Origin of the sequence: Streptomyces sp. NPDC058291, from assembly GCF_042880855.1 — a bacterium.
Classification (GTDB): Bacteria; Actinomycetota; Actinomycetes; order Streptomycetales; family Streptomycetaceae; genus Streptomyces.
Genome location: NZ_JBHVYK010000005.1, coordinates 1 through 113547, shown reverse-complemented (window position 1 = coordinate 113547; position 113547 = coordinate 1). Strand labels below are relative to the sequence as shown.

The following is a 113547-nucleotide window of genomic DNA, read 5'->3' as shown; positions in this document are numbered from 1 at the left end:
CAGGCCCGGCGGACCCCTGTGCGGCGAGTATCGGTGCAGCGGCGCAGACCAGGAGCGCCGGTTCGATCCAGCTGAGAACAGGTTCGGAGAATCTCATGTCCCGACGTATTGCCCTGTCCGTGGCCGCCGGTGTCGTCGTGGTCGGAGGCGCGGGCGCCTTCGCTGTCGCCCACGCCGGCGAGCAGCCGCCGGCGCTGGCGCACAGCACCGCCCGCTACACCGCTCCCGACGCCGGCGACGGCGACCGCGCCGGGGCGTTGACCTTCGTCACCGACGTGACGGCGTCCTCCGGCGTCAACAGCGTGAAGGTGCTGGCCTGGCCGCAGGACTCGCCCTTCGCCAAGAAGGGGCTGACCGCCAAGGACATGGCCGGCGTGGAGGAGGCCGTCTGCAAGCCCGCCGGAGGGCACACCGTGCGGTGCACGTACACCGCCCCGGTCACCCGGGCCGACGCCGAGTCGTCCCCGCGCGGCCTGTGGCACGTGTCCGTCCTGGCCACCGCGAAGGACGGCACCACCACCCTGGACACCGAGGCGGCCGACTTCACCGTCCGGTGACCCCGGGGCGGACGGCGCCCCCGCGGTCAGTGGGGCATCGTCGCCGGGCTGCCGCCGTTCGCCTCGTAGCCGGCGACCGCCATCGCGCGGTAGACCGCGAACTCGCCGGCCGGGTCGGGGGAGAGGGCCCACGGAAGGGCGCCGACGTGCCCGTCCACGTGGACGAGCTGGCTCATCGCCTCCGACCAGCGCTCCGAGCGCACCAGGAAGAACACGAGCAGGTGGCGGACGTGCGCCAGCATCGGGTCGTCGGACCGGGCCGCGTGCACCGCGAACAGCGCGCCGTGCACCGCCCTGGTCACGACCTCGCTCTGGTAGAAGCTGCGGACGAGGTTCACCTCGGGGAGGTGCTCGAAGACCGCGAAGAGGGGCATCGCCGCGAGGAGGGAGCCGCGCGGGGCCCGCGCCGCGGCGGACTCCGCGAAGCTGTACGCCAGCTCGCGCGAGCCGTGCCACTTCTCGCACCAGTAGTGCAGGGCCGCAAGATGGGCCCCCATGTGCGCCGGGTCGCGGTCCAGGATGTTCAGCCAGAGCCGCTCGAACTCCGTCTGCGAGTACCGCAGACCACGGGCCACCGACAGCTCCACGATGTACGGGACCGGGTCGTCGGGGGACAGCAGCGCCGCCTGTCCGCAGGCGTCCCTCGCCTCCTCCATGATGATCCGGAAGTCGTCCGTGCCCGGCGTCGACGTCCGCCAGGCCTGCTGCACCAGGAACTCGGCGTGCACCGCGGCGCCGCCCGCGTCCTTGGGCGCCTCGGTCCGCCACACCCGCAGCCACTGCCCGCCCGGGGCCTCGCTGACGCCGCCCGGTCGCTGCTGCAGCTCCAGCGCCGCCGCGCCGGCGAACGCCTGCACGCGCTGCCAGCGCAGCTCGCCCGCCGTCTCGGTGCCGGCCAGCAGCTGCTGCGCGGCCCGGTAGTCCTGCGTGTGCTGCACCACGTCCAGGACGTCGAGCACATCATGGTCGGGGCCGGGCATGCGGACGTCCAGCTCCTCCGTGCGCACGAAACCGTAGGTCGCCGGGTCCGCGGCGTCCGGATGATCCGCCGGCACCAGCCCGACGGCGCCGCGCCGGCGCCGCGCGAGGGACGTCACCACGTAGCCGATCAAGACCAGCGCCACCAGGCCCCACAGAATCTCCATGCCACAAGCGAACCAGACCGCGCCGACGATTGGCCAACCCGCCCCCGGTCCTGTGGAAAACCTCCGTCCCGGGCCGCGCCCCGCGCCGTCCGCCGGGTGGCCGGCCCGCGCCGGGGCCGCGAGCGGACTACCCTCGGTGCCCATGAGCGACAGGCACATCAGTCAGCACTTCGAGACCCTCGCGATCCACGCGGGCAACACCGCCGATCCCCTCACGGGCGCGGTCGTCCCACCGATCTACCAGGTCTCGACCTACAAGCAGGACGGCGTCGGCGGTCTGCGCGGCGGCTACGAGTACAGCCGCAGCGCCAACCCGACCAGGACCGCCCTGGAGGAGAACCTCGCGGCCCTGGAAGGCGGCCGCCGGGGTCTCGCGTTCGCTTCCGGACTGGCGGCCGAGGACTGCCTGTTGCGTACGCTGCTCAGCCCCGGCGACCACGTGGTCATCCCGAACGACGCCTACGGCGGCACCTTCCGGCTGTTCGCGAAGGTCGTCGCCCGGTGGGGCGTGGAGTGGTCGGTCGCCGACACCAGCGACCCGGCCGCCGTGCGCGCCGCGACGACCCCGAAGACGAAGGCCGTGTGGGTGGAGACCCCCTCCAACCCGCTCCTGGGCATCACCGACATCGCCGCCGTCGCCCAGGTCGCCCGTGACGCGGGCGCGAAGCTCGTCGTCGACAACACCTTCGCCACGCCGTACCTTCAGCAGCCGCTGGCGCTCGGCGCGGACGTCGTCGTGCACTCCCTGACCAAGTACATGGGCGGCCACTCGGACGTCGTCGGCGGCGCGCTGATCACCGGCGACGCTCAGCTGGGCGAGGAGCTGGCGTACCACCAGAACGCGATGGGCGCGGTCGCCGGGCCCTTCGACTCCTGGCTCGTGCTGCGCGGCACGAAGACGCTGTCGGTGCGCATGGACCGCCACAGCGAGAACGCGACCAAGGTCGCCGACATGCTGACCCGGCACGCGCGCGTGACGCACGTGCTGTACCCGGGCCTTCCGGAGCACCCCGGACACGAGGTCGCGGCCAAGCAGATGAGGGCGTTCGGCGGCATGATCTCCTTCCGGGTCGCCGGCGGCGAGGAAGCGGCCGTCGAGGTCTGCAACCGGGCCAAGGTGTTCACCCTCGGCGAGTCCCTGGGCGGCGTCGAGTCCCTCATCGAGCACCCGGGGCGCATGACGCACGCGTCCGTCGCCGGTTCCGCCCTGGAGGTGCCCGGCGACCTCGTCCGCCTCTCCGTGGGCATCGAGAACGTCGACGACCTCCTGGAGGACCTGCAGCAGGCCCTCGGCTAGACCGCACGACGGGTGGCTCGTCCGGACGCCCGTCCGGGCGGCCCACCGGCGCAGGCCTGGCCGCCGGGCTTCTGGCCGGGCGTCCGGACGGCACCCCGCTGGGCCGGCACCGGAGCGGGCGCCGGGGCTCACCAGTTCGTGAGCGGCGGGGTCGTCTGCGACGGCGGCTCCACCCAGGGCTGGACCAGCACCGCCCAGACCACGAACGCCACGGTCGCCGCGCACAGCAGCAGCCACGCCAGCCGCCGGGCGGTCCTGTGGCGGCGCACCATGCGGCTGCCCCGGCGCACCGCCTCCCGATGGAGCTCCGCCGGCACGTGTGGCGGCGTCCGCTCCATGATGCGGCGGACGGCGGCCTCCCGCTCGGCCCGGTTCACGAGGCGGCCGCCTTCGCCCGGCGCACCGCGGGCGCCTGCGCGCGGGGCGGTTGCAGCAGGGTCGTCGTGGCCCGGTCGCAGAGCGTGCGCACCCGGTCCGCCGGCAGGCCGAGCAGGGCCGCCGCCTGCTCCTCGGCGACGCCCTCGTACAGCCTGAGGACCAGGACGAGACGTTCCTGCGGATTCAGGTGCGCCAACGCGCCGGCGGCGGCCGCCGGACGCCGCCGGAGACGGCCCGGCGCGGCCGGGACACGGCCGGCGGGCAGGACACGGCCGGCGGGCAGGACGCGGCGGAGAAGCAGGGCACGGCGCAGGGCCAGGGCGCCGTACAGGCGCCGCACGTACTCGTGCCAGGCGCCGTGGGCGAAGCGGGTGGCCAGCTCCTCGCGGGCCCGGTTGTAGGGGTCCTCGCCGCGCAGCCGGTCCCAGCACGCGTACGTGCGCGCGAGGGCGAGCGCCAGCAGATGACGCGCGCGCGGGTTGTCCGCCGGGGACTCGGCCGTCAGCAGGGTGGCGGCGTGCAGCAGCCGTCCGCCCGCGCCGGCGACGAACGCCTCGAACTCCCTGGCCCGGCGGGTCTCCTGGGCCGCACGACTGTCTCGCACACCGAGCCTCCCGCCTGACGGCGTCCCCCTGGGCGGCCATACGCCCCGGTCTCATATGAGGCCCGGGGCGGGCTTTCGGTCAAGGGGCGCGCACCCCCGGCGGAAAGTCGCCCCCGCGCGCGTGCCCCGCGCGTGCCCCCGTTCAGGAGGCGGTCGGCGAGCCCTCCGCGCCGGGCAGGCCCTGAGCCGACATCCGGGAGGACAGGGCGGTGTTGAAGCGGGTGAGGAGCGCGCAGAACGTCTCGCGCTCCTCCGGCGCCCAGTCGTCCGTCAGTTCGGCCATCAACTGCCGTCGTGAGGACCGCACTTCCTCCAGGCGCGCCTGCCCGCGCGGGGACAGCTGGAGCACCACGGCCCGGCCGTCCTCGGGGTGCGAGGTCCGCTTGACCAGGCCGGTGTCGACGAGTGGAGCCACCTGCCGGGTGACCGTGGACGAGTCGATGCCCATGCTCGCCGCGAGCGCCTTGACGCCCATGGGGCCCTCGTTGTCGAGGCGGTTGAGCAGCAGGTACGCGGCGCGGTCCATGGAGTTGCGCACCTGCCCGACGCCGCCGAGCCGGGTCTGCTCGGCTCGGCGGGCGAACACCGCGACCTCGTGCTGCAGCGTGTCGAGAAGACCGGTGTCACCGACTGTCGTCATGTCCATCGACATTTCAGGTGTTGCGGGCATGGCCGGGGGCTCACTTCATGAAGGGGCTGCTGGAATGGGGGACAGAGTACGCGGCCGGAAGGCGGGTCGTACCGGCGCTGCGCAAACCGATCTCGGAGGTTGGTCACAGCGGCCGTTCCCGCCTGTGAACTGCGATGCTGGAGTCATGAGCTACGGCACCGCTGACTCCTTTCGTCCCGTCACCCTCGACGACGTGCGCGGCGCCCGGAAGATGCTGGCGGGCGTGGCACGGGCGACCGCGATGGAGGGCAGCAGGCATCTGACCCAGCTGGTCGGGGCGCCGGTGCACTTCAAGTGCGAGAACCTCCAGCGGACGGGGTCGTTCAAGCTGCGCGGGGCGTATGTGCGCATCGCCGGGCTGCTGCCGGAGGAGCGGGCGGCCGGGGTGGTCGCGGCGAGCGCGGGCAACCACGCGCAGGGCGTGGCGCTGGCGTCGTCGCTGCTGGGCGTGCGGTCCACGGTGTTCATGCCGAAGGGCGCGCCCCTGCCGAAGATCAGTGCCACCCGCGAGTACGGGGCCGAGGTGCGCCTGCACGGTCAGGTGGTCGACGAGGCGCTGGCCGCCGCACAGGAGTACGCGGACGCGACCGGCGCGGTGTTCATCCACCCCTTCGACCACCCCGACGTCATCGCCGGGCAGGGCACGGTCGGGCTGGAGATCCTGGAGCAGTGCCCCGAGGTGCGCACGATCGTCGTCGGGATCGGCGGCGGCGGTCTCGCGGCGGGCATCGCGGTCGCGGTGAAGGCGCTGCGGCCGGACGTGCGGATCGTCGGCGTGCAGGCGGCGGGGGCCGCGGCGTATCCGCCCTCGCTGGCGGCCGGACGGCCGGTGGCGCTCGGCAACCCGGCGACGATGGCCGACGGCATCAAGGTCGGCCGCCCGGGCGAGGTGCCGTTCGCCATTGTCGGCGAGCTGGTGGACGAGGTCCGCACGGTCACCGAGGACGAACTGGCCGCGGCGCTGCTGTTGTGCCTGGAGCGGGCCAAGCTCGTCGTCGAGCCGGCCGGGGCGAGCCCGGTCGCCGCGCTGCTCAGCGCGCCCGAAGCCTTCGACGGCCCGGTCGTCGCGGTGCTGTCCGGCGGCAACGTCGACCCGGTGCTGATGGAGCGCGTCCTGCGGCACGGCATGGCCGCGCAGGGCCGCTACCTGGCCGTACGCCTGCGGCTGACGGACCGGCCAGGCGCCCTCGCCTCGCTCCTCGGGACGTTGTCCGCGGTCGACGCCAACGTCCTGGACGTGAGCCATCTGCGGACCGACCCCCGGCTCGGGCTGACCGAGGCCGAGGTCGAGCTGCACCTGGAGACGAAGGGGCCGGCGCACTGCGCCGAGGTGGGCCGGGCCCTGCGCGACGCCGGATACACCGTCATCGACTGAGCAGTCGCCCAGGGCCTCGCGGCCCCACCCCGGTCCCGGCCCTCGCCCCGGTCCCGGCCCTCGCCCCGGTCCCTGCCCTCGCCCCGGTCCCGGCCCTCGCCCCGGTCCCTGCCCTCGCCCCGGTCCCTGCCCTCGCCCCGGTCCCGGCCCTCGCCCCGGTCCCGGCCCGCGGCCCGGTCCCGGCCCGCGGCCCGGTCCCGGCCCCACCGCGGCCCGCGGCCCGGTCCTCCCGGCTCTCCTCCAGGTCGGCGCTGACTCCGTCACTCGTTCGGGAAAGTCCGTTGTGAGACGCGATACATCGCGTTACGGTGTGTCGCGCACCGCTCGGTCGAATCGCCTTTGAGGCGGAACGAAAAGTGCAGACCTAGGCTTTCCGAAGATTCCCCGACGACGTGGAGACTGATATGCCAGGCGCCATCTACGCCGAAGGTCTGGTGAAGACCTTCGGCGACGTCAAGGCTCTGGACGGCGTCGACCTGGACGTGCCGCAGGGCACCGTCCTGGGCCTGCTCGGGCCGAACGGCGCGGGCAAGACGACCGCGGTCCGCTGTCTGACCACCTTGCTGCGCCCCGACCGGGGCCGGGCCGTGGTCGCCGGCTTCGACGTGCTCAAGCAGCCCGACCAGGTGCGCCGCTCGATCGGCCTGTCCGGCCAGTTCGCCGCGGTCGACGAGTACCTGACCGGCCGAGAGAACCTCCAGATGGTCGGGCGGCTCTACCAGATGAAGGCCGGCGCGGCGAAGGCGCGGGCGGTCGAGCTGCTCGACGAGTTCGGCCTCGCGGACGCCGCCGACCGCACCGCCAAGACCTACTCGGGAGGCATGCGCCGCCGCCTCGACCTGGCCGCGGCGCTGGTGGTCTCGCCGCCCGTGATGTTCATGGACGAGCCGACGACCGGTCTCGACCCGCGCAACCGCCAGCTGCTGTGGGAGGTGATCAAGCGGCTGGTCTCCGGCGGCACGACGCTGCTGCTGACCACCCAGTACCTCGAAGAGGCCGACCATCTCGCGCACGACATCGCGGTCGTCGACCACGGCCGGGTCATCGCCCGCGGCACCTCGGACGAGCTCAAGGCCCGCACCGGCGGCGAGCGCGTGGAGGTCGTGGTGCACGAGCGGCGCCACATCACCCTGGCCCAGGAGGTGCTGTCCGGCTTCGGGAAGGGCGAGACCACGGTCGAACAGCACACTCGCCGGCTCACCGTGCCGGTGACCGGCGGCGCCAAGCTGCTCGCCGAGGTCATCCGCGAGCTCGACGCCCGCGGCATCGAGATCGACGACATAGGCCTGCGCCGCCCCACCCTCGACGACGTCTTCCTGTCCCTGACGGGACACATGGCCGAGGCGAAGGCGGAGGAGAACGAAGACAAGGGACGCAACGAGAGGGAGACCGTCAGATGAGTGCCGTCACCGACGCCGCACGCGGCGCGGCGCCCAGGCCCGCCAACTCGCTGGGACAGCCGGTCCGCGACTCCCTGGTCGTTGCAAAACGCAACTTGATCCGCATGGTCCGCATTCCGGAAGTGGTCATTTTCGGGCTCATCCAGCCCATCATGTTCGTGGTGCTCTTCACGTACGTGTTCGGTGGTTCCATGCGGATCGGCGGCAGCACCAGCGCCACCGACTACAAGAACTTCCTCATGGCGGGCATCTTCGCGCAGACCGTCACCTTCGCCACCGCGGGCGCCGGCGCCGGCATAGCCGACGACATGCACAAGGGCCTCATCGACCGCTTCCGCTCCCTGCCCATGGCGCGCGGCGCGGTGCTCACCGGCCGCACCCTCGCCGACCTCGTCCAGACGGCGCTCACCCTGCTGGTCCTGGCGATCGTCGCGCTCCTGGTCGGCTGGCGGGTCGGCTCCGACGGCGAGACCGACGCCGTCCGGGTGCTGGGAGCCTTCGGACTGCTGCTCCTGCTCGGCTACGCGTTCACCTGGATCGGCGCCCTGATCGGGCTGACCGTCCGCACCCCCGAGGCGGCCACCTCCGGAGGGCTGATCTGGCTCTTCCCGGTGACCTTCATCTCCAACGCGTTCGTCGACACCACCAACATGACGCCCTGGCTGCGCCACATCGCCGAGTGGAACCCGTTCAGCGCCACCGTCCAGGCCTGCCGGGTGCTGTTCGCCAACCCGGGCCGGTCGCCCTCCGACGCCTGGCCCATGGTGCACCCGGTCTGGGCCTCGCTGATCTACTCCGTGCTGATCATCGTGCTCTTCCGGACGCTGGCGGTCCGCAAGTACCGCTCGGCCACGGCGTGAGAAGGACGTAGCGGGGCGCGCGGCCCGGCACGGCGAAACCCCCGGCGGCACGAGGCGCCGGGGGTTTCGCCGGGAAGGCCCGGTAAGGGCGAGGTGCGGGTGGGGACCCGGCTCAGGCGTTGTAGGGCTCGGCCTTGAGGATGCGCACGGAGGCCTTCTTGCCGTTCGGCAGTTCGTACTCCGCCTCCTCGCCGACCTTGTGACCGATCACGCCGGTGCCCAGCGGGGACTGCGGCGAGTAGGTCTCGATGTCGGAGCTCGCGTACTCGCGCGAGGCGAGCAGGAAGGTCATGGTGTCGTCCTCGTCGCCGTCGAAGGCGATGGTCACGACCATGCCGGGCGCCACCGCGCCGTCCGCGGAGGCCGGAGCCTCGCCGACCTTCGCGTTCTCGAGAAGCTGGGTCAGCTGGCGCACACGGAGCTCCTGCTTGCCCTGCTCCTCCTTGGCCGCGTGGTACCCACCGTTCTCACGCAGGTCCCCCTCCTCGCGCGCGGCGGCGATCTTGGCGGCGATCTCCGTGCGCGCAGGACCAGTAAGGTACTCAAGCTCGACCTTGAGCTTGTTGTACGCCTCCTGGGTCAGCCAGGTGACGGACTCGCTGGTCTGGGTCACAGGTGCTCCTCGTCGGTACTGGATATACAAAGCATCGCCCTGCCCAGAAGCATGTTCCTCAGGTGATGGGCGAAACCACGAGCCTAACAATTCAGCGGCCGAAGGGGGAGGACATAAGCCACCAGAATTACGTCGGCGCAGGTCAGTGCGTACGTATTGCGGAGGAGGCCGGCCGTGTGGGCGGCCCGGAGTCAGTCGGCGTGGCAGCCGAGCAGCTCCGCCGTCGTGCCCCTCGCCGTCGTCCGCAGGGTGACCACCTTGTCGATGCGCGAGTCCGCACCGGAGAAGCGGAAGTCCGCCCGGCCCACCTCGGCGCCCTCGGCGGACTGGGAGCGGACCGTGCAGTAGCCGCTGACGCCGGAGTCCTTGCGGACCTCCAGGTGGACGTCGACGGCGTCGTCCGAGGTCGCCTTGAACGTGATCACCTCGGCGCTGATCTTGTTCTGGCCGACGTAGTGATACGCGAAGTAGCCCATCAGCGCCAGGAGCAGCGCGCCCAGGACGACACCGGCGATCTTGAGCTTGCGGTCGGCGCGGTCGTCCGAGGAACGGCCGTAACGGCCCTCGGGCGGTCGCGTGCTCGCCGTGCTCATGATCGTCCTCTCGGCGCGGAATTTTTCGTCCCCCGATTCGGTCACTATAGAAGCCTGCGATCGCGCCGGGTCACTCCGGGCGCCGACTTACCGAGGATTGAGTCTTGACTGACCAGCTGCGACTGATGGCCGTTCACGCGCACCCCGACGACGAGTCGAGCAAGGGCGCGGCCACCATGGCGAAGTACGTGTCCGAGGGGGTGGACGTGCTGGTCGTGACCTGCACGGGCGGGGAGCGCGGCTCCATCCTCAATCCCAAGCTGCAGGGCGACAAGTACATCGAGGAGCACATCCACGAGGTACGCAAGAAGGAGATGGACGAGGCCAGGGAGATCCTCGGCGTCCAGCAGGAGTGGCTGGGCTTCGTCGACTCCGGGCTTCCCGAGGGCGACCCGCTCCCGCCGCTGCCCGAGGGCTGCTTCGCGCTGGAGGACGTCGACAAGGCGGCCGGCGAACTGGTCAGGCAGATCCGCTCCTTCCGTCCCCAGGTGATCACCACCTACGACGAGAACGGCGGCTACCCGCACCCCGACCACATCATGACCCACAAGATCTCGATGGTGGCCTTCGAGGGCGCGGGCGACACCGAGAAGTACCCCGAGAGCGAGTTCGGGCCCGCCTACGAGCCGCTGAAGCTGTACTACAACCAGGGCTTCAACCGGCCCCGCACCGAGGCGCTGCACCACGCGCTGATCGAGCGCGGCATGGAGTCCCCCTACGGGGAGTGGCTCAAGCGCTGGGAGGAGTTCGGACAGCGGGAGCGCACGCTCACCACGCACGTTCCGTGCGCCGACTTCTTCGAGATCCGCGACAAGGCGTTGATCGCCCACGCCACGCAGATCGACCCGGACGGCGGCTGGTTCCGCGTGCCGATGGACATCCAGCGCGAGGTCTGGCCGACGGAGGAGTACGAGCTCGCGAAGTCCCGCGTCGATACCTCCCTCCCCGAGGACGACCTCTTCGCGGGCATCCGCGACAATGCCTGATATGAGCGCAAGCGTGAGCCTGGCAATGACGCACCTCGTCCCCCTCGCCAAGGAGGTCGACGAGAACAAGGTCACTCCCGGCGTCCTCGGCTTCATCGTCTTCGCGGCGATGGCGCTGGCGGTGTGGGGCCTGATGAGGTCCATGAGCAAGCACATGGGCAAGGTCGACTTCAAGGACCCGGCGGACCCGGCGAAGGCCCCGACCGGCAAGACGACGGGCAAGCCCTCGTCGGCGAGCTGAGGCACGAGGAGCAGGCGAGCGAGGAGCACGTGAGCGGGGGTGGGGCGGGCAGCCCGCCCCACCCCCGCCCTCCCACGCCCGGCTCGGCTCCCGACCCCGGCGCCCGGCTCAGCCGGCTCCGGTCGCGTGCCCGGTCCTGTTCCCGTTCCCGGTGTCCTCGGCGTCCTTCCCGGTCCCGGCCGCCGGGTCCGGGACGATGTTCACCTCCACGCCCATGACCTCGCGGGCGGGCCTGCCGGGGACCAGGCCCAGGCGCCAGGCCTGCCAGCCCGATTCCAGGCGGACGCCTCGCTCCAGGAGCAGGCCGTAGGCCTCCAGGCACTCGGTCAGCCCCGAGTCGCGCAGCGGGTGGTCAGCCCGGACCAGCCGGGCCAGCTCCTCCTGGGCCACCGCCGTGCCGACCTCGACGCCGCCCGGGGCCGCGTACGGCAGCAGGGTGCAGCGCAGGAAGCGCGCCCAGTCCTCGCCGCGCCGGTCGCCATAGGACGCGAACAACGCCGCCGCCTCCTCGCACAGGGCCAGAGCGGCCTGCGCACGCGTGTTGCCCGCGTCGACGATCGCGAGCTCCAGGCAGGTCCAGGCCTCGCCGTGGGCGACGCCGATGCGCTGGAAGTCGGCGCGGGCGTCGACCAGGAGCTGACGGGCGAACCCCGAGTTGAGCAGTGAACCGGTCCGGGCGGCGCGCTGGTCGCGGGTCACCCGGGCCGAGTGATGGCGGGCGCAGGCCAGCCCGTAGACGTCCCGCATCCGGGAGAACAGGGAGCGGGAACGCTCCAGCTCGCGGACGGCGTCGTCCAGGTCGCCCGTCTCCTCCAGCGCCAGGCCCAGGTAGTACACCGTCCACGCCTCGCCGCGCGCGTCCTCGTTGTCCCGGTGCCGGGCCGCCGCCCGGCGCAGGTCCTCCGCCGCCGGACCCGGGTCCCCGGCGATCAGCCGGGCCCGGGCCAGCTGGGTGAGGGCCCAGGCCTCGCCGCGGGCGTCGCGGGTGCGGCCGTACAGGTCGAGGGCCCGCCGCAGGTCGCCCCGCGCCCGCTCGACGTCGCCGCGGCGCAGGTGCAGCTGGCCCAGCTGGAAGTGCGCCCAGGCCTCGCCGTGCACGGAGCCGCCCTCGCGGTGCAGGACCAGAGACCGGGTGAGGAGGTCCAGGGCCTCGGCCAGATGCGCCCTGTCGCGTTCCACCGCCGCCAGCGCGTGCATCGTCCAGGCCCGGTCCGTGGCCAGCTCGGGCGGGGCCTGCAGGTCCATGGCCTCCCGCAGTTTCGCCGCCGCCTGGGTCAGCAGGCCCTGGTGGTGCAGGGTGATGCCCAGCGAGCACAGGGCGCGTGCCGCGCCCGCGTCGTGGTGCGCCTGCAGGTAGAGGTCGACCACCGAGCTGAGCGTCGTGCGGGCCTTGTCCAGTTCGCCCAGCTGACGGGCGGCGATACCGGTACGCCACTGCACGGACCGCACCAGCAGGTCCTGGCCGACCGACTGGGCCAGCTCGCTGATCTCGCCGAGCCGGTAGAGGTCGCCGCGCAGCAGGCAGTAGTCGCACAGCGCGCCCAGCAGGCTCATCACGGCGTTCTGGTCGACGCCCTCGGCGTGCCGCAGCGTCGCCGTGATGAAGCTCGACTCGTCGTCCAGCCAGCGCAGCGCCTCGTCCAGGGAGGTGAACCCGTGCGGGGTGAACCGGTCCGAGCGGGTCGACACGTTCCCGTCGACCAGCCGCAGCACCGAGTCGGCGAGCTCGGCGTAGCTGACGATCAGCCGTTCCTGGGCCGCCGCGCGCTCGCTCGGCGGTTCCTCGTCCTGGAGGCGGGCCTCGGCGAAGGCGCGCACCAGGTCGTGCAGCCGGTAGCGGTCGCCGCGCACGCGGTCGACCAGCCCGGCGTCGGCGAGGGCCGTGAGGTGGCGGGCCGCCTCCGCGCGGTCGGTGGCGAGCAGCGCGGCGGCCGCCGCGGCGCCGAGGGAGGCCCGCCCGGCCAGCGCCAGCCGGCGCAGCAGCCTGCGGGTCGTGTCCGGCTGGTCGGTGTAGCGCAGCCACAGCGCCCGCTCGACGGGCTGTACCGGACCGTAGGCATCGAGGTCGGCCGCCAGCGCGCGCGGCGAACGAGGACCCAGCGAGGAGCCCGCCACGCGCAGCGCCAGCGGCAGCCCGCCGCACAAACGTGTGATCCGGTCGGCGGACTCGGCGTCGTAGGGGCCGCAGGACTCCTGCGCCGCGGCGCCGAGCAGTTCCTCCGCGCCCGCCGCTTCCAGGGGCCGCACCGCGAGCTCGTGCACCCAGGGCGACAGCTCGGCGGGCAGGGCGAGGGGGGAGCGGGCGGTCACCAGCACCAGGCTCTCGGAGCGTTCGGGGACGAGCGCGCGCACCTGCTCGGGGTCCGAGGCGTCGTCGAGGATCACCGTCACCGGCAGCCCGGTCAGATGCTGGTGGTACAGCTCGCCGAGTCGTTTGACCTGCTGTTGCGCCGAGGAGCGCTCGCGGAAGAGGAGCTGCTCGCGGGGTGCGCCGAGACGGTTCAGGAGATGCAGCAGGGCGTCCCGGGTGGGCAGCGGCGTCTCCTGCGCGCTGTCGCCGCGCAGGTCCACCACGCACGCGCCGCGGAACTGGTCGCGCAGATCGTGCGCGGCCCGCACCGCGAGCGTGGTGCGGCCGCTGCCGGGGTCGCCGTGCAGCACCACCACGGTGGGCCGGGTCTCGGTGCCGGCGCGCGAGGCCTGCACCCACTGCCGGATCCGCGCCAGCTCCGTCCGGCGTCCGGCGAACGGACCCACGGGCTCGGGGAGCTGGGCGAACGACTGCTCCAGCACGGTGCGCCCGCGGGCCGCCGCGCTCTTGTCCGTGCCGCGCAGTCGCGGTCCCGGGAGCTTCTTGGGCCCGGTCGTCGCGCTCAGCACCCGCTGCTGGTCCAGGAAGGGGCGGATGCCGCGCACCTCCAGCGCCGTGAGCCACTGCAGCCGCGCCTGTTCGGCGCCGCCGGGCTGTGCCGCCTCGCCGGCCCGGTGGTGCGCGGCCGGCAGATGCGTCCCGGCCACCTTCACGACGGTCGCGGCGGCCCCGACGACCCCCACGGTCACCCCGGCGCCCAGAGCCGTGCCCGTGCCGGTGCCGAGCGCGAGGTCCGCGACGGCGGCCGTGACGGCGGCAACGCCCGCCACCAGCAGCGGAGTGCGGCCGCCCTCGCGCGCGTAGCGCTGCCCGAAGCTGACGCGCCGGGCGTCCGACTCGTCCAGGGCGCGCGCGTACGCCTCGTACTCCCCGGCTGCCGTCTGCGCCATGGCGTCCAGCGCGCCGCGCGCCCGCGTCATCAGCGTCTGCCGGTCGGCGCGCCCGCCGGACCGGCGCACCTCCTCCTCCACGGCCCGCGCCAACAACCGCTCGACGTCGGCCCTATGACCGTCCCGCATGTCCCGTCCCCCTCCGGCGGTCACCGCTTTCCTTGGTCAAGTGTGCTGTGGCCGGCTGCGAGGCGCGAGGGGGCGGAGGCCCCCCGATCGCCGGATCCCGCGCCGGCCGGGGGCGGGCGGTCGCCTCGCGGGGGTGACGTCACCGGCGGGACACGCCTGCCGCCGCTCGGGGTGGGTACTGCGGCAGGATGGACTCCATGCCGAACCGACTGGCCCATGAGACGTCCCCCTACCTGCTCCAGCACGCCGACAACCCGGTCGACTGGTGGCCCTGGTCGGCGGAGGCGTTCGAGGAGGCGCGCCGGCGGGGTGTTCCCGTGCACCTGAGCGTCGGCTATTCCAGCTGTCATTGGTGCCATGTCCTGGCGCGGGAGAGTTTCCAGGACGCGGCGGTCGCGGCCTACATGAACGACCACTTCGTCAACATCAAGGTCGACCGGGAGGAGCGGCCCGACGTCGACGCCGTCTACATGGAAGCCGTGCAGGCGGCCACCGGGCAGGGCGGCTGGCCCATGACCGTGTTCCTGACGCCCGAGGCCGAGCCCTTCTACTTCGGCACGTACTTCCCGCCCGAGCCGCGTCACGGCATGCCCTCCTTCCGGCAGGTGCTGGAAGGGGTCGCGCAGGCCTGGACGGACCGGCGGGACGAGGTCGCCGAGGTCGCCGGGAAGATCGTCCGGGATCTGGCGGGGCGGGAGATCTCGTTCGGCGACAGCCTGGCCCCCGGCGAGCAGGAGCTGTCGCAGGCGCTGCTCGGGCTGACCCGGGAGTACGACCCGCAGCGCGGCGGGTTCGGCGGGGCGCCGAAGTTCCCACCGTCCATGGTGATCGAGTTCCTGTTGCGCCACCACGCGCGGACCGGGGCCGAGGGCGCGCTGCAGATGGCCCGCGACACGTGTGAACAGATGGCCCGCGGCGGGATCTACGACCAGCTCGGCGGCGGGTTCGCCCGGTACTCCGTGGACCGCGACTGGATCGTGCCGCACTTCGAGAAGATGCTCTACGACAACGCGCTGCTGTGCCGTGCCTACGCACACCTGTGGCGCGCCACGGGCTCCGAGCTCGCGCGGCGGGTCGCCCTGGAGACGGCCGACTTCATGGTGCGGGAGCTGCGCACCGAGCAGGGCGGGTTCGCCTCGGCGCTCGACGCCGACAGTGACGACGGCGCCGGCCGGCACGTCGAGGGCGCCTACTACGCCTGGACGCCCGCGCAGTTGACGGACGTGCTGGGCGAGGAGGACGCGGAACTGGCCGCCCGCCACTTCGGCGTGACCGAGGACGGCACCTTCGAGCACGGCTCCTCGGTTCTGCAACTCCCGCGGGAGGACGGTCTGTCCGACGCCGCGAAGATCGAGTCGATCAGGAGCCGGCTGTTCCGGGCCCGGTCCGAGCGCCCCGCTCCCGGCCGGGACGACAAGGTCGTCGCCGCCTGGAACGGGCTGGCGATCGCCGCGCTCGCCGAGACGGGCGCCTATTTCGACCGGCCGGATCTCGTCGACGCCGCCCTCGCCGCCGCCGACCTCCTCGTCCGGCTGCACCTCGACGACCAGGCCCGCATCGCGCGCACCAGCAAGGACGGGCACGTCGGGGCGAACGCGGGCGTCCTGGAGGACTACGCCGACGTCGCCGAGGGGTTCCTCGCCCTCGCCTCCGTCACCGGCGAGGGCGTCTGGCTGGAGTTCGCCGGGTTCCTGCTCGACCACGTCCTGAACCGGTTCGCGGACGCCGAGTCGGGCGCGCTGTACGACACCGCCGCGGACGCCGAGCAGCTCATCCGACGTCCGCAGGATCCGACCGACAACGCCGTGCCCTCCGGCTGGACGGCCGCCGCGGGCGCTCTGCTCGGTTACGCGGCCCAGACCGGCTCGGAGCCCCATCGCACCGCCGCCGAACGGGCGTTGGGCGTGGTGAAGGCGCTCGGGCCGCGCGTTCCCCGGTTCATCGGCTGGGGGCTGGCCGCCGCCGAGGCGCTGCTCGACGGTCCGCGCGAGGTCGCGGTCGTCGGATCCGGGCCCGACGACCAGGCGGCGAAGGACCTGCACCGCACGGCGCTGCTCGGCACCGCCCCGGGAGCCGTCGTCGCGTTCGGCGCCGTCGGCAGCGACGAGTTCCCGCTCCTCGCCGACCGGCCGCTGGTCGGCGGCGCGCCGACCGCCTACGTCTGCCGCGGCTTCACCTGCGACGCCCCCACCACCGACCCCGAGCGACTGCGCGACGCGCTGAGCGGCTGAGGGCCCCCGGCGCCGGCTAGCCCGCGAACTCCGCCAGGGCGCGTTCCACGATGGCGACCAGCTGCTCGTGGTGCGCGCCCTTCCAGTAGGCGCGGCCGCAGGAGCGGCACTGGGCGAAGACGTCGTAGGACTGCTGGGTGCCCTGGCGCAGCTGGTCGGCGACCTCGTCCTTGGTGGCCTGCCGCAGCAGGCCGTTGCAGGCGGTGCATCTGGTCCAGGGGCGCAGTTCGGGCGCGAACCGGTCGAGGACGTCGCGCAGTTGCTCCTCGGGGGCGGTGCTGTAGACGTAACCGCCCGCCCACAGTTCACGGCGGCGCAGCAGGCCCCGGTCCCGGCTGAGCATGATCCGTCGTTCGGCTGCCGAGCGGGCGGCGAGGGCCGGGTCGCCGATGTCCGTCGACTCGTAGGCGGCGTCCACGCCGAGCAGGCGCAGCCGGCGGGCGAGGGTGCCGAGGTGGACGTCGAGGAGGAAGCGCAGCGGGGCTCCCGGGACCCGCTGAGGGCGGGCGACCGGGCGCACGCCGACCGATTCGCCGTCGGCGGGGATGTGCGAGGCGGGCGTCTCCCGGCCGTCGACGAGCAGGGCGCCGACCTCGGTGAGCGGGACTCCGAGCGACTCGACGACGTGGCCGAGGGTCGAGACGCCGTCGACGGCGAGGTCGGTGGGGCCGGCGCGCCGGGCGGGCGGGACGAACAGGGCCAGCTCGGGCGCGACTTCGACGCGGATCCGTTGTGCGTTCACCTGGTCAGGATGGCACGGGGGAGCGGCGCGGGCTCAGCCGTTTTCCTGGTTCAGCCCGTGCTCCACGACGTCCAGAGCGCGGTCGAGGAGGGCGGTGAAGTCGCCCTGGTGGCCGTTCTCCGCCCAGTAGAGGGAGGTCTCCATCAGACAGCCCATGAGTGACATGGCGTGGATGCGGACCTCCAGGCTGTCGGGGTCGCGGCCGGTGCGCCCGGCGATGGCGACGCGGAGCGTCCGGCCGGTGACCGACATGCTCTCCCTCATCCGCGAGCGCACCGCCGGGGCCTCCACGAGCAGGCGGGTGCGCAGCCGCGCCACGTCGACGTCGCCCTCGACGCCGGTGCGGGCGGCGGCCAGCATCACGTGGCGGACGGACTGCTTCCACGGCTCGTCCCGGGGGCGGGAGCGCAGTTCCTCCAGCAGGGCCGGCTCGTACTCGTCCGGGAGGACGATGTCCTCCTTGGTCGGGAAGTAGCGGAGGACGGTCGACGGCGACACCTCGGCGCGCTCGGCGATCTGGTCGGTCGTCGTGGCGTCGTAACCCTGCTCCTCGACCAGCGCGTAGGTCGCGGCGCGGATCGCCTCACGGGTCTTGATCTTCTTGCGCTCACGCAGACCCGGACGCGGGCGGTCGGCGGGAGGGCTGATGCGTGCGGCCGTCATGGAACTCATTGTCGGGCAGTCGGGCGCCGCCCTTCAGGGCCGCCCTCGCGGGACCGGCGAGAGGGAGCAGGGGTGCCGGTGGTCAACCGTGTCCGTGGGCGACCAGGGAGATGCCGACGCAGTGGACGACGAACGCGGCGAGCGTGAGGGAGTGGAACACCTCGTGGAAGCCGAACCAGCGCGGGGAGGGGTTGGGGCGCTTGATGCCGTAGATCACGCCGCCGGCGCTGTGGAGGAGTCCGCCGACGAGCACCAGGACCAGCACCGCGATGCCGCCGGTCGGCGCCCCGGGGGGAGTTGGGTCAACGGGCGACCGCCTGAACGTCAAGTGGACGCAAAGTGGCGTTTCTACACGTGGCCATCCTCACTCCGCTCACCTGTGAGGCCCTCTGGACATATGGGCGGTATCATCGGATGATCAAATGAGTGCGGTCGACACCGGATGAGCGCCCCAGGTCACCACCGAGAAGCATCCGGGTCGCAGCCCCCACGGGGCCTCCAACAAAAAATCCCTCTTTTTAGGAGCAATCGTGGCGCGCGACATCGCGGCTCCCCCCGTCATCCCCACCGACCACCAGGAACTCGTCTCCTGGGTGAACGAGATCGCCGAACTGACGCAGCCGGACAACGTGGTCTGGTGTGACGGATCCGAGGCCGAGTACGAGCGCCTGTGCGGGGAGCTCGTCGAGAAGGGCACCTTCAAGAGGCTCGACCCGATCAAGCGCCCGAACTCCTACTACGCCGCCTCCGATCCCACCGACGTCGCGCGCGTCGAGGACCGCACCTTCATCTGCTCCGAGAAGGAGGAGGACGCGGGCCCGACCAACCACTGGAAGGCCCCCGCCGAGATGCGGGAGATCTTCACCGGCGACAAGGGCCTGTTCCGCGGCTCGATGCGCGGCCGCACGATGTACGTCGTCCCGTTCTGCATGGGACCGCTCGGCTCGGACCTCTCCGCGATCGGCGTCGAGATCACCGACTCCGCCTACGTCGCCGTGTCCATGCGCACCATGACCCGCATGGGACAGCCGGTGCTGGACGAACTCGGCTCCGACGGGTTCTTCGTGCGTGCCGTGCACACGCTCGGAGCGCCGCTGGCCGAGGGCGAGACGGACGTCCCGTGGCCGTGCAACTCCACCAAGTACATCTCGCACTTCCCCGAGAGCCGCGAGATCTGGTCCTACGGCTCCGGCTACGGCGGCAACGCCCTGCTCGGCAAGAAGTGCTACGCCCTGCGCATCGCCTCCGTCATGGCCCGCGACGAGGGCTGGCTCGCCGAGCACATGCTCATCCTCAAGCTCACCCCGCCCTCCGGCGAGTCCAAGTACGTCGCCGCCGCCTTCCCGAGCGCCTGCGGCAAGACCAACCTGGCCATGCTGGAGCCCACGATCTCCGGCTGGACCGTCGAGACCATCGGCGACGACATCGCCTGGATGCGCTTCGGCGAGGACGGCCGTCTGTACGCCATCAACCCCGAGGCCGGCTTCTTCGGCGTCGCGCCCGGCACCGGCGAGCACACCAACGCCAACGCCATGAAGACGCTCTGGGGCAACTCGGTCTTCACCAACGTCGCCCTCACCGACGACAACGACGTCTGGTGGGAGGGCATGACGGAGGAGACTCCCGCCCACCTCACGGACTGGAAGGGCAACGACTGGACGCCCGAGTCCGGCGTCCCGGCCGCGCACCCCAACGCCCGCTTCACCACCCCCGCCGCCCAGTGCCCGATCATCGCGCCCGAGTGGGAGGACCCGCGGGGCGTGCCGATCTCGGCGATCCTCTTCGGCGGCCGGCGCGCGAGCGCGGTCCCGCTGGTGACGGAGTCCTTCGACTGGAACCACGGCGTCTTCCTCGGCGCCAACGTGGCCAGCGAGAAGACCGCCGCCGCCGAGGGCAAGGTCGGCGAGCTGCGCCGCGACCCCTTCGCCATGCTGCCGTTCTGCGGCTACAACATGGGCGACTACATGGGCCACTGGGTCGACGTCGCCAAGGACAAGGACCCGGCGAAGCTGCCGAGGATCTACTACGTCAACTGGTTCCGCAAGAACGACGAAGGCGCGTTCGTCTGGCCCGGCTTCGGCGAGAACTCCCGCGTCCTGAAGTGGATCGTGGAGCGTCTGGACGGCAAGGCCGACGGCGTCGAGACCCCGATCGGCGTCCTGCCGACGAAGGCGGCCCTCGACACCGAGGGCCTGCGACTCGACGACGAGGACCTCGACTTCCTCCTGACCGTCGACAAGGAGATCTGGCGCGAGGAGGCCGCCCTGGTCCCCGAGCACCTCAACACCTTCGGCGACCACACCCCCAAGGAGCTGTGGGACGAGTACCGCGCGCTCGTGGAGCGCCTGGGCTGAGGTGAGCCCCGCACAAGACTCCGCGGCCGGCATGGATGAGCCCTGACCAGTGATCGTCACGGTCGGCCGCGGTGCGAAGCGGCGAGCTGCGTACAACGGCGTACGCGGCCATGGGCCTGTCGTCGTCTCCCCGTCCGCCCCGACGGGAGGACGACGACAGGCCCTCGCCTGTCTCTGCCCGTGTCCCGGGAGCACGTGGCTCCACGCGGTCGCCGGCCTTCCCGTAGCGCCGGAAGTCGGCGGTCTCCACGATCCGGGGGCCGAAGGGGACCTTGTCCCCGTAGATGTACGACTCCAGGTGGGTGCAACGCCCCGCACACGGTTCGGAGTGCGCCTCGACCGGCCCTTGCGCGGAGGAAAATGGCGCCCGGTCCGCGCGTCGCTGCGGGTGCACGCGGACCGGGGCCGTTCGAGGTTCCCCGCAGGGAAGTTCCCGGAAGGGGCCCGGGAGGGGGGTTCAGCCGGCGGCGCTCAGTTCCTTGGCCGTCCCCGGTCCGGCGGCGTCCTCCACCAGGGCGGCGGCGTGCGCGTCCATGCGCTGGGCCGCCAGGATCGCCGCCGCGGTGTCCGCGCGGGAGGCGGCGACCAGAAGGGCGCGGCCCGCCAGGGCGTGCGCCCGCTCGTGCGCGGCCGTGAGACGCGGCTCGGCCGGGTCGGCGGCGAGGGGCGAGCGGACCGGCGTCCGCCCTTCCCGCAGCCGGGTCACCTGCTGGGCGAGCCGTGCGGCGGCGGTGTCCAGGTCGGCGGAGGGGGCCGTCGCGCGCAGCTCGTCGGTGACGGCGAGCAGTGCCGCGAGATGACCGGCGAGCTGGATGTCCAGCTCCTCCTCGCGAGAGCGGTGGGGGAAGTCCGAGGGCGCGCCGGCCATCGTGCTGTGGACCGACTTGGTGCGGATCGGCTCGTACATGAGATGGCCTCCCGTGCTGTCAGGAAACCATCCTAGCTTGGATTCCGTCTAAAGTTGCGTCGCTCATAAAGTCGCTGCCGGAATCGGGTTTAAGGCTGGCTGTAGCCGTCCAGGAAGCGGGCGATCCGGCCGACAGCGTCCCGCAGGTCCGTCGCCGACGGGAGGGTGACGACCCGGAAGTGGTCGGGCTCGGGCCAGTTGAAGCCGGTGCCCTGGACGACCATGATCTTCTCCTGTCGCAGCAGGTCCAGGACCATCCGCCGGTCGTCCTTGATCTTGAAGACGGCCGGGTCCAGGCGCGGGAACAGGTACAGCGCCCCCTTCGGCCGCACGCACGTCACGCCCGGGATCTGCGTCAGCAGGTCGTACGCCGTGTCCAGCTGCTCCTTGAGCCGGCCGCCCGGCAGCACCAGGTCGCCGATCGTCTGACGCCCGCTGAGCGCGGCCACCACCCCGTGCTGGCCCGGCATGTTCGCGCACAGGCGCATGTTCGCCAGGATCGTCAGACCCTCGATGTAGGAGTCGGCGTGCGCGCGCGGTCCGGAGATGGCCATCCAGCCGACCCGGTAGCCGGCCACCCGGTACGCCTTGGACATGCCGTTGAAGGTGAGGGTGAGCAGGTCCGGGGCGACCTTGGCGGTGGGGGTGTGGACGGCGCCGTCGTAGAGGATCTTGTCGTAGATCTCGTCGGAGCAGACCAGCAGGTTGTGGCGGCGGGCGATGTCGGTCAGCCCCCGCACCATCGCCTCGTCGTACACCGCGCCCGTCGGGTTGTTCGGGTTGATGATGACGATGGCCTTGGTGCGGTCGGTGACCTTGCGCTCGACGTCGGCGAGGTCCGGCATCCAGTCCGCCTGCTCGTCGCACCGGTAGTGCACGGCGGTGCCGCCGGAGAGCGAGACGGCCGCGGTCCACAGCGGGTAGTCGGGGGCCGGGACCAGGACCTCGTCGCCGTCGTCCAGCAGGCCCTGCATCGCCATGACGATCAGCTCGGAGACGCCGTTGCCGATGAAGACGTGCTCGACGTCCGTCTCGATGCCGAGGGTCTGGTTGTGCATCACGACGGCCCGGCGCGCGGCCAGCAGGCCCTTCGCGTCGCCGTAGCCGTGCGCCGTGGAGACGTTGCGGAGGATGTCCTCCAAGATCTCCGGCGGGCAGTCGAAGCCGAAGGCGGCCGGGTTGCCGGTGTTCAGCTTGAGGATGCGGTGGCCGGCCGCTTCCAGGCGCATCGCCTCCTCGAGAACCGGGCCCCGGATCTCGTAACAGACGTTGGCGAGCTTGGTCGACTGGATCACCTGCATGTCTGGGAGCTTACGGCCGGGTAACGCCTCCCGGGGGGTGTTTTCCACCACGTGAGACTGGCGCTTTAGGGTGATTCGTTCGTACGGCCGCCGTGGGGCCGCCCGCTCGACGCGAGCTCCGGGCCGTCGGAGGCCGGCCGTCGTGGCCGTCCCGGCGGGCGGGCCGGGCCGTATGCGCTACGGCGGATCGCGCCAACTTCCGGCCGGAAAAGACTCCTTGCCCGCGCCCCCCTCGGTAATCAGAATGCACATGACAATTCAACGGGCGACCGGAAGATCTCCGGTCGTCCTGTCGTGCAGAGGGGACCCCCACATGAGAAAGCCTCTCGTCGCCGCGTTCTTCGCCCTGGCCATCGCCGGAGCGGGCGCGGCGCCCGCGGTCGCCGCGCCCGCCTCGTCCGGTGCGAAGGCGGCCGGGACCGCGACGGCCGGGACCGAGGCGGCCGCCCCCGCGCTGCGGGCCGTCAACCTGGCCGGCACCGTCGCGCTCAGCAACTGCTCCGGATCGGTCATCCGCTTCCCGAGCTCCCTGGACACCGACCCGGCGCTGGTGCTCTCCAACGGCCACTGCCTGTCGACCGGCTTCCCCGAGCCGGGCGAGGTGCTCGTCAACCAGGCCTCCAGCCGCACCTTCGGGCTGCTGAACTCGGCCGGCACCAAGGTCGCCACCCTGCGCGCGAGCAAGCTGGCCTACGGGACGATGACCGACACGGACGTCTCGATCTACCAGCTCACCAGCACCTACGCGTCGATCAAGAACGCCTACGGGATCTCCGCGCTGACCGTGCAGGACACCCACCCGACCGCCGGCACCGCCATCACGGTGGCCTCCGGCTACTGGAAGCGGCTCTACAGCTGCAACATCGACGCGTTCGTCTACCGCCTCAAGGAGGGCGACTGGACCTGGAAGGACTCGGTCCGCTACACCTCCGCCTGCCAGACCATCGGCGGCACCTCCGGGTCGCCGGTGATCGACCAGTCCACCGGCAAGGTCGTCGCCGTCAACAACACCGGCAACGAGGACGGCCAGCGCTGCACGGAGAACAACCCGTGCGAGGTCGACGCGAGCGGCAACGTCACCGTCCGCGAGGGCATCAACTACGCCCAGGAGACCTACCTGATCCCGGCCTGCTTCACGACCGGCAACCAGCTCAGCCTGAACAAGAGCGGGTGCACCCTGCCCAAGCCGTAGGCAAGCGCGGCGGGGCGGTCCGTCACACGGGACTGCGACGGACCGCCCGCCCGGCCAGCACGTCCGTCCGCCGGCCGTCCTCGATCACGAAGCGGCCGTCGATCAGGACGTGCGGGATGCCCGTGGGCAGGGTGCGCGGGGACGCGTAGGTCGAGCCCGCCGCCACCGTCCCCGGGTCGAACAGCACCAGGTCGGCCCGGTAGCCCTCGCGGACCAGGCCCCGGTCCGGAAGCCGGAGACGGGCCGCCGGACGGCCGGTCAGACGGGCCACGCACTCCTCCAGGGTCAGGATCCCCAGCTCCCGTGTGTAGTGGCCGAGATAGCGCGGGAAGGTGCCGTACGCGCGCGGGTGCGGCTTGGCGCCCGTCAGGACGCCGTCCGAGCCGCCCGTGTGGACGCGGTGGCGCATGATCGCGCGCACGTTCTCCTCGTGGCCCACGTGCTGCAGGATCGTCGGGCCGAGTCCGTCCTCGATCAGCAGGCGGCGCGCCGTCGTCCACGGGGCCTCGCCCCGACGGGTGGCCGACGCGCGGACCGTGCGGCCGACGAAGTCGCCCAGCGCCGGGTCGGTCACGCCCGAGATCTCGATCGTCTCCCAGTCCACCGGCACTCCGTGGCAGCCGTCCGCGCCGGTCACCTCCAGGTCGTGGCGGATGCGTTCGGCCGTCACGTCGTCCGCCAGGCGGCGCAGGGTCTGCGCCGGACCGCCCTCGCTCGCCCAGCTGGGCAGCAGGGCCGCCAGCGTGGTGCAGCCGGGGGTGTAGGGGTAGGTGTCCAGGCTGATGTCGGCGCCCGAGTCGAGGGCCTCGTCCAGCAGGGCCAGCAACTGCGGCGCCCGGCCCTCGTTCACGCCGAAGTTCATGGTGGCGTGGGCCAGATGGAGGGCGCAGTCCGCCTTCGCGGTCAGCTCCATCGTCTCCGCGTACGCCTCCAGCGCGCCGGCGCCGTAACTGCGGTGATGGGGACAGTAGTAGCCGCCGTACCGCGCCACCACCCGGCACAGTTCGGTCAGTTCGGCGTTCTCGGCGTACATCCCGGGCGGGTAGGTCAGCCCGGACGACAGGCCGACCGCGCCCTGCTCCAGGCCCTCCGCGACCAGTCGTCGCATCCGGTCGAGCTCCCGCGGCGCGGCCGGCCGGTCCTCCCAGCCGACGACGAGCGCGCGGACCGTGCCCTGCGGGACGAGGTAGGCCGCGTTGACGGCGATGCCGCGGCCCTCGAAGCCGCGGTCCAGGCGGTCCAGGTACTCGCCCACCGAACGCCAGTCGAAGTCGACGTCGCCGCCGGGGCCGTTCCAGCCGGCGACGGCCCGGCGCACTCCGTCGAGGGTGCGGTCGTCGACGGGGGCGTACGACAGGCCGTCCTGGCCGAGGACTTCGAGGGTCACGCCCTGGGCGGCCTTGGCGCTGTGGTCCGGATCGCGCAGCAGGGCGAGGTCGCTGTGGGCGTGCATGTCGATGAAGCCGGGGGAGAGGACCAGCCCCTCCGCGTCCAACTCCCGCACGGCCTTCGGGCGCTGGCAGCCCGCGGCCGCCGCCTCCTTGACGATCGAGACGATCCTGCCGCCGTCGATCACGACGTCCGCGCGGTAGGAGTCCGCGCCGGTGCCGTCGACGACGTCGGCGTCCCGGATGACGAGGTCTTCCATGCCGTGCCTCCTGCCAGATCTGTCGTCGGCGGTGTCTAGAAGAACGTACGGACGTAGTCCACGACCGTGCCGTCCGCCTCGGCGAGCGGGATCAGCTGCCACTTGTCGAAGGACGTGCACGGGTGCGACAGGCCGAGGCCCACCCAGTCGCCGACCTCCAGGTCGGCCTCGGGCAGGGTGCGCAGCCAGGCGTGCTGGTCGGACAGGGCGGTCACCGAGACGCCGGTCGCCGGCCGTTCCCGGCCGTCGCGGCGGATCGCCTGGGCGACGGGCAGGTCGAGGTCGTAGGCCGCGTCGCGCTTGCCCGCGTTGACGAACGCCTGGTCGGGGGCGGGGCGGGAGACGACCTGGGTCCACAGCCTGAACGCGGGCTCCAGCGTGCCTTCCCCGGGCACCCGGTTGAACGGCGTCAGCTTGCGGTAGTGGCCGTCGTCGTGCGAGACGTAGGCGCCCGAGCGCAGCAACTTCAGCACCGGCGCGGAGAGTTCGGGGATCGTGCTGAAGACGTCGGCGACCGCGTCGAACCAGGCGCTGCCGCCCGCGCTGACGACGATCTCCTCGACGCCCGCGAACCGGCCCGCCCGGTCGAAGCCGGCGGCGAGCGCGACCAGCCGGCGCAGCCAGGCCCGCACCCGCTCCGGATCGGCCCGCGGGACCTCGCCCTCGTAGCCCGCGACCCCGACCAGTCGCAGGGCGGGAGCGGCGGCCACCGCGTCGGCGACCGCCGCGCACTCCCGCTCCGTGCGCACGCCGGTGCGGGCGCCGTCGCCGGCGGCCAGTTCGACCACGACGTCGAGGGGGCGGCGCGCGCCGCGCAGGACCGCGTCCATCAGCTCGACCCCGCGGACGGAGTCGACGTAAGCGACGAGGCGGAAGTCGTCGTCGGAGTCGAGCTGGGCGGAGATCCAGCGCAGGGCGGCCGGGTCCACCAGTTCGTTGGCGAGGAAGACTCGCTGGACGCCGTACGCCCGGGCCACCCGCACCTGGTGCGGGACCGCCAGGGTGATGCCCCAGGCGCCGCGGTCGGTCTGGCGCCGGAAGAGCTGCGGGGCCATGGACGTCTTGCCGTGCGGGGCGAAGGCCAGTCCATGGCGGGCGGCGTAGGTCTCCATGAGCGCGAGGTTGTGCTCCAGCCGCTCCGCCGACAGGGCCAGCACGGGGGTGGTGAAGCCGCCGGTGAAGAGGTTGCGGCGCTGGGCGGCCAGTTCGCCGACGGTGAGGCCGTCGGCGTCCGGCGGGAGGCCCTTGAAGCGGTGGTCGACGCGTTCCTCGGCCAGCCCGGCCAGCGCCGCCGGTGCCTCGCTGCTCATGGAACCTCCCTGATCAGGAGCGTTGCATGCTGTGCAACGTCCATTGCGTATGTCGCCTACCGCTGTCTAACATCTCGGCCAACGCGGGGTCAACGGAGCAGCCGACCCGCACTGTCTCGGGAGCCACGACGATCGTGACCGCCATCGGAGCCGGCAACGCCCCCGGCCTCGTGGACGTCGTCGCGCTCGGCGAGTCCATGGTGGCCCTGGTGCCGTCCCGCCCCGGCCGCCTCGCCGACGTGCCCTCCTTCGACCGGGGCATCGGCGGCGCGGAGTCCAACGTGGTCTGCGCCCTGGCGGCGGCCGGACACCCGGCGCGCTGGGTCAGCCGGGTCGGGGCGGACGGCTTCGGCGACCACCTCGTCGAGACCGTCGGCTCCTACGGCGTCGACGTCGGCCAGGTGCGACGCGACCCGGTCCGGCCCACCGGCGTCTACTTCCGCACCGCCGGCGACCGGGCCGGCGACGCCCACGAGGTGGCCTACTACCGCGCCGGGTCCGCGGCCTCCGCGATGTCCGCCGACACCGTCGGGCTCGACGCCGTCCGGGCCGGCCGGGTGCTGCACCTCACCGGGATCACCGCGGCCCTCTCCGCGGACTGCCTCGGCCTGCTGCGCGACCTCACGGCCCGCACACCCGGCCGGCCCCTCGTCTCCTTCGACGTCAACCACCGCCCCCGGCTGTGGACCGACGGCAACAGCCCGCACGTCCTGCTCGACCTGGCCCGCGGCGCCGACCTGGTGTTCGTCGGCGACGACGAGGCGGCCGACGTATGGGGACTGGACGGCCCTGACGCCGTACGGGCCGCGCTGCCCGGCCCCGAGGTGCTCGTCGTCAAACAAGGGGAGCGCGGAGCCACCGTCTTCGACCGGGAACGCGTCCTGCACGTCCCCGCCCCCCGGGTCGACGTCGTCGCCGCCGTCGGAGCCGGGGACGCCTTCGCCGCCGGGTTCCTCTCCGCCACCCTGCGCGGACTGCCCCTGCGCGACCGGCTCCGGCACGGGCACCTCATGGCCGCAGCCGCCCTCACCGTCCCCGGCGACCTCGCCACGCCCCCTTCCCGCGACCACGCCGACCGGCTCGCCGCCCTCGACGACAGCGCGTGGGGGAGACTGCGACTCGGCCCGGGCTGGACGCAAGCCCCGGCCGCACCGGAGGAGGCACCCACCCCATGAGCCAGACCGTCGACCGCGCCCTGAGCATCCTGCCCCTGCTCGCCGAGGGCCCCGCCGACCTCGGACAGGTCGCCGACCGCCTCGGCGTGCACAAGTCCACGGCCCTGCGGCTGCTGCGCACCCTCCATGAACACGGGCTCGTCTACCGCCAGTCCGACCAGCGCTACCGCCTCGGCGCCCGCCTCTTCGCCCTCGCCCAGGAGGCGATGGAGAACCTCGACGTCCGCGAGATCGCCCACCCCCACCTCGTCCGGCTGAACGAGGCCTGCGGCCACACCGTCCATCTCGCCGTCCACGAGGAGGGCGAGGTCCTCTACATCGACAAGGTGGAGAGCCGCTACCCGGTGCGCATGTACTCGCGGATCGGCAGGCCCGTCGCCATCACCGTCGCCGCCGTCGCCAAACTGCTCCTCGCCGATCTGCCCGAGCCCGAGCGGCGGGCCGTCGCCGAGAAGCTCGACTACCCCCTGTACACAGCCCGTTCGACGCCCGACGCGCCCGCGTTCCTGCGGGAGCTGGAGAAGGTGCGCGAACAGGGCTGGGCCACCGACCTCGGCGGCCACGAGGAGTCCATCAACTGCGTCGCCGCGCCGATCAGGGGCGCCGACGGCCGGGTGGTCGCCGCGATGTCGGTGTCCGCGCCGAACGTCGTCGTCACCGCCGACGAACTCCTCACCCTGCTCCCGCTGGTGCGCCGCGCCGCGGACGCCGTCAGCGGCGAGTACTCCGGCCGGAACCCGATCACGCAAGCCGCAAAGGAATGAACGCCGCATGACCGAGAAGACCGCGCTCACCCCCAGCACCCACACCACCCCGCCCGCGAAGTTCTCGCACGGCGTGAGGAAGGGCGACATCCTGCAGGTGGCGGGCCAGGTCGGCTTCCTCCCCGCCGAGCCGGGCAAGCCTCCCACCCCGGCCGGCCCCACCCTGCGCGAGCAGACCCTGCAGACCCTCGCCAACGTCAAGGCGATCCTGCTGGAGGGCGACGCGGGCTGGGACGACGTGATGATGATCCGCGTCTACCTGACGGACACCGGCCACTTCGCCGAGTTCAACGAGCTCTACAACGCCTACTTCGAGGAGCAGGCCCTCACCGCCCCGCCCGCCGCCCGCACCACCGTCTACGTCGGCCTCCCGGCGGGCCTCCTGGTCGAGATCGACGCGCTCGCCGTCCTCGGCTGACGGCTGCTCGACCGACAGCCGCCCGGCCGAAGCCCGTCTCTTCCCGTATTCTCGACGGCCTCGCTGAAGCCGGTCGGCTACATCCTGCTGGTCGTCGGCGCGGCGGGATCTTCGGCGCGGTCCTCAAGGCGAGCGGTGTGGCGCAGGCCCTCTCGGACACCTTCCACGACGTCGGCCTGCCGGTGATCGTGCTCTCCCACCCGATCTCGGTGGTGCTGCGGGTCGCCCAGGGCTCGGCGACGGTGGCGATCGTGACGACGGCGGGCATCGTGGCGCCGCTGCTCGCCGAGGGCGACCACTCGCAGGCCTTCGTGGCCCTCGTCGTCATGGCCGTCCCGGCGGGCTCGATCTTCGCCTCGCACGTCGACGACGGCGGATTCCGGATGGTGGCCGAGTACTTCGGCATCAGCGAGCGCGACACCCCGCGGACGTGGACCGTGCTGGAGACGGTGCTCTCGGTGGCCGGGTTCGCGATGGCGGCCGTATTGAGCCTCTTCGTCTGGGTCTCGCCGGGATCCGGTGCGCGACTCGCGTAACGAAGTAGGGGCTGGCTGTGTCCGGCACAGGATCTTCGACCATACTGCCCGCTGTGGAGCAGCGCATAGGTTCGAGCAGCCAGCCCCTGGAGGGCGCCGGATTCGACCCGGCATTCATCCCCGGGCTCACGTCGCCCGCGACCGCGAAGCCGGCGGACGGGACGTCGGCCGAGGACGAGGTCGTCGAGAGCGGGGAGGTGAAGGCCGAGGACGCGAAGCCCGAGGACGCGAAGGCGAAGGGCGCGAAGGCGAAGGGCGCGAAGGCGAAGGGCGCGGAGCCCGGCGCCGCGGAGTCCGGCGCCGAGCGGTCCGTCGTCGAGGAGAGCGCCGCCGAGGAGGCGGAGTCCCCGGCCGACGGCGAGTCCGGCGACGGCCCCGTCTTCGAGGCCTCCGACCGCCGTGCCCGGTTCACCGCCGACGCCCGGGGCGTCCGCCTGCGGCTCGACGAGGAGGCGTGCGAGTTCCGCTGGGACGAGATCGGCGCGATCGAGACGGAGTCGCCGCGGTTCGGCAAGCGGTTCACCATCACGGTGCACACGCCTGACCGCCGCTGGTACCCGATCGAGATCGAGGCGACGGCCAGGGCGCGTTTCAAGGAGTGGGAGGACCAGTTGGACGCGGTCCTCGACGCCTACTTCGAAGAAGGCGACGCCGACGCCCCTGACGCCGAGTCCGCCGACGCCGAGTCCGCGGGCGCCAAGGACACGGACGCCGAGTCCGCCGGCGTCAAGGACGACGACTAGTCAGGCGCAGTACTGGCTCTGCTTCCCGATGGACCGGTACATGCAGTCCGCGTTCTCGAGAAGCTGCAGCACGGCGTCCCGGTTGCGGGAGGTCTCCCGCTCGATGACCTCGTCGGGCGGGTAGAAACCGCCTCCCGCACCGGACGTCGGATACATCTCGAACGTGTACGAGAAGATCTTCTGCGTGCCCCAGAGGTAGTCGTCGATCGACCCGTCCGTGATGTACAGGTCGCTCGACTGCTCGGCCGTGTACCCGTTGCTCGCGGCCATCTTCCGCCCGACGGCCTGGTACGCGGCGTTGTCGTCCGCGGTCATCCCGGTCGCGGTGTCGGAGTAGGTGTACCCGAACGGCCACAACACCAGCTCGCTGTACGTGTGGAAGTCGATCCCGGCGGTGATCTGCTGCTTGCCGCCCACCACCCGGCTGCGCACGAAGTCGGCGACGACCTTCACCTCGGGCGCGGACTCGGCGGACGCGCCGCGGTAGGTCTCCGAGGACGTGGACCCCGAAGAGCCGCCGCAGCAGCCCCACTTGAAGTTCCAGTTCCGGTTGAGGTCCGTGCCGACGGACGAGGAACCGGAGTTGGGCTGCCGGTTCTTGCGCCAGGAGCGGTAGGCGCCGGTGGCGATGTCGTACTCGCCGCCGTCCGGGTTGAGGTCGGGGACGATCCAGATCTCGCGGCCGTCGACCATGCTCGTCACCCGCGGGTCGGAGCCGTATCCGTCGCCCAGTTCGCGGATCAGGTACAGAGCCATCTCCACGGTGAGGTGCTCGCGGGCGTGCTGGTGGTGGGTGAACAGCACCTCCGGCTCGGCCTCGTCCACGGCCACGTTGTCGCTGATCTTGACGGCCACGATGTCCCGGCCCTGGTAGGACTTGCCGATCACGCGCTTGCTCATGATGCCCGGGTGGGCGGCGATGCGCTGGTCGATCTCGGCGGTCGTCTCGGCGTAGTTGTGGTACTTCGCGTCGGCGGTCGGGAAGTCGAAGAGCCGTGTCCCGCCGTCGGCGGCCCGGTCCGGGGCCGGGGCCGGCGCGGAGATCTCGTACCCCTGCGAGCGCAGCCTGCGGATCTGCTCCGCGCGGCCGGAGACCACCACGGTCTCCTCGTCGGCCTCGTCGACGCTCACGCCGGACGCGGCGATCGCGGTGCGCAGCTGGGGGGTGCTGTGCGGGACGTGGATCTCGTACTGACGGATGTCGTCGGCGGAGGGCGCCGACCTCGCGGCACCGCCCGCCGCCGCGTCGGTGACCGTCGCGGAGAGGGGCGCCGCGAGGGCGAGGGACAGCAGGGCGGCCAGGGCGGCGGTCCGCCGGCCGCTCCGGGCGCCGGGGGCGCCGACGCCTGAGCCGCGAATGCGAAGTCGCATGAACTCTCCTCGTGGGGAGTCGGGTCGTGGGGGGCTGTGCGCTTGCTGTGCGGCGGTGCGGTGCCGCTCATCGTCGACGCATGGCATGGACAGGTCAAGAGACGACAAAGGGCCGATGGCCGGAACCATGCCGAATCGGCGCAGGACGGGCCGCGAAGTGTAATGGGGCCGCACCCGCCCCGAGCGATCACACGCGCGGGCCCCCCGGCTGCGAGGCTGAGGGCCGGTACCCGGAACGCAGTGGGCGGCGGGCACCACGATGTCCGCTGGTGAGCACAACGAGTGGAGATCGCGCACGCCCTCTTGCCGGACCGGCGTCCTTGCGCTTTCTCGACCCTCATGGCGGACACCACGGGCCCCCACGGGAGACTCCACGACCACCGGGACCCGCTCCGGAAGTGACGACGACACCTCTCCCCGCAAGGCACGGCGGACCGGAAGCAGGGCCACAGCCGGCGGCGGGTAGGTTGCGGCTGTGACAGACCAGCCGCCGCCACCGCCTGCCGTGCCCCCGGGCTTCGGCCCGCCCCCACCGCAGTACGCACCCCAGGCCTTCCCTCCGCAGCCCGTCCCGCCCCAGTACGCCCCGCAGCCCGGACCGCCCCAGTACGCCCCGCAGCCCGTCCCGCCCCAGTACGCCCCGCAGCCCGGACCGCCCCAGTACGCCCCGCAGCCCGGACCGCCCGTGCCGGGACCGGAGTTCCTGGCGGTCGACAAGCGCAACTCGGTCGTCGTCGACGCGTCGGGGGTCGCGTTCGAGATGTACGACATCACCGTCGACTTCCCGTGGCCCGAGATCCGCAGCGTGCACCACAAGGCGAGCCCCGACGGGAAGGCGCTGATGGTCGCCGTCGTCCACCTGGACGGCAGGGTCTACGAATGCGTGGTGAGGGCGAAGCCGAGGGAGCGACTGCAGGGCTGGCTCGCCCAACTGACCTGGGTGCTCGGCCACTACCGGCCGACGGGCTGCTAGCCGATGGCGGCCGAGCGGCGGAGCCGTCCGCCCGCTGCCGAGACCGGGCCCGCCCGCCACCACGACCCGGGGCCCCGCTCGCCTGCTTCACCGCCCACGTGCTCGTGGTCTGCCCGCGCTGCGGCGGCCGCGCTTCGGTGACTCCCCGGCCGGCCGTCCCCGCACCCCGCTACTGCACGGATCACGCGTAACCTGCCCCGGTTTGACGCGAGTTGCGCCACAAAGAGTTGACAGGCAGCCAGGGAAAGCTGTTCTCCGGCCACAGGGGGCTGGATACAGTGCTGAGGTAGTCACGCAATGAAGTCACCCCGGTGCACCGGAGTAACGCCGGTGGACCGGACCGCGGGAATCGGGGAGCTGCGCGTGCCAACAGCCATTGCCGTGACCGGAGCCGACCTGGCGCTGCCGCCCCAGGACGAACGCACCCTGCCCGCCACCGTTCTCGCCGACCTCGACCGACAGCCGCTGGAACAGGCCCTCAGCGCCGTGCAGACGCTCGTCGAACAGCACGGCCACCTGATCGTCCTGTACTCGCGGGCCGTGCCGGCCGCCGTGGAGCGACGCCTGCACACCGTCCGCTCCCTCCTGGAGAGCGACCGCATCGCGCTCTTCCGCCCCGACCTCCCGCCGCTCGCGGTGGCCGTGCTGGCCCGCCAGCTGCGCCAGCTGGCCTCCTGCGACCTCGGACCCGGCGTCCTCGCCTGCGCCGGCCGGCTGCTCACCCACTACCTGCACGCGGGCGCGCTCCTCGGCTCGGTCGCCCGCCTCGACCGTGTCCCCGGCGTCGGCCTGACGTCGCACGCCCGCTCCTGGGTCCCCGGCAGCCAGTTCGGCGTGCTCGCGCACCCGCAGCCGCAGTTGCTGCGGGCGACCCCCGAAACCGTGCTTCCCGGACCCGAGTTCGGCACCTGGCTGCTGGTGGCGCGCGGACAGTTGCAGTCCTCCTGGGTCACCGACACCCTCGCCCCCGCCTGGAAGGCGCAGGGGCTGCGGGAGACGACGCTGCCCGCCGAGTCCGCCGACTGGTGGGGCACCGGCAAGGCGATCGAGTTCTGCGCCTATCTGCCCGACCTGTCGGTCCTCTACCAACTGGTCGCCTCGGTCCGGCAGAGCGTCTGCCACTGGTGCGGCATCGACGTCATCGGCGACCGCTGCGTCTTCTGCTCGGCCACCCCGCCGCCCGCCGCCGACCTCACCGCCCGAACCGCCGGCGCCGTCCATGCCGCACGCACCGCCCGCACGGCCCGCTCCGCCCGCGAGCTCACCGCGGGCGGCTGATCCGCGGTGTCCCGCACGCCCGTTCCCGTCCGCTCGACCCGACCCCCGACGAGGTTGTACGGCTCATGAACTCCCGTCAGCGCCGCGGCGTGATTCTCCTGCTCCTGTCGGTGGTGTGCGCCCTGGGCGCGTTCGCCGGCGTGCTGTCCGTCATGGACGACGTCAAGTCCAAGGTCGGCCCCGAGGTCACCGCGTACGAGCTGCGCGCCGACGTGGCGCCGTACACCACGTTGAGCGCGGACCAGTTCAAGAAGATCGAGATGCCCGAGCGCTGGTTGTCCGAGAACGCCGTCACCGACCTGGCGGCCATCCGCGGCAAGATCGCCGTGACGACGCTGCGCAAGGGCTCCCTGCTGCAGAGCGACATGATCGTCGAGCAGCCCGCCCTCCAGCCGGGCCAGCAGGAGGTCGCCATCATGGTCGACGCCGCCACCGGCGTCGCCGGCAAGATCACCCCGGGGTCGTCGGTCAACGTCTATGCCACCTTCGAGGGCGCCAAGGACGGCGACCCGGACCAGTCGAAGATCATCGTCACCGGCGCCCGGGTCCTCGACGTCGGGGAGATCAAGGCTCTCGAGCCGGACGAGAAGGACCGGGACCGGTCGGCCACCCGGGCGGTCCCCATCACGTTCGCGCTGTCCACCCTCGACGCCCAGCGCATCACGTACGCGGAGTCGTTCGCCAAGCGCGTCCGCCTCGCCCTCGTCGCACCCGGCGGCAGCGCCACGGTCCCCGACAAGGACCGTACGTACGAACTCACCACGGACAAGTGAGAGGCCGCCGCCCATGCCCACGAGGATCCTCCCGGCCGTCGGCGACGCGGACGCGGTCCGTTCCCTCACCACCCTGCTCAGCCAGCTCCCGGACGCCGAACCGCTCACCCCGGTGGGCGACTCCACCCAGCTCGTGGACACCCTCGCCCGCCTGGCCGCCGAGTCGGTCGACGAACTGCCCGAGGTCGTCGTCGTCCACGAGCGCATCGGCCCGGTGCCGGCGCTGGAACTGGTCCGCGAGGTCGCGCTGCGCTTCCCGGCGGTCGGCGTCATCCTCGTCACCGGCGACGCCGGTCCGGGCCTGCTCGCCGCCGCCATGGACTCCGGCGCCCGCGGCCTGGTCACCCTGCCGCTGAGCTACGAGGACCTCGCGGGCCGCGTCCAGGCCGTCGCCCAGTGGTCGGTGGGCGTACGACGCCATCTCGGCCACGGCGGCGACGTGTTCACCGGCGTCGGCGGCACCGTCGTCACCGTCAGCGGCGCCAAGGGAGGCGTCGGCGCGACCCTCACGGCCGTCCAGCTGGCCCTCGCCGCACAGGCCTCCGGCCGCCCCACCGCCCTGGTCGACCTCGACCTGCAGGCCGGCGACGTCGCCTCCTACCTGGACGTCCAGTTCCGCCGCTCGGTCGTCGACCTCGCCGCCATCGCCGACATCTCGCCCCGCATCCTCGCCGAGGCCGTCTTCCGCCATGACAGCGGCGTCGCCCTGCTGCTGGCCCCCGGCGAGGGCGAGCGCGGCGAGGAGGTCACCGACCGCGCCGCCCGCCAGATCCTCACCGCGCTGCGCTCGCGCTACGAGGTCGTGATCGTCGACTGCGGCGCCCAGCTCGGCGGCGCCGGTGCGGCCGCCGTCGAACTGGCCGACCGCGCTCTGCTGGTGACCACCCCCGACGTCGTCGCCGTCCGCGGCGCCAAACGCACCGTCCGCATGTGGGACCGGCTGCAGATCCGCAAGGCCGAGGAGACGACCGTGGTCGTCAACCGCAACAGCCGCGCCACCGAGATCCAGCCCTCCCTCATCCAGAAGATCACCGGCACGGCCGTCGCCGCGACCGTTGTCCCCGCCAACTTCAAGGAGCTCCAGGCCGCGGTCGACGCCGGCCGGGTGGACGCCCTCGACGGCAAGGGCGCCGTCCGCCAGGCGCTGTGGGCGCTCGCCGGCGAACTGGGGCTGGTCAAGGCGCCGGAGACCGCCCTCGTGCGCCGCGGCGGCGGCCGGGGACGCGGCCCGGACCGGGGTCCGGCGGGGTTCCGGCGGCGGAGGGAGTGAGATGAGCGCACGGCAGGAGAGGGCGTTCCTCGCGCGCGACCGGGGCCAGGTCACCGTCGAGTTCCTCGGCATGACCCCGCTGATCATCGTGACCTTGGTGGTGGTGTGGCAGTTCGTCCTCCTGGGATACACGTACACGCTCGCGGGGAATGCTGCCGACGAGGCGGTACGGGCGGGGACGGCGGCCGATCCGGGGGAGCGGAACGCGGTGTGTCAGGAGGCGGGGACCGAGAAGCTGTCCGACGCGTGGCAGGCGGACGCCGACGTGGAATGCGGCGGCAGCGGCACCGGCTATGTCACGGCCGACGTCACCCTGCACGTCCCCGTGCTCTTCCCGGGCGCCTTCAACCTGCCGTTCACCGTGCACGGTCACGCCGGCGCGGTCGAGGAAGAGGACGGCGACTGACATGGCCTGCCGACGGCGCGGAAGCGGTCGTGCCCCCGGGCGCGACCGGGGGCAGGCGGCCATCGAGTACCTGGGGTTCCTGCCCGTCCTGCTCGCCGTCGCGCTGGCCGCCGTACAGCTCGGCCTGGTCGCCTACGCGGCGCAGCAGGCCGGGACGGCGGCGCGCACGGGCGCGCGCAGCGCCTCGCTGGACCAGGACTGGGCGGGCGACTGCGAGCGGGCGGTGAGCAGTTGGCTGGACGCCGGCTGCGAGCGCGCGTCCGCCGGCGACGAGGTCCGGGTCACCTCCAGCGTCACCATCCCGTCCGTCATCCCCGGCATAGGGGACTTCGGCCAGGCCCACAAGACGGCCACGATGCCGGTCGACCACTGAGGGAAGGGCAGCCGACATGAGCCTGCGGGCGCGCATCACCTCCCCCGAGGAGAACGGCCGGGCCGAGGACGGCCACCTGGTCTCCTCCTACCGGACCAAGCTGCTGGAGGAGATCGACCTCGCCGAGATGAGTTCGCTGGCGGCGGCCGAGCGCCGGGCGCGCCTGGAACGGGTGCTGGGGCACATCATCAGCCGCGAGGGCCCGGTGCTGTCGACGGCGGAACGGGCCCAGCTGATCCGCCGGGTCGTCGACGAGGCGCTCGGCCTCGGCATCCTGGAGCCGCTGCTGGAGGACGCGTCGATCACCGAGATCATGGTGAACGGACCGGACGCGATCTTCGTCGAGCGCGGCGGCCGGGTGGAACAGCTCCCCCTGCGCTTCGCGTCCAACGACCAGCTGATGCAGACGATCGAGCGCATCGTCTCGACCGTCAACCGCCGGGTGGACGAGACGAACCCGATGGTCGACGCCCGCCTTCCCTCGGGCGAGCGCGTCAACGTGATCATCCCGCCGCTGTCGCTCACCGGACCCGTCCTCACCATCCGCCGCTTCCCCCGCTCCTTCACCCTGCACGAGCTGGTCGGCTTCGGATCACTGGACGAGCCGATGCTGTACCTGCTCGCCGGGCTGGTGCAGGCGAAGTTCAACGTGATCGTCTCGGGCGCGACGGGCACCGGCAAGACGACCCTGCTCAACGCCCTGTCCGGCCTGATCCCGGACGGGGAACGCATCATCACCATCGAGGACTCGGCGGAGCTCCAGCTCCAGCAGTCCCATGTGATCCGCCTGGAGGCCCGCCCCCCGAACGTGGAGGGCAACGGCCGCATCACCATCCGCGACCTGGTCCGCAACTCCCTGCGGATGCGGCCGGACCGGATCGTGGTCGGCGAGGTCCGCGGCGGCGAGTCGCTCGACATGCTCCAGGCGATGTCGACGGGCCACGACGGCTCCCTGGCCACCGTCCACGCCAACAGCGCCGAGGACGCCCTGATGCGCCTGCAGACCCTCGCCTCGATGTCGGAGGTCGAGATCCCCTTCGTCGCCCTCCACGACCAGATCAACAGCGCCGTGGACGTCGTCATCCAGCTCACCCGGTTCGCCGACGGCGCCCGGCGCGTCACCGAGATCGCCCTGCTCGACAGTCACGGCGGGGAACCGTACCGGCTGGCCACGATCGCCCGCTTCGACGCCCGGCCGATGGCCGCCGACGGCCGTGTGCACGGCGCCTTCGCGTACTTCCCGCTCCCGCGCCGCGCCGCGGACCGCCTGTACATGGCGAGCCAGCCCATCCCGCAGGCGTTCGGCGTGGCGCGATCGGCTCACGAACTGACGACCAGGGAAGCCCGGTGACGCCCATGGACCTCGACACCCTGACCGCCCTCACCACCGGCGCGACCCTCGTGGCCTGCGCGCTGGCCGTCGTCGGCCTGCACGTCCACGGGCGTGGCCGGGCGCAGCGGGCGGAACTGGTCGAACGCCTCTCCGCCACCGGCCGGGCGCCGGGCGCCGGCCGGCGGCGCCGGTTCCGCGGCCTGGACCGACGGCTGCGCCGCACGACCGCGGGCCGCAGACTGGAGCTGCGGCTCGCGGCGACCGGCCTCGACGTCACGCCGGGCGAGTTCTTCGCCGGCATGCTGGCGGCGGTGGCCGGTCTGTGGCTGATCGGGCAGGCCACCCTGGCTCCCTTCTTCGGCCCGCTGGCCGGCCTGCTCGGGGTGTGGGCCGCCTGGCAGTTCCTCAACTGGCAGCGCCAGAAACGCATCGAGAAGTTCATCAACCAACTCCCCGAACTCGCCCGCATCCTCGCCAACGCCACCCACGCCGGACTGGCGCTGCGCACCGCGATCGGCATGGCGGCGGAGGAGCTGGAGGCGCCGGCCGGCGAGGAACTGGCCAAGGTGGCGAACCAGTTGGCGGTCGGCCACTCCATGGACGACGCCCTGGGCGAACTCGCCGACCGCCTGCCCTCCCGCGAACTCGTCGTCCTCGTCACCACGCTGGTCCTGTCCAACCGGGCGGGCGGCCAGGTCGTCGGCGCGCTGCGCAACCTGACCGAGACGCTGGAGGAGCGCAAGGAGACCCGGCGCGAGGTCCGCACCCAGCTGTCGCAGGTCAACGCGACCGCCTACGCCGTCCCGGTGCTGGGGGTGGGCTCCCTCTTCCTGATGAACGGGGTCAAGGACGGCGCCCTGGAACGCATGACCGGCTCGCCGGTCGGCCAGGGCGCCGTCATCATCGCCTTCGTGCTGTACGCCGTCGGCTTCGTCCTCATCCGCCGTATGTCCCGGATCGACGTCTGAGTCGAGGGGAAGGGAGCACGACCCGTGGAACTGCTGCTCGCGACCGTCATGGGCCTGAGCGTCTGGGGCGCCTTCGCCGGCGTGCGCATGTACCGGGCGGACGCCAGACTCCCCCCGGACCTCGCCCTCGCCCTGGAGGTCGGCGCCACCCGCACCGGCGCCGTCGACTCGCTCGTCGACCGCACGGGCATGCGGTACGCCCCCGCCGTGCTGCGCCTCATGGGCCCCAAGCGGGTGGCCAGGTACCGCCGCAAGATCGACCTGGCGGGCAACCCGGGCGGTCTGACCATCGACCGGTACGCGGCCCGGCGCGCGGTGTACGGCGCGCTGGGCGGGTTCGGCGGGCTGGTGTTCCTCCTGCAGGGCAGGATCGTCCTGGCGCTCGTGCTCTTCGCGTTCGCCGCGTTCTGGACCGAGGTCGGCATCTGGGCGGCGATCCGCATCCGCAAGGACGTCATCGAGCGGACACTGCCCGACTTCCTCGACGTCCTCGCCGTCGTGGTGAGCGCGGGGCTGGGCTTCCGGCAGGCGCTCGGCCGGGTCGCGTCGAAGTACGAGGGCCCCTGGGCGGACGAGATCCGCATCACCCTGCGGCAGATGGACCTCGGCGTCAGCCGTCGCGAGGCCTTCGCCGAGCTGCGCCGCCGCAACGACTCCGAACAGGTCGCCATGTTCGTCACGGCGCTTCAGCAGGGCGAGGAACTCGGCGCGCCGATCGTGGACACCCTGGTCTCGATCGCCAAGGACATGCGTCGCACGGACGCCCAGAACGCCCGTCGCAAGGCGGCCCGCGCGGTGCCCAGGGCCACCTTGATGATCACCACGTTCATGGTGCCGGCCACCATGCTCCTGCTCGGCGCCGGCCTGCTGCTCGGCTCGGGCACCGACTTCAGCCCCCTCACGGGCGACTAGGCGGGGACGGCGATGGCGGCGACCACACGAGCACACGGCGGCCTCCCGCGACGACGCCCGGCGCCGCCGCCGACCACGGCGCCGGGGACCACGGCATCCCCGGCCACCACGTCGGCGAACGGAGAGGGCCCGGCCGACGGTCGCGGACCCGCGGCGACGGCGGACGTCTCCCTCCAGGTCAACGCGCTGCAGGCGATGTGCCGGCAGGTCTTCGGGTTCCGGCTGGCCATGATCGCCGTCGCCGCGCCCGCGGCGCTCCTCAACGCCGCGCCCGGCACGGGCGTCCGGCTGGTCGGCGCGGCCGTGGTCGTCACCTTCATGGGCTCCTACGTCCTCTTCCGCGACTGGGAGCGCTTCGGACCCCTGCTGCTGCGCCACCCCTCGCTCCTCGCCGTCGACACCCTGTTCGGCGCGCTGCTGCTGATCTCCGCGGGCCCGGACACGACGCTCGCCTACGTCAGCGTGTGCACCCCGCTGCTCGCCGGCATCGTGTACGGCTGGCGGGGCGCCGCCTGCTTCGCCTCCCTGCAGTCGCTGATCCTGCTGCTCGTCCACGCGGCCCTGCGGCAGGGCCCGGACACCGCCGTCGCGGAGCGGCTGCTGCTGCCCGGTCTCTGCGTCATCACCGGCGCGATGGGCTCCACCCTGCGCCAGCTCATGCTCCGCTTCGGGTCGGCCACCCAGGCGCTGACCAGCGTCAGGGCCCGTCTCGCCGTCACCGAGGCGGTCGCCGCCGAGCGCGCCCGGCTGGCCCGGGAGATGCACGACTCGGTGGCCAAGACGCTTCAGGGGGTGGCCCTCGCGGCGGACGCCCTGGCCCGGTCGGCGGGCTCGCCGGACATGGACCCGGACCGGGTGCGCCGGCACGCCGACCTGGTGTCCCGCGCGGCACGCCGCGCCGCCGCCGAGTCCCGCGAACTCCTCACCGAACTGCGCAGGGACCAGCCGAACCCCGCGCAGGACGTCGACGTGCTGCCCGAACTGGCCGCCCGCACCAGGGCGTTCGCCGACCGCACGGGCCTCACGGCGAGCTACCACGCCACGGGCGACCGCGCGACGCTCCCGGTCCCGCCCGCGGTGGCCCGCCAGCTGCTGACCATCGCCTCGGAGGCCATGGACAACGTCCAGCGCCACGCGGATCCCACACGCGTGGACGTCCGGGCGGGCGTCCACGACGATCACCTGTGCATCAGCGTGCACGACGACGGACGCGGTCTGCCCGTCGGCACCACCCTGGAACAACTGCGCCGGGACGGCCACTTCGGCCTGGTCGGCATGGTGGAGCGGGCGGCCGCCATCGGCGCCCGCATCCACATCGGCCGCGGCGCCCACCCCGGGGGCACCGAAGTCCGCCTGGAGCTGCCCCTCACGGAGACCCGCCCGTGAACGACGTCCCCCACCCGAACGGAAGCCACGTCATGCCGGACCGACCGCCGGACCGACCGCCGCAGCCGGGCGCCGTGCACCCCCTGTTCCCGCCGCCGCCCCGGCCCGCCCCCGTGCGGGTGATCGTGGCCGACGACAACCCCGTGGTCCGCGCGGGCCTGACCGCGCTGCTGAGCGACCTGGACGACATCGACGTCGTCGCGGAGGCGGCGGACGGCCGGGAGGCCTACGAGGCCGCCGTCCGCCACCGGCCCGACGTCGTCCTGCTGGACGTCCGCATGCCCGGCGTCGACGGCCTCTCGGCCCTGCCCCATCTGGCGCGGATCGCCCACGTGGTGATGCTGACGTACAGCCACGAGGCCCGGACCGTCCGGGAAGCCCTGAGCGGTGGGGCGGGCAGCTACCTGGTGCACGGGGAGTTCACCGTGGAGGAGCTGGCGGCGGCGGTGCGGGACGTCACGCGGGGCCGGGCCCACTTCACCCCGACGGCGGCGACGGCGGTGCTGGCACACCTGCAAGAAACTGCGACTGCACACGATGAAGCGGATTATGTCTCCTTGTTTTCCCTGAGTTCAGAGGAATCCCTTTCGCAGTTGCAATCATCCGTGAAACCATCGGTGCCGACGGGCGGGGCCAGGTGCGCGCTCAGCGGGAGGGAGGCGGAGATCATGGATCTCATCGCGTCGGGCATGAACAACCGGCAGATCGCCGCCACCTGCTTCATCAGCGAGAAGACGGTCAAGAACCACATCAACCGCATCTTCGCCAAGCTGCACAGCACCAGCCGCTCCGAGGCCGCGGCCAAGTGGCTGGGGACGGCGGCCGGAGCGTCACGCCGAGGGGTGGGATGACGGGGTGAAGGGGTGGCGCACCGGCCGGACGAGCCGGGATTGGGCCCGGGATTGGGCCCTGAGGCCCTCTGGCGCGACGGGCGCCGAGGCATACGCTCAGGATGCCGACAGCGGCACCGGCGCCCAGCGAGCCGGTCACGCGACACCCGGAGGGGAACAGCATGACCAACTGGATCAACACCACCGTCGCGTACTTCCAGGCCCGGGCCGCCCGCGCCGACAAGGGCCAGACGGCGGTGGAGTACCTCGGCATCATCGCGGTGGTCGTGGCGATCGTCCTGGCGATCACGGGCACGGACATCGGGCAGACGATCTACGACGCGATCACGGCGAAGATCGCCGAGGTCACCGGCGGCTGAAACCACCGCGCGGCGACGCAGGGCAGGCTTTCCCCATCTACATCACGGTGGTGGCGGGCCTGCTCTTTCTCGCGTTCGCCTACCTGGCGGTCGGTCAGGCCGCCGCGAACCGGAACGGCGCCCAGACGGCGGCCGACGCGGCGGCGCTGGCGGCGGCCCAGGACACCCGCGACCAACTCGCGGGCAAGTGGGCGGACGTCGTGCGCGACCCGGCCGAATGGCCGGGCATCCTGAACGGAATCGCCGATGGGTTGGCCCCCTCGTGCCCCCGCGCCGACGATCTGGCTGCCCAGAACGACGCGAGTGTCACCGAATGCACCGAGGGCGGTCTCGACTTCAGGGTCGAGGTCCTCACCGACAAGTCCGTCGGGGACTCCGTGATCCCCGGCACGGAGAGTGTCCGATCGCGGGCCGAGGCGTTGGCCGTGATCGACCCGCTCTGCACCTTCGACCCTCCCGGCGAGGAGGCGGCGGACGACGCGCTGCCGGAACTGACGTGCAAGAACAACAGGAACTGGACGCCGGATCCGGACGATCCCGCGAGCCTGCCGGAGCCTCAGGACCTCTTCCGCGTCCATCTGGCCGACTGACCGACGAACCATGAGCGACGAAGGAAGCAGGGACATGGGCATGGCGTTCACGACGAAGGCCCGCAGGGGGTCGATCGCAGTGGTGGTGGCGGCGGGTCTCGCCCTCGGCGCGGCGGGTTGCGGCGGCGGGGGCGACGACAAGAAGCCCGAGACGTCGACCTCGCGGTCCAAGGCGAGCGACTCCAAGCCCAGCGCGCAGGAGGGGCAGTCCGACACGCCGCTGGCCGAACTCAGGGGCTCGGACGGGCTCCTCCTCGACATCACGTCGGCCGAGCGGGACTCCGGCGGCTTCGTCACCGTGAACGGCACGCTGAAGAACGACGGGGACAAAAGCGTCGTCGTCCCCGCCGCGTTGAGCGGGAACGAAACCGAGATCGTCAGGAACGGAAGGTCGTTCGGCGGAGCCACCCTCGTCGACCCCAAGGGCAAGAAGCGGTACTACGTGCTGCGCGACACGGACGGACGGCCACTCACGACCTCGGGGTTCTCAACGGTCAAGTCCGGGGAAAGCCTCTCCGTGTTCATGCAGTTCCCGGCGCCCCCCTCGGGCACCGCCGAGGTCACCTTCCAGTTGCCGACATTCGCCTCGGCCCCGATCACGATCTCCGGGTGAGGTCCGCCATGCGTCCCGCACGTTCCCGCCTCACCCTGGCCCTCCTCACCCTCACCGTCGTGCTGGCGGCGCCCCTTCCCGGTGTGCGGGCCGACACCGCGCCCAGTGTCCCGCCCGGCACCGAGGCCACCGCCGCCGCGCCCGTGCGGGTGGATCCCAACGATCCCGATCTCAAGCTCCCCGAGGGCGGCACCCTCGCCGAGCCCAAGGTGCTCGACATCAAGCAGGTCGTCGAGGACCAGTCGGGGGACGAGCGCCGCGAGGACACCAACGCGGACGTCACGTTCGCCCTGCAGGCCGAGGTCCTCTTCGGCAAGGACAGCGCGAAACTCGGCGCGCAGGCGAAGTCCCGCATCTCGACGATCGCCGAGGAGATCAGGAAGCAGCACACCAAGGTCGTCCGGGTCTTCGGCTTCACCGACGACCTGGGCTCCTCCGCGCACGGCGACGTCCTGTCGAAGCAGCGGGCGGACGCCGTCCAGGCGCAGCTCGCGGGCCTTCTCGGCGACCCGGACATCACCTTCGAAGTGCGCGGCTACGGCGAGCAGTTCCCCATCTCCGACAACGCGACCGAGGCCGGCCGCAAGAAGAACCGCCGGGTGGAGGTCACGTTCCCGCGCACGACGGGCTGAGCCTCACGCGCACACCCGCACCCGCACCCCGGCCGTCAGCCCCCACCCCGCCATCGCGCCGGCCGCCGCCTCCAGGACGTGCCGGGACCGCAGCCGGGGCAGCCCCAGCCGCCCCGGCGCCATCGTGCGCACCGCGATGACGGTGAGCCGGCGGTCGAGGTACGCGACGTCGATCGGCATGCGCATTCCGAAGGTGTGCACCCCGCCGGCGGGCGACAGCAGCAGCGCCCCGTCCACGGCGTCCCGTCCGAGCAGCCCTCTGGTCCGGGCCCGGTACGAGGCGGCGATCTCCAACGGCACCCGGACCCCGTCCACCAGGAGTTCGCCCCGTCCGTCCCGCCAGCGCGCCATGTCCGTCTCCCCTCGGCTCCGTCGCCGTCCTGTGCACGGTAGCGAGCCGGGACGCGGAAAGGGGCCGTCGCCCGCGGAAGGATGTCCACGCCATGCCCATCGGCGGGTCGAGTCCCGCTGGACCACGAGCGCCCCGGAAATCGGCGGCGGCCCTGCGGCCCCTCTGACACGATCGTCGTATGAACGACAGGGACGACAGGGACGACAGGGACGACAGGGACGGCAGGGACGGCGCCACGGGCGGTCACGAGGACGGCGGCGGGAAGGCCGGCTTCGAGGACCTGCTCGCCGAAGGCGCGGCCGTTCCCACCGACGGGTGGGACTTCTCCTGGTTCGAGGGACGGGCCACCGAGGCGCGGCCCTCCTGGGGGTACGCGATGTCGCTGGCCGCGCGGCTGGCGGTCGCGAGCGCCGCGCTCGACGTGCAGACCGGGGGAGGGGAGGTCCTCGACTTCGCCCTCGCCCGGGCCGATCCCAAGGCCCCCGTCCTCACCGTCGCGACCGAGGGCTGGCCGGCGAACGTCGCCAGGGCCACCGCCCTGCTGCGGCCGCGCGGCATCGCGGTCGTCGCCTCCCCGCAGGACGCGCCGCTGCCCTTCGCGGACTCCTCCTTCGACCTGGTGAGCAGCAGACACCCGGTGCGGCCGCTCTGGCACGAGATCGCCCGCGTCCTGCAGCCCGGCGGCACGTACTTCGCCCAACACGTGGGCCCGCGCAGCGTGTTCGAGCTGGTCGAGTTCTTCCTCGGGCCGCAGCCGGAGGGGGTGAGCGGCAGCCGGCACCCGGACCGCGAGCGTGCCGGGGCGGAGGCGGCGGGGCTGGAGATCGTCGACCTGCGGGCGGAACGGCTGCGGGTCGAGTTCCACGACGTCGCGGCCGTCGTGCACTTCCTGCGCAAGGTGGTCTGGATGGTCCCGGGCTTCACGGTGGAGGCCTACCGGCCCCGGTTGCGCGCCCTGCACGAGCGGATCGAGGCCGACGGCCCCTTCGTCGCCCACAGCACCCGCCATCTCGTCGAGGCCCGTCGGCGGTGAACCGGCCGGCGACCGCCGGGCGGGCCCGCCGCGGCAGCGGTCGAGCGGCCCGTGTCTCCACGGAGTTCCACCTCGTCATCGCGAGTGGTTCGCAGCTGCGTGCCGTTCGCGTAAGTCCGGGCCCAGGCAACTCGCGTGAGCAAAGCTGCGTGGACGTCGCCGCGCAGCGGAGGGGGCTGCGCGGTGCCGCCCGCGTCAAGCGGGCGTGCCCGGCCGGGTTAGCCCGTCAGAGGGACGGTGGACCCGCGGCCCGCGAGGCTCAAGCCCCCGCAAAACCTGCACATCCTTCGGTGCAAGGGCCCACTTCCCTGCGAATCGGCTGTTTTCCAGCCATGAATGACCCAGGAACCATGTCCGCGGAGGGCACCGGCGCGTCGCCGAGCGACTCCGGAGAGTAGTTGTGGCGCGCCGATGCGCGCAGCATCACTTACGAAGGGTTATGGTGGAAACCCCCCCTCGGGCCGGTCCGTCTCCCCCCCACGGACCGGCCCGTTTTTTTGCCCAAGTCCGCACAGGGGTAGGCTGCGCCCCGCGGGGACCGCACCGTACGGAGGGGCTGACAATCACGTGAACCTGCGCGACAAGCTGCGCGGCCTTCTGGTCAGGCTGTACGCACGCCGGGTGGAAGGCCACCTGGACCACGCTCAGGTGCCCAAGCACATCGGCGTCATCATGGACGGCAACCGGCGCTGGGCGAAGGCCGCGGGATCCACCACCGAACACGGCCACCGGGCCGGCGCCGACAAGATCGAGGAGTTCCTCGGCTGGTGCACCGAGACGGACGTCGAGGTGGTCACCCTCTGGCTGCTGTCGACGGACAACCTCGACCGCCCCCAGGAAGAGCTCGTCCCCCTCCTCGGCATCATCGAGGACGTCGTGCGCACCCTCGCCGCCGACGGCCGCTGGCGCGTCCACCACGTCGGCACCCCCGACATCCTCCCCTCCCATGTGCAGACCGCGCTCAAGGAGGCCGAGGAGTCCACCGCCCACGTCGACGGAATACTGGTCAACGTCGCCATCGGGTACGGCGGTCGTCAGGAGATCGCCGACGCCGTGCGCTCGATGATCGTGGACGCGGCGGAGAAGGGCACCTCGATGGAGGAGCTCGCCGACTCCGTCAGCGTCGACCTGATCGGCCGCCACCTCTACACCGGCGCCCAGCCCGACCCCGACCTGGTGATCCGCACCAGCGGCGAGCAGCGGCTGTCCGGATTCATGCTGTGGCAGACGGCCCACGCGGAGTACTACTTCTGTGAGGTCTTCTGGCCGGCCTTCCGTAAGGTCGACTTCCTGCGGGCGCTGCGCGACTACGCGGCCCGCCACCGGCGTTACGGCGGCTGAGGCCCACCCCCCGTCCGCATGAGGACGGTCCGTGTACCCCCTTCGGGGCGGAAGTAACGTGGAGTTCACCGGCGCGCCGTCATATGCCGTGGCATGGCGAGGCGTGTGAGAGGGCATAACCCAAGCAGGTCGACGCCCGAACCACGGGTGTCGGATCTCAGCGGACGGCACGGGGCCGTCCGCCCGGGAGGCCCTTTGCACCAGCCCGACCGTGCGGTCACGGCACGGAACAAGCAGCGGGGGGCCGGTTCTCGGCCCGTGCAGGGCGGCCGCGAACCGGTCCAGCTCCACTCCGTCGCTCCCCGACCTCATCCGAGGGGGTACGTCCTTCCGTGGTGACCAGCACAAAGCGCCGTATGCCAGACCGGCGCACCTATGTTCTCGACACCAGCGTCCTGCTGGCCGACCCGAACGCCATGACCCGCTTCGAGGAGCACGAGGTCGTGCTCCCCATCGTCGTGGTCACGGAACTGGAGGCCAAGCGGCACCATCCGGAGCTCGGCTACTTCGCCCGTCAGGCGCTGCGTCTGCTGGACGACTACCGGGTGAAGTTCGGTCGCCTCGACGCTCCCATCCCGATCGGGGAACTCGGCGGGACCGTCCGTGTCGAGCTCAATCACTCGGACCCCAGCGTGCTGCCGACCGGCTACCGCCTGGGGGACAACGACTCCCGCATCCTCGCGGTGGCCCGCAACCTGCAGGCCGAGGGGTTCGACGTCACCGTCGTGTCGAAGGACCTCCCGCTGCGGATCAAGGCGTCCTCGGTCGGTCTCCTCGCCGAGGAGTACCGCGCGGAGCTCGCCATCACGGGATCCTCCGGCTGGACCGGAATGTCCGAACTGACGCTGTCCGGCGAGCAGGTGGACATCCTCTTCGAGGAGGGGCGCCTGCAGGTGGCCGAGGTCGCCGACCTGCCCGTGCACACCGGTCTGACCATCCAGTCCGAGCGCGGCAAGGCCCTGGGCCGGGTCACCGCCGACGGCAGCGTCCGGCTGGTGCGCGGCGACCGGGAGGCCTTCGGCATCAAGGGCCGCAGCGCCGAGCAGCGCATCGCGCTCGATCTGCTGCTCGACCCGGACGTCGGGATCCTGTCCATGGGCGGCCGGGCCGGCACCGGCAAGTCGGCGCTGGCGCTGTGCGCGGGTCTGGAGGCGGTCCTGGAGCGCCGTCAGCACCAGAAGGTGATGGTCTTCCGGCCGCTGTACGCGGTGGGCGGGCAGGAGCTGGGCTATCTGCCCGGTTCCGAGGCCGACAAGATGGGTCCCTGGGCCCAGGCGGTCTTCGACACGCTGTCCGCGGTCACCAGTCGCGAGGTCATCGAGGAGATCACCGCGCGCGGCATGCTGGAGGTCCTGCCGCTGACCCACATCCGCGGCCGCTCCCTCCACGACGCCTTCGTGATCGTCGACGAGGCGCAGTCGCTCGAACGGAATGTGCTGCTCACCGTTCTGTCCCGGATCGGGGCGAACTCCCGGGTGGTGCTGACCCACGACGTGGCGCAAAGGGACAATCTGCGAGTCGGCCGGTACGACGGCGTGGTGGCCGTCGTCGAGAAACTGAAGGGGCATCCGCTCTTCGCGCACGTCACGCTGAACCGGTCCGAGAGGTCCCAGATCGCGGCGCTTGTGACCGAAATGCTGGAGGATGGGCAGATCTGATCCACTCGCCCCAACCCATCGGGGCTCGGCGGTAGTTGGCGCCGTCCGACAAAGGCTGTGAGCCTAGTCGGGCGGCGCCGTCGTGTGCGGGGGTTTCGCGAAATCCCAGGGGTCCCCACAGGTGTGAGCTTTCACACCCAACTCGGAATTGCCTTGCGGTGTCGGGTTACGGCAGAGTCTCGGTTCTGTCAGGCCCCGCATACGGCACACCTGTACCCCCAGGGGTACGGAAACCCACTTGCACCACTGTTCAACTCCATAGCGCCGTCGTATGCCGCCCGAGCACCACGCGGCGCTCCCCTCCGGGAGTTGCCCACCGGGCCCGTGTCTCCTGTGACCCCGCAGTTCGGAGACCAGCGTCAAGGGCACGATCGCGTCCGCCAGGGTCATCGAAGCGGACGATGCTGGAAGGAAAACCGTGTGAGCCGGATCTCGGTCCGGGGATTCGCAGTGGCTTCGGCCACGGCGGTCACCGCTGTCGGAAGCGTCGTCGGCGTTGCCTCGGGCAGTGTCGCGCAGTCCAACGACGCAGAGGCGACGGCGAGCGACGCGACGCTCCTCGCAGACCTGCCGGTGGGCCAGCAGGCCCAGGTGCAGACGGCGTCCCTCACGCAGCAGGCCAGTTACCAGGCCATCGCCGCGGACGAGGGCGCGAAGAAGGACGCCGAGGAAGCGGCCCGCAAGGCCGCGGCCAAGACGGCGGTCGCGAAGAAGGAGGCCGCCGAGAAGGCGGCCAAGGAGCGCGCCGAGGCCAAGACCAAGGCCAGCCGGAGCGCCGGCGACTTCCCGATCCTGGGCTCCTACTCCACCGCGCAGATCCAGGCGATGGCGGCCCAGATGGTGCCGAGCGGCCAGTTCCAGTGCTTCAGCAACATCGTGGACCACGAGTCCAGCTGGAACTACCACGCGGTCAACGCCTCCTCCGGCGCCTACGGCCTGTTCCAGGCGCTGCCGGCCGGCAAGTACGCCTCCGCCGGCGCCGACTGGCAGAGCAACCCGGCCACCCAGATCAAGTGGGGCCTGAACTACATGGACAGCCGGTACGGCAGCCCCTGTGAGGCGTGGTCGTTCTGGCAGGCCAACCACTGGTACTGAGCGCGGGCGGCTTTCGGCCGTCGTTCCCCTCCATCTGATGACCCGGCAGAAGGAATCCGAGTGAGCCCGATATCCGCCAGGGGATTCGCCGTGGCCTCGGCCACCGCGGTCACCACCGTCGGCGCCGTCATGGGGGTCGCCCAGGGCGACGCCCTGCACTCCGTCGACGACGCCCAGGCGACGGGCGGCTCGACGCTGCTCGCCGACTTACCCGTAGGCGAGCAGGTCGAGGTCCAGACCGCCTCCCTGACGCACCAGGCCGACGTCCAGGCCATCGCCGCCGACGCCACCGCCAAGAAGACGGCGGAGGAGACGGCCCGCAAGCAGGCCGCCAAGGACGCGGTGGCCAAGCAGCAGGCCGCCGCGGACAAGGCCAAGGCCGAGAAAGAGGCCAAGGAGGCCAAGGAGGCCAAGGAGCGCGCCGAGACCAAGGCCGGCACCGAGACGCAGTCCGCCTCGGGCAACGCCACCTTCGTCCAGCAGGGGTCGTACACCACCTCCGAGGTCCAGGCCATCGCCCGTCAGATCATTCCCGGCGGGCAGTTCCAGTGCTTCAGCAACATCGTGGAGCACGAGTCCGGCTGGAACTACAAGGCGGTCAACCCCTCCTCCGGCGCCTACGGCCTCGTCCAGGCCTACCCGGGCTCCAAGATGTCGTCCGTCGGCGCGGACTGGCAGACCAACCCGGCCACCCAGATCAAGTGGGGCCTGAACTACATGAACGAGCGCTACGGCAGCCCGTGCGGCGCCTGGGACTACTGGCAGGCCAACAACTCCTACTGACGGCCCCTCCACGGGCCGTGGCCGGCTCGGCGGCCCCGCTCGACCTCGCGCAGCCCCTCCCCGTCATAGGGGCAGGGGCTTTCGCCCTGTACGGTCGGATCGGCCGTGACCGACGACTCCAGGGGGAGTGGTGGGGAGAGACGGGGGAAGAGGACGGATCATGTCGCGAGTGCCAACGTGGCTCGGCCGGCTCGGCGCCGGCCTGAGCGAGATGGGTGAGCGGCTCGACGAGCGGCGTGCCGAGGTCGAGCGGGAGGCCGCCGAGTCGAAACCGGCGCGGCCCGAGGCGTCCGAGCCGTCCTCCGAGGCGTTCTCGCCGGAGTCCGCGCCTGCCGTCCCGCGCCCGGATCCCGCGCACGCGGTGCCGTGGGGGGTCAGGGTCGCGGCCGAGGCGGGCTGGCGGCTGCTGGTGCTCGCCGGGACCCTCTGGGTGCTGATAAGAGTCATCAGCGAGATCCAGCTGGTCGTCATGGCCTTCGTGGTCGCGCTGCTGCTGACCGCGCTCCTGCAGCCCACGGTGGCCCGGCTGAAGCGGGCCGGCGTGCCCGGCGGGGCGGCCACCGCGCTGACGGCGATCCTCGGGTTCGTCGTCATCGGCCTGATGGGCTGGTTCGTGACCTGGCAGGTCATGGCGAACATCGACAACCTCTCCGACCAGGTCCAGGACGGCATCGACGACCTGCGCCGCTGGCTGCTCAACAGCCCGTTCCACGTCACCGACAAGCAGATCAACGGCATCGCCAAGAACCTGCGCGACGCGATCGGGAACAACACCGACTCGATCACCTCGGCGGGCCTGGAGGGCGTCACCGTCGTCGTCGAGGCGCTGACCGGCATCCTGCTGGCGTTCTTCTCGACCCTGTTCCTGCTCTACGACGGCAGGCGCATCTGGGAGTGGACGCTCAAGCTGGTCCCGGCCGCGGCCCGGCCGGGCGTGGCGGGGGCCGGTCCGCGGGCCTGGGCGACGCTGACGGCGTACGTGCGCGGCACGGTGATAGTCGCGCTGATCGACGCGATCTTCATCGGCCTCGGCATCTACTTCCTGGACGTGCCGATGGCCGTCCCGCTCGCCGTCTTCATCTTCCTGTTCTCCTTCATCCCGCTCGTCGGCGCGGTCGCCTCCGGGGCGCTGGCCGTCGTCGTCGCGCTGGTCACCCAGGGCGTCTTCGCGGCGGTGATGACGCTGGCGGTCGTGCTGGCGGTGCAGCAGATCGAGGGTCACATCCTGCAGCCGTTCATCCTCGGCCGCGCGGTGCGGGTCCACCCGCTGGCCGTGGTCCTCTCGGTCGCGGCGGGCGGCATGGTGGCCGGCATCGGCGGCGCGATCGTGGCGGTGCCCCTGGTGGCCGTCACCAACACGGTGGTGGGCTACCTGCACGCCTACTCCCGCGAGCAGAGCCTGCGGCACGCGCCCCGTCCACGAGGTGCGACGGCGTCGAACGTCGCCCCGGTGACGGCGGCCGCGGCGAACGGCCCCGAGGACGAGCGGCCCGACCCGGCCGGAGAACCCCCCGCCCCGGGCGCCTGACGCGACGAGGCCCCGCCCACCGGGAGGGTGAGCGGGGCTCCGTGAGGTTCGCACGCCGGCCGGCCTGCGTGGACGTCGGCCGGCGCCGTGACGTCAGCAGTCGGCGAGGACCGTCTCCGCGTCGAGGGTCACGGCGACCGCCTGGATCACCGAGGCGATCTTGAAGGCTTCCTGGACGATCTCGCGCTCGACGCCCGCCTTGCGCAGCACCTGCTCGTGGGAGTCGAGGCACATGCCGCAGCCGTTGATCGCGGAGACCGCGAACGACCACAGCTCGAAGTCGACCTTGTCGACGCCGGGGTTGCCGATCACGTTCATCCGCAGACCGGCCCGCAGGCTGCCGTACTCGTGGTCGGAGAGCAGGTGGCGGGTGCGGTAGAAGACGTTGTTCATCGCCATCACGGCGGCGGCCGACCGGGCCGCGGTGTACGCCTCCGGCGAGAGGTTGGCCTTCGCCTCCGGCGCGAGCTCGCGCAGCACGATCGGGGAGCGGGCGGCGATCGCGGTCGCCAGCACGGTGCCCCACAGCTGCTGCGCGGGCAGGTCGGAGTTGCCGATGACCGAGCCCAGGTTGAGGCGCAGGTCCTTGGCGTAGTCCGGGATCGCGGACTTCAGGGAGTCGAGGGACATCTCAGCTCACTCCCCGGCCAGCAGCTTGACCGGGTCGAGGGTGTTCTCGCCCTTGGTCCAGTTGCACGGGCACAGCTCGTCGGTCTGCAGGGCGTCCAGAACCCGCAGGACCTCCTTGGGGTTACGGCCCACGGAGCCCGCGGTGACCATCGTGAACTGGATCTCGCGGTGGGGGTCCACGATGAACACGGCGCGCTGGGCGAAGCCGTCCTCGCCCTCGATGCCGAGGTCGCGCATCAGCTCGTGGCGGGAGTCGGCCATCATCGGGAACGGCAGGTCGGTCAGGTCCGGGTGGTCCTTGCGCCAGGCGTGGTGGACGAACTCGGAGTCGCCGGAGAAGCCGAGGATCTGCGCGTCGCGGTCGGCGAACTCGTCGTTCAGCTTGCCGAACGCGGCGATCTCGGTCGGGCAGACGAAGGTGAAGTCCTTGGGCCACGCGAAGACCACGAGCCACTTGCCCTCGTAGGACTTGTGGTGGATCTGCTCGAACTCCGCACCCTTCTCCAGCGAGACGCAGGCGGTCAGTTCGAACTCGGGGAACTTGTCACCGACAGTGAGCACACGCTCTCCTTGCAGCGAGGAAGTGTCCGGATCGCGGACGCTTCCCTTGGGTTGGACGGCCTCGATCGTGGCACAGGGTGCATTGATTCAGGAAATGGCTACACTCGATTGAGTTGATCGGAGGTAGTTATCAGTGACTGCGGGTAACGCGGGGGGTAGAAGGCGGCCGCCCAGTCCGGCCCAACTGCGGGCCTTCACGGCCGTCGCCGAGCATCTGCACTTCCGGGACGCGGCGGCCGCCATCGGCATGAGCCAGCCGGCCCTGTCCGGGGCCGTGTCGGCCCTGGAGGAGACCCTCGGGGTCACCCTTCTCGAGCGTACGACCCGCAAGGTGCTGCTCTCGCCCGCCGGCGAGCGGCTCGTCGTCCGGGCCCGGGCGGTGCTCGCGGAGATGGAGGCGCTGATGGAGGAGGCCGAGGCGGTGCGCGCCCCCTTCACCGGAGCGCTGCGGCTCGGCGTCATCCCCACCGTCGCGCCCTACCTCCTGCCGACCGTCCTGCGGCTGGTCCACGAGCGCTACCCGCATCTCGACCTCCAGGTGCACGAGGAGCAGACCGCCGGCCTCGTCGACGGCCTGCACACCGGCCGGCTCGACCTGCTGCTGCTCGCCGTCCCCCTCGGCGTCACGGGCATCGTCGAACTCCCCCTGTTCGACGAGGACTTCGTGCTGGTCACACCCCCCGGTCATGCGCTCGGCGGCCGGTCGGGCATCGCACGCGAGGCGCTGAAGGAGCTCAATCTGCTGCTTCTCGACGAGGGGCACTGTCTGCGCGACCAGGCGCTGGACATCTGCCGCGAGGCGGGCCGCGGGGACGCGCCGGTGACCACCACGGCCGCCGGGCTCTCCACTCTCGTCCAGCTGGTCGCCGGCGGACTGGGGTGCACGCTCCTGCCGCGCACCGCCGTCACCGTCGAGACCAGCCGGAGCACGCACCTGCTCACCGGCTCCTTCGCCGACCCCGCGCCCGCCCGCCGCATCGCCCTGGCCATGCGCACCGGGGCGGCGAGGGGCGCGGAGTACCGGGCGCTGGCGCACGCCCTGCGGGAGGCCCTGCGACCCCTTCCGGTAAGGGTGCTCGGCGACGCCGACTGAGGCCCGTCGGCGAGCCGTGCCGGGCCGCCTCGGTGGCTCGATCGGTGGTCAAATGAGCGCTCTGTACGGTGAATCGGGGTCGAAGGCGGGTCAAGTTCCGTCAGCTGCGGACAGGTCGGGAATCCCTCGCTGGACCATGCGCGCCGGCTGATAAGCCTTCCCTCCTCAGCGCTACGCGTCAGACGTATGTGCGAGAGGCCCGAGGGGAGTGGTGTCGGGCTACGAGCTGCCGGCACGCGACCTCGCCGCGTGCGGCCGGGACGGCTTCACCGGGGAGCTGCGCGTGTCCGGTTCGCCCGGCGGCGCCTTCCCTCTCCGCGGCGGGCTGGTCGTCGCCTTCGAGTCCCCGGGCGCGCCCGGCCGCCGTCGAGTCGCCGGGCGCGCCCGCCCCGGAGGCGCTGCTGCTGCGCTCCGGCCGGATCGGCGGCGAGAAGTGGGCCGCGTACGCGGACGGTCCCTCCCCGAGCGGGGAGGGACCGTCCGCCCGTGACGGGCGGCGCCGCCCGGAGGCGGCGGTTACTCCGTGCGCAGCCCGTCCGGCCGCATCAGCCGGATGAGCGGCGGCAGGCTCAGCAGCGTCACCAGCAGGACGACGCCCGCGCCGCAGCCGGTCATCGCCAGCACGCTTCCCCAGTCCACGGCCACCGGCGTGCCCGTCATCCGCAGCAGCACCGTGCCGAGCGTCAGCCCCACCGCCGAGGCCAGCAGCAGGCCGAGACCGATCGGGACGGCCGTCTGCCACAGCACCGACAGGCCCAGCGTGCGCCGCCGGGTGCCGAAGGCGACCAGGGCCGACAGCAGCTTGCGCCGCTCCCGCAGCTGCTCCAGCTGCGAGACCAGCAGGCTCGCGCCGATCAGCAGCAGCACGCAGACGGAGCCCACGAGCAGGCCGGTGCGGATGGAGGTGTACGTGTCGTCCTGCTCCGTCGACGACCAGTTCATCGGGCGGGACAGCGGATCCACCTGGAACGCCGTGTTGCGGGCGTACTCGTAGGCGTCGGGCACGGAGTCGTCGATCGAGAGGTACAGCTGGCCCCTGACCGTCTTCTCGGCCGCCTTGGGCAGCGCGCCGGGCGTCAGCAGGAAGCCGCCGCGCTCCCACCCGGTGAGCCCCTTGACCGACTGCGCCTGAACGACGCCCGCGGGGACGGTCCACACGACTTCCCCCACCTCCTCGGAGGGCGGCTGGAGGTACAGCTTCTTGCCGGCCTTGTTCATCTGGAGCCCGTTGCCGGAGTCGTCGCCGCCGGCGAGGACGAACACGTCGCCGTCCTTGCACGTGGGCAGCTTCGCCAGCTCGCGCAGGGCCGGGCAGTCGCCCACCGTCAGGTCTTCGCTCAGGGCCTGGCCGTTGTCGCTGCTCCAGGAGGAGTCGCCGACGTAGCCCTCCCACAGGGCCGTGACGTGGCGGACGGCCTTGGTGTCGGTGAACTTCCGGGCGGTGTCGGCCATCGGGACGCCGTCGGGCACCTCCACCTGCAGCTGGGCCCGGGTGACGTCGCGGCCGGTGGCCTTGGTGTAGTCGTCGTCCACGCCGGCGAACAGCATCTGCAGCGCGATCGCCCCGGCGACCGCCACCGCGATGCCGTTGACCATCCGGGCCGCCGTGCCGCTGCTCAACTGCAGCCGCCGTACCGCGAGCTGCCAGGCGACGCCGCCGGCGCCGAGCTTGCCGACGACCGTCTCCACGAGCCAGGGCAGCAGGGCGGTGATCCCGACGAGGAGCAGCAGGACGCCGCCGATCACCAGGTACTTGTTGAAGTTCCCGTTCTCGCGGCCCTGTCCGATCATCGGGTAGAGCATCGCGAGGCCGGCCACCGGCAGCAGCAGCCGCCACCACAGCCGGCGTCGCGCGGGCTTCGCCGTGCGCACCACGCCCAGGGGTTCGATCACCACTCCGCGCAGGGCGAAGAGGGTGACCAGGACCGCGGCCGTCGGCACGGCCAGCGCGACCAGCACGGCCAGCGCGGGAGAGGGGTCGAGGTAGCTGGGCCACACGCTGAAGCCCACCACCTCGACCTGGCCCGCCGCCTGGCGGCCGGCCAGGAAGAAGACGGTGCCGAGCACCAGGCCCAGCAGCGAGCCGGCCATCGCCTCGCCCGCCGCGATGCGCCGGGTCATCCGGCCGTCGGAGCCGATCAGTCGCAGCGCGGCGAGCCGGCGGTCGCGCCGCTCGCCGCCGAACCGCACGGCCGCGGCGATGAACACGGCCACCGGCATCAGCAGCACCACGATGACGACGAGGATGAGCAGGACCAGCACGGGGTCGGTCTGCTCCTTCGACGGCTCGGGGTTCCCGAACGTCTTCAGGCGGGTCACCACCGCGCCGGTGCCGACGTGCGCGGAGAGTCCGGAGGCGCCCGTGTAGTAGGCGAGTTCCTGGGAGCCGACCAGGCCGCTCTCCGCGATCGTCCCGATCACGCGGTAGGGCAGCCGCTCACGCAGCAGCGCCGAACCGTCGGCGTCGAGGAGCTTCTTCAGCGCGGGCGAGACCATCATGTCGCCCGGGGCCGGGAAGCGGCTCACGCCGGGCGGCCGCGGGGCACGCGAACCCTCCGGCTCCACCATCCGGCCACGGATGTCCTTGCCGCGGAACGACGTGTCCGAGTCGGCGATCAGCAGGGTGTCGTCGCCCTTGGGCGGCGGCTCCGTGAACGCCCAGTCGAGCCGGGCCTGTTCACGGTCGTGGCGCACCGCGAGCGCGTTCGGCACCGCCGTGGTCAGCAGCAGGACGGCGACGCCGAGCCCGACGCCGACCGCCGTCAGCACGGCCCGCACCCAGCCCTCCCGGCCGCCCGCGAAGGCGAACCGGATCCCCAGCCCCAGGTCACGGGACCATTGACGCACGCTCATATGGCGCGCTCCATGTCCCGCGACTTGCCGTCCCGTACGACGATCTCGCGGTCGGAGTAGGCGGCCACCCGGGCCTCGTGGGTGACGAGGACGACGGCGGCGTTGGCGGACCGGGCGGCCTCGGTGAGCAGCTCCATCACGCGCTCGCCGTTGAGCGAGTCCAGCGCGCCGGTCGGCTCGTCGGCGAACAGCACGCGGGGGTTGGTGACCAGCGAGCGGGCCACGGCGACCCGCTGCCCCTGACCGCCGGAGACCTCGCCGGGCCGCTTCTTGCCGAGGTCGTCGACCTCCAGCCGCTTCATCCAGTCCAGCGCGGTGCGTTCGGCCTGCTTGCGCGGGGCGCCGTTCAGCCGCAGCGGCAGCGCCACGTTCTCCACGCAGGTCAGTTCGGGCACCAGCTGCCCGAACTGGAACACGAAGCCGAACTCCGAGCGCCGCAGCAGACTGCGCTGGGCGTCGCTCATGGTGGCCAGGTCACGGCCGTCGTACAGGATCGAGCCGGAGTCGGGCGTCACGATGCCGGCGAGGCAGTGCAGCAGCGTCGACTTGCCGGAGCCGGACGGGCCCATCACCGCGACGACCTCGCCGGGGTGGATGGAGAACTCGGCGCCGTCCAGCGCCATGGTCGGGCCGTACGCCTTGCGCAGGTCCTCCGCGACGAGCAGGGATCCCCCGGGAGCGTTCACGCGTGCATCGCCGCCTTCAGCTTGTCGAGACGCGCGGCGGCCAGCTCCAGCCAGCGCAGGTCGGCTTCGAGATGGAACAGCGCGTGGTCGCAGATCAGCTGGTCGGCCAGATCGCCCTTGCGCTTGCGGTCGGTGAGGATGCGCATGCTGCGCAGGTGCTCCGAACGCTGGGTGTCGAGGATGTCGGCGGCGTCGCGGTGGGTGAGCAGCGCGAGGACGACTTTGGTGTAGAGCGTCGACTGCAGGTACGGCTCGGGCTTCTCGGGCGTGGCGAGCCACTGCTCGACGTCGGTGATCCCGGCGTCGGTGATGGCGTACCGCTTGCGCTCGGGGCCGCCGCCGGCCTCGATGCCGTCGACCTCGACGAGCCCGTGCTTCAGCAGGCGCGACATCGTCGAGTAGACCTGGCCGTAGTGCAGCGGCCGGTCGTGACCGAACTTCTCGTCGAAGGCCCGCTTGAGGTCGTAGCCGTGGCGGGGCCCGGACTCCAGGAGACCCAGGAGGGTGTGACCGATGGACATGACGAGCAATGTACATGCGGTGTATACCCGGCGTGTATACGCGGAGTGCGCAGGTGGCAGCGGGGGGTACGGCTCCGCAGGTGACGGCCCATTGTCACTGTTTCGCTACAGGGCCGCTCCCGCGGCCCAGGGTTCCGGCTGCCGCCCGGCGGCCGTCCGGCCCGTTCCGGGGAGCGGGGCCGCGGCCGCCGGGGCGGTCAGGTCGGCGGGGGCTCGGGGGCGGGGCCTCTCGGGGGGCGGCCGCGGCGGGGGAGGGGGCCGGTGTCGCCGGGCAGCCGTCCCGCCTCCTTCAAAGCTCTGCGCAGCAGGAACTCGATCTGCGCGTTGGCGGACCGCAGGTCCTCCCCGGCCCACCGGGCCAGCGCCTCGTACACCGCGGGGTCCAGCCGCAGCAGCACCTGCTTGCGCTGCGGCCGCCCCTGCGGGGACGTGCCCCCCGAGGGAGCCGTCACTGGTAGAGGGTCCCGGTGTTCAGCACCGGCTGGGGCGCCCGGTCCCCGCACAGCACCACCATCAGGTTGGACACCATCGCCGCCTTCCGCTCCTCGTCCAGCTCGACGATGCCCTGTTCGGCGATCCGGCCGAGCGCCGCCTCCACCATCCCGACGGCCCCGTCCACGATCTCGCGCCGGGCCGCGACCACCGCGCCCGCCTGCTGCCGCTGGAGCATCGCCGAGGCGATCTCGGGAGCGTACGCGAGGTGGGTGAAGCGGGACTCGATGATCCGCACGCCGGCCGCCTCCACGCGCGCGTGCAGCTCCACGGCGAGCTTCTCGGTGATCTCCTCGGCGTTGCCGCGCAGGGACAGTCCGTCCTCGTCGTGCGCGTCGTAGGGGTACTCGATGGCGATGTGCCGGACGGCCGCCTCGGTCTGGGTGGCGACGAACTCCAGGAAGTCGTCCACCTCGAAGGAGGCCTGCGCGGTGTCCCGCACGTTCCACACCACGACCGCGGCGAGCTCGATCGGGTTGCCGTAGGCGTCGTTGACCTTGAGGACGGCCGTCTCGTGGTTGCGGACCCGGGTGGAGATCTTCTCGCGGGAGGTGAACGGGTTCACCCAGCGCAGCCCGTCCTCGCGGATGGTGCCCCGGTAGCGGCCGAAGAGCTGCACCACCCGGGCCTCGCCCGGCGCCACCGTGTTCAGGCCGCACATCGCGAGGAACGCGGCCAGGGCGACCAGGACGCCGCCGGTGATCAGCGCCGCCTTGAGGCCGGTCGCCGTCACCGCGGTGGCCAGGGCGATCATCGCGGCGCCGGCCAGCAGTCCGGCCAGGCCGAGCAGCAGCGCCAGCCCGCCGCCGACGCTGCGCGCGGGGAACTCCCTCACGCGCGGAGCGGGCATCTCGGGTGCGTCGGCCTCGGCGGCGGCCCGGCCGGCTGCCGAGGGGCCCGGGGCCACGGGGCCGGGTGCGGAGGCGTCGTGGGCCGAGGGGTCGTGTGCGGACATGGTGGTCCCCGTTTCTCGTCAGCAGCCTGTTCAGCGATCGGCTGTCTATCTAAGTGATATCACTTTAGCGCGGGATGGCAACCCTGAGCCCCTTTCGGACGTCGAACCGGTGGGGACGCCGGACCGGTTCCGCCGGGCGGGGTGCTGATTCTCACCCCCTTCGGAGGCCGGATCGGGAGCGCCTCGTCATAGACAGCGGTGTTAGCTTTCTGAGCTGACCTGGCCCTGCCCCGGGCACTGGTGTGACTGCCGAGTAGGAAGCGGAGCGAGCGGACTCATGGGACGAGCGGAAGAGAGACGAGCGCGGCAGCGCGGTGGCCGCCGCGCGGCGCCCAGGAGCCGCTCCACGGAGACGGAGTCGGTGGCGCCCCCCGCCCCCGGGACCGGCGCCGGGACCGCGACCGCGACCACGACCGCGCCCGTGACCGGAGGCCGCGCGGCGGCCCGCAAGGGCGCGAAGAAGGCCGGCAAGGGCGCGAAGGGCAAGGGCGGCGCCGCCGGCAAGAAGGACAAGAGCCTCATACGCCGGCTGTTCACCTGGAAGAAGATCCTCGGCACCTTCCTCGGCTTCGCCGTCGCCGTCATCGGCGCCTTCATCTGGCTGTACGTGAGCACGCCGATCCCCGCGGGCAACCCCGACGCCGACCTGCAGAGCAACGTCTACAAGTACGGCAACGGCGCGGTCCTCGCCCGCGACGGCGACGTCAACCGGGAGAACGTCGATCTCGCCACGATCCCCAAGGCCGTCCAGCACACCTTCGTCGCCGCCGAGAACAAGTCCTTCTACAACGACCACGGCGTCGACTTCAGGGGCACCGCCCGCGGCGTCCTCAACACCCTCATGGGCAAGGGCGCGCAGGGCGGTTCGACGATCACCCAGCAGTACGTCAAGAACTACTACCTGTCCCAGGAACAGACCGTCACGCGCAAGCTGAAGGAACTGGTCATCTCCCTCAAGCTGGACCGGGAGAAGGACAAGGACTACATCCTCGCCGGATACATGAACACCAGCTACTACGGCCGCGGCGCCTACGGCATCCAGGCCGCCGCCCAGGCCTACTACCGCGTCGACGCCGACAAGCTCACCGTCGAGCAGGGCGCCTACCTCGCCGCGCTGCTGCAGGCGCCCAGCCAGTACGACTGGGCCGCCGCCTCCGACGTCGGCAAACGCCTGGTCCAGGCCCGCTGGAACTACGTCCTCGACAACATGGTCGGACAGGACTGGCTGGACAAGTCGAAGCGCGACGCGATGCATTTCCCGTTCCCGAAGGACCCGCAGGCCGCCCCCGGCAAGGAGGGCCAGATCGGCTACCTCGTCGACGCGGCCAACGCCGAGCTCGCCGACCAGCTCGTCGCCACCGGCGTCGCCGACAACTACGAGTCGGCCGCCGCCCTGGTCCGCAAGGGCGGCTGGAACATCGAGCTCAACATCGACAAGAAGAAGCAGAAGGCGCTGGAGACGTCGGTCAAGGAACAGCTCACCAGCAAACTGGACAAGAAGAAGCGCTCCGTCGACGCCGACGTCCAGGCCGGCGCGGTGTCGGTGAACCCGAAGACCGGCGCCGTCGAGGCGATGTACGGCGGCACGAGCTACACCGACCACTACCTCAACAACGCCACCCGCACCGACTACCAGCCCGCCTCCACCTTCAAGCCGGTGATCCTCGCCGCGGCCTTCGACGAGAACGCCGTGACCCAGGACGACCAGAAGATCACCGCCAACACGATCTACGACGGCACCAGCAAGCGCCCGGTCGTCGGCAGCGACATCGGCTTCGCGCCGGAGAACGAGGACGACCAGGACTACGGCCCGGTCACCGTTCAGACGGCGCTGAACAAGTCCATCAACTCCGTCTTCGCGCAGATGGGCGTGGACGTCGGCATGGACAAGGTGCTCAAGGTCGCCGACGAACTCGGCATGGACACCAAGGACCTCAGGGCGGTGCCGGCCCAGACCCTCGGCACCATGGGCGCGAGCCCCCTGCAGATGGCCGGCGTCTACGCCACCCTCGACAACCACGGCAAGAAGGTCACCCCGACGATCATCAAGTCGGCCGAGAACAGCCTCCACCCGTCCTTCAAGCACACCGCCCCCATCGGCGGCCAGGTCATCGACCGCGAGGCGGCCGACTCGGTCACCTCGGTGCTGACCGGCGTGATCGACGACGGAACGGCGAAGAAGTCCGTGCGGGACAACCCGCTGCGCAGGGGCCAGAAGGTCGCTGGCAAGACGGGCACCTCCGACAACAACAAGTCGGCCTGGTTCACCGGCTACACCCCGGACCTGGTCACCTCGGTCGGCCTGTTCGGCGAGTCCGCCAAGGCCCCGCACCCCCAGGTTCCGCTGACCGGCGCGACGAACGGTCTGACGTCGGACGACGGCCGGGTCAACGGCGGCGGCTTCCCGGCGCAGATCTGGGCGGCCTACACCTTCGGCGTCTCCACCAAGGTCACCAAGTTCGACCTGGAGACCGACCAGGGCGCGGCGGTCCAGACGGCCGTTCCGTCCCCGTCGGCTTCGTCGTCGCCGAAGCCGAGCACGTCGCCGTCGCCGTCGCCGAAGCCGAGCACGTCGCCGTCGCCGTCGCCGAAGCCCAGCACGTCGCCGTCGCCGAAGCCCAGCACGTCGCCCTCCGGCACCCCGTCGGGCGACACCTCGACCGAACCCAGCACGGACGACCCCTCGACCGGATCGCGGGAGCCGGGCAATCCGCTCTTCGGGCAGTGACGCGCCGCCGCGGTCGGCGGCGCAACGGCGGAGGGGGGGGCCGGGTGTAGACGGGGGCGCCCGCCGCGCGGGCGGGCCGGGTCGGCCGCTGCCGGTGATCGGGGACCCGGCGCACCCGGCGGCGGGGGCCCCCCTCGACCGCGGCGCGCCCCCTCCGCGCGTCCGCGCGGGTCCGTCAGCTCCGGTTCAGCTCGAACCAGACCACCTTGCCGGTGCTGAGCCGCGTGGCCCCCCAGCGCCGGGCGAGCCGGTTCACCAGGTACAGCCCACGCCCGCCCTCGTCGGTCGCCCGGGCCTGCCGCAGCCGGGGCAGCTGCGGGACGTCGTCGCCCACCTCGCACCGCAGCACGTCGGTGCGCAGCAGCCGCAAAGTCACCGGCCGCGTGGCATAGCGCACCGCGTTCGTGACCACCTCGCTGACCAGCAGCTCGACGGAGTCGGACATGTCCTCCATGCCCCAGCGGGACAGCGCCCGCCGGGCCAGCCGACGAGCCCGCCCCGGCGCCGCGTCCTCCGGCTCCAGGACCCAGTACGCCACGTCGCTGGGCGCGATCCCGTCGAACCGGGCGGCGAGCAGCGCGATGTCGTCGTCCCGGTCGCCCGGGCCGAGCATGTCGAGCACCTCGTCGCACAGGGCTTCGAGCGGCGGCGGATGGTCGGACCCGGTCAGCTGGGCGGTCGCCGCGAGCTTCTCCCGCAGCTGCTCTATCCCGGTGGCCACGTCCCGCAGCCGGGACTCCACCAGGCCGTCGGTGTACAGCAGCAGCGTCGCTCCGGCGGGCGCGTCGAGCTCCACCGCCTCGAAGTCCACCCCGCCGACGCCGATCGGCGCGCCCGGCGGCACCCGCAGCACCTCGGCCCGACCGCCCAGATGCAACAGGACGGGCGGCGGATGCCCCGCGTTGGCGATGGTGATGCGGTGCGCGACCGGGTCGTAGACGGCGTACAGGCAGGTCGCCATGCGGTCCGTGCCCAGCCGCTGGGCCTGCTCGTCGAGATGGTGCAGGACCTCCTGCGGCGGCAGGTCCAGCCCGGCCAGCGTCTGGGCCGTCGTCCGCAGCTGCCCCATGATGGCCGCCGACGTCATCGAGTGCCCCATGACGTCGCCCACGACCAGCGCGACCCGGCTGCCGGGCAGCGGGATCGCGTCGTACCAGTCGCCGCCCACCCGGGCGGTCTCCGCCGCCGGCAGGTACCGGGACGCCAGCCGTACGCCCGTGGGACGCGGCAGGGTCTCCGGCAGCATCGTGCGCTGCAGCTCGTCGGCGATGTACGCCTCACGGTCGTACAGCACCGCCTTGTCGATGCCCAGCGCGCTGTGCGTGGCCAGCTGGGCGGCCACCAGGAGGTCGTCGTTCTCGAACGGCAGGCGCTCCGGACGGCGCAGGAAGACCGCCGCGCCGATCACCCGGCGCCGGCCGCGCAACGGGGCCAGCACGGCCCGCTGGCCGCCCGGGACGACCAACGTGCTGTCCGCGCCGAGGAGTTCGGGCAGCGCGGCCCGAGCGGCCGGATTGTCCGCGAACACCGGACGCACCCCGCGCAGCACCTCCGCGAGCGCCCCGCCGGGCCGCACCTCGCACATGTCCCCGACCGAGGCCGACAGCTCGGCGGTCAGCTCCCCGGGCTCCGGGGGCGGCAGGGCCAGCGCCGCGAAGCCGGACTCGGTGTCCCGCTCCTCCGGGATCCGGTCGGTGCGGCGCAGCCGCAGCATGATGCGGTCCGCCGCGGGCCGCTCGTCGCCGACCGGCAGCGGATCGCGCAGATAGACCAGGATCGCGTCGGAGAACGTCGGCACGGTGGCCCGGCACAACCCCATCACGATCTCGTCGAGGTCCAGGCCGCGGGCGATCCGCCGGGTCGCCGCGCCCACGAACCGCAGCCGGTCCCCGTCCCGCCGCATCGGCGTGGGCCGGCCGGGCGTCATCGCCGCCCCGGCCCGCCGCTCCTGTCCGCCGGGTCCCCGCTCGGGGCGCGCCTCGGCCCCCGGCTGCGCCGGAATGGACTCGGGCGCCGGGCGCGGCCGGTGCGTGTCCGGTTCAGCGGACGCGGACGGCTGGGAATGCTCGCTCCCGCCGCCCGCCTCCGGACCGGCCGTCGCGTCCTTCCCCGCAGCTCCCTGCCCGCCCATGGTGCCCTTTCCGCCCGTTCCGCAGGTGGTCGTACCCGAGCCGTCGGGCGGTAACGCGGCCGCATCCGGCGCCGGCGCCTGGGTATGCAGGAGTGCCCCACGGGGGTCCGTGGGGTCGACGCCCTGGGGGCGTTCGTAGGAGATGGGCTGCTCCGTCACGCGTGTCGAATCCGTCCGTCCGGGGCTGCGCGCCGCGCGCGCAGTTGGTCCCGCAGGAAGTCCGATACCCGGAATACATGTCCCTGGAACGGATTTCCCGCGTGGTCAGAGGTTGTTCCTGTGTCGCCGGTGGACCTCGCGCGACCCTGGGAGCCTACGTGGAACGTCCCGCCGGTGTTTCCCTCGTGCCCCTCGCTCACGTCCTGCCGCCCCTCGGTGACGTTCGGTCAGACCCGGCTCGAGCTCCGGGAGTTACCGCCTGCGATGTCTTGCGGAGGACGATCCTACGTTTGCCGCCCGGGGGCGCATCAAGGGTCTCATGTGGACAGGTGCGCGGGGGTGCGGTCCCAGTCCTCCGGCAGCAACGGTACGGCCCAGGACGGGTCCGGACGCCAATGCTGCCATCCCTCGTCGAACGGCGGACCCCAGGCGCGGATCCTCTCCACGGCCCGGTGCCCCGCCTCGCGCACCTGCCGGGCCACCGCCGCGTCCATCAGCCCGTCCTGCTGCGCCTGCGCGAACTCGTCCTCGTCACGCCAGTCCCAACTGCGGTCCGGATAGGCGCAGATGTCCAGGAAGTGGTCCTCGGAGTCCACGCCGCCGTCCCAACGGGCCAGCGGCTGCTCCAGATTGACGTACCAGTTCTTGAACTGCCACCCCGGCTCCCAGAACAGCCACACCGACCAGGGCTCGCCGGGCCGGGCCAGCTTCAGCACACCGGTGCCGAACCAGCGGTCGCGCTGCACGGTCCGCGGCTTGGTGTAGCGGGTGCGCAGCGGCTCCCGGTGCAGCGGGGTGCCGTCCGCGAGCACGGGCTTGACGCACTCCGTGCCCGGGGCCATCCACGCGGCGAGCAGTTCCTCGTCGTCCCGCACGACGGTGACCGGACGGGCGATGTGGATGCGCGCTCCGCCGTTCTCCCGGTAGCGCCACAGGATCCGGTCCCCCGGCTTCCAGAAGGCCGCCGCACCGCCCGTTCCCACGCGTCTCACCGCTCGCCCGTCTGCCATGGACAGATATTAGGTGCCATGGCCATACGACGCTGCGGCGCGCGTCACGGTTCTCGCGCCGGGGCGCGAAACGTCACGGGCGCGTCATCCGCAGGACATCCAGCGCCTCGTCGAGTTGGTGGAGCGTCAGGTCCCCGCGCTCCACGTACCCGCCGTCCAGGACCACCTCCCGGATCGTCCTGCGCTCCGCCAGCGCCTTCTTGGCCACCTTCGCGGCCTCCTCGTACCCGATGTACTTGTTCAGCGGGGTGACCACGGACGGCGAGGACTCGGCGTACTCGCGGGCGCGTTCACGGTGGGCGACGATCCCGTCGACGGTCCGGTCGGCGAGCAGCCGCGAGACGTTGGCCAGCAGCCGGATCGACTCCAGCACGTTCTTGGCCATCACCGGCAGCATCACGTTGAGCTCGAAGTTGCCCGCCGCGCCCGCCGTGGCCACGGTCGCGTCGTTCCCGACGACCTGCGCGGCGACCATCAGCACCGCCTCCGGGATCACCGGGTTGACCTTGCCGGGCATGATCGAGGAACCCGGCTGGAGGTCGGGCAGGCTGATCTCGGCCAGACCCGTGCGCGGACCCGAGGCCATCCACCGCAGATCGTTGGCGATCTTCGTGAGGCCGACGGCGATGGTCCGCAGCTGCCCGCTGGTCTCGACGATCCCGTCCCGCGCGCCCTGCGCCTCGAAGTGGTCGCGCGCCTCGGTCAGCGGCAGCCCGGTGGCGCGGGCGACCTCCTCGATGACCGCGGCGGCGAAACCGGGGGGCGTGTTGATGCCGGTGCCGACGGCCGTGCCGCCCAGCGGCAGCTCGGCGAGCCGGGGCAGGGAGGCGGTGAGCCGCTCCACGCCGTAGCGCACCTGGGCGGCGTACCCGCCGAACTCCTGTCCCAGGGTGACGGGCGTGGCGTCCATGAGATGGGTGCGCCCCGACTTCACGACGTCGGCGAACTCCTCGGACTTGCGGGTGAGCGAGTCGGCGAGGTGCTCCAGCGCGGGGATCAGGTCGCGGGTGACGGCGGCGGTGGCCGCGATGTGGAGGGAGGAGGGGAAGACGTCGTTGGAGGACTGGGAGGCGTTGACGTGGTCGTTGGGATGCACGTCCCGGCCCAGCCGCTCGGTGGCCAGGGTGGCGACGACCTCGTTGGCGTTCATGTTGGACGAGGTGCCGGACCCGGTCTGGAACACGTCGACGGGGAAGTGCTCGTCCCACCGGCCCTCGGCGACCTCGGCGGCCGCTTCCTGGATGGCGTCGGCGACGTCCTGGTCGACCACCCCGAGCCGCGCGTTCACCTTCGCCGCGGCCCCCTTGATCCGCGCCAGCGCCTCGATGTGGGCGCGCTCGATGCGCTGGCCGGAGACGGGGAAGTTCTCGACGGCGCGCTGCGTCTGGGCCCGCCACTTGGCGTGCGCCGGGACGTGTACCTCGCCCATGGAGTCGTGCTCGATCCGGTATTCGCTCATGTCCGGTACAGCGATCGGGGAGGCCGGGATGTTCCGGGCGCTGGGCCCTCCGGATGGCGTCCGGCATGTGACCCAGGTCTCCTCGGGGTCGTGCAGCAGACGGGGGCGCGCTCACGTCGTGGAGGGGTGGGAGGAAGGAAGGAGCGTGTGGAGACGGACTTCCAGGAATTCGTGGCCGCCCGGTCGACCGCGTTGTTCCGGGGCGCCCTCGTCCTCACGGGAAACCGTGAGGCGGCGGAGGACGGCGTGACCATCCCGATCGACTTCGCGGGCTGGAGCCTGGACGGGGCCAAGACGTACCTCGACAAGACGCAGACGAAGCTCGGCACCGTCACCAGGAAGGCCGTCAAGGGCTGCAAGCCGACCTCGGTGCTCGGTGTGTCCCCGCACGCCCCGCAGATCGTCCACAGCGGCGACACGGTCGGCCTCACCATCTGCGTCGGCTGACCGGTCCCCGACCCGGTAGGACGCCCGCCCCTGCGTCAATCAGGGGCGGGCGTCCGTCACAGCATCACACGCGTCACGCCAGACCCGGCCCCCGCACCGGGATGGTGGTGAACGTCGGCGCGGGGGCGGGATCCTGGAAGAAGTCGTTGCCCTTGTCGTCCACGACGATGAACGCCGGGAAGTCCTCGACCTCGATCTTCCAGACGGCCTCCATGCCGAGCTCCTCGTACTCGACGACCTCGACCTTCTTGATGCAGTCCTGGGCGAGGCGCGCGGCCGGGCCGCCGATGGAGCCGAGGTAGAAGCCGCCGTGGGCGTCGCACGCGTCGGTGACCTGCTTGCTGCGGTTGCCCTTGGCCAGCATCACCTTGGATCCGCCCGCGGCCTGGAACTGCTCGACGTAGGAGTCCATCCGGCCGGCGGTCGTCGGGCCGAAGGACCCGGAGGCGTAGCCCTCGGGCGTCTTGGCCGGGCCCGCGTAGTACACCGGGTGGTCCTTCAGGTACTGCGGCATCTCCTCGCCCGCGTCGAGACGCTCCTTGATCTTGGCGTGCGCGATGTCACGGGCCACGACCAGCGGACCGGACAGCGACAGACGCGTCTTGACCGGGTACTTGGTCAGCTCGGCGAGGATGTCGTCCATCGGCTGGTTCAGGTCGATCCGGACGACGTCGCCCTCTTCGAGGTGCTCGTCCGTGGTCTCCGGCAGGAAGCGCGCCGGGTCGGTCTCGAGCTGCTCCAGGAAGACGCCCTCCGCGGTGATCTTCGCGACGGCCTGGCGGTCGGCCGAGCAGGAGACGGCGATGGCGACCGGGCAGGACGCGCCGTGCCGCGGCAGGCGCACGACGCGCACGTCGTGGCAGAAGTACTTGCCGCCGAACTGCGCGCCGATGCCGATCTTCTGCGTCAGCTCGAAGACCTTCTCCTCCAGCTCCTTGTCCCGGAAGCCGTGCCCGAGCGGCGAGCCCTCGGCCGGGATCTCGTCGAGGTAGTGCGCGGAGGCGTACTTCGCGGTCTTCAGGGCGTACTCGGCGGAGGTGCCGCCGACGACGATCGCCAGGTGGTACGGCGGGCAGGCGGCCGTGCCCAGCGAGCGGATCTTCTCCTCCAGGAACTTCATCATGGAGGCCTCGTTGAGGACGGCCTTCGTCTCCTGGTAGAGGAAGCTCTTGTTGGCCGAGCCGCCGCCCTTGGCCATGAACAGGAACTTGTACGCGCCGCCGTCGGTGGCGTACAGCTCGATCTGCGCCGGGAGGTTGGAGCCGGTGTTCTTCTCGTCCCACATGGTCAGCGGGGCCATCTGCGAGTAGCGCAGGTTCAGGTTGAGGTAGGCGTCGTAGATCCCGCGGCTCAGGGCCGCCTCGTCGCCGCCCTCGGTGAGCACGTTCTGCCCGCGCTTGCCCATGACGATCGCGGTGCCCGTGTCCTGGCACATCGGCAGCACGCCCGCGGCCGCGATGTTCGCGTTCTTCAGCAGGTCCAGCGCGACGAACTTGTCGTTGCCGGACGCCTCCGGGTCGTCGATGATGCGACGCAGCTGCGCGAGGTGGGCCGGGCGCAGGTAGTGCTGGATGTCGTGGATCGCCTCCTCGGCGAGCTTGCGCAGCGCCTCCGGCTCGACCTTGAGGAACGTCCGCCCGTCGGCCTCGAAGGTGGAGACACCCTCGGAGGTCACCAGCCGGTAGGGGGTGGTGTCCTCTCCCATGGGGAGCAGATCGGTGTACGCGAACTCAGGCATCGGTGCCCATTCCTCACTCGACAGACGGCGACCGCCTCCATCGGCGGGCGCCCACCAGCGTATGACCTGCCGCCGACGGAGATCCTGTGAGGTAAGGCTCAGTGCCCGCCGCGGACGTCGCCGGTGAACGTCCGGGACAGGGCTATCGCGATCTATCGTGTTTCGGTACGCTGCTGCCGTGGACCTTCAGAAGCAGAGCAGCGCCCCTGCCGCCGCCCCCACCACGGCCTCCGCGCCGGTCGCCGAGCTGCGCGCCTCGGACGCCGATCGCGACCGTGTCGCCGACATGCTGCGCGAGGCCCTGGCGGAGGGCCGGTTGACGGCCGACGAGCACGCGGAGCGCGTCGAGGGCGTGCTGGCCGCCAAGACGGTCGGCGAGCTGGAGGCGTTCGTCCGGGACCTGCCGGCCGCGCACGAGCGCCGCGCGGCTCCCGTCTCCGCTCCCTCCCGGCCCACCGCCGGCGCGATCCCGGCGGACCCGGACGACAGCGTCGTCGCGATCTTCAGCAGCGCCGTCCGGCGGGGCCGCTGGCGCGCGGGCCGCCGCATCCACGCGTACGCGGTCTTCGGCAGCGTCGAGATCGACCTCACCGAGGCGCTCTTCGAGTACCAGCAGGTGGTGATCAAGGCGATCTCGGTCTTCGGCAACGTGGAGGTCCGGGTCCCGGAGAACGTGTCGCTGCGCGGCACCGGCGGCGCGGTGCTCGGCAGCTTCGAGGTGGACGCGCTGGACTCCCCGCAGCCGGACGCGCCGGTGGTCTACGTCGACGGCTGGGCGGTCCTGGGCAACATCGAGGGCCGGCCCAAGCGCGGCAGGTTCGTGGCGGACATCCTCGACCGCGTTCAGCGCGGGGTCGACAAGGGGCTGCGCAGACACCTGGACCGGTGACCGGCCGGAACGCGCCATCGCGGGCGGCGGGGGAGCCCGGCGGTGGCGAACCCTGTGCATAGGCGCGCGTACAGCGGGTAGGCCTTGCTGCATCGTCGCTCGCTCGCGAAGCCGTCGTCAGGAGTAGACCCGTGCTGCAACCGCCGCATTCGTCCCTGCAGGTCGCCGCCGTCCCGGCCCAGCGGGTGCCAGCGCGCGACAGGGACCAAGACGCTCCCTGGCATACCGAGGCGGTCTGCCGCCGGGACGAGGCGGGCCTGTTCTTCGCGCCCTCCAAGGAACCCACGGCCGCCCGGCTCTCGCGTGAGGAAGCGGCCAAGCGGGTCTGCGCGCGCTGTCCCGTGATGGTGGAGTGCCGCGAGCACGCGCTGCTGCAGCCCGAGCCGTACGGCGTCTGGGGCGGCCTCACCGCCGCCGAGCGCCGCGTCGTCCTCGCCCGGCGCCGCCGCCGTGACGTCGAACTGCAGAAGGCGGCCCGGACGGCGGGCCGCATAGCGCAGGCCGGGTGACGCGATCCCGGGTGGCGCGATCCCGGGTGGCGCAGACCCGGTGACCGGGCCCGGTCGGTCACCGGGCCCGGCGGCACGGGCGTGCTCCGAACGCGAAACGGGCGTCCCCCGCCGCACCGGGGGACGCCCGCAGGCCGGGACGGGGCTACTTCGCCCGGTCGAAGTCGACGGCGCTGTAGGCCCGCAGCTTGCTCAGCCGGTGCTCGGAGTCGATGCGCCGCACCGTCCCGGACTTCGACCGCATGACGATCGAGTCGGTGGTCGCGGTCTCCGAGCGGTAGCGGACCCCGCGCATCAGCTCGCCGTCGGTGATGCCGGTGGCGACGAAGAACACGTTCTCGCCGGTGACCAGGTCCTCGGTGGTCAGCACCCGGTCCAGGTCGTGGCCGGCGTCGATCGCGCGCTGCCGCTCCTCGTCGTCCTTGGGCCACAGCTTGCCCTGGATGACGCCGCCCAGGCACTTCACGGCACAGGCCGAGATGATGCCCTCGGGCGTGCCGCCGATGCCCAGCAGCAGATCGATGCCGGTGCCCTCGCGCAGGGCCAGGATCGAGCCGGCGACGTCGCCGTCGGAGATCAGCTTGATGCGGGCGCCGGTCGCCCGGACCTCCTCGATGAGGCCCGCGTGCCGCGGCCGGTCCAGGATGACGACGGTGACGTCCTCGGGCGTGCCCCGCTTGGCCTTGGCGACCCGGCGGATGTTGACGTCGACGGGCGCGTCGATGTCGACGAACTCGGCCGCCTCCGGCCCGGTGACCAGCTTGTCCATGTAGAACACGGCGGACGGGTCGAACATCGCCCCGCGTTCGGTGGCGGCGAGGACGGCGATGGCGTTCGGCATGCCCTTGGCCGTCAGCGTGGTGCCGTCGATCGGGTCGACGGCGATGTCGACCTCGGGCCCGGTGCCGTCGCCGACGCGCTCGCCGTTGAAGAGCATCGGGGCTTCGTCCTTCTCGCCCTCGCCGATGACGACCACGCCGTTCATCGAGACGGTCGACACGAGGGTGCGCATGGCGCGCACCGCGGCGCCGTCGGCGCCGTTCTTGTCCCCGCGTCCCACCCAGCGGCCCGCGGCCATGGCCGCGGCCTCGGTGACCCGGACGAGTTCCAGGGCGAGGTTGCGGTCGGGGGCCTCGGAGGGCACATCGAGTTCGGACGGCAGGTGATGATGCTCGGTCATCGGAGCGCACCTTTCTGATACGACGACGGCCGGATGAGGGTTCGATCCCGACTCTATCGTCAGTCCGACAAAATGAGCAGGGGACCCCACGGATGAGCGGGCCGGGCACCTGCGACGATAGGGGGCGTGGCAGGTTCGAACGGCAAGCAGAAGACGGCCCGGGACATGATCCTCTCCCTGGGGCTGATCATGATCGCGGCGTGGGTCCTCTACCTCTTCATCCCGCACGAGGACCGTGCTCCCGACGTCAAGCGGGTCGACTACCGCGTCGAACTCCTCACCGCGCGTCGCGCGGCGTCCTACCCGGTGGCCGCGCCCGAGGGCCTGCCCGACACGTGGAAGGCGACCTCGGTGCGCTTCAAGGGCGACGACTTCGACGCCTGGCACCTCGGTTTCCAGGATCCCGACGGGGAGTACGTGGCTATCGAGCAGTCCACTCAGCGGCGCTCGCAGTTCATCGACGAGGCCAGCCAGGGCTCGACCGAGACCGAGGTCACCGAGCGGATCGACGGGCGCACCTGGACCCGCTACACCGGCGGCCGCTACGACGCGCTCGTCCTGGAGGACACCAAGGGCTCCACCACCGTGGTCGCGGGCACGGGCGGCTTCGGGCGGCTGTCGACGATGGTCGGAGCGCTGAAGCTGGCCTGAGCGTCCTGCCCGCCGGCCGTGTCGGGTGCGGGGGGCGAGTGGCGTGGGTCGGGCGGGCGCGGTGCGTCGGGCGGGCGGCGTGCGGCCGGGCGAGTGGCGTGCGGCCGGGCGAGTGGCGTGCGGCGGAGACGCGAAGAGGCCCCCGCCGGACGGGGGCCTCTTCGCGTGTCACGCCGCTCAGACGGTGGTGACGACCTCGTCATAGGCGAGGCGCGGGGAGCGCGGGTACCAGGCTCCCTCGCCCGGCCTGCCGATGTTGACGACCATCAGCGGGGTGTGGTCGTCGTCCAGGAACTCCTTGCGGACGCCCTCCAGGTCGACGCCGGTCATCGGACCGGCGGCGAGACCCGCGGCGCGCACGCCGATGATGAAGTAGGCGGCCTGCAGGGCGGCGTTCAGCGCGGCGGCGCCCTCGCGGGCGGGACGCTCGCTGAAGAAGAGGTCCTTGGCCTGCGGGAAGGCCGGGAACAGGGTCGGCAGCTCCTCGTGGAACTCGTTGTCCGCGGAGAGGATCGCGACCAGCGGGGCGGCGGCGGTCTTGGCCTGGTTGCCCTCGGCCATGTGCTGCACCAGGCGCTCGCGGGCCTCGGGGGAGCGGACCAGGGTGATGCGCAGCGGGGTCTGGTTGAACGCCGTCGGCCCGTACTTGACCAGGTCGTAGATGGCCTGCACCTGCTCGTCGGTCACCGGCTCGTCGGTGAAGGTGTTCGCGGTGCGAGCCTCACGGAACAGCAGGTCCTGGGCGGCGGGGTCGAGAGCGAGAGACATGCGTGAACTTCCTCGGGGTGCGTCCGGATCCGGTACCGGACCGTGGTCCGGATCGGCTGACGTCGTCGACCGTACGCGAAGGAAGTTCAAGGTTCAACAAAGGCCCGGGGTGGCGTGATCCACTTCACAGCCGCCCCGTCCCGGCGGGACGCGTCACCCTTCGTCCGCACTCCCCGCGCCTCCCGTCTCCTCCTCGGCCAGCGCCGCGTCCAGCCGCGCCCGGGCGCCCTCCAGCCAGCGCCGGCACACCTGGGCCAGCTCCTCGCCGCGCTCCCACAGGGCGAGGGACTCCTCCAGCGTCGTGCCCCCCGCCTCCAGGCGCCGTACGACCTCGATCAACTCGTCGCGAGCCTGCTCGTAGCCGAGCGCCTCGTCCGTCCTGCTCGTCATGCGTCCATCCCCTTGCTCGTTCCTGCCTGCTCGTCGACGCCGCCCGCGTCACCTGGGTCACTCGCGCCGCCTGAGACGCCGGCGCCGTGCGCGTCACCTGGGTCACTCGCGCCGCCTGAGTCGCCGGCGCCGTGCGCGTCGTCCGCGCCGCCCGAGCCGTCGACGCGGACGGTGAACTCGCCCTCGGCGACCCGGGCGCGCAGTACGTCGGCCGCCCTCACCTCGCCCGGATCCCGGACCACATGTCCGTCGGCCCGCTGCAGCACGGCGTACCCGCGCTGCAGCGTCGCGGCCGGCGACAGCGCGACCACGCGCGCGCGGGTGTGCGTGAGCTCGGAGTCGGCGCGGTCCAGGAGGTGCCCGAGCGTGCGCCGCGAACGGTCCACGAGCGAGGCGAGGTGATCGGCCCGTTCGTCGATCATCCGGTGCGGATCCTGTATCACCGGCCGGGCGACGGCGTGCGCCAGCCCGCGCTCCTCGCGCTCCACGTACGCCTCCACACACCGGCGCGCCCGCCCGCGCAGCACCCGCACCCGCTCCAGCTCCTCGCCGACGTCCGGCACGACCTTCTTCGCGGCGTCGGTGGGCGTCGACGCGCGCAGGTCGGCCACGAGGTCGAGCAGCGGGCTGTCCGGCTCGTGCCCGATCGCCGAGACGACCGGCGTACGACAGGCGGCGACAGCGCGCACCAGCTGCTCGTCGGAGAAGGGGAGCAGATCCTCCACGCTGCCGCCGCCGCGCGCGACGACGATCACGTCCACCTCCTCCAGCGCGTCCAGCTCCTTCACCGCCTGGACGACCTGCGTCACCGCGTGCACCCCCTGCACGGCGACGTTGCGCACCTCGAAGCGGACCGCGGGCCAGCGGTGCCGGGCGTTCTCCAGGACGTCCCGCTCGGCGGCGGAGGCCCGCCCGCACACCAGCCCGACGAGCTGCGGCAGGAAGGGCAGCGGTTTCTTCCGCGCGGAGGCGAAGAGTCCCTCCGCGGCCAGCGACTTCTTCAACTGCTCCAGCCGCGCCAGCAGTTCCCCGACGCCGACCGGCTTGATCTCCACGGCCCGCAACGACAGCTGTCCGCGCGGCGCGTACCACTCCGGCTTGGCGTGGACGACGACCCGCGCGCCCTCGCCCACGACGTCCGCGACGGCGTCGTACACCTGGCGGTAGCAGGTCACGCCCACGGAGATGTCGTGCGACGGGTCGCGCAGCGTCAGAAAGACGACGCCCGCCCCCGGGCGCCGTGACAACTGGGTGATCTGCCCCTCGACCCACACCGCGCCGAGCCGGTCGATCCATCCTCCGATGAGCCGCGAGACCTGGCCGACGGGCAGCGGGGCGTCCGCAGACGTGTTCACAGCCATGCCGACGAGAGTATCGGCCACGACTGACAGCACCGCCGACGTCCGCTCCCGGGCGCGGACCGGGGCCGGGGCGGTCAGGTGGGCGGGGCCGTCCCGGGGCGGGGCCGTCCCGGGGCCGCACCCGGCTCCGGTGGCGAGCCCGGTCACGCCGGCGGTGGCCGCACCCGGCCTTACGATGGGACGCATGACTGCTTCGCCTGGCCGCCGCCGTGTCCTGCTCGCCGCTCCCCGGGGCTACTGCGCGGGCGTCGACCGCGCCGTGATCGCCGTCGAGAAGGCGCTGGAGCAGTACGGGGCGCCGGTCTACGTCCGGCACGAGATCGTCCACAACAAGTACGTCGTGCAGACCCTGGAGAAGAAGGGCGCCGTCTTCGTCGAGCGGACGGAGGAGGTGCCCCCGGGCAACATCGTCATGTTCTCGGCGCACGGCGTGGCCCCCGTCGTCCACGAGGAGGCCGCGCGCGGGCGCCTCGCCACCATCGACGCGACCTGCCCGCTGGTCACCAAGGTCCACAAGGAAGCCGTCCGCTTCGCCCAGGAGGACTACGACATCCTGCTGATCGGGCACGAGGGCCACGAGGAGGTCATCGGCACCTCCGGCGAGGCCCCGGACCACATCCAGCTCGTCGACGGCCCCGAGGACGTCGCCAAGGTCGAGGTCCGCGACCCGTCGAAGATCGTGTGGCTCTCCCAGACCACCCTCTCCGTCGACGAGACCATGGAGACGGTCGACGCCCTGAAGACCAAGTTCCCGCAGCTCATCTCCCCGCCCAGCGACGACATCTGCTACGCCACGCAGAACCGTCAGCTCGCTGTGAAGCAGATGGGCGCGGAGGCGGAGCTGGTGATCGTGGTCGGCTCGCGCAACTCCTCCAACTCCAAGCGGCTCGTCGAGGTCGCCAAGCTCGCCGGCTCCCGCCAGGCGTATCTGGTCGACTTCGCCGCCGAGATCGACGAGGCCTGGCTGGAGGGCGTCACCACGGTGGGCGTCACCTCGGGCGCCTCCGTCCCGGAGGTCCTCGTCGAGGAGGTCCTGGCCTGGCTCGCCGAGCGCGGCTACGGCGACGTCGAGCTGGTCAAGGCCGCCGAGGAGCACATCACCTTCTCGCTGCCCAAGGAACTCCGCCGTGACCTGCGCGAAGAGGCGGCGGCGCTGGTCGCCGAGCGTGGCGGAAGCGGTGCCGCGGGCTCCTCGTCCGAGTGACGGTCGTGGTCGTCGTACCGTAGGGCCATGCAGATCTTCGGCGTGGACATCGGCGGATCCGGGATCAAGGGCGCTCCCGTGGACCTGGACAAGGGCGACCTGGCGCAGGAGCGCCTGAAAGTGCTCACGCCGCACCCGGCGACGCCCGAGAGCGTCGCCGACGGCGTGCGGCAGGTCGTGGAGAACTTCGGCTGGAGCGGACCCGTCGGTCTGACGTTTCCGGGCGTGGTCACGGGCGGTTCCACGATCCGCACGGCGGCCAACGTCGACAAGAGCTGGATCGACACCGACGCGCGCGCGTTGTTCAGCGAGCGGCTCGGCGGACTGCCGGTGACGGTGGTCAACGACGCGGACGCGGCGGGCGTGGCCGAGATGTCCTTCGGCGCCGGCCGCGACCGCCGCGGCACGGTGATCCTCCTGACGTTCGGCACCGGCATCGGCAGCGCCCTCTTCGTCGACGGGGTCCTGGTCCCCAACACCGAGCTCGGTCACCTGGAACTGCACGGCCACGACGCGGAGAAGCGCGCCAGCAGCAAGGCCAAGGAGGACCACGAGCTGACGTGGGAGCACTGGGCGCACCGCGTCCAGAAGTATCTCGCGCACGTCGAGATGCTCTTCTCGCCCGAGCTGTTCATCATCGGCGGCGGCGTCAGCCGCAAGGCCGAGAAGTTCCTGCACTTCATCGAGGACATCAAGGCGGAGATCGTCCCGGCCCAGCTGCAGAACAACGCGGGGATCGTGGGCGCGGCGATGCGGGCGGCGAAGACCGAGTAGAACGGCCCCGAAAGCAGTCTGTTTCAGCCCTATTCAGCCATATTCAGCCCTATCGGCCGTATTTGGACCTATTCGGCTAGGGCCGGCCCCCGGCGGATCGGCGGCGGGCGGACGCCCGGTGCAGGCCGCGGGCCAGGACGGTCAGAGCGGCCAGCAGGGTGCCGCCGTACAGCCAGCCGACCTGGGTGGCCAGGGCCGTCACCAGTCCCGCGAGCCGCTCCCCGGGCCCGTCGCCGCCCTTGGCGACGGGCAGCAGCCCGACGGCGAAGGCGATCGGCACGACCACCGGCGCGGAGAGCAGCTCGGCCCCGCGCACCCAGAGGCCGGTGAGCACGCAGACCGGCAGGAACAGCACGCAGTACAGCGTCAGCGAGGCGCCGAACAGTAGCTGGTCGACGCACCCGACCACGAACATCAGCGCCCCGCTGAGCAGCGCCCCGCCCAGGCCGGTGAGCCGCGGGTTCGGCATCCGTCGCACCGGGCCCGGCCGGACGGGCCCGGGCGGCCGCTCGGCCGTCGGGCGTACGGGCCGCGCGGTCGGGCGTGCGGGCCGCGCGGTCGGGCGTGCGGGCCTCGCGGCCGGGCGTGGCGGTCGGCGGTTTCCTTTCCGGTCGGCCTGGGGCGGCAGCGGCTGCCCGCCGGGTCGGGTGCCGTGGTTCGGGGGGCGTGTCCTGTGTTGCTCCACCGGACCAACCTAGGTCGGTTTATGTGCTGAATCGGGTGTCGGACACGCCGTGCGGCGGCGCCGGGCCATCCGTTCGACAGGTCCGCCGGGCCGGGGCCGGCCACGCCGTAAACTGGTGGACCGGTCAGCCCTCTGGCCCCTGGCCCTCTCACTCCGGGATCGGGCCCCTTGGCCCTCTCATTACGGGAAGTCGCAACGTGTCGCTCACGATCGGAATCGTCGGTCTGCCGAATGTCGGCAAGTCGACCCTGTTCAACGCCCTGACCAAGAACGACGTGCTGGCGGCCAACTACCCGTTCGCCACGATCGAGCCGAACGTGGGCGTGGTCGGCGTCCCCGACGCCCGCCTCACCAAGCTGGCCGAGATCTTCTCCTCCCAGCGGATCATTCCGGCCACCGTCGACTTCGTCGACATCGCGGGCATCGTGAAGGGCGCCTCCGAGGGTGAGGGCCTGGGCAACAAGTTCCTGGCGAACATCCGCGAGTCCGACGCGATCTGCCAGGTCATCCGCGCCTTCAAGGACGAGAACGTCGTCCACGTCGACGGCAAGGTCTCGCCCAAGGACGACATCGAGACGATCAACACCGAGCTGATCCTCGCCGACCTGCAGACCATCGAGAAGGTCCTGCCCCGCCTCCAGAAGGAGTCGCGGATCAAGAAGGACATCGCGCCCAAGGTCGCGGCGGTCGAGGCGGCGAAGGAGATCCTGGAGAAGGGCGACACCCTCTTCTCCGCGGGCATCGTCCAGGGCTCCGGCAACGAGGAGCTCCTGCACGACCTGCACCTGCTCACCACCAAGCCGTTCCTCTACGTCTTCAACGTCGACGAGGACGAGCTGGTCGACGAGGACTTCAAGGCAGAGCAGCGCGCCCTGGTCGCCCCCGCCGAGGCGATCTTCCTCAACGCCAAGCTGGAGCAGGACCTCGCCGAGCTGGACGAGGACGACGCCATGGAGCTCCTGGAGTCGGTCGGCGCCGAGGAGCCCGGCCTCGCCACCCTCGCCCGCGTCGGCTTCAACACCCTCGGCCTGCAGACGTACCTCACGGCCGGCCCCAAGGAATCCCGCGCCTGGACGATCAAGAAGGGGGCCACCGCCCCCGAGGCCGCCGGCGTCATCCACACCGACTTCCAGAAGGGCTTCATCAAGGCGGAGGTCATCTCCTTCGCCGACCTGGTGGAGACCGGCTCGGTCGCCGAGGCCCGCGCGAAGGGCAAGGCCCGCATGGAGGGCAAGGAGTACGTGATGCAGGACGGGGACGTGGTGGAATTCCGCTTCAACGTGTAGCGGGTGACCGTATCGCCACGTCGCTGATCTGGCAGACATGCCGGTCATGAGGGGTCCGACTCTTCGGAGTCGGACCCTTTGTCCTTTTCCGTGCTGGGACGGTGCTGGGATAGCGGAATCCGATGAATCGGGCAGTTGGCTGCGGACGGCCAGTAGTCGGTGAAGGGCACAGCAGTGGGAGGAGTGGCCCGGTCGGGCCAGGCCAGGGCGACCCCGGGGAGTCACGCCGTGCGGCAGACCCGCTCGATCAGGGTCTGCCAGCTGTCGCCCAGTGGGCGGGTGCGGTGCTGGAAGGCGGCGTCGGCCTCGGCGTCCCCGTCGGGGCCGTTCCCCGGCAGCGCGAGGAAGATCATGAAGGGGCCTTCCAGTGCGCTGGTGAGCTGCACCGTGAGGCTGTCCAGATCGGCGACACCGGTGCCCGCCCGGCCGAGCAGCATGCGGATGTGGGCCTGACTGAAGCCACTGCCGCCCTCGGCGGGGACAGCCCGGTGCCGGTCCAGTGAGGAGCGGACGATCGTGACGTGGTCGGCGAGGTAGGCGATGCGGGCTCGGCCGTAGGCGACCAGCCGGTCGAGGGGCTCGGCACCCGGGCCGAGTGGGGGCGGGCCGGCCAGGACCTGGCGCTGGAAGGCGTGCTCGTCGTCTTCGAGCAGGGCGTGGAAGATGCCGGCGCGGGTGCGGAAACGGCGGTAGACAGTGCCCTTGCCCAGGCCGGCGCGTTCGGCGAGGCCGTCCATGGTGACCCTGTCCGCCCCCAGCTCGGCGGCCATCTCGCGCGCCACGGTCAGCAACTGCTCTCGGTTGCGGGCGGCGTCGGCGCGCTCGGCGCGGGGCCGTCCGAAGGGCAGCGGCGATCGTTCCATGCGCCAAATCTATCCCCGTCCGGAGGTCGGGAATTTAAGCGGGGTGAAGTCCGCTTAGGGTGTACGAGGCTCGGCCGGCCGCTCGTCCGGCCCGGCCCCACGTCCCCTCACGTCGAAATGAAACGGACCCGACATGAACGTCTTCCTCTGGATCCTGCAGTCCCTGCTGGCCGCCGGAATGCTGGCCGCCGGCGGCGGCAAGCTCGCCCAGCCCTACGAGAAGACCGCCGAGTCCATGGCCTGGGCGAAGAGCTTCACGTCCGGTCAGGTGAAGATGATCGGCGCGGTGGAGGTGCTGGCCGCGATCGGCCTGATCCTCCCGGCCGTCACCGGCATCGCCACCGTGCTCACGCCGCTCGCAGCCGTCGGCGTCGCCCTGATCATGATCGGCGCGGTGGTCACCCACGCCCGGCGCGGCGAGTGGCCGAACGTTGGTGTCAACGTCGTCCTGCTCGCCATCGCGGTCGTGATCGCCTGGGGTCGCTTTGGCCCGTACGCCTGGTAAGCCCGCCCGAGGGCATCCCTTCGCCGCCCACCCCGTCCCCCCCACGCGCACTTCCTCCTCCGAAACGGAGTCCGCCATGTCCGCCGTCACGCCCGACGTCCTCTTCGGCCTCGACACCTTCGGCGACGTCCCCCAGGACGACCAAGGCCGTCCCGTCTCGTACGCCGGCGCGATCCGGCAGGTCGTGGACGAGGCCGTACTCGCCGACTCCATCGGGGTCGACGCCCTCGCGCTCGGCGAGCACCATCGCCCCGAGTACGCCGTCTCCACGCCCGAGACCGTGCTGGCGGGCATCGCCACCCGCACCGAGCGGATCCGGCTCGCCTCCGGCGTCACCGTGCTCAGCTCGGACGACCCGGTGCGCGTCTTCCAGCGGTTCGCCACCCTCGACGCGCTCTCCGATGGCCGTGCCGAGGTCATCCTGGGCCGGGGCTCGTTCACCGAGTCCTTCCCGCTCTTCGGCTACGACCTGGCCGACTACGACGTGCTCTTCGAGGAGAAGCTGGACCTGTTCGTCCGGCTGCTGGAGGAGAAGCCGGTCACTTGGGAGGGCACCCAGCGGGCCGCCCTGACGGACGCCGACGTCTTCCCCAAGACCGAGTCCGGGCGCCTGCCCACCTGGGTCGGGGTCGGCGGTTCCCCGCAGTCGGTGATTCGCACCGCCCACTACGGGCTGCCACTGATGCTCGCGATCATCGGCGGAGACCCGGCCCGCTTCAGCCGCTACATCGACCTCTACCAGCGCGCCGCCGAGCAGTTCGGGACCACGGCGCACCCGGTCGGCATGCACTCCCCGGGGTTCGTCGCCGACACCGACGAGGAGGCCCGCGGCCTGCACTGGCCGCACTTCAAGGCCATACGCGACACGATCGGGGCGCTGCGCGGCTGGCCGCCGGTCACCAAGGGCGAGTACGAGTCCGAGATCGAGCACGGCTCGATGTACGTCGGTTCCCCCGAGACCGTCGCCCGCAAGATGGCCGCCGCCATCAAGCAACTCGGTGTCGGCCGGTTCGACCTGGTCTACACCGCTGGCACCCAGCCGGTCAGCGCCCGGCTGCGGGCGGTCGAGCTGTACGGCACGAAGGTCGTCCCGATGGTCCGCGAACTGCTGGCCGACTGAACGCAGTTGACCACGGCAAAGGAGTACGTGATGACCACTCGGCCGCTTCCGGTGATCGGCATCCTGGGCGCGGGCAAGGTCGGCACGGTGCTGGCCCGCCTGGCCGTCGCCGCCGGCCACCGGGTCCTGATCGCGGGTTCGGGCGACCCGGAGCGCATCGCCCTCACCGTGGAGGTCCTCTCCCCGGGCGCCGAGCCCGTCACCGCCGAACAGGCCGCCGCCGAGGCGGACCTCGTCGTCCTCGCCCTGCCGCTCGGGAAGTACCGCAGCGTTCCGGCGCAGGCGCTGCGCGGCAAGGTCGTCGTCGACGCGATGAACTACTGGTGGGAGGTGGACGGGATCCGCGACGACCTCACCGACCCGCGCACCTCCTCCAGTGAGCTTGTCCAGGCCCACCTGCCGGGCTCCCACGTCGTGAAGGCTTTCAACCACACGGGTTACCACGACCTGGAGGACGGCGCCCGCCCCGACCTCGCCACGGGGGCGCCCGGCCGCCGTGCCATCGCTGTCGCGGGAGACGACCCCGCGGCCGTGGCCACCGTCACCGCCCTGGTCGACGCCCTCGGCTTCGACCCCGTCGAAGCGGGAGCGCTCGCCGAAGGGATACGCATGGAGCCCGGCACCCCGGTCTTCGGCGCGAACACGGAGGCACCGCAACTGCGCGAGCTGCTGCGGCAGTTCCCGGACTCCGAGCGCGGCCGCGAGACGTCGGCCCCCGGTGGCGCCGCTGCCTGACGTCCATCAGGGTCGACGTCGTGGAGCAGTTCGCCCCCGGGTGGGGGAGTTCCGCGCCCTCGTCCGCCACGTCCTGCCCGAACTTGTCGCGGAGCTGGGCGACGGCGTCGGCGCGGCGGGCCCGCACGCCTTCCGCGGGCCGGCGCACGCCCCCTCGCGCTCGTGAGGGGCGCACCCGTCGAACCTCGGTTCGGGTCCGCTGTCAGAATGCCCTGCCAGACTGACCGGAGCACTTGATCGACCGCGTCGCAGGTACACCTGACCGGCCGTCCGTGCGACGTCTCGGCTGCCCCTTCCGCACGACCGTCCGAACCGCCAGAAGCAGGAGCACGGTACCCGTGTCCATACCTCCGCCTCCCGGGCCGCACCAGCCCCAGGACCCGTACCAGCCTCCGCAGCCCCAGGACCCGTACCAGCCTCCGCAGCCGCAGGGCCCGTACCCGCAGGACCCCTTCGCGCCGCCCCCGCCGGGTCCCTCTGCGCAGGGGCCGTACGGTCCGCAGGGCTACCCCGGCCCGCCGGGCTCCCCGGGCCCGTATCCGTATCCGCAGGCGCCCTACGGAGCCGGGCCGTACCAGGTCTGGGGGCAGGGTTACAGCCCGTACGGCGGGCCTTCGGCGATCAACGGTCTGGCCATCGCCGCTCTCGTGCTCGGCATCCTCTGCTTCCTGCCGGCCGTGGGTCTGGTCCTCGGGCTCGTCGCGCTGGCGCAGATCAAGAGGCGCGGGGAGCGCGGCAAGGGCATGGCGATCGCGGGCGCGATCCTGTCCTCCGTCGGGCTCGCGCTGTGGGTCCTGGTGCTGGCCACGGGCGGCGCGTCCGACTTCTGGCAGGGGTTCGAGGAGGGCGCGAGCGCGCGCTCCGGCTTCGCGCTGGTCAAGGGCGACTGCTTCGACATGCCGGGCGAGACCTTCGACGAGGAGGTCTACGACGTCGACGAGGTGGCCTGCTCGGGAGAGCACGACGCCGAGGTCTTCGCGACGGTCCCGCTGCCCGGCGGGGGCTTCCCGGGCGACGACCGCGTCACCGAGACCGCCGACGAGAAGTGCTTCCGGCTCCAGGACGGCTACGCGATGGACTCCTGGGCGCTGACCGACGAGGTGGACGTCTACTACCTCACGCCCACTTCCGAGAGCTGGAGCCTCGGCGACCGGGAGATCACCTGCGTCTTCGGTCACGCGGACGACAAGGGCACCCTGACCGGCTCGCTCCGCGCCGACGAGACGACCCTCGACGCCGACCAGCTGGCCTTCCTCAAGGCCATGGCCGCCGTCGACGACGTCCTCTACCAGGAACCGGAGGACTACGCCGAGGACAACCTCGCGGCCAACCGGACGTGGGCCGGCGACGCGGGGGACGTCACCGGTCGGCAGGCGGTCGCGCTGGGGGCGCACAGCTGGTCGGCGGCGGCCCGGGGACCGGTCGCCGCCCTGGTGAAGGACCTGCGGACGGAAAGCGCGCAGTGGGCGGCGGCGGAGAAGGCCGCCGACGCCGACGGCTTCTACGAGCACTACGAGACCGCCTACGGGTACGTCGACGGTCGCTCCACCGTCACCGCCCGCGAGGCTCTGGGCCTGGCCACCACGCCGCCCGCCTACGACGAGGACTCCGGCAGCAGGGACGGCGGCTCGGGCCGGAGCGATGACGACCGCGGCCTCGATGTGTGATCACATCGCCAGCGGGGAGAAAGTGCCTGGGTAAAGCGTTTCGCGGGCCGATGTCATCACATCGAGTGATTCTCTGGCCTTTGCTTGCATGGTCCAACCCACGGTTGCCAGGCTGTAGCTGTCTGTACAACCTGATGGGAGTGGCCAGTGACATTCGGTGAGCAGCCGGCGTATCTGCGTGTCGCGGGTGATCTCCGCAAGAAGATCGCCGACGGATCGCTGCCACCGCACACCCGCCTCCCGTCCCAGGCGAGAATCCGCCAGGAGTACGGCGTCTCGGACACCGTCGCGCTGGAGGCGCGCAAGGTGCTGATGGCCGAGGGCCTGGTCGAGGGCCGCTCCGGTTCGGGGACGTATGTGCGCGAGCGTCCCGTTCCCCGCCGGATCGCCCGCTCCGGCTACCGCCCGGTGAGCGGGGCCACGCCCTTCCGCCAGGAACAGGCGGAGGCGCACACGCGGGGGACCTGGGAGTCCAGCAGTGAGCAGGTCGAGGCGGGCGCGGGCGTCGCGGAGCGGCTCGGCATCCAGTCCGGCGACCGCGTGATGTGCACGAAGTACGTGTTCCGCGAGGCCGGCGAGGCGATGATGCTCTCCACCTCCTGGGAGCCCCTCGCCGTCACCGGCCGCACCCCGGTGATGCTGCCCGAGGAAGGTCCGCTGGGCGGCATGGGCGTCGTCGAGCGGATGCGGGCCATCGACGTCATCGTCGACAACGTGACGGAGGAGGTGGGGGCCCGTCCCGGCCTCGCGGAGGAACTGCTGACCCTCGGCGGCGTCCCCGGGCACGTGGTCCTGGTCGTGCAGCGCACCTACTACGCCTCGGGCCGTCCGGTCGAGACGGCCGACGTGGTGATCCCGGCCGACCGCTACCGGGTCGCGTACCACCTGCCGGTGAAGTGACCGCACGAGAGCGGGCCGAGGCGGCCGGGCGGTGCCCGGACCCGGGAGGGGCCGGGCGGCCGGGGGTGCGGTCGTAGCGGACGGGCGACGGGCGGCCGGGGGTGCGGTCGTAGCGGACGGGCGGTTGGAGGGGGCCGCCCGGGCCGCTTGCGGTGGCGGACGGGGTGGGGAGGCGGGGGTGCGGGGAGAGGACGTACGGGACAGGCGGTAGCGCATGCGGTCGGGAGGCGCACACCCTTCCGGTGGTCGCCGCCGGAACCCGGCTGCCCCGCGGTCGCTCGCGCGGCGTCGGAATCCGGTCGTTTCCGCTCGTTCCCGCAGGTCGCCCGGTATCCGCCCGCAACCCCGCCGACCGGACGCGTTACGCCGCCCGCACGGCGCGTTCGGTCTCGTGCGCCCCCTGCGTCTTGGCTGGTTGCGTACCTCTTTGTGTAAATCCGTGTTCGCTGCGTAAAGGTAAGGCGTACGCTCGGGCATATGCGGATTGCGGTTTCCTTGGCAGGCGGGGCGCGGGGCGCGCCGCGGACGGGATCCGGCCGGGCCGGGGCGGGAAGGGGGCGGGGGGCGCGATGAACGACAGCACCACCGCTTTGCCCTGGCTCGTCATACGGCAGGACGACAACGGCAACCGCTACCGCGTCGGCAGGTACGCGACCCGGGCCGAGGCCCAGGAGATCGCGGACACCCTCGACGGGCGCGGGCACAAGCAGCTCTACTGGGTCGAGCGCGTGGGTCAGGCCGACGGGCAGCCCCAGCGTCAGCCCCAGCCCGCGCGTCAGCCCCGGACTCGGACGCAGGCGCACGCTCAGTCGCAGGCTCCGGCGCAGAACGGCGACGGCACGCTGAACTGACCCGCCCCGGGTCCCGTAGGCTCCGCCGCATGACGGAACGGATCGTGGTGGTGGGGGCCGCCCTGCTCGACGACGGCCGCCTGCTCGCCGCACGCCGCAGCGCGCCCCCCGAACTCGCCGGCCGCTGGGAACTGCCCGGTGGCAAGGTCGAGCCGGGAGAGCGGCCCGACGCGGCCCTCGTGCGCGAACTGCGCGAGGAACTCGGCGTCGAGGCCGAGACCCTCGGGCCGGTCCCCGGGGAGTGGCCCCTGAGGTCGCCCTACGTCCTTCGGGTGTGGACCGCCCGCTTGCGTCCCGGCTCACCCGCCCCCGCACCGCTCCAGGACCACGACGCGCTGCGCTGGCTCACCCCGGACGAGGTCTGGGACGTCGACTGGCTCGACCAGGACGTGCCCGCGGTGCGCGAGACGCTCGCCAAGCTCGCCGCCGACGCGCGCTGAGACCGGGCGGCGGCCCTCCCCACAGGGGGCGTCGGCGGACCAAGCGGTGGCGGGGTGTACGCCGTTCGTGCCCCTGTGCGCCCGGTCGAGCGGTACTGGCCCTCCGATATCGGGTATGTGCCCATTAACCCCACGAAACCGGACATGGGTGTACTCGCTGGGCTGGGAAGTGATCGGCGTGATCGACACCGAGGGCGACCGAGCCGAGTGGTCGTTTCCCGCGGAGCCCGGTGCGGTGCGCACCGCCCGCGGCGCCGTCCGGAGCCAGCTGCGCAGCTGGGACCTCGACAGCGTGGGCGACATCGTGGCACTGCTGGTCAGCGAGCTGGTGACCAACGCCCTGCGGCACGCGACCGGGCCCATCGGCGTACGGCTGGTCCGTCCCGCCCGGTTGGACGGCGTGCTGCTGGTCGAGGTGTCCGACCCGCTGCCCGACCCGCCGCGCGAGCGGGTCGCCCGGCCCGACGACGAGACGGGGCGCGGGCTGCAGCTCGTGGCCTCCTCCGCGCGCCGCTGGGGCACCCGGCCCGGGAGCGCCGGCAAGACGGTGTGGTTCGAACTGGCGGTCCCGGATTGACGGGACGTGACGAGGGGATGACCCCCGTGTACGGCGGGGCTCCCGCCGTCGCCGTCCGGTGCGGGTCCGCGACCGCTGCCAGAAGGTGTGGTTCGACCACGTGTCCGCTGGTTAGAAGACTGGAAGTGTTGTCGCGGGACGGGCCGAAAAACGCCTGGACCGTGCTGTGATCGTGAACACCGTGTCGTGCGGACCCGTAGTGCTGGATACTGCGGGCAGCCGCCGCCGGTGACCGGTGCCGGACGCGGTGAGCTGGAGGGGACGGTTCGCGTGAGCGAGATACCAGCGAAGGCCACGGAGTCCGAGGACCCGTCGGGCGGCGCGAGGGCGAAGGCCGCGGGTGCGCTCGCCGCCGACGCCGTGCACGCCGTCGCCGGCGGGGAGGGCGAAGCGGCGACGCCCGGTGACGCCATGTGGCAGAGCAGCCCGCCCGGCTCGATCTACGACTACATCAAGGTCGCCTCGTTCTCGATCGGCCCCGACGGCCTCGTCGACCAGTGGAGTCTGCGCGCCGAGCAGATCTTCGGCATCTCCGCCGAGCGGGCCGTCGGCGTGGACCCCATCGACGCGTTCATCGACCCCGACCTGCGCGAACGCGGTCAGCGCAAGATGGCGGAGATCCTCGACGGGCGGGAGTGGACCGGCGTGGTCCCCTTTCGGATGCCCGACCCGGCGCGCGGCGGCGGACGGGGCGAACGGGGCCTGGCCGAGGTCTACGTCATGCCGACGCGCAGTCTCGACGGCGAGAAGGCCGCCGTGTGCATCGTCGTCGACGTCCGCACGCTCCGCAGCATCGAGACCGACCTCGCCGCCTCGCAGGCGATTTTCGGCCAATCCCCGTTCGGCTTCCTGCTGATCGACCCCGACCTGCGGGTCCGCCGCGCCAACCAGCGGTTCGCCTCCATCTTCGGCGGCACCCCCGACGAGCACCGCGGCAAGGGCGTCCACGACTACCTGCCCCGGCCCGAGGCCGAGCGCGTCAGCGCCACCCTGCGCCGGGTCCTGGAGACCGGCGACTCCATCACGGACATGCACGTCACCGGGTTCGCCCCGGGCTCCGACGAACGCCGGCACTGGTCGGTCAACCTGTACCGCGTCCACAGCGGCAGCGGCCGGCCCATCGGCATCGCCTGGCTGGGCACCGACATCACCGCCCGCCGCGCCGCCGCCCGCGAGGCCGCCGCCGCGCGGCGCAATCTCGCCCTCCTGAACGAGGCGGGGGCCCGCATAGGGAACTCCCTCGACCTGGAGACGACCGCGCGCGAACTCCTCGACGTGGTCGTGCCCGGCTTCTGCGACCTGGCCACCGTCGATCTCTACCAGGGGCTCCTGGCCGGCGACGAGACCCCGCCCGGTCTCGCCGACGGCAGCGCGGAACTGCGCCGGGTCGCCTTCTCCTCCGCCGTCTCCGACGCCCCCTTCCCCGGCGCGGGCGCGCCCGTCGCGGTCGGCGCGGTCCACCACTTCCCGTTCAACTCGCCCTGCGCGGACGCCCTGCGCACCGCCCGCCCGCAGACCGTCCAGGGCGAGGAGGGCGGCCTCGTGCAGTGCACCCTCGTCGTCCCGATGGTCGCCCACGACACCGTCGTCGGCCTCGCGCAGTTCTCGCGGACCAAGGGCAGCGAGCCGTTCGGGGACCGCGACCGGGATCTGGCGGTGGAGCTCGCGGCGCGGGCGGCGGTCTGCATCGACAACGCGCGCCTGTACCGGCGCGAGCACGAACGGGCGCTGATACTGCAGCGGTCGCTGCTGCCGCCCGGCGACCCGGTGGCCTCCGGCCTGGACATCGCCTGCCGCTACCTTCCCGGCAACGTCTCGATGGGCCGCCCCAGCGAGGTCGGCGGCGACTGGTTCGACGTCATCGAACTGCCCGGGCACCGCACAGCGCTGGTGGTGGGCGACGTGATGGGGCGTGGACTGCGGGCCGCGGTCGCGATGGGTGAACTGCGCACGGCCGTGCGCACCCTGGCCCTGCTCGACCTCGAACCGGCCGAGGTGCTCTCCGCGTTGGACGAGATCGCGCGCGGGCTCGGCACGCCGGGCGGCGTCCAGCAGGCCACCCGGGCCGCCCGCCGGCCCCGCGAGGCCGACCTGTCCGAGGTGTACCTCGCGACCTGCGTGTACGCGGTCTACGACTCGGTGACCCGGCGCTGCACCTTCGCCAACGCGGGCCATCTGCCTCCGGTCCTCGTCGAGCCGGGCGAACCGGCCCTGATGCTCGACGTGCCGCCGGGCATGCCGCTCGGCGTGGGCGGCGAACCCTTCGAGGAGGTGGAGGTCGACCTCCCCGAGGGCGCGTTGCTGGCGCTCTACACGGATGGACTGGTGGAATCCCGCGACCATCCGCTGGACGAGGGCCTCAACGCGTTCGTCGGGGCGCTCACCGACCCCACGAGGCCGCTGGAGGACGTCTGCGACCACGTCCTCAACACCCTCGACTCGCACCACGGCGAGGACGACATCGCGCTGCTGATGGCACGGGTGCAGGGCCTGCCGGCCGACTCGGTCGGCGACTGGACGCTGCCGCGCGAGCCGCGCAGCGTGGGGCGCGCGCGGGAGTACGCGCGCGGCCGGCTGCTCTCCTGGGGCCTCGAAGCCCTCGTCGACACGACGGAGCTGCTGGTCAGCGAGCTGGTCACGAACGCACTGCGGTACGGCGAGGGGGAGATCAGACTCCGGCTGCTGCTGGACCGCACCCTGGTGTGCGAGGTCTGGGACGCGGGCCTGGTCCAGCCGCGCCGCCGCCGCGCCCGGGACACCGACGAGGGCGGCCGGGGTCTGCAGCTGGTGGGTCTGCTCTCGGCGGCCTGGGGATCACGCCGCACCCCGCGCGGCAAGACGGTGTGGTTCGAACTCCCCCTCCCGGACGGCGAGACGACCCTGACCGACCCGGCGGAGGCCCTGCTGAGCCTGTTCTGACCCCCGCTCAGCCTCCGACGGCGGGCCGGGGCGGGCCGGTGAAGCCCGCGGGTGTTCCGGCGTCGGGGTCCTCGGCCGGGACGACGCCGCCGAGGACGGCTCCGCCGACACCGGCCGTGTGGTCTGGCCCGGCATAGGGGTTTCCGTGCGCCCGTACGTCGAGCTCGGCGAGCTCCCGTGCCTGTCCGGCGAGGACGTCGGCGGGCGCGCGGTCCGCCGGATCCCCCGTGGCGAGGAGGCGCTGCGCCTCCGCCAGCCGGGTGCGGGCGTCCACGCCCACCGCGCCCCGGTGCGTCTCGACGTAGTCGGCGGCGGCGGCGGTGGCCGTGCGGGCGGTGAGGAGGGCGGCCGCCTGCAGCGCCCCGTCCCGTTCCGACCCGATCGAAGCGGTCGCCCGTACGATCCGCCGCAGCACCCCGACCGGATCCCAGGCCGCTTCGGCGGACTCCCGAGTCCGGGAGTCGGGCCCGTCGGGCCGGTTGCCGGGCCGGTCGCCGGCCCCCCTGTCCGGAGGCCGCGGAGCCGTCAGCCGGCGTCGGATCGGGGCGAGCACGGCGTCGGCGTGCAGCAGCCGGGCGTGCAGCTCTCCCGGAGGGGCGACGGGCGGCATGACCGCCACCCCGTGTCTCTTGCCGGCGCCGACGTCCGGCGCCGCCGCCTCCTGCGCCCGGGCCCGGGACAGCTCCGCCTCCGCTGCCGCGAGGGCCTGCGGCGCCAGCAGCTCGGCGGCGCGCAGGTTTTCGGCCAACCGGTCGACGCCCCCCACCAGGACGGCGGCCTGGGCTATGACGCCCTCGGCGGCGCGCAGTTGCCGCGCCGCCCGCTCCGGCTGACCGGAATCGGCCGACTGCCGCGCCTCGTTCAGCCGGACGGTGGCGAACAGGAGGCGGTCCTTGGCCTGTTCCACGCTCCCGGTGACGGCGGCGGTGGCGGTGGGCGCGTACCGGGCCCGCAACTCGTCGAGGACGGCTTCCGTGGCCCCCACTCGCCCCGTCAGCTCCCGGAACCGGCCCTCGGCGACCACCAGGGCCTCACCGGACGCCCGGCCCGGCTCCCGCAGCCCCTCGAACGCCCCGGAGACCGAGTCCAGCCGCCGCTCCACCTCCGCGCACCGGCCGACGATCCCGGCGAGCGCGTGCTCCCGGGCGGCCTCCTCCTGCGGCACCCCGTCGTCGTAGCGCTGCCGCATGCGGAACGCGGCGGCCAGCTCGGCCCCGGCCTCCTCGACGGTCCGGCGGAACAGCGCGGTGTCCTCGGCCGCGAACAACTCCCCGGCGAAGCCGAGTTCGCAGCGGGCCGCGCGGATCCGGTCGTCGGCCGCGATCAGCGCGGCGCGGGCCTGCTCGTCGAGGACGGCGAGCCGCGACGACGACCGCGACGACGACCGCGGAGGCGGAGGGCTGCCCACCGAGCCGGGGGTCGTCCGGTCGCGGGTGCGTCTGACCCGGCGTATGCAGGCGTACCCGGCCACCGCGCCGGCCGCGCCGACGGCCACCAGCGGCAGCACCAGATCGATGGTGGACCTCTCGGCTTCATCGGCGGCCACGGGGGCGCTCGCGGCGGGCGTCGGCTCCTTGATCGCAACCGGAACGTCGTCCCCGGACGTCATCCCCGGCAACACCAGCCACACGGCCCCGACCGCACCGCCCAGCACGGTGTGAGCCACACGCAGGGACAGCCGCGACCCGGTCCGCCGGGGTCGGCCTGAACGAGGCAGCGAAGAGGTCACATTTGCGAGCGTATGGCCGCGAATGCGGCCGCGCGAGCGGGATGCGCCCGACTCGGGGGCCGTGGGGCGGAACGACACGGGAGGGGAAACCCCGATGGCACATCCGCCGGGGCGGGCGACCGCGAAGGCCGAAGAAGAGACCGAGGCGGCGACCGACGGCCGGGCCGGGACCGACCCCCGGTCGACAGCCGGTGCCGGTGCCGGGGCCGGGGACGGCGGCGGGACCGGGACCGGGACCGGCGGCGGGGCTGGGGACAGCAGCGGGGCCGGGGACGGTGGCGGGACCGGGACCGGGGACAGCAGCGGGGCGGGGAGCGGCAGCGGGACAGGGGACAGCAGCGGGAACGGGGCCGGGGACAGCAGCGGGACCGGGACCGGGTACGGCAGCGGGACCGAGGGCGGCAGCGGGACAGGGGACAGCAGCGGGAACGGGGCCAGGGACGGCAGCGGGACCGGGACCGGCGGCGGGGCCGGTCCCGGCGGCGGGGCCGGGGACGGCGGCGGGACCAGGACCGGGGACGGCGGCGGGACTGACACCGGGGACGGCGGCGGGGCCGGGGACGGCAGCGGGGGCGGGGGCGCCGAGGGGGTCGCGCGGGGGAGGGGGAAGCGGTGGCGGCGGTGGGTGCGCCGGGGAGCGTTCGGGCTCGTGCTGCTCGTCCTCGTTCCGGTCCTGGCCGCCGAGGCTGCGCTGCGCGTGAACTACGTGGGCGACCCGGCCGAGGGCGCGCGCACCCGCGGCAAGGACGCCCTGTGGCTGGGCCACGCCTGGGTCGACGGCCGCAAGACGGACGCCGACGTCCGGGCGCTGGGCCGCCGTCTGAAGGACACGGGCGTCCGCGACCTGTACGTGCACGCCGGTCCCCTGGAGCACGACGGCACCCTGCCCCCCTCCGCGTACGCCGGCGCGCGGTGGTTCATAGCCGCCGTGCACCGGGAAGCGCCGAAGCTGCGCGTGCAGGCCTGGCTCGGCGACGTGCTCGCCAGTGAGAGCCCGGACGGCATGCGGCTGGAGCGCGCGGCGACCCGTGCCGCCGTCGTGCGGTCCACCCGCGAGATCCTCGCGGCCGGCTTCGGCGGCGCGCACTTCGACCTCGAACCCCTCCACTCCGGCGACGGCGACTACCTCGCCCTGCTCGACGCGCTGCGCGCCGTCACCCGCGCCCGCCACGCCCAGCTCTCCGTCGCCGCCCACCAGATCGACCCGGTTCCCGGCTTCCACGCGTTCTGGGGCGCGACCACCGGGCACCCCAAGTGGTGGTCGCAGAGGTTCTTCGGCCAGGTCGCCCGCCGCGTCGACCAGATCGCCGTGATGTCGTACGACACCATGCAGCCGCTGCAGAGCACCTACGGCGGTTACGTCGCCCAGCAGACCTCGCTGGCCCTGGAGGTCACCCCGGCCTCCACCGACCTGTTGATGGGGCTGCCCTTCTACCGCGAGAACCGGTTCGGCCACTGGGCGCACGCGGAGACCGTCGCCGCCGCCGTCCGGGGCGTCCGGCTGGGGCTGTCGCGGACCGACGCCGACCGCGCGAACTTCGGCGTCGCGGCGTACGTGGACTTCGCGGCGACGGAGGCCGACTGGCGTTCGTACCAGCGGGGTTGGGTCCGATAGACAGACCGCTTTTTGCGTTCCGACTGCTTGGCGGCGGCGGGATCGCTGGGATCATGGCGGCATGTACGGGGCAATGGTGGGCATCGGCGGCGTCTGCGTCACGATCATGGCTGCGATGGGCGTCGCGGCCGTCGCGCGGCGGTGGGTGCCGCCGTTCGGCCGCAGCCTGGTGCTGCGGCCGAGGCTGTGGGGGGCCGGCGCCCTGATGAGCGCCCTGGGACTGGGCCTGTTCATGTTCCTGGGCCCGCTGGCCGCCGACCCCGGGGCGGCGAACGTCTACGTCCCGCTCGCCGGGACGGCCGGCAACTTCGCCGGGCTCGGCCTCCAGACGTACGCCCGGCGTCCCGGCCGCACGCTGCGGCTGCCCCCGACGTCTACGACGACCGCCTCCTGATCTTCGACCCCAGCCACACCAGCGGGTCGTACTTGCGGTCGACCGCCCGCTCCTTCAACGGGATCAGCGCATTGTCAGTGATCTTGATGCCCTCGGGGCAGACCTCGGTGCAGCACTTGGTGATGTTGCAGTAGCCGAGACCGTGTTCGTCCTGGGCCGCGCGTTTGCGGTCCAGCCCGCTGTCCTCGGCCCCGTCCAGCGGGTGCATGTCCAGCTCGGCGACCCGCATGAGGAAGCGCGGGCCCGCGAACGCCGTCTTGTTCTCCTCGTGGTCGCGCACCACATGGCAGGTGTCCTGGCACAGGAAGCACTCGATGCACTTGCGGAACTCCTGCGGCCGGTCCACGTCCTCCTGGAACATCCGGTACTCGCCGGGTCCGACCCCTTCGGGCGGCACGAACGCCGGGATCTCCCGCGCCTTGCGGTAGTTGAAGCCGACGTCCGTGACGAGATCGCGGATCACGGGGAAGGCGCGCAGGGGGGTGACGGTGATCGTCTCCGCGCGGTCGAAGACCGACATGCGGGTCATGCACATCAGCCGGGGACGCCCGTTGATCTCCGCCGAGCACGAACCGCACTTGCCCGCCTTGCAGTTCCAGCGGACGGCGAGGTCGGGCGCCTGCGTGGACTGCAGGCGGTGGATGATGTCCAGGACCACCTCGCCGTCGTTGACCTCGATCGTGAAGTCCTCCAGGCCCCCGCCGCGCACGTCGCCCCGCCAGACCCTGAACCGGGCGTCGTAGCCGCTCATTCGTACAGCTCCTCGTCGGTGAGGTACTTCACCAGCTCCTCCTTCTCGAAGAGGGCGAGCAGGTCGGGGCGGATGGGGGCGGTGGTCTCCCGCACGAGCTGGATCTGTCCGCCCTCGGGGTCGGCGGCCGACGGGCCGCCGCCCGGATCGGCGAGCCGGCACAGCAGGTTGACGTTGCGCCAGACGCGTTCCATCGCGGGGTGGTCCTCGCGGGTGTGGCCGCCGCGCGACTCGGTGCGTTCCAGAGCCGCCCGCGCCACGCACTCGCTGACCAGCAGCATGTTCCGCAGGTCCAGGGCCAGGTGCCAGCCGGGGTTGAACTGGCGGTGGCCCTCGACGCCGGCCCGCCGGGCCCGGACCCGCAACTGCGCCAGCCTGACCAGGGCCTGCTTCATCTCGCCCTCCCGGCGGATGATGCCGACCAGGTCGTTCATGGTCTGCTGCAGCTCCTGGTGGACCGCGTACGGGTTCTCCGCGGGACCGGCCGTGGGCTCCTCGCCCGCGGCCTCGGCGGAGAAGGGGCGCAGCGCCTCCGCGGCCGCCGCGTCCACCTGGACGTCGTCCACCGCCGGCCGTGCGGTCGTCGCCGCCGCGTGCTCGGCCGCGTGCAGGCCCGCCCGCCGGCCGAACACCAGCAGATCGGAGAGGGAATTGCCGCCGAGCCGGTTCGAGCCGTGCATGCCGCCGGCCACCTCGCCGGCCGCGAAGAGTCCGGGCACCCCGCGCGCGGCCGCCGTTTCGGAGTCGACCGCGATGCCGCCCATCACGTAGTGGCAGGTCGGCCCGACCTCCATCGCCTCCGCGGTGATGTCGACGTCCGCCAGCTCCTTGAACTGGTGGTACATCGACGGCAGCCGCCGCCGGATGACCTCGGCGGGCATGCGCGTCGACACGTCGAGGAACACTCCGCCGTGCGGGGAGCCGCGGCCGGCCTTGACCTCCGAGTTGATGGCGCGGGCCACCTCGTCGCGGGGGAGCAGCTCGGGAGGACGCCGGTTGTGGTCCGGGTCCTCGTACCAGCGGTCGCCCTCCTCCTCCGACTCGGCGTACTTCTCCTTGAAGACGTCGGGGACGTAGTCGAACATGAACCGCTTGCCCTCGGAGTTGCGCAGCACCCCGCCGTCGCCGCGGACGGACTCGGTGACGAGGATGCCCTTCACCGACGGCGGCCAGACCATGCCCGTCGGGTGGAACTGCACGAACTCCATGTTGAGCAGCGGCGCTCCGGCGAGCAGGGCCAGCGCGTGGCCGTCGCCCGTGTACTCCCACGAGTTCGACGTGACCTTGAAGGACTTGCCGATGCCGCCGGTCGCGATGACCACGGCGGGCGCCTGCAGGACGAAGAAGCGGCCGGTCTCGCGCTCGTAGGCGAAGACCCCGCCGACCCTCCCCCGGCCATCGGCCGGGGGGACCCCCAGCTCGTTTCGCTCGCCGTCCTTGAGCACCCGGGTGACCGTGCACTCCTGGAAGACCTTCAGCCGGGACTCGTAGTCGCCGGTCTCCGCGTGGTCCTCCTGCTGCAGCGAGACGATCTTCTGCTGCAGGGTGCGGATGAGCTCCAGCCCGGTGCGGTCGCCGACGTGGGCGAGGCGCGGGTACTCGTGGCCGCCGAAGTTGCGCTGGGAGATCCGGCCGTCCTTGGTGCGGTCGAACAGGGCGCCCCAGGTCTCCAGCTCCCAGACCCGGTCCGGGGCCTCCTGGGCGTGCAGCTCCGCCATCCGCCACTGGTTGAGGAACTTGCCGCCGCGCAGGGTGTCGCGGAAGTGGACCTGCCAGTTGTCGTGCTCGTTGGCGTTGGCCATCGCCGCCGCGATGCCGCCCTCGGCCATCACCGTGTGCGCCTTGCCGAACAGCGACTTGCAGACGACGGCGGTACGGGCGCCCCGCTCGCGGGCCTCGATGGCGGCGCGCAGGCCCGCGCCCCCCGCTCCGACCACGACGACGTCCCACTCCTGGCGGTCGACCACGGACATCAGCAGACCCCACTCATCAGGTTCGGCAGCATCTAGAAAAACCTCGGATCGTCGAAGACACCGGACGCGACGAGATAGACGTAGAAGTCGGCGAGCGCCACGCTGATCAGCGACGCCCAGGCCAGCAGCATGTGGCGGGCGTTGAGTCGGCCGACGAACTGCCACGCCCGGTACCGCGCGGGGTGCCGGGAGAAGTGCTTCAGCTTGCCGCCGACGATGTGCCGGCAGGAGTGGCAGGAGATCGTGTACGCCCAGATCAGGGTGATGTTGAGCAGGAAGACGAGGGTGCCCAGGCCCATGTGGCCCCATGCGTAGTGCTCGTCCCGGAAGGACAGCACGGTGTCGTAGGTGAGGATCCCGGCGACGACGATCGCCGCGTAGAAGAAGTACCGGTGGATGTTCTGCAGGATCAGCGGGAAGCGGGTCTCGCCGGTGTACTTCCGGTGCGGCTCGGCGACCGCGCAGGCCGGGGGCGAGGCCCAGAAGCCCCGGTAGTAGGCCTTGCGGTAGTAGTAGCAGGTCAGCCGGAAGCCCAGCGGGAAGATCAGGATGATGATCGCCGGGGAGATGCCCCACCAGCCGCCCAACAGGTCCGTGTTGGGGCCCGCGTGCATGGGCCGGCAGTTCTCCGCCAGACAGGGCGAGTAGAACGGCGAGACGTAGGGCGCCGCGTAGTAGTCCGCGTTCGCGAAGGCCCGCCAGGTCGAGTACACGATGAACGCCAGCAGACCGGCGGCGGTGGCGGCGGGGGCCAGCCACCAGCGGTCGGTCCGCAGATGGGGCGCGGCGATCGCGGCGCGGCCGGCGCCGCGTACGCCGCTCGGGGGTCGGGGGTCGGTGGGCGGAGGTTCCGTGCCAGTGGCCAACTCAGGACTCCGGTCGGGTCAGGGGCTCGGGTCAGGGGGCGTGCCGGTGCCGGGCGCCGAGTCCCTCGTCGTCCGTGTCGATCCACAGGGAGTCGTCGTAGGGGGTGTCGGGGATGGTGAGCAGCTCGGGCCGGCGCGGTGCGCCGGGCTGGGCCGCCGCCTCGCGCAGCAGCGCGACGCTCTCCTTCAGGTGGCCGGCGTCGGCGCGGACGCGGCGCATCTCCAGGCTGCCGCTGCCGAGCTGCTGTTCCAGGCGGCCGACGGACCGGCTCAGGTCGTCGAGGCAGCGCTGGACCGCTGTCAGGTCGTCGTGCACGGACATGCCATGACCTCGCTTCCGGGCGTCTGCGCCCTGGACGGCAACGTTCATGCGCCTGCGAGTGTTGCGCGTCACACCGGTGGATGTGAAGGCGTGTGCAGCGATTGGCGGATGCGGAGGGGGTGCGTTGCTCCGCACGAGTGGCCTTGGACGGCCCCGCCGCCGTGTCGCCGTCGGCAGGCGAACCGTTTCCCTTTCAGTAGGCCTTAGATCTGATCAACACCAAAATACCGCCAAATGTGATCAGAACGCACCGGCAGCGGCTCACCGGAGGTACCAGAGATGTCCCACGACGGCGTCGGCCCGCGCGCGGTGACGCGCTCGGTCGCCTTCCTCACCGCAGGTGTGCTCGCGGTGCCCTTCCTGACGGGCTGCGGCTCCCCCGACGAAGCCGGCCGGCCCCTGGCCCGCCAGGACGTCGCCCGGGCCGCCCGCGCCTCGGTCGCCGAGGGCGGCGTCCTGCGCTGGGCGGTGGACGCCGTCCCGGAGACCTTCAACGCCTTCCAGTCGGACGCCGACGCCACGACCGCCCAGGTCGCCCAGGCCGTGCTCCCGGCGATGTACCGGATGGACGCGAACGGGCGGCCCCGGCGCGACGCCGACTACCTGGAGTCCGCGAAGGTCGTCTCCACCGAGCCCAAGCAGGTCGTGCTGTACAAGCTGAACCAGCAGGCCGTCTGGAGCGACGGCCGCGAGATCGGCGCCGCCGACTTCGCCGCCCAGTGGCGGGCCCTGTCCGGCAAGGACAGCGCGTACTGGACCGCCCGCAACGCCGGCTACGACCGCATCGAGAAGATCGAGCGCGGAGCCAACGACCTGGAGGTCAGGGTCACCTTCAGCCGGACCTACGCCGACTGGCGCTCGCTGTTCTCCCCGCTGTACCCGAAGGACGTCATGGGCACGCCCGACTCCTTCAACGACGGCGCGCGGCGCAAGCTGAAGGTGACCGCCGGGCCGTTCGCCGTCCAGAAGGTCGACCGCAAGAACAAGCAGGTGCGCCTCGCCCGCAACCCCCGCTGGTGGGGCAAGCCCGCCAAGCTCTCCGAGATCGTGCTGACGGCCGTCCCGAGGGACGAGCGGACGTCCGCCCTGGCCGCCGGGAAGATCGACCTGGCCGAGATCGATCCGGCCGACGCGCAGAACCTCGACGGCGCCGCCAAGGGCACGGCCGGACCGCCGACCGGCTCCGGACCCGCGGGCCTGAAGGCCCTGCGCGCGTGGGCCCTCGCCCACGGGATCGACACGGCCGAGGACGAGGCCGGCGACGAGAGCGACGACGAGGCCGACGACGAGGGCGAGTCCTCGGACGAGGCCGGGAGCGCAGGGGGGACGGCGGCCCGCGCGAAGCTCACCAAGGCGATCGCCGCGTGGGAGAGCCGGCGCAAGGCGCTGCGCGATTTCCAGGTGCGCAGATCCCTGGAGCCCGCCTACACCCAGCTGGCCCTGAACGGCGCGCAGGGGCCGCTGGCGGACGAGCGGGTGCGGCGGGCCGTGGCCCGGGCCCTGGACCGCAAGGAACTCGCCAAGGTCGTCCTCAAGCCGCTGGGCCTGCCCGCCGAGCCCGTGGGCAGCCATCTGGCCCTGGCCGGACAGGACGCCTACGCCGACGACAGCGGAGCGCTCGGCGCCCAGGACACGGCCGAGGCACAGGCGCTGCTCGCGGACGCCGGCTGGGTGGCCGGGGGCCCGGTCAAGGACAAGGGCAAGGCCAAGGACGCGGCCGAGAAGGCGGCCGGTTCGGCCGGGAAGAAAGCGGACGCCTCGGCCGGGAAGAAGACGGAGGGTCCGGCCGGCGACAAGGCGGACGACGACGCCTCCAACGTCGGCGAGGACGACAAGGCCCTGGTCGAGACCGGCCGCGAGGACGGGCGTCAGGCCGCGAAGAACGAGGCCGACGGGCAGCAGCTCGCCCAGGACGGCAAGCAGTACAAGGGGCAGCACCAGGGCGGGGTCCCCGGCGCCTACGCCCCGAAGGGCACCGCCGCGCCCAGGGCGGACGCGGCGCTGCGGGCCGGCGCCGCCCCGAAGGCGGGCGCCACCCCCGTCGGCGCCCCGGCCAAGGCGCTCGCCAAGGACGGCCAGGCGCTCGACCTGCGGTTCGTGCTGCCGTCCGGCCCGGGATCGCAGTCGCTGGAGGCGGTCGCCGAGCGGATCACGAAGATGCTGGCGAAGGTCGGCATCCGCACCGAGATCACCAAGGTCTCGGACGCGAGCTACTTCAAGGACCACATCGCCTCGGGCGAGTACGACCTCGCCCTGTACTCCTGGCCCGCGTCCGCCTTCCCGGCCACCGACGCCCGGCCGATCTACGCCAAGCCGCGGCCGGCCGCCGACGGCTCGCTGACCGTGGAGCAGAACTACACCCGGGTCGGCACCGACCAGGTCGACCAGCTGTTCGCCCAGGCGCTCGCGACCCTGGACCGGGACGAGGCCCGCTCCCTGATCCGCAAGGCCGACTCCCGCATCTGGGCCGCCGCAGGATCGATTCCCCTCTACCAGCGGCCCCAGCTCACGGCCGTGCGCAAGACCGTGGTGAACGCGGGCGCCTTCGGCTTCCAGACGCCCGTCTACGAGGACATGGGCTTCCTGAAGAAGGGCGCGAAGGCCGCCGCGGGCCCTGCCCGGAAGTGAGCGGAAACACGGCGCGGAACCGGGCGCGCGGGGGGCGCGCGAGCCGATCGCCGGGCGGGCCGAGCGGCCCTGCGGAGGCCTTCCCCCGCGGGGCCACGTACGATGGGGTGAGGCCGTGGCGTGTCAAGCCCGGCAGGGCCCGCGTAACACGGACGTACGCAGCAGGGTCGCCCTCACACCCCGGGAGAACGCCGCTTTATGGCCACGCGCCACGACATTCGCAACGTAGCCATCGTCGCCCACGTCGACCACGGCAAGACGACACTGGTCGACGCCATGCTCAAGCAGGCCGGCGCCTTCGCCGCGCACGCCGCAGAGTCGCTCGACGACCGCATGATGGACTCGAACGACCTGGAGCGTGAGAAGGGCATCACGATCCTCGCCAAGAACACGGCGGTGAAGTACCACCCCAAGGACGGGGGGGACGTCGTCACGATCAACATCATCGACACCCCCGGTCACGCCGACTTCGGCGGTGAGGTCGAGCGCGGTCTGTCGATGGTCGACGCCGTCGTGCTGCTGGTGGACGCCTCCGAGGGACCGCTGCCCCAGACCCGCTTCGTGCTGCGCAAGGCGCTGCAGGCCCGCCTGCCCGTCATCCTGTGCATCAACAAGACGGACCGCCCGGACTCGCGCATCGACGAGGTCGTCAACGAGGCCTACGACCTCTTCCTCGACCTCGACGCCGACGAGGACCAGATCGAGTTCCCGATCGTCTACGCCTGCGCGCGGGACGGCGTCGCCTCGCTGACCAAGCCGGAGGACGGCACGGTCCCCAAGGACAGCGACAACCTGGAGCCCTTCTTCTCCACGATCCTGTCGCACGTCCCGGCTCCCGAGTACGACGAGGAGGCCCCGCTCCAGGCGCACGTCACCAACCTGGACGCCGACAACTTCCTCGGCCGTATCGCGCTACTGCGCGTCGAGCAGGGCGAGCTGCGCAAGGGCCAGACCGTCACCTGGATCAAGCGCGACGGCACGATGGCCAACGTGCGCATCACCGAGCTGCTGATGACCGAGGCGCTCACCCGCAAGCCCGCCGAGAAGGCCGGCCCCGGTGACATCTGCGCCGTCGCCGGCATCGGGGACATCATGATCGGCGAGACCCTCGCCGACCCCGAGAACCCGGTCGCGCTGCCGCTCATCACGGTCGACGAGCCCGCCATCTCGATGACCATCGGCACCAACACCTCGCCGCTGGTCGGCCGTGGCGGCACCGGCAAGGGCGCCGACAACAAGGCCGCGGTCAAGGACCGCAAGGTCACCGCCCGCCAGGTCAAGGACCGTCTCGACCGCGAACTGGTCGGCAACGTCTCGCTGCGCGTGCTGGACACCGAGCGCCCCGACGCCTGGGAGGTGCAGGGCCGCGGCGAGCTGGCGCTGGCCATCCTGGTCGAGCAGATGCGCCGCGAGGGCTTCGAGCTGACCATCGGCAAGCCGCAGGTCGTCACCAAGCTCGTCGACGGCAAGGTCTACGAGCCGGTCGAGCGCATGACGATCGACGTGCCCGAGGAGCACATGGGCGCGGTCACGCAGCTCATGGGCGTCCGCAAGGGCCGCATGGACAACATGTCCAACCACGGCTCGGGCTGGGTCCGCATGGAGTTCGTGGTCCCCTCCCGCGGCCTCATCGGCTTCCGTACCGAGTTCCTCACCGGCACGCGCGGCACGGGCATCGCCCACTCCATCCACGAGGGCCACGAGCCCTGGTTCGGCACGCTGACGACCCGTAACAACGGCTCGCTCGTCGCCGACCGCGCCGGCGCCGTCACCGCGTTCGCGATGACCAACCTCCAGGAGCGCGGCGTCCTGTTCACCGACCCCGGCACCGAGGTGTACGAGGGCATGATCGTCGGCGAGAACTCGCGCTCCGACGACATGGACGTGAACATCACCAAGGAGAAGAAGCTCACGAACATGCGGTCGTCCTCGGCCGACTCGTTCGAGGCGATCGTGCCGCCGCGCAAGCTGTCGCTGGAGCAGTCGCTGGAGTTCTGCCGTGACGACGAGTGCGTCGAGGTGACCCCGGAGGCGATCCGCATCCGCAAGGTCGTGCTCGACCAGCGCGACCGTGCCCGCTCGGCGAGCCGCGCCAAGCACAGCTGATCCGCGAGCAGTTCGCGACCGGGCGCACGCGCCCGCAAGCCCGGGTCCCCTCATGGGGGCCCGGGCTTTCCGCTGTCCGCCCCCCTTCCGCTTCGGGGGCGAACAGCGCACGGCCCTGCACGCCTCGGCCGCGCCTTGTCGGCCATGCCGCGCCGCTCTGAACGACCGACGCAAGACCGCGGGAAGACTGCTGGAAGGCTGGCGAAGGACGGACGAAAGACTGACGAAAGACCGGTGAAAGACCGGTGAAAGACCGAGGAAAGACGGCCGAAGGAGCCGGGAAAGACGGCTGGCCGAGACTGGTGGTGCGGGGCGGGCGGCCGACGGGGGACACGCGGCGCCCGTCCCCGCTCCGCCTCGTGCCGGGACGCGCTCACCGGACGGACATGGACGCCCGCGACTGGCCGGATTCCGCCCCCGGGCGGGCCCGGAGTGCCGCGTCGGCGCAGCCCGGCGTTGCTCGGCCTTCGTCGCTGGACTACGTTCTGTCAATGCTCACCCCACGGCCCCGGTTCCGTCTGCTCGGACCCCTGGACGTCGAGATCGACGGACGGGCCGTCTCGCTCACCGGGCGCCAACGGGCGCTGTGCGCGGTCCTGCTGCTCCACGCCAACCACGTCGTGTCCGTGGACCGGTTGATCCGGTGTCTGTGGGACGACCGCCCGCCCGGCGCCGGCGCGGCGCGCGTGCGGGCCCTCGTCGCCGAGGTGCGGCGCGCCCTCGGCCCGTCGGGAACGCACCTGTTGACCACCCGTCGGCCCGGTTACGTCATCCACGCCGGCCCCGCCGAACTGGACCTGCTGTCCTTCGAGAACCACGTCAGGGACGCTTCGCGGGCCGCGGCCGACGGCGACTGGCGGACGGCCCGGCGCTGCGGCGAGGAGGCCCTGGCCCTGTGGCGGGACGAGCCGCTGGCCGACCTCCCCGAGGTCGCGGTGCGCGAGGCCGAGCGCCGACGCCTGGGCGAACTGCACGTGGTGGCCCGGGAGAGCGTGGCCGAGGCGGAGATCGAGACCGGCCGGCACCGGCAGGCCGTCGCCGAGCTGCTGCGGCTGACCGCCGCCCACCCGCTGCGCGAACGCCCGCACGGCCTGCTGATGGCCGCCCTGCACCAGGACGGCCGCAGCGCCGAGGCCCTGGAGCTGTACAGCGCGTTGCGCCGGCGCATGGTGGACGAACTGGGCATGGAACCCTCCGTCGACCTCAGGGACCTGCACCGGCGCCTGCTGGGCGGCGACGGCAGCAGGTCCGGCGGCGTCTTCGGCGGCGGAGGCGGCGTACGCCTGTCGCGGTCCCAGCCGCAGCCCTCACCGCAGTCACCGCCACAGTCACCGCCGCAGCCGCAGTCCCGGCCGCAGGCGTCGACCGCCGCCCCAGAGCGGCCCGTGCCCCGCCAACTCCCGCCCACACCGCGCCGTTTCGTCGGACGCGACCGGGAAATCGACCGGCTCGACTCCTGTCTGCGCGAGGCCGAACCCCTCGCCCTGATCGTCGGCCCGGCGGGCGTCGGCAAGAGCGCACTGGCGCTGAACTGGGCGCACCGGGTCGCCGACCGCTTCCCCGACGGCCAGCTCTTCCTCGACATGCGGGGCTTCGACAACGCCGAGCCGATGACCCCCGACGAGGCCCTGCCGCTGCTCCTGCAGGGCCTGGGCTGCGCCCCGCGCGACATCCCGCTGGGCGCCGAGGCGCAGACCGCGCTGTACCGGACGCTGCTGGCGGACCGCAGGGTGCTGGTCGTCCTCGACGACGTGGCCGACGCCTCCTGCGTACGGCGGCTGCTGCCCGCCTCGGCCGGCTCGCTCACGCTGGTGACGAGCCGCGACAAGCTCAGCGGCCTGGTCACGCTGGACGGCGGCTACCGGGTGTCCTGCGACGTCCTCGACAGCGCCGCCGCGCTGGAGCTGATCGGCGGCGCGGTCGGCGCGGAGGCCGTCGCCGCCGATCCGCAGGCCGCGGCCCGGCTCGTCGAACTCTGCGACCACCTGCCCCTCGCGCTGTGCGTGGCGGGCTCCTGGATCGGCGACCGGCCGGGCAGTATCCGGGCCTACGTCCGTGACCTCGCCGACCGGGGGCGACTGGCCCGGCTGCACGTCGAGGGCGAGGAGTCCGTCGCCGTGCGGGCCGCGCTCGACCTGTCCTACGGGACGCTGCCCGACGAGGCACGGCTGGCCTTCCGCCGGCTGGGCGCGCTGCCCGGCACCGGCCGCTCGGTCCCGGCGGCGGCCGCCGCCGCGGGGCTCGACGAACGCCGCCTGGCCGACCTGCTGCGGCTGGCCCAGCGCGTGCACCTGCTGCGCGACGTCGAACACGGCCGCCCCGCGTGGCACGACCTCGTGCACGAGTACGCCCGCGACCGCACGGCCGCCGAGGACACCGCCGAAGAGCGGGAGGCCGCCGTCACCCGGGTCCTCGACCACTATCTGCAGAGCGTCGTCAACGCGGCCGCCACGGCGGGCCTGTACGTCATGCGCATCCGTCCGGGGCCCGTGGCGGGCTCGCTGCCGAGGGAGTTCGCGACGGCCGACGAGGCGTACGCCTGGTTCGACGGCGAATGGGACGACATCGCTGCCGCGATCGGACACGCCGCCGAACACGGGCCCGCGCCGTTCGTGTGGTGGCTGGTGGACGCGCTGCAGGACCTCTTCCACCACCGCCGTCCGCTGTCCGACTGGATGCGGCTGGCCACCCTCGCCCGGGAGGTGGCCGCCCGTCACGGGGACGACGTCGGCCAGGCTTCCATGTGCCTGTCCCTGGGCAGCGCCCGCTGGCGCAACGGAGACCTGCGGGGCGCGCTCGCCGAGTACGAGGAGGGGGAGGAACTGGCCCGTCGGGCCGGCTGGGCCTACGGCGAGGCCGGCAGCCTCCAGGGCAAGGGCGTCACCCTCAAACTCCTCGGCGAACTGCGGCGCGCGCTGCCCTGCTACGACCGGGCGCTCGCGCTCTACCGCACCTTGGGGAACGTCAGGAACGAAGAGATCATGCTGATCAACACGGCGTCCCTGAACCTGGCCCTGGGCCGACTCGACGCGGCCGAGGACGCGGCGTGCGCGGCCCTCGACCTGATCGGCGACACGGTCCACCACAACCGCGCGATGGCGCTCGTCAGCCTCGCCCTGGTGCGCCAGCGGCAGGCCCGGTTCGACGAGGCGGCGGCCGCCCTGCGCACCTGCTTCCTCGTCTCCCGCGACTCCGGCTCCACCTATACCGAGGCCGTGGCCCTGGAGGCGCTGGGCCGGGTCCGCGCGGACGCCGGCCGGGACGACCGGGCCCTGTCGGCCTTCGAGGACGCCCTCGCCGTGTCGCGGCGGGTGGAGAACCGCAACTGCCAGGTGGACAGCCTGGTCGGGATCGCCTCGGTGAAACTGCGCGCGGGCCGGGCCGAGGAGGCGTCCGAGCACCTCGACGCCGCCTTCGAGACGGCCGAGCGCACCGGCCACCGCGCGGGCCTGGTCGAGGTGCTGCTGGCCCGCGCCGACCTGGCCCGCGCACGGCACCGCCCCGCCGACGCCCTGAAGTGCCTCGAACGCGCCGAAAGCCTCGCCACCGACGGCACCCCCCTCGCCCTTCCCCGGATCCACCTGACCACCGCCCTGACGCTCCTGAACGCAGACGCCGACGCCGACGCCGACGCCGACGCCGACGCCGACGCCGACGCCGACGCCGCACCCGTCGGCGCCCCGGACCGGACCCGCGCCCGGGTCGAGGCGGCCCGGGCCGCCGACCTGGCCGAGGCCTCCGGCCAGCGCCTCCTGCACGCTCACGCCCTCGCGGCCCTGGCCGCCGCTCACCGGGCGCACGGCGACGCCGTGTCGGCGCACGCGGCCCGGGCGCGGGCCGAGGCGCTGTACGAGGCGATCGGAGTGCGGACCGGGTCCCGGGCGCCGCGGCGCCCGCTGCCGGGCGGCCGGCGCCATGAGCTGCCCCCGGACGCCGAGTCCCGGCTCACCCTCTATCTGACCGGGCATTTCGACGGCTGACCGGGCCGCGGGCGAAGCCGTTCAGACGGACGTGGCATACGCGCTGCCGAGTCCCAGCCGGGGGTCGCGGGCGAGGATGCGTTCCTGCAGGGACCTCAGGTCCGGACCCGGCTCGCAGCCCAGGAGGTCGACCATCCGCAGCCGCAGCAGCCGGAAGCAGTCCAACGCCTCCGCCTGACGTCCGCCGCGGTGCAGGGCGAGCATCAGCAGGCCGGCGACCTTCTCGTCGAAGGGGTGCATCTCGGCCAGCCAGTGCAGCTGCGGCAGGCACTCCTCGTGCCGTCCCGTGCGCAGGCACAGCTCGGTGCTGCCGATCAGCGCCTCCCGGTGCTCGCGCCGCAGGGCCGTCCGCGCCGACTCCGCCCAGGGGGTGCGCACGTCGGACAGCGGCTCGCCGCGCCACAGCTCGAGAGCTCGTCCGTAGAGATGGAGCGCGGTCTCGGTCCCGCCGGCGCGGGCGGTCTGCTGCGCCTGCCGGACGAGTGCGCGGAACCGGGCGGTGTCCACGGACCGCTCGTCGACGGCGAGGACGTACCCGCCCCGCCTGCGGGCCAGTTCGAAGCTCCCGGGACGCCGCTCGTCGGCCCCCAGCGCCTTGCGCAGCCGGGTGGCCTGGATGTACAGCGCGTCGCGCGGGTGCTGGGGCCGACGGTCCTGCCACACCCGCTCGATCAGCGTCTCGTCGGCCACGAAGTCGCCGGGGGTCCATGCCAGCGCCGCCAGCAGCAGTTTGGTGCCGTGCGGAAGCGGCAGTTTGTCACCGCAGTGGGCGCGGGCCTCCACGCAGCCCAGCAGCTGGATTTCCATGCCGTACCCCCGTACCTCGAACCTCGTGAGTCACCACTGTGCGCGCGAGGTGTTCGGGCGGCGCATGGATGCTGCACGGAAACGCACGGGGCGCGGCGGGCGAGGCGGCGAGGCGGGCGCACGGTCGAGGCGGGGGAGACGGTCGGGAGGGGAGAGGCGGCCGAGGGGTGTTGAGGAATACGTAGGGAAAACCCTTCATCCTGGCCGTGGAGTCCGCTCCAAGCGGTTTCGCCCACTAGCCTGCTGGGTGAACGGACGGCCTGCGCTGCTTCGAGCGCGCCTCCGTGGGTCTCCGGATGCCCCTCGCGGGCAGGGTGAGACGGCCGATACACACGGCCGCCGCCGAGGCAAGTGATTTTCCCCTCCCCGCTGTCCGCAATACGGACAGCCGCTCCCGATAGATGTGTAACAAGTCCGTTTCGCAGGGATCTTTCTGCTAGCTGTTTGTCCGGATTTTGGAAGAAGTACACATCAGGTGTGATCGAACCGAGACCTTTGGGGTGTGGTTCGCTCTTCGCCCATGGCAGATAGTTAGGCGCGTAGAGCTCGGAATGAACGGGTCACGCGCTGCACTTGCGGCGACTCGCGAGCCCGGGGGGCACCTGACTGTTTCAGGCACCGGTGACGGTGGTGTCATGTGCTCCTTCATGCGGTGAACCAATGGACTCATGAGGAGGAGCCCCATGCGTGGTGCCAAGAGCGCCAAGTGGGTTGCGATAGCCGCCGTTGTGGCGCTGGGTGCGACGGCCTGTGGCGGTGGCGGGGACTCGGGCAGCTCGGCCAAGGGCGACGGCACCGTGGCGGTGGAGATCGGCGAACCGCAGAACAGCCTGGTTCCCACCAACACGTACGAGACCGAGGGCGGCCAGGTCATCAACGCCCTCTTCACGGGGCTGACCAAGCTTGACGCCAGCAACAAGGTCGTCAACGCGATGGCGCAGTCGATCGAGTCCAAGGACAACAAGGTCTGGACGATCAAGCTGAAGTCGGGCTACACCTTCCACAACGGGGAGAAGGTCACCGCCCAGTCCTTCATCGACGCCTGGAACTACGGCGCGAACCAGACCAACGCCCAGCAGACCAACCCGCTGTTCAGCCACATCCAGGGCTACAGCGACCTGAACCCGGGCGAGGGCAAGAAGCCCACGACCGACAAGCTCTCCGGTCTGAAGGCCGTGGGCGAGGACACGCTGCAGGTCACCCTCACCGGTGCGTTCTCCGCGTTCCCGTCGCAGCTCTCCTTCACGGCGTTCGTGCCGCTGCCCAAGGCGTTCTTCAAGGACCCGAAGGGCTTCGGCGAGGCCCCGATCGGCAACGGCCCCTTCGAGATGAAGGGCAAGTTCAAGCACAACGAGTCGATCAGCACCACGAAGTACGACAAGTACCCGGACGCCTCGAAGATCGAGCCCAAGGGTGTCGACTTCAAGATCTACTCGAACCTGGACACCGCCTACAAGGACCTCGTCGCCGGCAACCTCGACAGCCTGCTGACGATCCCGACCTCGGGTCTGCCGACGTACAAGAAGGACCTGCCGAACCGCACGATCGACGAGCCCGACTCGGCCGTCGGCTACATCGGCTTCCCGGTCAAGTACAACAAGGCCTTCAAGAACGCGGATCTGCGCAAGGCCATCTCGATGTCGATCGACCGCAAGACGATCGCCGACAAGATCTTCCTCGGCGCCCGTACCCCCGCGGACGACTACATCAGCCCCATCATCGACGGCTACCGCAAGGGCGCCTGCGGTGACTCCTGCACGCTGAACCCGGCCAAGGCCAAGGAGCTCTACAAGAAGAGCGGCGGGCTGCCCGGCAACACGCTGGAGATCGGCTACAACGCCGACGGCGGCCACAAGGACTGGGTCGAGGCGGTCGCCAACCAGATCCAGCAGAACCTGGGCGTCAAGGTGACGGCCAAGCCGTTCGAGCAGTTCCAGACGATCCTCAACGACCTGGACGCCAAGAAGTACAGCGGCGCCTTCCGGATGGCCTGGAGCATGGACTACCCGGACGCCGAGGACTACCTGCGTCCGGTGTTCTCCAAGGACGCCATCGCCAACGGCTCGAACTACTCGGGCTACGTCAACGAGGAGTTCGAGAAGCTCCTCGTCCAGGGCGACCAGGCTCCCTCGCACGAGGAGGCCGTGAAGAAGTACCAGCAGGCGGACGACGTCCTGCTCAAGGACCTGCCGTACATCCCGGTGTACTTCTACACGATGAACGCGGGCTTCAGCGACAAGATCAAGTCGATGAAGATCGCCGGTCACCAGATCCTGTGGGACACGGTCAAGCTCAGCTGACCCGAGTCTGAGCAGTTCCGAAACACAGCGGAACAGGGTGAGCAGGGGGCGCGTCACCAGCCTTCCCCTGCTCACCCCTTCTGCCGTCTCCCGTCCGACAGTGCCGCCTTCCCGGCAGCGGGCGGGTCGAGCACCCCCCTCTGGAGTACCGATGGGCCGATACGTCGTGCGCCGCCTCCTGCAGGTCATCCCTGTGGCGATTGGCGTCACGTTCATCATCTTCTGCCTGGTCTTCGCTCTGCCCGGCGACCCGATCCAGGCACTGGCCGGCGACAAGCGCGCCGACCCCAACATCGCGGCGATCCTGCGCGACCACTACCACCTCAACCAGCCGCTGTACCTGCAGTACTGGCACTACATCAGCGGCGTCTTCACCGGCGACCTCGGCGAGACGTACAACGGACGTGCCGTCTCCGACCTCGTGTCCCAGCGGTTCCCCATCACGCTGAAGCTGGGGCTGACCGCCTTCGCCCTCGAGGCCGTCATCGGCATCCTGGCGGGCATCTTCGCCGCGCTCAAGCGCGGCAAGTTCCTCGACAACGTGGTGCTGATCTCCACCCTGGTGCTGATCTCGATCCCCGTCTTCGTCCTGGGCAGCGTGCTCCAGCTCGAGTTCGGCGTGAACCTCAAGATCACGCCCGTGGCAGGCATCCAGCAGGGCTGGCCGCAGAGTTACATCCTTCCGGCCATCGTGCTGGCCACGACCTCGATGGCGTACATCGCCCGGCTCACCCGGGCGAGCATGACGGAGTCGGTCCGCGCCGACTACGTGCGCACGGCGATCGCCAAGGGCCTGCCGCAGCGCCGGGTGATCGGTGTGCACGCCCTGCGCAACTCGCTGATCCCGGTCGTCACCTTCCTGGGCTTCGACCTCGGCGCCCTCATGGGCGGCGCCATCATCACCGAGCGCGTGTTCAACATGCCGGGCATCGGCCAGCAGTTGGCCCAGTCCCTCTATCTGCGCGAGCGTCCCGTCGTGGTCGGTCTGGTCACCCTCCTGGTGCTGATCTACCTGGTCGCGAACCTTCTCGTAGACCTGCTGTACGCCGTGCTCGACCCGAGGATCCGCTATGAGTGAGAAGACGATAGAGAGGCCGACCACCGACGAGGCCGCCCTCGCCAAGGAGATCGAGGCCGACGAGAAGGCTGCGGCACGCCAGGCGAGCCTGCTCAAGGACGGCTGGGCGGACCTGCGCAAGCGCCCCATGTTCATCGTGTCGGGACTCGTCATCGTGTTCCTGCTCGCCCTGGCGGTCGTCCCCGGCCTGTTCACGGCGCGCTCCCCGTTCTCGGACGGCTTCTGCCAGCTCCAGAACTCGATGACCCCGCCCACCTCGGGACACCTGTTCGGCTACGACGTGCAGGGCTGCGACATCTACACGCGGACCGTGTTCGGCGCCCGGAACTCGATCATCGTGGGCGTGGTGACCACCATCGCCACGACGCTGATCGGCGGCCTGGTGGGCATGCTGGCCGGCCTGATCGGCGGCTGGATCGACGCCCTGCTGTCCCGCGTCACCGAGGTCTTCTCAGCCCTGCCGCTGCTCGTCGGCGGCCTGCTGATCATGTCGATCTGGGGCGGCGGCGACGTGTGGTCGGTGTCGCTGATCATGGCGGTCCTCGGCTGGCCGCAGGTCTTCCGCATCATGCGCGGCGAGGTCATCTCCAACAAGTACAACGACTACGTGGCGGCCGCCCGGGCGCTCGGCGCGGGCCCGGTGCGCATCGCGTTCCGGCACATCCTGCCGAACACGCTCGCCCCCGTCATCGTCATCACCACGATGAACCTCGGCGTCTACATCGCGGCCGAGGCCGCCCTGTCCTACCTGGGCATCGGCATCCAGTACCCCAACATCTCGTGGGGTCTGATGATCAGCGACGCCCAGGACCGGTTCCTGACCTCGCCGCACGCACTGCTGTTCCCGGCCGGCGCCCTGAGCATCACCGTGCTGGCGTTCATCATGCTCGGCGACGTGGTGCGCGACGCCTTCGACCCCAAGATGCGCTGAGGGAGGCGTACGTGACCATCATCGATCAGACAGACGCCATCCCGGCCCCGCGTGACGGCGAGAAAGCCGGCCCGCTCCTCGACGTGCGGGACCTGCACGTGGAGTTCCACACCCGCGAGGGCGTGGTCCGGGCCGTCAACGGCGTCAACTACTCCGTCAGCTCCGGCGAGACGCTCGCCGTGCTCGGCGAGTCCGGCTCCGGCAAGTCCGTGACGGCCCAGGCCATCATGGGCATCCTCGACATGCCGCCGGCCCGCATCCCGCAGGGCGAGATCCGCTTCCACGGCCGGGACATGCTCGCCATGTCCGAGGAGGAGCGGCGCAAGATCCGCGGTGCGCGCATCGCGATGATCTTCCAGGACGCCCTGTCCTCCCTCAACCCCGTGCTCAGCGTGGGCTTCCAGCTCGGTGAGATGTTCCGCGTCCACCAGGGGATGTCCCGCAAGGCGGCCAAGGCCAAGGCCGTGGAGCTGATGGACCGGGTGAAGATCCCGGCGGCCGCGGCGCGGGTGAACGACTACCCGCACCAGTTCTCGGGCGGTATGCGCCAGCGCATCATGATCGCGATGGCGCTCGCCCTGGAGCCGGACCTGATCATCGCCGACGAGCCCACCACGGCGCTCGACGTGACGGTCCAGGCCCAGGTGATGGACCTGCTCGCGGAGCTGCAGCGCGAGTACCAGATGGGTCTGATCCTCATCACCCACGACCTCGGTGTGGTCGCGGACGTCGCCGACAAGATCGCGGTGATGTACGCGGGCCGGATCGTGGAGACCGCGCCGGTGCACGAGCTGTACAAGCGCCCCGCGCACCCGTACACCCGCGGCCTGCTCGACTCGATCCCGCGGCTGGACCAGAAGGGCCAGGAGCTCTACGCGATCCGGGGCCTGCCGCCCAACCTGCTGAAGGTGCCGCGCGGCTGCGCCTTCAACCCGCGTTGCGACCGCGCGCAGGACGTGTGCCGCACGGACGTCCCGCCGCTGGTCCAGGTGACCGAGCGGGACGGGACGGCACTGCCCGGCCGCGCCAGCGCGTGCCACTTCTGGAAGGAGACGATCCATGGCTGAGACGACCAAGGCCACCGAGCCCGGGGACGCCACGCCCAACGTCTCCCCGCTGGAGGTCGCCGACGTGCACTCGGTGGAGGAGAAGGTCGCCGCCCTCGACGTGCCCGTCGAGCGGGGCGAGCCGATCCTCCAGGTGCGCAACCTCGTCAAGCACTTCCCGCTGACCCAGGGCATCATCGTCAAGCGGCAGGTCGGCGCGGTGAAGGCCGTCGACGGCGTCTCCTTCGACCTGTACCAGGGCGAGACCCTGGGCATCGTGGGCGAGTCGGGCTGCGGCAAGTCGACGGTCGCCAAGGTTCTGATGAACCTGGAGAAGGCGACGGCCGGCGAGGTCTTCTACAAGGGCCAGGACATCACCAAGCTGTCCGGGCGGGCGCTGAAGGCGGTCCGCCGGAACATCCAGATGATCTTCCAGGACCCGTACACCTCGCTCAACCCGCGCATGACGGTCGGCGACATCATCGGCGAGCCCTTCGACATCCACCCCGAGGTGGCCCCCAAGGGCGACCGGCGGCAGCGGGTGCGCGAGCTGCTGGACGTCGTCGGTCTGAACCCGGAGTACATCAACCGCTACCCGCACCAGTTCTCCGGCGGTCAGCGCCAGCGCATCGGCATCGCCCGCGGCCTGGCGCTCAACCCCGAGGTGATCATCTGCGACGAGCCGGTCTCGGCCCTGGACGTGTCCGTCCAGGCACAGGTCATCAACCTGATGGAGCGACTGCAGGACGAGTTCAACCTCTCCTACATCTTCATCGCGCACGACCTGTCGATCGTCCGGCACATCTCGGACCGCGTCGGCGTCATGTACCTCGGCCGGCTCGCCGAGATCGGCTCCGACGAGCAGATCTACGAGCACCCGACGCATCCGTACACGCAGGCGCTGCTGTCGGCGGTGCCGGTGCCGGACCCGGACGCCCGTGAGGGCCGCGAGCGGATCATCCTCACCGGTGACGTGCCGTCGCCGGCGAACCCGCCGTCCGGCTGCCGCTTCCGCACCCGCTGCTGGAAGGCGCAGGACAAGTGCGCCGAGGAGACCCCTCTCCTGGCCGTCCCCGAGCGCTTCAAGGGGGTGGACACGCCGGCGGCCCACGAGTCGGCCTGCCACTTCGCCGAGGAGAAGGACGTCGTCCACGCCGGGTGACCCGCCGGGCGTCGAATGCCCGCGCACACGAGAGCGGGGCGCCGGGGCGCCCCGCGGGGGGCCCGGCGGCGGGGACGTGCGCAACAAGCGCCCCACCGTGGGGGGCCTGTTAACCCGCGGGGTGGAGCACTAACACCCCAACGAGGTGTGG

At 72.0% G+C, this 113547-nt stretch carries 100 protein-coding genes and 4 pseudogenes; 65 read left to right on the top strand and 39 right to left on the bottom strand.

Going from position 1 to position 113547, the window contains the following annotated elements; all coding sequences use genetic code 11:
- The first annotated feature begins 95 nt into the window (after positions 1-95).
- Positions 96-557 (top strand): DUF5707 domain-containing protein, encoded by a 462-nt coding sequence (locus tag ACFVYK_RS04320; RefSeq protein ID WP_389768292.1) that lies wholly within the window; start codon positions 96-98, stop codon positions 555-557.
- 26 nt (positions 558-583) lie between these two features.
- On the opposite strand, the gene ACFVYK_RS04315 is transcribed toward ACFVYK_RS04320, so the two are convergent.
- Positions 584-1702, bottom strand: coding sequence for a hypothetical protein (locus ACFVYK_RS04315; protein WP_389768291.1), 1119 nt, complete (start codon positions 1700-1702; stop codon positions 584-586).
- Positions 1703-1844: 142 nt separating this feature from the next.
- Between ACFVYK_RS04315 and ACFVYK_RS04310 the strand changes: the two genes are divergently transcribed.
- Positions 1845-2999 carry a cystathionine gamma-synthase gene (locus ACFVYK_RS04310; RefSeq protein WP_389768289.1) on the top strand — a complete coding sequence of 385 codons (1155 nt, stop codon included), beginning with the start codon at positions 1845-1847 and terminating at the stop codon, positions 2997-2999.
- 128 nt (positions 3000-3127) lie between these two features.
- Here ACFVYK_RS04310 and ACFVYK_RS04305 read toward each other — a convergent pair whose 3' ends face one another.
- The 3 genes from ACFVYK_RS04305 to ACFVYK_RS04295 form a co-directional block, all read right to left on the bottom strand.
- Positions 3128-3376, bottom strand: coding sequence for a hypothetical protein (locus tag ACFVYK_RS04305; protein WP_389768287.1), 249 nt, complete (start codon positions 3374-3376; stop codon positions 3128-3130).
- Positions 3373-3981 carry a sigma factor-like helix-turn-helix DNA-binding protein gene (locus tag ACFVYK_RS04300; RefSeq protein WP_389768285.1) on the bottom strand — a complete coding sequence of 203 codons (609 nt, stop codon included), beginning with the start codon at positions 3979-3981 and terminating at the stop codon, positions 3373-3375. Before ACFVYK_RS04300 ends, ACFVYK_RS04305 begins: the two co-directional genes overlap by 4 nt.
- A gap of 142 nt (positions 3982-4123) precedes the next feature.
- On the bottom strand, positions 4124-4633 hold the full coding sequence (locus ACFVYK_RS04295; protein ID WP_389768379.1) for a MarR family winged helix-turn-helix transcriptional regulator: 510 nt from the start codon (positions 4631-4633) through the stop codon (positions 4124-4126).
- A 163-nt stretch (positions 4634-4796) separates the two neighbouring features.
- On the opposite strand from ACFVYK_RS04295, the gene ilvA reads away from it, so the two are divergent.
- The 3 genes from ilvA to ACFVYK_RS04280 all read left to right on the top strand — a co-directional run bounded on the left by ilvA (position 4797) and on the right by ACFVYK_RS04280 (position 8286).
- Entirely contained in the window at positions 4797-6026 is a 1230-nt protein-coding gene (ilvA, locus tag ACFVYK_RS04290) for a threonine ammonia-lyase (protein ID WP_389768283.1), read from the top strand.
- Between the two features lie 404 nt (positions 6027-6430).
- Positions 6431-7426, top strand: a complete 996-nt coding sequence (locus tag ACFVYK_RS04285) for an ATP-binding cassette domain-containing protein (RefSeq protein WP_389768281.1) — start codon at positions 6431-6433, stop codon at positions 7424-7426.
- The gene (locus tag ACFVYK_RS04280) at positions 7423-8286 is read left to right on the top strand and encodes an ABC transporter permease (protein ID WP_389768279.1); all 864 of its coding nucleotides are present in this window, start codon (positions 7423-7425) and stop codon (positions 8284-8286) included. The genes ACFVYK_RS04285 and ACFVYK_RS04280 overlap by 4 nt, the downstream gene beginning before the upstream one ends.
- A 112-nt stretch (positions 8287-8398) precedes the next feature.
- On the opposite strand, the gene greA is transcribed toward ACFVYK_RS04280, so the two are convergent.
- Both greA and ACFVYK_RS04270 read right to left on the bottom strand, forming a co-directional pair.
- Positions 8399-8899 (bottom strand): transcription elongation factor GreA, encoded by a 501-nt coding sequence (gene greA / locus ACFVYK_RS04275; RefSeq protein WP_389768277.1) that lies wholly within the window; start codon positions 8897-8899, stop codon positions 8399-8401.
- Between the two features lie 191 nt (positions 8900-9090).
- Positions 9091-9492, bottom strand: a complete 402-nt coding sequence (locus tag ACFVYK_RS04270) for a DUF4307 domain-containing protein (RefSeq protein WP_389768275.1) — start codon at positions 9490-9492, stop codon at positions 9091-9093.
- Between the two features lie 125 nt (positions 9493-9617).
- Here ACFVYK_RS04270 and mca point away from each other — a divergent pair, with 125 nt between their 5' ends.
- Both mca and ACFVYK_RS04260 read left to right on the top strand, forming a co-directional pair.
- Positions 9618-10478, top strand: a complete 861-nt coding sequence (gene mca, locus ACFVYK_RS04265; protein WP_389768377.1) for a mycothiol conjugate amidase Mca — start codon at positions 9618-9620, stop codon at positions 10476-10478.
- Entirely contained in the window at positions 10471-10719 is a 249-nt protein-coding gene (locus ACFVYK_RS04260) for a hypothetical protein (RefSeq protein ID WP_389768273.1), read from the top strand. Before mca ends, ACFVYK_RS04260 begins: the two co-directional genes overlap by 8 nt.
- Positions 10720-10827: 108 nt before the next feature.
- Here ACFVYK_RS04260 and ACFVYK_RS04255 read toward each other — a convergent pair whose 3' ends face one another.
- The gene (locus ACFVYK_RS04255) at positions 10828-14109 is read right to left on the bottom strand and encodes a tetratricopeptide repeat protein (protein ID WP_389768375.1); all 3282 of its coding nucleotides are present in this window, start codon (positions 14107-14109) and stop codon (positions 10828-10830) included.
- Positions 14110-14306: 197 nt separating this feature from the next.
- Between ACFVYK_RS04255 and ACFVYK_RS04250 the strand changes: the two genes are divergently transcribed.
- The gene (locus ACFVYK_RS04250) at positions 14307-16340 is read left to right on the top strand and encodes a thioredoxin domain-containing protein (protein WP_389768271.1); all 2034 of its coding nucleotides are present in this window, start codon (positions 14307-14309) and stop codon (positions 16338-16340) included.
- A gap of 16 nt (positions 16341-16356) precedes the next feature.
- On the opposite strand, the gene ACFVYK_RS04245 is transcribed toward ACFVYK_RS04250, so the two are convergent.
- From ACFVYK_RS04245 to ACFVYK_RS04235, 3 genes and pseudogenes are all read right to left on the bottom strand, one after another.
- Positions 16357-17082, bottom strand: a complete 726-nt coding sequence (locus ACFVYK_RS04245; protein WP_389768270.1) for a Mut7-C RNAse domain-containing protein — start codon at positions 17080-17082, stop codon at positions 16357-16359.
- Positions 17083-17115: 33 nt separating this feature from the next.
- On the bottom strand, positions 17116-17754 hold the full coding sequence (locus tag ACFVYK_RS04240; protein WP_389768268.1) for a TetR/AcrR family transcriptional regulator: 639 nt from the start codon (positions 17752-17754) through the stop codon (positions 17116-17118).
- 73 nt (positions 17755-17827) lie between these two features.
- A pseudogene (locus ACFVYK_RS04235) lies at positions 17828-18025 on the bottom strand (hemolysin III family protein); the annotation flags it as partial.
- 250 nt (positions 18026-18275) lie between these two features.
- On the opposite strand from ACFVYK_RS04235, the gene ACFVYK_RS04230 reads away from it, so the two are divergent.
- A complete protein-coding gene (locus tag ACFVYK_RS04230) occupies positions 18276-20099 on the top strand; it encodes a phosphoenolpyruvate carboxykinase (GTP) (RefSeq protein ID WP_389768266.1) in 1824 nt (607 codons plus the stop codon).
- A 457-nt stretch (positions 20100-20556) separates the two neighbouring features.
- Here the strand turns inward: ACFVYK_RS04230 and ACFVYK_RS04225 are convergent, their stop codons facing one another.
- A complete protein-coding gene (locus ACFVYK_RS04225) occupies positions 20557-21006 on the bottom strand; it encodes a hypothetical protein (RefSeq protein WP_389768264.1) in 450 nt (149 codons plus the stop codon).
- Positions 21007-21095: 89 nt separating this feature from the next.
- Positions 21096-22307, bottom strand: coding sequence for a pyridoxal phosphate-dependent aminotransferase (locus ACFVYK_RS04220; RefSeq protein ID WP_389768262.1), 1212 nt, complete (start codon positions 22305-22307; stop codon positions 21096-21098).
- Between the two features lie 313 nt (positions 22308-22620).
- On the opposite strand from ACFVYK_RS04220, the gene ACFVYK_RS04215 reads away from it, so the two are divergent.
- Complete coding sequence (locus tag ACFVYK_RS04215; RefSeq protein ID WP_389768260.1) at positions 22621-23499, top strand: serine protease; 879 nt, start codon at positions 22621-22623, stop codon at positions 23497-23499.
- A 22-nt stretch (positions 23500-23521) separates the two neighbouring features.
- On the opposite strand, the gene ACFVYK_RS04210 is transcribed toward ACFVYK_RS04215, so the two are convergent.
- Positions 23522-25147, bottom strand: coding sequence for an amidohydrolase family protein (locus tag ACFVYK_RS04210; RefSeq protein ID WP_389768258.1), 1626 nt, complete (start codon positions 25145-25147; stop codon positions 23522-23524).
- Between the two features lie 35 nt (positions 25148-25182).
- Positions 25183-26457: an amino acid deaminase gene (locus ACFVYK_RS04205; protein WP_389768256.1), complete on the bottom strand. Its 1275-nt coding sequence runs from the start codon at positions 26455-26457 to the stop codon at positions 25183-25185.
- Positions 26458-26591: 134 nt separating this feature from the next.
- Between ACFVYK_RS04205 and ACFVYK_RS04200 the strand changes: the two genes are divergently transcribed.
- The 5 genes and pseudogenes from ACFVYK_RS04200 to ACFVYK_RS04180 all read left to right on the top strand — a co-directional run bounded on the left by ACFVYK_RS04200 (position 26592) and on the right by ACFVYK_RS04180 (position 30093).
- The gene (locus ACFVYK_RS04200; RefSeq protein ID WP_389768255.1) at positions 26592-27632 is read left to right on the top strand and encodes a sugar kinase; all 1041 of its coding nucleotides are present in this window, start codon (positions 26592-26594) and stop codon (positions 27630-27632) included.
- Entirely contained in the window at positions 27629-28396 is a 768-nt protein-coding gene (locus tag ACFVYK_RS04195; RefSeq protein WP_389768253.1) for an IclR family transcriptional regulator, read from the top strand. Before ACFVYK_RS04200 ends, ACFVYK_RS04195 begins: the two co-directional genes overlap by 4 nt.
- A 7-nt stretch (positions 28397-28403) precedes the next feature.
- Positions 28404-28814: a RidA family protein gene (locus ACFVYK_RS04190; RefSeq protein ID WP_389768251.1), complete on the top strand. Its 411-nt coding sequence runs from the start codon at positions 28404-28406 to the stop codon at positions 28812-28814.
- 36 nt (positions 28815-28850) lie between these two features.
- Positions 28851-29350 (top strand): annotated as a pseudogene (locus ACFVYK_RS04185) (GntP family permease); the annotation flags it as partial.
- A gap of 53 nt (positions 29351-29403) precedes the next feature.
- Positions 29404-30093 carry a hypothetical protein gene (locus ACFVYK_RS04180; protein ID WP_389768249.1) on the top strand — a complete coding sequence of 230 codons (690 nt, stop codon included), beginning with the start codon at positions 29404-29406 and terminating at the stop codon, positions 30091-30093.
- Here the strand turns inward: ACFVYK_RS04180 and ACFVYK_RS04175 are convergent, their stop codons facing one another.
- The gene (locus ACFVYK_RS04175) at positions 30094-31464 is read right to left on the bottom strand and encodes a M14 family metallopeptidase (RefSeq protein WP_389768247.1); all 1371 of its coding nucleotides are present in this window, start codon (positions 31462-31464) and stop codon (positions 30094-30096) included.
- A 475-nt stretch (positions 31465-31939) separates the two neighbouring features.
- On the opposite strand from ACFVYK_RS04175, the gene ACFVYK_RS04170 reads away from it, so the two are divergent.
- From ACFVYK_RS04170 to ACFVYK_RS04100, 15 genes are all read left to right on the top strand, one after another.
- A complete protein-coding gene (locus ACFVYK_RS04170; protein WP_389768245.1) occupies positions 31940-32437 on the top strand; it encodes a hypothetical protein in 498 nt (165 codons plus the stop codon).
- Between the two features lie 363 nt (positions 32438-32800).
- Positions 32801-33715, top strand: coding sequence for a hypothetical protein (locus ACFVYK_RS04165; protein WP_389768243.1), 915 nt, complete (start codon positions 32801-32803; stop codon positions 33713-33715).
- 65 nt (positions 33716-33780) lie between these two features.
- Complete coding sequence (cpaB, locus tag ACFVYK_RS04160; RefSeq protein ID WP_389768241.1) at positions 33781-34488, top strand: Flp pilus assembly protein CpaB; 708 nt, start codon at positions 33781-33783, stop codon at positions 34486-34488.
- A 13-nt stretch (positions 34489-34501) separates the two neighbouring features.
- Entirely contained in the window at positions 34502-35758 is a 1257-nt protein-coding gene (locus ACFVYK_RS04155; RefSeq protein ID WP_389768239.1) for a CpaE family protein, read from the top strand.
- 1 nt (position 35759) lies between these two features.
- Positions 35760-36164, top strand: a complete 405-nt coding sequence (locus ACFVYK_RS04150; protein ID WP_389768237.1) for a TadE/TadG family type IV pilus assembly protein — start codon at positions 35760-35762, stop codon at positions 36162-36164.
- Between the two features lies 1 nt (position 36165).
- Positions 36166-36537, top strand: coding sequence for a TadE/TadG family type IV pilus assembly protein (locus tag ACFVYK_RS04145; RefSeq protein ID WP_389768235.1), 372 nt, complete (start codon positions 36166-36168; stop codon positions 36535-36537).
- Between the two features lie 16 nt (positions 36538-36553).
- Positions 36554-37888 carry a CpaF family protein gene (locus tag ACFVYK_RS04140; protein ID WP_389768233.1) on the top strand — a complete coding sequence of 445 codons (1335 nt, stop codon included), beginning with the start codon at positions 36554-36556 and terminating at the stop codon, positions 37886-37888.
- Positions 37889-37893: 5 nt separating this feature from the next.
- Complete coding sequence (locus ACFVYK_RS04135) at positions 37894-38838, top strand: type II secretion system F family protein (RefSeq protein WP_389768373.1); 945 nt, start codon at positions 37894-37896, stop codon at positions 38836-38838.
- A 24-nt stretch (positions 38839-38862) separates the two neighbouring features.
- A complete protein-coding gene (locus ACFVYK_RS04130) occupies positions 38863-39750 on the top strand; it encodes a DUF5936 domain-containing protein (RefSeq protein WP_389768231.1) in 888 nt (295 codons plus the stop codon).
- Between the two features lie 12 nt (positions 39751-39762).
- Entirely contained in the window at positions 39763-41136 is a 1374-nt protein-coding gene (locus ACFVYK_RS04125; protein WP_389768229.1) for a sensor histidine kinase, read from the top strand.
- Between the two features lie 32 nt (positions 41137-41168).
- Positions 41169-41987, top strand: coding sequence for a response regulator (locus ACFVYK_RS04120; protein ID WP_389768371.1), 819 nt, complete (start codon positions 41169-41171; stop codon positions 41985-41987).
- A gap of 161 nt (positions 41988-42148) precedes the next feature.
- On the top strand, positions 42149-42346 hold the full coding sequence (locus ACFVYK_RS04115) for a hypothetical protein (RefSeq protein WP_389768227.1): 198 nt from the start codon (positions 42149-42151) through the stop codon (positions 42344-42346).
- Positions 42343-42936 carry a pilus assembly protein TadG-related protein gene (locus ACFVYK_RS04110; protein ID WP_389768369.1) on the top strand — a complete coding sequence of 198 codons (594 nt, stop codon included), beginning with the start codon at positions 42343-42345 and terminating at the stop codon, positions 42934-42936. The genes ACFVYK_RS04115 and ACFVYK_RS04110 overlap by 4 nt, the downstream gene beginning before the upstream one ends.
- A 34-nt stretch (positions 42937-42970) precedes the next feature.
- The gene (locus ACFVYK_RS04105; protein ID WP_389768367.1) at positions 42971-43549 is read left to right on the top strand and encodes a hypothetical protein; all 579 of its coding nucleotides are present in this window, start codon (positions 42971-42973) and stop codon (positions 43547-43549) included.
- Positions 43550-43557: 8 nt separating this feature from the next.
- A complete protein-coding gene (locus tag ACFVYK_RS04100; RefSeq protein ID WP_389768225.1) occupies positions 43558-44181 on the top strand; it encodes an OmpA family protein in 624 nt (207 codons plus the stop codon).
- A 3-nt stretch (positions 44182-44184) separates the two neighbouring features.
- On the opposite strand, the gene ACFVYK_RS04095 is transcribed toward ACFVYK_RS04100, so the two are convergent.
- Positions 44185-44532 carry a DUF192 domain-containing protein gene (locus ACFVYK_RS04095; RefSeq protein ID WP_389768223.1) on the bottom strand — a complete coding sequence of 116 codons (348 nt, stop codon included), beginning with the start codon at positions 44530-44532 and terminating at the stop codon, positions 44185-44187.
- Positions 44533-44711: 179 nt separating this feature from the next.
- Here ACFVYK_RS04095 and ACFVYK_RS04090 point away from each other — a divergent pair, with 179 nt between their 5' ends.
- The 6 genes from ACFVYK_RS04090 to ACFVYK_RS04065 all read left to right on the top strand — a co-directional run bounded on the left by ACFVYK_RS04090 (position 44712) and on the right by ACFVYK_RS04065 (position 51971).
- Complete coding sequence (locus tag ACFVYK_RS04090; protein ID WP_389768221.1) at positions 44712-45566, top strand: methyltransferase domain-containing protein; 855 nt, start codon at positions 44712-44714, stop codon at positions 45564-45566.
- 567 nt (positions 45567-46133) lie between these two features.
- The gene (locus ACFVYK_RS04085) at positions 46134-46907 is read left to right on the top strand and encodes an isoprenyl transferase (protein WP_389768219.1); all 774 of its coding nucleotides are present in this window, start codon (positions 46134-46136) and stop codon (positions 46905-46907) included.
- Positions 46908-47239: 332 nt separating this feature from the next.
- Positions 47240-48565: a PhoH family protein gene (locus ACFVYK_RS04080; protein ID WP_389768217.1), complete on the top strand. Its 1326-nt coding sequence runs from the start codon at positions 47240-47242 to the stop codon at positions 48563-48565.
- A 420-nt stretch (positions 48566-48985) separates the two neighbouring features.
- Positions 48986-49660: a transglycosylase SLT domain-containing protein gene (locus ACFVYK_RS04075; RefSeq protein ID WP_389768215.1), complete on the top strand. Its 675-nt coding sequence runs from the start codon at positions 48986-48988 to the stop codon at positions 49658-49660.
- A gap of 60 nt (positions 49661-49720) precedes the next feature.
- Positions 49721-50443, top strand: a complete 723-nt coding sequence (locus tag ACFVYK_RS04070; protein ID WP_389768213.1) for a transglycosylase SLT domain-containing protein — start codon at positions 49721-49723, stop codon at positions 50441-50443.
- Between the two features lie 160 nt (positions 50444-50603).
- A complete protein-coding gene (locus ACFVYK_RS04065; RefSeq protein WP_389768211.1) occupies positions 50604-51971 on the top strand; it encodes an AI-2E family transporter in 1368 nt (455 codons plus the stop codon).
- Between the two features lie 93 nt (positions 51972-52064).
- On the opposite strand, the gene ACFVYK_RS04060 is transcribed toward ACFVYK_RS04065, so the two are convergent.
- Both ACFVYK_RS04060 and ACFVYK_RS04055 read right to left on the bottom strand, forming a co-directional pair.
- Entirely contained in the window at positions 52065-52601 is a 537-nt protein-coding gene (locus ACFVYK_RS04060) for an alkyl hydroperoxide reductase (protein WP_389768209.1), read from the bottom strand.
- Positions 52602-52607: 6 nt separating this feature from the next.
- Entirely contained in the window at positions 52608-53162 is a 555-nt protein-coding gene (locus ACFVYK_RS04055) for a peroxiredoxin (RefSeq protein ID WP_389768207.1), read from the bottom strand.
- Between the two features lie 133 nt (positions 53163-53295).
- On the opposite strand from ACFVYK_RS04055, the gene ACFVYK_RS04050 reads away from it, so the two are divergent.
- Positions 53296-54255, top strand: coding sequence for a LysR substrate-binding domain-containing protein (locus ACFVYK_RS04050; RefSeq protein WP_389768205.1), 960 nt, complete (start codon positions 53296-53298; stop codon positions 54253-54255).
- Positions 54256-54771: 516 nt separating this feature from the next.
- Here ACFVYK_RS04050 and ACFVYK_RS04045 read toward each other — a convergent pair.
- The 5 genes from ACFVYK_RS04045 to ACFVYK_RS04025 all read right to left on the bottom strand — a co-directional run bounded on the left by ACFVYK_RS04045 (position 54772) and on the right by ACFVYK_RS04025 (position 59762).
- The gene (locus ACFVYK_RS04045) at positions 54772-57108 is read right to left on the bottom strand and encodes an ABC transporter permease (RefSeq protein WP_389768203.1); all 2337 of its coding nucleotides are present in this window, start codon (positions 57106-57108) and stop codon (positions 54772-54774) included.
- Entirely contained in the window at positions 57105-57794 is a 690-nt protein-coding gene (locus ACFVYK_RS04040; RefSeq protein WP_389768201.1) for an ABC transporter ATP-binding protein, read from the bottom strand. The genes ACFVYK_RS04045 and ACFVYK_RS04040 overlap by 4 nt, the downstream gene beginning before the upstream one ends.
- On the bottom strand, positions 57791-58315 hold the full coding sequence (locus ACFVYK_RS04035) for a PadR family transcriptional regulator (RefSeq protein ID WP_389768199.1): 525 nt from the start codon (positions 58313-58315) through the stop codon (positions 57791-57793). The genes ACFVYK_RS04040 and ACFVYK_RS04035 overlap by 4 nt, the downstream gene beginning before the upstream one ends.
- Before the next feature lie 197 nt (positions 58316-58512).
- On the bottom strand, positions 58513-58767 hold the full coding sequence (locus tag ACFVYK_RS04030; RefSeq protein ID WP_389768197.1) for a hypothetical protein: 255 nt from the start codon (positions 58765-58767) through the stop codon (positions 58513-58515).
- Entirely contained in the window at positions 58764-59762 is a 999-nt protein-coding gene (locus tag ACFVYK_RS04025; protein WP_389768195.1) for an SPFH domain-containing protein, read from the bottom strand. Before ACFVYK_RS04025 ends, ACFVYK_RS04030 begins: the two co-directional genes overlap by 4 nt.
- 277 nt (positions 59763-60039) lie before the next feature.
- Between ACFVYK_RS04025 and ACFVYK_RS04020 the strand changes: the two genes are divergently transcribed.
- The gene (locus ACFVYK_RS04020) at positions 60040-62490 is read left to right on the top strand and encodes a transglycosylase domain-containing protein (RefSeq protein ID WP_389768193.1); all 2451 of its coding nucleotides are present in this window, start codon (positions 60040-60042) and stop codon (positions 62488-62490) included.
- A gap of 175 nt (positions 62491-62665) precedes the next feature.
- On the opposite strand, the gene ACFVYK_RS04015 is transcribed toward ACFVYK_RS04020, so the two are convergent.
- The 3 genes from ACFVYK_RS04015 to ACFVYK_RS04005 all read right to left on the bottom strand — a co-directional run bounded on the left by ACFVYK_RS04015 (position 62666) and on the right by ACFVYK_RS04005 (position 67249).
- The gene (locus tag ACFVYK_RS04015; protein ID WP_389768191.1) at positions 62666-64780 is read right to left on the bottom strand and encodes a SpoIIE family protein phosphatase; all 2115 of its coding nucleotides are present in this window, start codon (positions 64778-64780) and stop codon (positions 62666-62668) included.
- Positions 64781-65097: 317 nt separating this feature from the next.
- Positions 65098-65790: a DUF402 domain-containing protein gene (locus tag ACFVYK_RS04010; RefSeq protein ID WP_389768190.1), complete on the bottom strand. Its 693-nt coding sequence runs from the start codon at positions 65788-65790 to the stop codon at positions 65098-65100.
- A 73-nt stretch (positions 65791-65863) separates the two neighbouring features.
- Complete coding sequence (locus ACFVYK_RS04005) at positions 65864-67249, bottom strand: class II fumarate hydratase (RefSeq protein WP_389768188.1); 1386 nt, start codon at positions 67247-67249, stop codon at positions 65864-65866.
- 147 nt (positions 67250-67396) lie between these two features.
- Between ACFVYK_RS04005 and ACFVYK_RS04000 the strand changes: the two genes are divergently transcribed.
- The gene (locus ACFVYK_RS04000; RefSeq protein WP_389768186.1) at positions 67397-67696 is read left to right on the top strand and encodes a hypothetical protein; all 300 of its coding nucleotides are present in this window, start codon (positions 67397-67399) and stop codon (positions 67694-67696) included.
- 73 nt (positions 67697-67769) lie between these two features.
- Here the strand turns inward: ACFVYK_RS04000 and ACFVYK_RS03995 are convergent, their stop codons facing one another.
- The gene (locus ACFVYK_RS03995) at positions 67770-69434 is read right to left on the bottom strand and encodes a fumarate hydratase (RefSeq protein WP_389768184.1); all 1665 of its coding nucleotides are present in this window, start codon (positions 69432-69434) and stop codon (positions 67770-67772) included.
- 178 nt (positions 69435-69612) lie between these two features.
- Between ACFVYK_RS03995 and ACFVYK_RS03990 the strand changes: the two genes are divergently transcribed.
- Both ACFVYK_RS03990 and ACFVYK_RS03985 read left to right on the top strand, forming a co-directional pair.
- Positions 69613-70323, top strand: coding sequence for a DUF1707 domain-containing protein (locus ACFVYK_RS03990; RefSeq protein ID WP_389768182.1), 711 nt, complete (start codon positions 69613-69615; stop codon positions 70321-70323).
- Between the two features lie 131 nt (positions 70324-70454).
- Positions 70455-70832 (top strand): WhiB family transcriptional regulator, encoded by a 378-nt coding sequence (locus ACFVYK_RS03985; protein ID WP_389768180.1) that lies wholly within the window; start codon positions 70455-70457, stop codon positions 70830-70832.
- A gap of 145 nt (positions 70833-70977) precedes the next feature.
- On the opposite strand, the gene glpX is transcribed toward ACFVYK_RS03985, so the two are convergent.
- Entirely contained in the window at positions 70978-72012 is a 1035-nt protein-coding gene (glpX, locus tag ACFVYK_RS03980) for a class II fructose-bisphosphatase (RefSeq protein ID WP_389768178.1), read from the bottom strand.
- Positions 72013-72138: 126 nt separating this feature from the next.
- Between glpX and ACFVYK_RS03975 the strand changes: the two genes are divergently transcribed.
- On the top strand, positions 72139-72663 hold the full coding sequence (locus tag ACFVYK_RS03975) for a DUF4245 domain-containing protein (protein WP_389768176.1): 525 nt from the start codon (positions 72139-72141) through the stop codon (positions 72661-72663).
- Positions 72664-72840: 177 nt separating this feature from the next.
- On the opposite strand, the gene ACFVYK_RS03970 is transcribed toward ACFVYK_RS03975, so the two are convergent.
- From ACFVYK_RS03970 to xseA, 3 genes are all read right to left on the bottom strand, one after another.
- A complete protein-coding gene (locus ACFVYK_RS03970; RefSeq protein WP_389768174.1) occupies positions 72841-73431 on the bottom strand; it encodes a malonic semialdehyde reductase in 591 nt (196 codons plus the stop codon).
- Positions 73432-73584: 153 nt separating this feature from the next.
- Complete coding sequence (locus ACFVYK_RS03965; protein WP_389768172.1) at positions 73585-73821, bottom strand: exodeoxyribonuclease VII small subunit; 237 nt, start codon at positions 73819-73821, stop codon at positions 73585-73587.
- Complete coding sequence (gene xseA, locus ACFVYK_RS03960; RefSeq protein ID WP_389768170.1) at positions 73818-75182, bottom strand: exodeoxyribonuclease VII large subunit; 1365 nt, start codon at positions 75180-75182, stop codon at positions 73818-73820. The genes ACFVYK_RS03965 and xseA overlap by 4 nt, the downstream gene beginning before the upstream one ends.
- Positions 75183-75357: 175 nt before the next feature.
- On the opposite strand from xseA, the gene ACFVYK_RS03955 reads away from it, so the two are divergent.
- Together ACFVYK_RS03955 and ppgK are read left to right on the top strand one after the other, a co-directional pair.
- On the top strand, positions 75358-76386 hold the full coding sequence (locus tag ACFVYK_RS03955) for a 4-hydroxy-3-methylbut-2-enyl diphosphate reductase (RefSeq protein ID WP_389768168.1): 1029 nt from the start codon (positions 75358-75360) through the stop codon (positions 76384-76386).
- 27 nt (positions 76387-76413) lie between these two features.
- A complete protein-coding gene (gene ppgK, locus ACFVYK_RS03950) occupies positions 76414-77160 on the top strand; it encodes a polyphosphate--glucose phosphotransferase (RefSeq protein WP_389768166.1) in 747 nt (248 codons plus the stop codon).
- Positions 77161-77236: 76 nt separating this feature from the next.
- Here the strand turns inward: ppgK and ACFVYK_RS03945 are convergent, their stop codons facing one another.
- Positions 77237-77629 (bottom strand): DUF6542 domain-containing protein, encoded by a 393-nt coding sequence (locus tag ACFVYK_RS03945; protein WP_389768164.1) that lies wholly within the window; start codon positions 77627-77629, stop codon positions 77237-77239.
- Between the two features lie 413 nt (positions 77630-78042).
- On the opposite strand from ACFVYK_RS03945, the gene ychF reads away from it, so the two are divergent.
- The gene (gene ychF, locus ACFVYK_RS03940) at positions 78043-79131 is read left to right on the top strand and encodes a redox-regulated ATPase YchF (RefSeq protein WP_389768162.1); all 1089 of its coding nucleotides are present in this window, start codon (positions 78043-78045) and stop codon (positions 79129-79131) included.
- A 221-nt stretch (positions 79132-79352) separates the two neighbouring features.
- Here ychF and ACFVYK_RS03935 read toward each other — a convergent pair whose 3' ends face one another.
- Entirely contained in the window at positions 79353-79994 is a 642-nt protein-coding gene (locus ACFVYK_RS03935) for a TetR/AcrR family transcriptional regulator (RefSeq protein WP_389768160.1), read from the bottom strand.
- A 133-nt stretch (positions 79995-80127) separates the two neighbouring features.
- On the opposite strand from ACFVYK_RS03935, the gene ACFVYK_RS03930 reads away from it, so the two are divergent.
- The 10 genes and pseudogenes from ACFVYK_RS03930 (at position 80128) to ACFVYK_RS03885 (ending at position 89708) form a co-directional block, all read left to right on the top strand.
- A complete protein-coding gene (locus tag ACFVYK_RS03930; protein ID WP_389768158.1) occupies positions 80128-80499 on the top strand; it encodes a DoxX family protein in 372 nt (123 codons plus the stop codon).
- A 76-nt stretch (positions 80500-80575) separates the two neighbouring features.
- On the top strand, positions 80576-81619 hold the full coding sequence (locus ACFVYK_RS03925) for an LLM class flavin-dependent oxidoreductase (RefSeq protein WP_389768156.1): 1044 nt from the start codon (positions 80576-80578) through the stop codon (positions 81617-81619).
- A 30-nt stretch (positions 81620-81649) separates the two neighbouring features.
- The gene (locus ACFVYK_RS03920; protein ID WP_389768154.1) at positions 81650-82354 is read left to right on the top strand and encodes an NADPH-dependent F420 reductase; all 705 of its coding nucleotides are present in this window, start codon (positions 81650-81652) and stop codon (positions 82352-82354) included.
- 40 nt (positions 82355-82394) lie between these two features.
- On the top strand, positions 82395-82520 hold the full coding sequence (locus ACFVYK_RS03915) for a hypothetical protein (RefSeq protein WP_389768152.1): 126 nt from the start codon (positions 82395-82397) through the stop codon (positions 82518-82520).
- 172 nt (positions 82521-82692) lie between these two features.
- The gene (locus ACFVYK_RS03910; RefSeq protein ID WP_389768150.1) at positions 82693-84021 is read left to right on the top strand and encodes a DUF4190 domain-containing protein; all 1329 of its coding nucleotides are present in this window, start codon (positions 82693-82695) and stop codon (positions 84019-84021) included.
- Between the two features lie 147 nt (positions 84022-84168).
- The gene (locus tag ACFVYK_RS03905; RefSeq protein ID WP_389768148.1) at positions 84169-84921 is read left to right on the top strand and encodes a GntR family transcriptional regulator; all 753 of its coding nucleotides are present in this window, start codon (positions 84169-84171) and stop codon (positions 84919-84921) included.
- 569 nt (positions 84922-85490) lie between these two features.
- Positions 85491-85667: pseudogene (locus ACFVYK_RS03900) on the top strand (SPOR domain-containing protein); the annotation flags it as partial.
- A 134-nt stretch (positions 85668-85801) separates the two neighbouring features.
- Positions 85802-86212, top strand: a complete 411-nt coding sequence (locus tag ACFVYK_RS03895; protein WP_389768146.1) for a (deoxy)nucleoside triphosphate pyrophosphohydrolase — start codon at positions 85802-85804, stop codon at positions 86210-86212.
- 148 nt (positions 86213-86360) lie between these two features.
- On the top strand, positions 86361-86789 hold the full coding sequence (locus ACFVYK_RS03890; protein ID WP_389768144.1) for an ATP-binding protein: 429 nt from the start codon (positions 86361-86363) through the stop codon (positions 86787-86789).
- 270 nt (positions 86790-87059) lie between these two features.
- Positions 87060-89708 carry a SpoIIE family protein phosphatase gene (locus ACFVYK_RS03885; RefSeq protein WP_389768142.1) on the top strand — a complete coding sequence of 883 codons (2649 nt, stop codon included), beginning with the start codon at positions 87060-87062 and terminating at the stop codon, positions 89706-89708.
- Positions 89709-89715: 7 nt separating this feature from the next.
- On the opposite strand, the gene ACFVYK_RS03880 is transcribed toward ACFVYK_RS03885, so the two are convergent.
- Positions 89716-91374 carry a hypothetical protein gene (locus ACFVYK_RS03880; RefSeq protein ID WP_389768140.1) on the bottom strand — a complete coding sequence of 553 codons (1659 nt, stop codon included), beginning with the start codon at positions 91372-91374 and terminating at the stop codon, positions 89716-89718.
- A 664-nt stretch (positions 91375-92038) separates the two neighbouring features.
- On the opposite strand from ACFVYK_RS03880, the pseudogene ACFVYK_RS03875 reads away from it, so the two are divergent.
- Both ACFVYK_RS03875 and ACFVYK_RS03870 read left to right on the top strand, forming a co-directional pair.
- Positions 92039-93052, top strand: a pseudogene (locus ACFVYK_RS03875) (hypothetical protein); the annotation flags it as partial.
- 61 nt (positions 93053-93113) lie between these two features.
- Entirely contained in the window at positions 93114-93446 is a 333-nt protein-coding gene (locus ACFVYK_RS03870) for a hypothetical protein (RefSeq protein ID WP_389768138.1), read from the top strand.
- Here the strand turns inward: ACFVYK_RS03870 and ACFVYK_RS03865 are convergent.
- The 4 genes from ACFVYK_RS03865 to ACFVYK_RS03850 are packed head-to-tail and all read right to left on the bottom strand — an operon-like array spanning position 93427 to position 97358.
- Complete coding sequence (locus tag ACFVYK_RS03865; RefSeq protein WP_389768136.1) at positions 93427-94197, bottom strand: succinate dehydrogenase/fumarate reductase iron-sulfur subunit; 771 nt, start codon at positions 94195-94197, stop codon at positions 93427-93429. The two genes, ACFVYK_RS03870 and ACFVYK_RS03865, sit on opposite strands and share 20 nt — an antisense overlap.
- On the bottom strand, positions 94194-96170 hold the full coding sequence (locus ACFVYK_RS03860; RefSeq protein WP_389768134.1) for a fumarate reductase/succinate dehydrogenase flavoprotein subunit: 1977 nt from the start codon (positions 96168-96170) through the stop codon (positions 94194-94196). Before ACFVYK_RS03860 ends, ACFVYK_RS03865 begins: the two co-directional genes overlap by 4 nt.
- A gap of 32 nt (positions 96171-96202) precedes the next feature.
- A complete protein-coding gene (locus ACFVYK_RS03855; protein ID WP_389768132.1) occupies positions 96203-97036 on the bottom strand; it encodes a hypothetical protein in 834 nt (277 codons plus the stop codon).
- A 31-nt stretch (positions 97037-97067) separates the two neighbouring features.
- Positions 97068-97358 (bottom strand): hypothetical protein, encoded by a 291-nt coding sequence (locus ACFVYK_RS03850; protein WP_389768130.1) that lies wholly within the window; start codon positions 97356-97358, stop codon positions 97068-97070.
- Between the two features lie 279 nt (positions 97359-97637).
- On the opposite strand from ACFVYK_RS03850, the gene ACFVYK_RS03845 reads away from it, so the two are divergent.
- The 3 genes from ACFVYK_RS03845 to ACFVYK_RS03835 all read left to right on the top strand — a co-directional run bounded on the left by ACFVYK_RS03845 (position 97638) and on the right by ACFVYK_RS03835 (position 106072).
- On the top strand, positions 97638-99986 hold the full coding sequence (locus ACFVYK_RS03845) for an ABC transporter family substrate-binding protein (protein WP_389768128.1): 2349 nt from the start codon (positions 97638-97640) through the stop codon (positions 99984-99986).
- A 198-nt stretch (positions 99987-100184) separates the two neighbouring features.
- A complete protein-coding gene (gene typA, locus ACFVYK_RS03840) occupies positions 100185-102092 on the top strand; it encodes a translational GTPase TypA (protein WP_389768126.1) in 1908 nt (635 codons plus the stop codon).
- 491 nt (positions 102093-102583) lie between these two features.
- Entirely contained in the window at positions 102584-106072 is a 3489-nt protein-coding gene (locus tag ACFVYK_RS03835; protein WP_389768124.1) for a BTAD domain-containing putative transcriptional regulator, read from the top strand.
- Between the two features lie 21 nt (positions 106073-106093).
- Here ACFVYK_RS03835 and ACFVYK_RS03830 read toward each other — a convergent pair whose 3' ends face one another.
- The gene (locus tag ACFVYK_RS03830; RefSeq protein WP_389768122.1) at positions 106094-106879 is read right to left on the bottom strand and encodes a BTAD domain-containing putative transcriptional regulator; all 786 of its coding nucleotides are present in this window, start codon (positions 106877-106879) and stop codon (positions 106094-106096) included.
- A gap of 683 nt (positions 106880-107562) precedes the next feature.
- On the opposite strand from ACFVYK_RS03830, the gene ACFVYK_RS03825 reads away from it, so the two are divergent.
- From ACFVYK_RS03825 to ACFVYK_RS03805, 5 genes are all read left to right on the top strand, one after another.
- Positions 107563-109179 carry an ABC transporter substrate-binding protein gene (locus ACFVYK_RS03825; RefSeq protein ID WP_389768120.1) on the top strand — a complete coding sequence of 539 codons (1617 nt, stop codon included), beginning with the start codon at positions 107563-107565 and terminating at the stop codon, positions 109177-109179.
- Positions 109180-109330: 151 nt separating this feature from the next.
- A complete protein-coding gene (locus ACFVYK_RS03820; protein WP_389768118.1) occupies positions 109331-110257 on the top strand; it encodes an ABC transporter permease in 927 nt (308 codons plus the stop codon).
- Entirely contained in the window at positions 110250-111188 is a 939-nt protein-coding gene (locus tag ACFVYK_RS03815; protein WP_389768116.1) for an ABC transporter permease, read from the top strand. Before ACFVYK_RS03820 ends, ACFVYK_RS03815 begins: the two co-directional genes overlap by 8 nt.
- Before the next feature lie 11 nt (positions 111189-111199).
- Positions 111200-112255 (top strand): ABC transporter ATP-binding protein, encoded by a 1056-nt coding sequence (locus tag ACFVYK_RS03810; RefSeq protein WP_389768114.1) that lies wholly within the window; start codon positions 111200-111202, stop codon positions 112253-112255.
- The gene (locus ACFVYK_RS03805; protein ID WP_389768112.1) at positions 112248-113396 is read left to right on the top strand and encodes an ABC transporter ATP-binding protein; all 1149 of its coding nucleotides are present in this window, start codon (positions 112248-112250) and stop codon (positions 113394-113396) included. The genes ACFVYK_RS03810 and ACFVYK_RS03805 overlap by 8 nt, the downstream gene beginning before the upstream one ends.
- The last annotated feature ends 151 nt before the right edge of the window (positions 113397-113547 follow it).

Excerpts from the sequence above, each read along its gene's own strand:
- ACFVYK_RS04105 (WP_389768367.1), top strand. The coding sequence starts at position 42,971 with ATGGGCATGGCGTTCACGACGAAGGCCCGCAGGGGGTCGATCGCAGTG.
- ACFVYK_RS04100 (WP_389768225.1), top strand. The coding sequence starts at position 43,558 with ATGCGTCCCGCACGTTCCCGCCTCACCCTGGCCCTCCTCACCCTCACC.
- ACFVYK_RS04005 (WP_389768188.1), bottom strand. The coding sequence starts at position 67,249 with ATGAGCGAATACCGGATCGAGCACGACTCCATGGGCGAGGTACACGTC.
- ACFVYK_RS04280 (WP_389768279.1), top strand. The coding sequence starts at position 7,423 with ATGAGTGCCGTCACCGACGCCGCACGCGGCGCGGCGCCCAGGCCCGCC.
- ACFVYK_RS03860 (WP_389768134.1), bottom strand. The coding sequence starts at position 96,170 with ATGTCCGTGGTCGACCGCCAGGAGTGGGACGTCGTCGTGGTCGGAGCG.
- ACFVYK_RS03870 (WP_389768138.1), top strand. The coding sequence starts at position 93,114 with ATGTACGGGGCAATGGTGGGCATCGGCGGCGTCTGCGTCACGATCATG.
- ACFVYK_RS03850 (WP_389768130.1), bottom strand. The coding sequence starts at position 97,358 with ATGTCCGTGCACGACGACCTGACAGCGGTCCAGCGCTGCCTCGACGAC.
- ACFVYK_RS04020 (WP_389768193.1), top strand. The coding sequence starts at position 60,040 with ATGGGACGAGCGGAAGAGAGACGAGCGCGGCAGCGCGGTGGCCGCCGC.
- ACFVYK_RS04250 (WP_389768271.1), top strand. The coding sequence starts at position 14,307 with ATGCCGAACCGACTGGCCCATGAGACGTCCCCCTACCTGCTCCAGCAC.
- mca (WP_389768377.1), top strand. The coding sequence starts at position 9,618 with ATGGCCGTTCACGCGCACCCCGACGACGAGTCGAGCAAGGGCGCGGCC.
- glpX (WP_389768178.1), bottom strand. The coding sequence starts at position 72,012 with ATGACCGAGCATCATCACCTGCCGTCCGAACTCGATGTGCCCTCCGAG.
- ilvA (WP_389768283.1), top strand. The coding sequence starts at position 4,797 with ATGAGCTACGGCACCGCTGACTCCTTTCGTCCCGTCACCCTCGACGAC.
- ACFVYK_RS03930 (WP_389768158.1), top strand. The coding sequence starts at position 80,128 with ATGAACGTCTTCCTCTGGATCCTGCAGTCCCTGCTGGCCGCCGGAATG.
- ACFVYK_RS04125 (WP_389768229.1), top strand. The coding sequence starts at position 39,763 with ATGGCGGCGACCACACGAGCACACGGCGGCCTCCCGCGACGACGCCCG.
- ACFVYK_RS04120 (WP_389768371.1), top strand. The coding sequence starts at position 41,169 with ATGCCGGACCGACCGCCGGACCGACCGCCGCAGCCGGGCGCCGTGCAC.
- ACFVYK_RS03865 (WP_389768136.1), bottom strand. The coding sequence starts at position 94,197 with ATGAGCGGCTACGACGCCCGGTTCAGGGTCTGGCGGGGCGACGTGCGC.
- ACFVYK_RS04115 (WP_389768227.1), top strand. The coding sequence starts at position 42,149 with ATGACCAACTGGATCAACACCACCGTCGCGTACTTCCAGGCCCGGGCC.
- ACFVYK_RS04220 (WP_389768262.1), bottom strand. The coding sequence starts at position 22,307 with ATGCAGGTGATCCAGTCGACCAAGCTCGCCAACGTCTGTTACGAGATC.
- ACFVYK_RS03925 (WP_389768156.1), top strand. The coding sequence starts at position 80,576 with ATGTCCGCCGTCACGCCCGACGTCCTCTTCGGCCTCGACACCTTCGGC.
- ACFVYK_RS04025 (WP_389768195.1), bottom strand. The coding sequence starts at position 59,762 with ATGTCCGCACACGACCCCTCGGCCCACGACGCCTCCGCACCCGGCCCC.
- ACFVYK_RS03970 (WP_389768174.1), bottom strand. The coding sequence starts at position 73,431 with ATGTCTCTCGCTCTCGACCCCGCCGCCCAGGACCTGCTGTTCCGTGAG.
- ACFVYK_RS03895 (WP_389768146.1), top strand. The coding sequence starts at position 85,802 with ATGACGGAACGGATCGTGGTGGTGGGGGCCGCCCTGCTCGACGACGGC.
- ACFVYK_RS03965 (WP_389768172.1), bottom strand. The coding sequence starts at position 73,821 with ATGACGAGCAGGACGGACGAGGCGCTCGGCTACGAGCAGGCTCGCGAC.
- xseA (WP_389768170.1), bottom strand. The coding sequence starts at position 75,182 with ATGGCTGTGAACACGTCTGCGGACGCCCCGCTGCCCGTCGGCCAGGTC.
- ACFVYK_RS04215 (WP_389768260.1), top strand. The coding sequence starts at position 22,621 with ATGAGAAAGCCTCTCGTCGCCGCGTTCTTCGCCCTGGCCATCGCCGGA.
- ACFVYK_RS03955 (WP_389768168.1), top strand. The coding sequence starts at position 75,358 with ATGGGACGCATGACTGCTTCGCCTGGCCGCCGCCGTGTCCTGCTCGCC.
- ACFVYK_RS04270 (WP_389768275.1), bottom strand. The coding sequence starts at position 9,492 with ATGAGCACGGCGAGCACGCGACCGCCCGAGGGCCGTTACGGCCGTTCC.
- ACFVYK_RS03845 (WP_389768128.1), top strand. The coding sequence starts at position 97,638 with ATGTCCCACGACGGCGTCGGCCCGCGCGCGGTGACGCGCTCGGTCGCC.
- ACFVYK_RS04095 (WP_389768223.1), bottom strand. The coding sequence starts at position 44,532 with ATGGCGCGCTGGCGGGACGGACGGGGCGAACTCCTGGTGGACGGGGTC.
- ACFVYK_RS04150 (WP_389768237.1), top strand. The coding sequence starts at position 35,760 with ATGAGCGCACGGCAGGAGAGGGCGTTCCTCGCGCGCGACCGGGGCCAG.
- ACFVYK_RS04045 (WP_389768203.1), bottom strand. The coding sequence starts at position 57,108 with ATGAGCGTGCGTCAATGGTCCCGTGACCTGGGGCTGGGGATCCGGTTC.
- ACFVYK_RS04135 (WP_389768373.1), top strand. The coding sequence starts at position 37,894 with ATGGACCTCGACACCCTGACCGCCCTCACCACCGGCGCGACCCTCGTG.
- ACFVYK_RS04285 (WP_389768281.1), top strand. The coding sequence starts at position 6,431 with ATGCCAGGCGCCATCTACGCCGAAGGTCTGGTGAAGACCTTCGGCGAC.
- cpaB (WP_389768241.1), top strand. The coding sequence starts at position 33,781 with ATGAACTCCCGTCAGCGCCGCGGCGTGATTCTCCTGCTCCTGTCGGTG.
- ACFVYK_RS04060 (WP_389768209.1), bottom strand. The coding sequence starts at position 52,601 with ATGTCCCTCGACTCCCTGAAGTCCGCGATCCCGGACTACGCCAAGGAC.
- ACFVYK_RS04240 (WP_389768268.1), bottom strand. The coding sequence starts at position 17,754 with ATGAGTTCCATGACGGCCGCACGCATCAGCCCTCCCGCCGACCGCCCG.
- ACFVYK_RS04155 (WP_389768239.1), top strand. The coding sequence starts at position 34,502 with ATGCCCACGAGGATCCTCCCGGCCGTCGGCGACGCGGACGCGGTCCGT.
- ACFVYK_RS04035 (WP_389768199.1), bottom strand. The coding sequence starts at position 58,315 with ATGTCCATCGGTCACACCCTCCTGGGTCTCCTGGAGTCCGGGCCCCGC.
- ACFVYK_RS03995 (WP_389768184.1), bottom strand. The coding sequence starts at position 69,434 with ATGCCTGAGTTCGCGTACACCGATCTGCTCCCCATGGGAGAGGACACC.
- ACFVYK_RS04010 (WP_389768190.1), bottom strand. The coding sequence starts at position 65,790 with ATGGCAGACGGGCGAGCGGTGAGACGCGTGGGAACGGGCGGTGCGGCG.
- ACFVYK_RS03825 (WP_389768120.1), top strand. The coding sequence starts at position 107,563 with ATGCGTGGTGCCAAGAGCGCCAAGTGGGTTGCGATAGCCGCCGTTGTG.
- ACFVYK_RS04315 (WP_389768291.1), bottom strand. The coding sequence starts at position 1,702 with ATGGAGATTCTGTGGGGCCTGGTGGCGCTGGTCTTGATCGGCTACGTG.
- ppgK (WP_389768166.1), top strand. The coding sequence starts at position 76,414 with ATGCAGATCTTCGGCGTGGACATCGGCGGATCCGGGATCAAGGGCGCT.
- typA (WP_389768126.1), top strand. The coding sequence starts at position 100,185 with ATGGCCACGCGCCACGACATTCGCAACGTAGCCATCGTCGCCCACGTC.
- ACFVYK_RS04310 (WP_389768289.1), top strand. The coding sequence starts at position 1,845 with ATGAGCGACAGGCACATCAGTCAGCACTTCGAGACCCTCGCGATCCAC.
- ACFVYK_RS04195 (WP_389768253.1), top strand. The coding sequence starts at position 27,629 with ATGAGCCAGACCGTCGACCGCGCCCTGAGCATCCTGCCCCTGCTCGCC.
- ACFVYK_RS03830 (WP_389768122.1), bottom strand. The coding sequence starts at position 106,879 with ATGGAAATCCAGCTGCTGGGCTGCGTGGAGGCCCGCGCCCACTGCGGT.
- ACFVYK_RS04175 (WP_389768247.1), bottom strand. The coding sequence starts at position 31,464 with ATGCGACTTCGCATTCGCGGCTCAGGCGTCGGCGCCCCCGGCGCCCGG.
- ACFVYK_RS04320 (WP_389768292.1), top strand. The coding sequence starts at position 96 with ATGTCCCGACGTATTGCCCTGTCCGTGGCCGCCGGTGTCGTCGTGGTC.
- ACFVYK_RS04260 (WP_389768273.1), top strand. The coding sequence starts at position 10,471 with ATGCCTGATATGAGCGCAAGCGTGAGCCTGGCAATGACGCACCTCGTC.
- ACFVYK_RS04065 (WP_389768211.1), top strand. The coding sequence starts at position 50,604 with ATGTCGCGAGTGCCAACGTGGCTCGGCCGGCTCGGCGCCGGCCTGAGC.
- ACFVYK_RS03820 (WP_389768118.1), top strand. The coding sequence starts at position 109,331 with ATGGGCCGATACGTCGTGCGCCGCCTCCTGCAGGTCATCCCTGTGGCG.
- ACFVYK_RS03920 (WP_389768154.1), top strand. The coding sequence starts at position 81,650 with ATGACCACTCGGCCGCTTCCGGTGATCGGCATCCTGGGCGCGGGCAAG.
- ACFVYK_RS04145 (WP_389768235.1), top strand. The coding sequence starts at position 36,166 with ATGGCCTGCCGACGGCGCGGAAGCGGTCGTGCCCCCGGGCGCGACCGG.
- ACFVYK_RS04255 (WP_389768375.1), bottom strand. The coding sequence starts at position 14,109 with ATGCGGGACGGTCATAGGGCCGACGTCGAGCGGTTGTTGGCGCGGGCC.
- ACFVYK_RS03935 (WP_389768160.1), bottom strand. The coding sequence starts at position 79,994 with ATGGAACGATCGCCGCTGCCCTTCGGACGGCCCCGCGCCGAGCGCGCC.
- ACFVYK_RS04210 (WP_389768258.1), bottom strand. The coding sequence starts at position 25,147 with ATGGAAGACCTCGTCATCCGGGACGCCGACGTCGTCGACGGCACCGGC.
- ACFVYK_RS03815 (WP_389768116.1), top strand. The coding sequence starts at position 110,250 with ATGAGTGAGAAGACGATAGAGAGGCCGACCACCGACGAGGCCGCCCTC.
- ACFVYK_RS04090 (WP_389768221.1), top strand. The coding sequence starts at position 44,712 with ATGAACGACAGGGACGACAGGGACGACAGGGACGACAGGGACGGCAGG.
- ACFVYK_RS03945 (WP_389768164.1), bottom strand. The coding sequence starts at position 77,629 with ATGCCGAACCCGCGGCTCACCGGCCTGGGCGGGGCGCTGCTCAGCGGG.
- ACFVYK_RS04190 (WP_389768251.1), top strand. The coding sequence starts at position 28,404 with ATGACCGAGAAGACCGCGCTCACCCCCAGCACCCACACCACCCCGCCC.
- ACFVYK_RS04225 (WP_389768264.1), bottom strand. The coding sequence starts at position 21,006 with ATGTACGAGCCGATCCGCACCAAGTCGGTCCACAGCACGATGGCCGGC.
- ACFVYK_RS03805 (WP_389768112.1), top strand. The coding sequence starts at position 112,248 with ATGGCTGAGACGACCAAGGCCACCGAGCCCGGGGACGCCACGCCCAAC.
- ACFVYK_RS04140 (WP_389768233.1), top strand. The coding sequence starts at position 36,554 with ATGAGCCTGCGGGCGCGCATCACCTCCCCCGAGGAGAACGGCCGGGCC.
- ACFVYK_RS03835 (WP_389768124.1), top strand. The coding sequence starts at position 102,584 with ATGCTCACCCCACGGCCCCGGTTCCGTCTGCTCGGACCCCTGGACGTC.
- ACFVYK_RS04295 (WP_389768379.1), bottom strand. The coding sequence starts at position 4,633 with ATGTCGATGGACATGACGACAGTCGGTGACACCGGTCTTCTCGACACG.
- ACFVYK_RS04205 (WP_389768256.1), bottom strand. The coding sequence starts at position 26,457 with ATGAGCAGCGAGGCACCGGCGGCGCTGGCCGGGCTGGCCGAGGAACGC.